The organism is Stenotrophomonas sp. yr243 (assembly GCF_900184195.1).
GTDB classification, from domain to species: Bacteria; Pseudomonadota; Gammaproteobacteria; order Xanthomonadales; family Xanthomonadaceae; genus Stenotrophomonas; species Stenotrophomonas lactitubi.
Map to the genome: position 1 here is coordinate 171,614 of NZ_FXWT01000005.1, position 113,391 is coordinate 285,004.

105 protein-coding genes and 1 riboswitch (2 of these 106 only partly in view) are annotated in these 113,391 nt (G+C 65.6%); of the genes, 66 read left to right on the forward strand and 39 right to left on the reverse strand.

Annotated features, from left to right (window positions below):
• Positions 1 to 392, reverse strand: the start of a protein-coding gene (locus tag QOL57_RS20000; RefSeq protein WP_089241769.1) for a ribonuclease H-like domain-containing protein. Its footprint begins 628 nt before the window's first position; only the first 392 of its 1,020 coding nucleotides appear in the window; its start codon is at positions 390 to 392; its stop codon lies off the left edge, out of view.
• A complete protein-coding gene (locus QOL57_RS20005; RefSeq protein ID WP_089241767.1) occupies positions 389 to 2,878 on the reverse strand; it encodes a DEAD/DEAH box helicase in 2,490 nt (829 codons plus the stop codon). The genes QOL57_RS20000 and QOL57_RS20005 overlap by 4 nt, the downstream gene beginning before the upstream one ends.
• 182 nt (positions 2,879 to 3,060) lie before the next feature.
• Here QOL57_RS20005 and QOL57_RS20010 point away from each other — a divergent pair, with 182 nt between their 5' ends.
• Entirely contained in the window at positions 3,061 to 3,582 is a 522-nt protein-coding gene (locus tag QOL57_RS20010) for a hypothetical protein (protein ID WP_089241765.1), read from the forward strand.
• A 37-nt stretch (positions 3,583 to 3,619) separates the two neighbouring features.
• Positions 3,620 to 4,294: a hypothetical protein gene (locus QOL57_RS20015; RefSeq protein ID WP_089241763.1), complete on the forward strand. Its 675-nt coding sequence runs from the start codon at positions 3,620 to 3,622 to the stop codon at positions 4,292 to 4,294.
• 121 nt (positions 4,295 to 4,415) lie between these two features.
• On the opposite strand, the gene QOL57_RS20020 is transcribed toward QOL57_RS20015, so the two are convergent.
• Genes QOL57_RS20020 through QOL57_RS20060 form a run of 9 tightly spaced genes read right to left on the reverse strand, consistent with a single transcriptional unit; the run spans position 4,416 to position 16,755 of the window.
• A complete protein-coding gene (locus tag QOL57_RS20020) occupies positions 4,416 to 6,221 on the reverse strand; it encodes a hypothetical protein (RefSeq protein ID WP_089241761.1) in 1,806 nt (601 codons plus the stop codon).
• Positions 6,218 to 8,383, reverse strand: coding sequence for a hypothetical protein (locus QOL57_RS20025; protein WP_089241759.1), 2,166 nt, complete (start codon positions 8,381 to 8,383; stop codon positions 6,218 to 6,220). Before QOL57_RS20025 ends, QOL57_RS20020 begins: the two co-directional genes overlap by 4 nt.
• Entirely contained in the window at positions 8,380 to 9,501 is a 1,122-nt protein-coding gene (locus QOL57_RS20030) for a BatA domain-containing protein (RefSeq protein ID WP_089241757.1), read from the reverse strand. The genes QOL57_RS20025 and QOL57_RS20030 overlap by 4 nt, the downstream gene beginning before the upstream one ends.
• Positions 9,498 to 10,394 carry a DUF58 domain-containing protein gene (locus tag QOL57_RS20035; RefSeq protein WP_089241755.1) on the reverse strand — a complete coding sequence of 299 codons (897 nt, stop codon included), beginning with the start codon at positions 10,392 to 10,394 and terminating at the stop codon, positions 9,498 to 9,500. The genes QOL57_RS20030 and QOL57_RS20035 overlap by 4 nt, the downstream gene beginning before the upstream one ends.
• A 7-nt stretch (positions 10,395 to 10,401) precedes the next feature.
• Positions 10,402 to 11,385, reverse strand: a complete 984-nt coding sequence (locus QOL57_RS20040) for a MoxR family ATPase (RefSeq protein ID WP_089241753.1) — start codon at positions 11,383 to 11,385, stop codon at positions 10,402 to 10,404.
• Positions 11,386 to 11,398: 13 nt separating this feature from the next.
• Positions 11,399 to 12,106, reverse strand: coding sequence for a DUF4159 domain-containing protein (locus tag QOL57_RS20045; protein ID WP_089241751.1), 708 nt, complete (start codon positions 12,104 to 12,106; stop codon positions 11,399 to 11,401).
• Positions 12,106 to 13,440, reverse strand: a complete 1,335-nt coding sequence (locus QOL57_RS20050; RefSeq protein WP_089241749.1) for a TldD/PmbA family protein — start codon at positions 13,438 to 13,440, stop codon at positions 12,106 to 12,108. Before QOL57_RS20050 ends, QOL57_RS20045 begins: the two co-directional genes overlap by 1 nt.
• Positions 13,441 to 13,461: 21 nt before the next feature.
• A complete protein-coding gene (locus QOL57_RS20055) occupies positions 13,462 to 15,096 on the reverse strand; it encodes a TldD/PmbA family protein (protein WP_089241747.1) in 1,635 nt (544 codons plus the stop codon).
• 27 nt (positions 15,097 to 15,123) lie between these two features.
• Positions 15,124 to 16,755, reverse strand: coding sequence for a TldD/PmbA family protein (locus tag QOL57_RS20060; RefSeq protein ID WP_176429896.1), 1,632 nt, complete (start codon positions 16,753 to 16,755; stop codon positions 15,124 to 15,126).
• 679 nt (positions 16,756 to 17,434) lie between these two features.
• On the opposite strand from QOL57_RS20060, the gene QOL57_RS20065 reads away from it, so the two are divergent.
• Positions 17,435 to 18,049, forward strand: coding sequence for a DUF938 domain-containing protein (locus QOL57_RS20065; protein ID WP_089241744.1), 615 nt, complete (start codon positions 17,435 to 17,437; stop codon positions 18,047 to 18,049).
• Here the strand turns inward: QOL57_RS20065 and QOL57_RS20070 are convergent, their stop codons facing one another.
• The 3 genes from QOL57_RS20070 to QOL57_RS20080 all read right to left on the reverse strand — a co-directional run bounded on the left by QOL57_RS20070 (position 18,050) and on the right by QOL57_RS20080 (position 23,474).
• The gene (locus tag QOL57_RS20070) at positions 18,050 to 19,372 is read right to left on the reverse strand and encodes a type II toxin-antitoxin system HipA family toxin (RefSeq protein WP_089241742.1); all 1,323 of its coding nucleotides are present in this window, start codon (positions 19,370 to 19,372) and stop codon (positions 18,050 to 18,052) included.
• A gap of 3 nt (positions 19,373 to 19,375) precedes the next feature.
• Positions 19,376 to 19,633, reverse strand: coding sequence for a helix-turn-helix transcriptional regulator (locus QOL57_RS20075; protein WP_089241740.1), 258 nt, complete (start codon positions 19,631 to 19,633; stop codon positions 19,376 to 19,378).
• A 154-nt stretch (positions 19,634 to 19,787) separates the two neighbouring features.
• Positions 19,788 to 23,474, reverse strand: coding sequence for an indolepyruvate ferredoxin oxidoreductase family protein (locus QOL57_RS20080; protein ID WP_089241738.1), 3,687 nt, complete (start codon positions 23,472 to 23,474; stop codon positions 19,788 to 19,790).
• 169 nt (positions 23,475 to 23,643) lie between these two features.
• Between QOL57_RS20080 and QOL57_RS20085 the strand changes: the two genes are divergently transcribed.
• The gene (locus tag QOL57_RS20085; RefSeq protein ID WP_089241736.1) at positions 23,644 to 24,279 is read left to right on the forward strand and encodes a hypothetical protein; all 636 of its coding nucleotides are present in this window, start codon (positions 23,644 to 23,646) and stop codon (positions 24,277 to 24,279) included.
• Between the two features lie 569 nt (positions 24,280 to 24,848).
• On the opposite strand, the gene QOL57_RS20090 is transcribed toward QOL57_RS20085, so the two are convergent.
• A complete protein-coding gene (locus tag QOL57_RS20090; protein ID WP_089241734.1) occupies positions 24,849 to 26,333 on the reverse strand; it encodes an AAA family ATPase in 1,485 nt (494 codons plus the stop codon).
• A gap of 123 nt (positions 26,334 to 26,456) precedes the next feature.
• On the opposite strand from QOL57_RS20090, the gene QOL57_RS20095 reads away from it, so the two are divergent.
• The 9 genes from QOL57_RS20095 (at position 26,457) to QOL57_RS20135 (ending at position 35,428) form a co-directional block, all read left to right on the forward strand.
• Positions 26,457 to 27,086 (forward strand): ParA family protein, encoded by a 630-nt coding sequence (locus QOL57_RS20095; protein WP_089241732.1) that lies wholly within the window; start codon positions 26,457 to 26,459, stop codon positions 27,084 to 27,086.
• A gap of 37 nt (positions 27,087 to 27,123) precedes the next feature.
• Entirely contained in the window at positions 27,124 to 27,600 is a 477-nt protein-coding gene (locus tag QOL57_RS20100; RefSeq protein ID WP_032977995.1) for a histidine phosphatase family protein, read from the forward strand.
• A gap of 4 nt (positions 27,601 to 27,604) precedes the next feature.
• Positions 27,605 to 28,222, forward strand: coding sequence for a YceI family protein (locus QOL57_RS20105; RefSeq protein ID WP_089241730.1), 618 nt, complete (start codon positions 27,605 to 27,607; stop codon positions 28,220 to 28,222).
• A complete protein-coding gene (locus QOL57_RS20110; RefSeq protein ID WP_089241728.1) occupies positions 28,219 to 30,273 on the forward strand; it encodes a phospholipase D family protein in 2,055 nt (684 codons plus the stop codon). Before QOL57_RS20105 ends, QOL57_RS20110 begins: the two co-directional genes overlap by 4 nt.
• Positions 30,274 to 30,283: 10 nt before the next feature.
• Entirely contained in the window at positions 30,284 to 30,718 is a 435-nt protein-coding gene (locus QOL57_RS20115) for a hotdog fold thioesterase (RefSeq protein ID WP_089241726.1), read from the forward strand.
• Between the two features lie 119 nt (positions 30,719 to 30,837).
• Complete coding sequence (locus tag QOL57_RS20120; protein WP_089241724.1) at positions 30,838 to 31,629, forward strand: lysophospholipid acyltransferase family protein; 792 nt, start codon at positions 30,838 to 30,840, stop codon at positions 31,627 to 31,629.
• A 7-nt stretch (positions 31,630 to 31,636) separates the two neighbouring features.
• Positions 31,637 to 32,671 (forward strand): alpha/beta fold hydrolase, encoded by a 1,035-nt coding sequence (locus tag QOL57_RS20125; protein WP_089242028.1) that lies wholly within the window; start codon positions 31,637 to 31,639, stop codon positions 32,669 to 32,671.
• Between the two features lie 56 nt (positions 32,672 to 32,727).
• A complete protein-coding gene (locus QOL57_RS20130; protein WP_089241723.1) occupies positions 32,728 to 34,806 on the forward strand; it encodes a tetratricopeptide repeat protein in 2,079 nt (692 codons plus the stop codon).
• Positions 34,807 to 34,816: 10 nt separating this feature from the next.
• Positions 34,817 to 35,428 carry a YbhB/YbcL family Raf kinase inhibitor-like protein gene (locus QOL57_RS20135; RefSeq protein WP_089241721.1) on the forward strand — a complete coding sequence of 204 codons (612 nt, stop codon included), beginning with the start codon at positions 34,817 to 34,819 and terminating at the stop codon, positions 35,426 to 35,428.
• A gap of 110 nt (positions 35,429 to 35,538) precedes the next feature.
• Here the strand turns inward: QOL57_RS20135 and QOL57_RS20140 are convergent, their stop codons facing one another.
• The 3 genes from QOL57_RS20140 to QOL57_RS20150 form a co-directional block, all read right to left on the reverse strand.
• On the reverse strand, positions 35,539 to 36,000 hold the full coding sequence (locus QOL57_RS20140; RefSeq protein WP_089241719.1) for an META domain-containing protein: 462 nt from the start codon (positions 35,998 to 36,000) through the stop codon (positions 35,539 to 35,541).
• Positions 36,001 to 36,167: 167 nt separating this feature from the next.
• The gene (locus tag QOL57_RS20145; RefSeq protein WP_089241717.1) at positions 36,168 to 36,992 is read right to left on the reverse strand and encodes an META and DUF4377 domain-containing protein; all 825 of its coding nucleotides are present in this window, start codon (positions 36,990 to 36,992) and stop codon (positions 36,168 to 36,170) included.
• A 73-nt stretch (positions 36,993 to 37,065) separates the two neighbouring features.
• Complete coding sequence (locus QOL57_RS20150; protein WP_089241715.1) at positions 37,066 to 37,860, reverse strand: undecaprenyl-diphosphate phosphatase; 795 nt, start codon at positions 37,858 to 37,860, stop codon at positions 37,066 to 37,068.
• Positions 37,861 to 38,079: 219 nt separating this feature from the next.
• Between QOL57_RS20150 and glnA the strand changes: the two genes are divergently transcribed.
• From glnA to QOL57_RS20170, 4 genes are all read left to right on the forward strand, one after another.
• Positions 38,080 to 39,489 carry a type I glutamate--ammonia ligase gene (gene glnA, locus QOL57_RS20155; RefSeq protein WP_089241713.1) on the forward strand — a complete coding sequence of 470 codons (1,410 nt, stop codon included), beginning with the start codon at positions 38,080 to 38,082 and terminating at the stop codon, positions 39,487 to 39,489.
• A gap of 349 nt (positions 39,490 to 39,838) precedes the next feature.
• Positions 39,839 to 40,177, forward strand: coding sequence for a P-II family nitrogen regulator (locus tag QOL57_RS20160; protein WP_004134334.1), 339 nt, complete (start codon positions 39,839 to 39,841; stop codon positions 40,175 to 40,177).
• A 22-nt stretch (positions 40,178 to 40,199) separates the two neighbouring features.
• Positions 40,200 to 41,630: an ammonium transporter gene (amt, locus tag QOL57_RS20165; RefSeq protein ID WP_089241711.1), complete on the forward strand. Its 1,431-nt coding sequence runs from the start codon at positions 40,200 to 40,202 to the stop codon at positions 41,628 to 41,630.
• 172 nt (positions 41,631 to 41,802) lie between these two features.
• Positions 41,803 to 42,549, forward strand: a complete 747-nt coding sequence (locus tag QOL57_RS20170) for an N-acetylmuramoyl-L-alanine amidase (RefSeq protein WP_089241709.1) — start codon at positions 41,803 to 41,805, stop codon at positions 42,547 to 42,549.
• 73 nt (positions 42,550 to 42,622) lie between these two features.
• Here the strand turns inward: QOL57_RS20170 and QOL57_RS20175 are convergent, their stop codons facing one another.
• Positions 42,623 to 43,330: a LytTR family DNA-binding domain-containing protein gene (locus tag QOL57_RS20175; RefSeq protein ID WP_089241707.1), complete on the reverse strand. Its 708-nt coding sequence runs from the start codon at positions 43,328 to 43,330 to the stop codon at positions 42,623 to 42,625.
• The gene (locus QOL57_RS20180; RefSeq protein WP_244900854.1) at positions 43,318 to 44,916 is read right to left on the reverse strand and encodes a sensor histidine kinase; all 1,599 of its coding nucleotides are present in this window, start codon (positions 44,914 to 44,916) and stop codon (positions 43,318 to 43,320) included. Before QOL57_RS20180 ends, QOL57_RS20175 begins: the two co-directional genes overlap by 13 nt.
• Before the next feature lie 238 nt (positions 44,917 to 45,154).
• Here QOL57_RS20180 and QOL57_RS20185 point away from each other — a divergent pair, with 238 nt between their 5' ends.
• The 4 genes from QOL57_RS20185 to QOL57_RS20200 all read left to right on the forward strand — a co-directional run bounded on the left by QOL57_RS20185 (position 45,155) and on the right by QOL57_RS20200 (position 50,428).
• Complete coding sequence (locus QOL57_RS20185) at positions 45,155 to 46,663, forward strand: alpha/beta hydrolase (RefSeq protein WP_089242024.1); 1,509 nt, start codon at positions 45,155 to 45,157, stop codon at positions 46,661 to 46,663.
• A 67-nt stretch (positions 46,664 to 46,730) separates the two neighbouring features.
• Entirely contained in the window at positions 46,731 to 47,888 is a 1,158-nt protein-coding gene (locus QOL57_RS20190) for an MltA domain-containing protein (protein WP_089241705.1), read from the forward strand.
• Between the two features lie 108 nt (positions 47,889 to 47,996).
• On the forward strand, positions 47,997 to 48,299 hold the full coding sequence (locus tag QOL57_RS20195) for a hypothetical protein (protein WP_089241703.1): 303 nt from the start codon (positions 47,997 to 47,999) through the stop codon (positions 48,297 to 48,299).
• Positions 48,300 to 48,382: 83 nt separating this feature from the next.
• Complete coding sequence (locus QOL57_RS20200) at positions 48,383 to 50,428, forward strand: TonB-dependent receptor (RefSeq protein WP_089241701.1); 2,046 nt, start codon at positions 48,383 to 48,385, stop codon at positions 50,426 to 50,428.
• Between the two features lie 67 nt (positions 50,429 to 50,495).
• Here the strand turns inward: QOL57_RS20200 and QOL57_RS20205 are convergent, their stop codons facing one another.
• Complete coding sequence (locus QOL57_RS20205) at positions 50,496 to 50,750, reverse strand: HigA family addiction module antitoxin (protein WP_089241699.1); 255 nt, start codon at positions 50,748 to 50,750, stop codon at positions 50,496 to 50,498.
• A gap of 175 nt (positions 50,751 to 50,925) precedes the next feature.
• Here QOL57_RS20205 and QOL57_RS20210 point away from each other — a divergent pair, with 175 nt between their 5' ends.
• The 4 genes from QOL57_RS20210 (at position 50,926) to QOL57_RS20225 (ending at position 54,745) form a co-directional block, all read left to right on the forward strand.
• Positions 50,926 to 51,987 (forward strand): ATP-binding protein, encoded by a 1,062-nt coding sequence (locus QOL57_RS20210; RefSeq protein ID WP_089241697.1) that lies wholly within the window; start codon positions 50,926 to 50,928, stop codon positions 51,985 to 51,987.
• Entirely contained in the window at positions 51,980 to 53,428 is a 1,449-nt protein-coding gene (ntrC, locus tag QOL57_RS20215) for a nitrogen regulation protein NR(I) (RefSeq protein ID WP_089241695.1), read from the forward strand. Before QOL57_RS20210 ends, ntrC begins: the two co-directional genes overlap by 8 nt.
• A 93-nt stretch (positions 53,429 to 53,521) precedes the next feature.
• A complete protein-coding gene (locus QOL57_RS20220) occupies positions 53,522 to 54,091 on the forward strand; it encodes a superoxide dismutase family protein (RefSeq protein WP_089241693.1) in 570 nt (189 codons plus the stop codon).
• A 33-nt stretch (positions 54,092 to 54,124) separates the two neighbouring features.
• The gene (locus QOL57_RS20225) at positions 54,125 to 54,745 is read left to right on the forward strand and encodes a superoxide dismutase family protein (protein ID WP_089241691.1); all 621 of its coding nucleotides are present in this window, start codon (positions 54,125 to 54,127) and stop codon (positions 54,743 to 54,745) included.
• Between the two features lie 112 nt (positions 54,746 to 54,857).
• Here the strand turns inward: QOL57_RS20225 and QOL57_RS20230 are convergent, their stop codons facing one another.
• Positions 54,858 to 55,745, reverse strand: coding sequence for a hypothetical protein (locus tag QOL57_RS20230; protein WP_089241689.1), 888 nt, complete (start codon positions 55,743 to 55,745; stop codon positions 54,858 to 54,860).
• 93 nt (positions 55,746 to 55,838) lie between these two features.
• Here QOL57_RS20230 and QOL57_RS20235 point away from each other — a divergent pair, with 93 nt between their 5' ends.
• Entirely contained in the window at positions 55,839 to 57,134 is a 1,296-nt protein-coding gene (locus tag QOL57_RS20235) for an acetyl-CoA C-acetyltransferase (protein WP_089241687.1), read from the forward strand.
• 156 nt (positions 57,135 to 57,290) lie between these two features.
• On the opposite strand, the gene QOL57_RS20240 is transcribed toward QOL57_RS20235, so the two are convergent.
• The 3 genes from QOL57_RS20240 to QOL57_RS20250 form a co-directional block, all read right to left on the reverse strand.
• A complete protein-coding gene (locus tag QOL57_RS20240) occupies positions 57,291 to 58,598 on the reverse strand; it encodes a heme biosynthesis HemY N-terminal domain-containing protein (protein ID WP_089241685.1) in 1,308 nt (435 codons plus the stop codon).
• Between the two features lie 6 nt (positions 58,599 to 58,604).
• A complete protein-coding gene (locus tag QOL57_RS20245; RefSeq protein ID WP_089241683.1) occupies positions 58,605 to 59,585 on the reverse strand; it encodes a uroporphyrinogen-III C-methyltransferase in 981 nt (326 codons plus the stop codon).
• Between the two features lie 104 nt (positions 59,586 to 59,689).
• Complete coding sequence (locus QOL57_RS20250; RefSeq protein ID WP_089241681.1) at positions 59,690 to 60,478, reverse strand: uroporphyrinogen-III synthase; 789 nt, start codon at positions 60,476 to 60,478, stop codon at positions 59,690 to 59,692.
• 33 nt (positions 60,479 to 60,511) lie between these two features.
• On the opposite strand from QOL57_RS20250, the gene QOL57_RS20255 reads away from it, so the two are divergent.
• The 5 genes from QOL57_RS20255 to QOL57_RS20275 all read left to right on the forward strand — a co-directional run bounded on the left by QOL57_RS20255 (position 60,512) and on the right by QOL57_RS20275 (position 63,602).
• Positions 60,512 to 60,979: a YiiD C-terminal domain-containing protein gene (locus QOL57_RS20255; RefSeq protein ID WP_089242022.1), complete on the forward strand. Its 468-nt coding sequence runs from the start codon at positions 60,512 to 60,514 to the stop codon at positions 60,977 to 60,979.
• A 32-nt stretch (positions 60,980 to 61,011) separates the two neighbouring features.
• Positions 61,012 to 61,443, forward strand: a complete 432-nt coding sequence (locus QOL57_RS20260; protein ID WP_032978037.1) for a hypothetical protein — start codon at positions 61,012 to 61,014, stop codon at positions 61,441 to 61,443.
• A gap of 57 nt (positions 61,444 to 61,500) precedes the next feature.
• A complete protein-coding gene (locus QOL57_RS20265; RefSeq protein ID WP_025875933.1) occupies positions 61,501 to 61,938 on the forward strand; it encodes a rhodanese-like domain-containing protein in 438 nt (145 codons plus the stop codon).
• 99 nt (positions 61,939 to 62,037) lie between these two features.
• Entirely contained in the window at positions 62,038 to 62,556 is a 519-nt protein-coding gene (gene secB / locus QOL57_RS20270; protein ID WP_079224701.1) for a protein-export chaperone SecB, read from the forward strand.
• 20 nt (positions 62,557 to 62,576) lie between these two features.
• Positions 62,577 to 63,602, forward strand: coding sequence for an NAD(P)H-dependent glycerol-3-phosphate dehydrogenase (locus QOL57_RS20275; protein ID WP_025875929.1), 1,026 nt, complete (start codon positions 62,577 to 62,579; stop codon positions 63,600 to 63,602).
• Between the two features lie 95 nt (positions 63,603 to 63,697).
• Here QOL57_RS20275 and QOL57_RS20280 read toward each other — a convergent pair whose 3' ends face one another.
• Positions 63,698 to 64,174, reverse strand: a complete 477-nt coding sequence (locus tag QOL57_RS20280) for a nuclear transport factor 2 family protein (protein ID WP_176429895.1) — start codon at positions 64,172 to 64,174, stop codon at positions 63,698 to 63,700.
• A gap of 108 nt (positions 64,175 to 64,282) precedes the next feature.
• On the opposite strand from QOL57_RS20280, the gene QOL57_RS20285 reads away from it, so the two are divergent.
• Complete coding sequence (locus tag QOL57_RS20285; RefSeq protein ID WP_089241677.1) at positions 64,283 to 64,969, forward strand: hypothetical protein; 687 nt, start codon at positions 64,283 to 64,285, stop codon at positions 64,967 to 64,969.
• 30 nt (positions 64,970 to 64,999) lie between these two features.
• Here QOL57_RS20285 and QOL57_RS20290 read toward each other — a convergent pair whose 3' ends face one another.
• The gene (locus QOL57_RS20290) at positions 65,000 to 65,368 is read right to left on the reverse strand and encodes a hypothetical protein (RefSeq protein ID WP_089241675.1); all 369 of its coding nucleotides are present in this window, start codon (positions 65,366 to 65,368) and stop codon (positions 65,000 to 65,002) included.
• Positions 65,369 to 65,845: 477 nt separating this feature from the next.
• Between QOL57_RS20290 and QOL57_RS20295 the strand changes: the two genes are divergently transcribed.
• The 3 genes from QOL57_RS20295 to QOL57_RS20305 all read left to right on the forward strand — a co-directional run bounded on the left by QOL57_RS20295 (position 65,846) and on the right by QOL57_RS20305 (position 68,460).
• On the forward strand, positions 65,846 to 66,217 hold the full coding sequence (locus QOL57_RS20295; protein ID WP_089241673.1) for a hypothetical protein: 372 nt from the start codon (positions 65,846 to 65,848) through the stop codon (positions 66,215 to 66,217).
• 102 nt (positions 66,218 to 66,319) lie between these two features.
• Positions 66,320 to 67,069 carry an EAL domain-containing protein gene (locus tag QOL57_RS20300; RefSeq protein ID WP_198512193.1) on the forward strand — a complete coding sequence of 250 codons (750 nt, stop codon included), beginning with the start codon at positions 66,320 to 66,322 and terminating at the stop codon, positions 67,067 to 67,069.
• 194 nt (positions 67,070 to 67,263) lie between these two features.
• Positions 67,264 to 68,460: an ATP-binding protein gene (locus QOL57_RS20305; RefSeq protein ID WP_089241669.1), complete on the forward strand. Its 1,197-nt coding sequence runs from the start codon at positions 67,264 to 67,266 to the stop codon at positions 68,458 to 68,460.
• Between the two features lie 58 nt (positions 68,461 to 68,518).
• Here the strand turns inward: QOL57_RS20305 and QOL57_RS20310 are convergent, their stop codons facing one another.
• The 4 genes from QOL57_RS20310 to QOL57_RS20325 all read right to left on the reverse strand — a co-directional run bounded on the left by QOL57_RS20310 (position 68,519) and on the right by QOL57_RS20325 (position 72,185).
• Complete coding sequence (locus tag QOL57_RS20310) at positions 68,519 to 69,220, reverse strand: hypothetical protein (RefSeq protein ID WP_089242020.1); 702 nt, start codon at positions 69,218 to 69,220, stop codon at positions 68,519 to 68,521.
• 158 nt (positions 69,221 to 69,378) lie between these two features.
• A complete protein-coding gene (locus QOL57_RS20315) occupies positions 69,379 to 69,648 on the reverse strand; it encodes a hypothetical protein (RefSeq protein ID WP_089241667.1) in 270 nt (89 codons plus the stop codon).
• A gap of 707 nt (positions 69,649 to 70,355) precedes the next feature.
• Complete coding sequence (locus QOL57_RS20320) at positions 70,356 to 71,279, reverse strand: LysR family transcriptional regulator (protein WP_089241665.1); 924 nt, start codon at positions 71,277 to 71,279, stop codon at positions 70,356 to 70,358.
• Positions 71,280 to 71,285: 6 nt separating this feature from the next.
• Entirely contained in the window at positions 71,286 to 72,185 is a 900-nt protein-coding gene (locus tag QOL57_RS20325; protein WP_089241663.1) for a LysR substrate-binding domain-containing protein, read from the reverse strand.
• 184 nt (positions 72,186 to 72,369) lie between these two features.
• On the opposite strand from QOL57_RS20325, the gene QOL57_RS20330 reads away from it, so the two are divergent.
• The 13 genes from QOL57_RS20330 to QOL57_RS20390 all read left to right on the forward strand — a co-directional run bounded on the left by QOL57_RS20330 (position 72,370) and on the right by QOL57_RS20390 (position 85,151).
• A complete protein-coding gene (locus QOL57_RS20330) occupies positions 72,370 to 73,236 on the forward strand; it encodes a pirin family protein (RefSeq protein WP_089241661.1) in 867 nt (288 codons plus the stop codon).
• 70 nt (positions 73,237 to 73,306) lie between these two features.
• Positions 73,307 to 73,987, forward strand: coding sequence for a hydrolase (locus QOL57_RS20335; protein ID WP_089241659.1), 681 nt, complete (start codon positions 73,307 to 73,309; stop codon positions 73,985 to 73,987).
• Between the two features lie 57 nt (positions 73,988 to 74,044).
• Complete coding sequence (locus tag QOL57_RS20340; RefSeq protein WP_089242018.1) at positions 74,045 to 74,680, forward strand: isochorismatase family protein; 636 nt, start codon at positions 74,045 to 74,047, stop codon at positions 74,678 to 74,680.
• 258 nt (positions 74,681 to 74,938) lie between these two features.
• The gene (locus tag QOL57_RS20345; RefSeq protein ID WP_089241657.1) at positions 74,939 to 76,351 is read left to right on the forward strand and encodes an alginate export family protein; all 1,413 of its coding nucleotides are present in this window, start codon (positions 74,939 to 74,941) and stop codon (positions 76,349 to 76,351) included.
• Between the two features lie 57 nt (positions 76,352 to 76,408).
• Complete coding sequence (locus QOL57_RS20350) at positions 76,409 to 77,023, forward strand: YceI family protein (RefSeq protein WP_089241655.1); 615 nt, start codon at positions 76,409 to 76,411, stop codon at positions 77,021 to 77,023.
• A 63-nt stretch (positions 77,024 to 77,086) separates the two neighbouring features.
• Entirely contained in the window at positions 77,087 to 78,751 is a 1,665-nt protein-coding gene (locus QOL57_RS20355) for an amidohydrolase (RefSeq protein WP_198512192.1), read from the forward strand.
• A gap of 172 nt (positions 78,752 to 78,923) precedes the next feature.
• Entirely contained in the window at positions 78,924 to 79,220 is a 297-nt protein-coding gene (locus QOL57_RS20360) for a putative quinol monooxygenase (RefSeq protein WP_089241651.1), read from the forward strand.
• Positions 79,221 to 79,283: 63 nt separating this feature from the next.
• On the forward strand, positions 79,284 to 79,925 hold the full coding sequence (locus QOL57_RS20365) for a hydrolase (RefSeq protein ID WP_089241649.1): 642 nt from the start codon (positions 79,284 to 79,286) through the stop codon (positions 79,923 to 79,925).
• 56 nt (positions 79,926 to 79,981) lie between these two features.
• On the forward strand, positions 79,982 to 82,171 hold the full coding sequence (locus tag QOL57_RS20370) for an FUSC family protein (protein WP_089241647.1): 2,190 nt from the start codon (positions 79,982 to 79,984) through the stop codon (positions 82,169 to 82,171).
• Positions 82,161 to 82,361, forward strand: a complete 201-nt coding sequence (locus tag QOL57_RS20375) for a DUF1656 domain-containing protein (protein WP_089241645.1) — start codon at positions 82,161 to 82,163, stop codon at positions 82,359 to 82,361. Before QOL57_RS20370 ends, QOL57_RS20375 begins: the two co-directional genes overlap by 11 nt.
• A complete protein-coding gene (locus tag QOL57_RS20380; RefSeq protein WP_342351576.1) occupies positions 82,351 to 83,373 on the forward strand; it encodes an HlyD family secretion protein in 1,023 nt (340 codons plus the stop codon). Before QOL57_RS20375 ends, QOL57_RS20380 begins: the two co-directional genes overlap by 11 nt.
• Positions 83,370 to 83,768, forward strand: a complete 399-nt coding sequence (locus QOL57_RS20385; RefSeq protein WP_089241643.1) for a DoxX family protein — start codon at positions 83,370 to 83,372, stop codon at positions 83,766 to 83,768. The genes QOL57_RS20380 and QOL57_RS20385 overlap by 4 nt, the downstream gene beginning before the upstream one ends.
• Before the next feature lie 177 nt (positions 83,769 to 83,945).
• On the forward strand, positions 83,946 to 85,151 hold the full coding sequence (locus QOL57_RS20390; RefSeq protein ID WP_089241641.1) for a lactate oxidase: 1,206 nt from the start codon (positions 83,946 to 83,948) through the stop codon (positions 85,149 to 85,151).
• A gap of 539 nt (positions 85,152 to 85,690) precedes the next feature.
• Here QOL57_RS20390 and QOL57_RS21465 read toward each other — a convergent pair.
• On the reverse strand, positions 85,691 to 87,535 hold the full coding sequence (locus QOL57_RS21465) for an alpha/beta hydrolase (protein WP_141134272.1): 1,845 nt from the start codon (positions 87,533 to 87,535) through the stop codon (positions 85,691 to 85,693).
• 297 nt (positions 87,536 to 87,832) lie between these two features.
• Between QOL57_RS21465 and QOL57_RS20400 the strand changes: the two genes are divergently transcribed.
• The 17 genes from QOL57_RS20400 to QOL57_RS20480 all read left to right on the forward strand — a co-directional run bounded on the left by QOL57_RS20400 (position 87,833) and on the right by QOL57_RS20480 (position 102,650).
• Positions 87,833 to 88,108, forward strand: a complete 276-nt coding sequence (locus QOL57_RS20400; protein WP_244900852.1) for an HAD family hydrolase — start codon at positions 87,833 to 87,835, stop codon at positions 88,106 to 88,108.
• A 504-nt stretch (positions 88,109 to 88,612) separates the two neighbouring features.
• On the forward strand, positions 88,613 to 89,779 hold the full coding sequence (locus QOL57_RS20405; RefSeq protein WP_089241635.1) for an efflux RND transporter periplasmic adaptor subunit: 1,167 nt from the start codon (positions 88,613 to 88,615) through the stop codon (positions 89,777 to 89,779).
• Positions 89,776 to 92,952 (forward strand): efflux RND transporter permease subunit, encoded by a 3,177-nt coding sequence (locus QOL57_RS20410; protein WP_089241633.1) that lies wholly within the window; start codon positions 89,776 to 89,778, stop codon positions 92,950 to 92,952. The genes QOL57_RS20405 and QOL57_RS20410 overlap by 4 nt, the downstream gene beginning before the upstream one ends.
• On the forward strand, positions 92,949 to 94,454 hold the full coding sequence (locus tag QOL57_RS20415; RefSeq protein WP_280521853.1) for an efflux transporter outer membrane subunit: 1,506 nt from the start codon (positions 92,949 to 92,951) through the stop codon (positions 94,452 to 94,454). The genes QOL57_RS20410 and QOL57_RS20415 overlap by 4 nt, the downstream gene beginning before the upstream one ends.
• Positions 94,455 to 94,514: 60 nt before the next feature.
• Positions 94,515 to 94,721, forward strand: coding sequence for a hypothetical protein (locus QOL57_RS20420; protein WP_089241629.1), 207 nt, complete (start codon positions 94,515 to 94,517; stop codon positions 94,719 to 94,721).
• A gap of 55 nt (positions 94,722 to 94,776) precedes the next feature.
• Positions 94,777 to 95,043, forward strand: coding sequence for a glutaredoxin family protein (locus tag QOL57_RS20425; protein ID WP_089241627.1), 267 nt, complete (start codon positions 94,777 to 94,779; stop codon positions 95,041 to 95,043).
• Between the two features lie 6 nt (positions 95,044 to 95,049).
• A complete protein-coding gene (locus tag QOL57_RS20430) occupies positions 95,050 to 96,072 on the forward strand; it encodes a 2Fe-2S iron-sulfur cluster-binding protein (protein ID WP_089241625.1) in 1,023 nt (340 codons plus the stop codon).
• Positions 96,073 to 96,222: 150 nt separating this feature from the next.
• On the forward strand, positions 96,223 to 96,474 hold the full coding sequence (locus QOL57_RS20435) for a MerR family DNA-binding protein (protein WP_244900864.1): 252 nt from the start codon (positions 96,223 to 96,225) through the stop codon (positions 96,472 to 96,474).
• A 180-nt stretch (positions 96,475 to 96,654) separates the two neighbouring features.
• The gene (locus QOL57_RS20440; RefSeq protein WP_244900850.1) at positions 96,655 to 96,930 is read left to right on the forward strand and encodes a heavy-metal-associated domain-containing protein; all 276 of its coding nucleotides are present in this window, start codon (positions 96,655 to 96,657) and stop codon (positions 96,928 to 96,930) included.
• Between the two features lie 24 nt (positions 96,931 to 96,954).
• Complete coding sequence (locus QOL57_RS20445; RefSeq protein ID WP_089241621.1) at positions 96,955 to 97,809, forward strand: hypothetical protein; 855 nt, start codon at positions 96,955 to 96,957, stop codon at positions 97,807 to 97,809.
• A gap of 666 nt (positions 97,810 to 98,475) precedes the next feature.
• Positions 98,476 to 99,048 carry an Ax21 family protein gene (locus QOL57_RS20450; protein ID WP_176429900.1) on the forward strand — a complete coding sequence of 191 codons (573 nt, stop codon included), beginning with the start codon at positions 98,476 to 98,478 and terminating at the stop codon, positions 99,046 to 99,048.
• A gap of 115 nt (positions 99,049 to 99,163) precedes the next feature.
• Positions 99,164 to 99,931 carry a helix-turn-helix domain-containing protein gene (locus QOL57_RS20455; RefSeq protein WP_089241617.1) on the forward strand — a complete coding sequence of 256 codons (768 nt, stop codon included), beginning with the start codon at positions 99,164 to 99,166 and terminating at the stop codon, positions 99,929 to 99,931.
• A 69-nt stretch (positions 99,932 to 100,000) separates the two neighbouring features.
• A complete protein-coding gene (locus QOL57_RS20460) occupies positions 100,001 to 100,369 on the forward strand; it encodes a VOC family protein (RefSeq protein WP_089241615.1) in 369 nt (122 codons plus the stop codon).
• Between the two features lie 54 nt (positions 100,370 to 100,423).
• Positions 100,424 to 100,750, forward strand: a complete 327-nt coding sequence (locus tag QOL57_RS20465) for a hypothetical protein (RefSeq protein ID WP_198512191.1) — start codon at positions 100,424 to 100,426, stop codon at positions 100,748 to 100,750.
• 7 nt (positions 100,751 to 100,757) lie between these two features.
• Entirely contained in the window at positions 100,758 to 101,030 is a 273-nt protein-coding gene (locus tag QOL57_RS20470) for a hypothetical protein (RefSeq protein ID WP_089241613.1), read from the forward strand.
• A 91-nt stretch (positions 101,031 to 101,121) separates the two neighbouring features.
• Positions 101,122 to 102,096, forward strand: a complete 975-nt coding sequence (locus QOL57_RS20475) for a Dyp-type peroxidase (RefSeq protein WP_089241611.1) — start codon at positions 101,122 to 101,124, stop codon at positions 102,094 to 102,096.
• 137 nt (positions 102,097 to 102,233) lie between these two features.
• Entirely contained in the window at positions 102,234 to 102,650 is a 417-nt protein-coding gene (locus QOL57_RS20480) for a hypothetical protein (protein ID WP_089241609.1), read from the forward strand.
• Between the two features lie 187 nt (positions 102,651 to 102,837).
• Here QOL57_RS20480 and pnuC read toward each other — a convergent pair whose 3' ends face one another.
• From pnuC to QOL57_RS20515, 7 genes are all read right to left on the reverse strand, one after another.
• The gene (pnuC, locus tag QOL57_RS20485) at positions 102,838 to 103,419 is read right to left on the reverse strand and encodes a nicotinamide riboside transporter PnuC (protein WP_089241607.1); all 582 of its coding nucleotides are present in this window, start codon (positions 103,417 to 103,419) and stop codon (positions 102,838 to 102,840) included.
• Positions 103,416 to 105,596, reverse strand: coding sequence for a TonB-dependent siderophore receptor (locus tag QOL57_RS20490; protein WP_089241606.1), 2,181 nt, complete (start codon positions 105,594 to 105,596; stop codon positions 103,416 to 103,418). The genes pnuC and QOL57_RS20490 overlap by 4 nt, the downstream gene beginning before the upstream one ends.
• Positions 105,597 to 105,666: 70 nt before the next feature.
• Positions 105,667 to 105,762: riboswitch (TPP riboswitch) on the reverse strand.
• Between the two features lie 155 nt (positions 105,763 to 105,917).
• On the reverse strand, positions 105,918 to 107,045 hold the full coding sequence (locus QOL57_RS20495) for a phosphotransferase (RefSeq protein ID WP_089241604.1): 1,128 nt from the start codon (positions 107,043 to 107,045) through the stop codon (positions 105,918 to 105,920).
• A 129-nt stretch (positions 107,046 to 107,174) separates the two neighbouring features.
• Entirely contained in the window at positions 107,175 to 107,585 is a 411-nt protein-coding gene (locus QOL57_RS20500; protein ID WP_059063181.1) for a glycine zipper 2TM domain-containing protein, read from the reverse strand.
• A 244-nt stretch (positions 107,586 to 107,829) separates the two neighbouring features.
• A complete protein-coding gene (locus QOL57_RS20505; RefSeq protein WP_089241602.1) occupies positions 107,830 to 109,851 on the reverse strand; it encodes a peptidoglycan-binding protein in 2,022 nt (673 codons plus the stop codon).
• 107 nt (positions 109,852 to 109,958) lie between these two features.
• Complete coding sequence (locus tag QOL57_RS20510; protein WP_176429894.1) at positions 109,959 to 110,894, reverse strand: hypothetical protein; 936 nt, start codon at positions 110,892 to 110,894, stop codon at positions 109,959 to 109,961.
• Positions 110,895 to 111,097: 203 nt separating this feature from the next.
• The gene (locus tag QOL57_RS20515) at positions 111,098 to 111,736 is read right to left on the reverse strand and encodes a response regulator transcription factor (protein ID WP_089241600.1); all 639 of its coding nucleotides are present in this window, start codon (positions 111,734 to 111,736) and stop codon (positions 111,098 to 111,100) included.
• A gap of 75 nt (positions 111,737 to 111,811) precedes the next feature.
• Here QOL57_RS20515 and QOL57_RS20520 point away from each other — a divergent pair, with 75 nt between their 5' ends.
• Positions 111,812 to 113,391 carry the start of a transporter substrate-binding domain-containing protein gene (locus QOL57_RS20520; RefSeq protein WP_089241598.1) on the forward strand. Its footprint extends 2,029 nt past the window's final position, so only the first 1,580 of its 3,609 coding nucleotides appear in the window; the start codon lies at positions 111,812 to 111,814; the stop codon falls past the right edge of the window.

The following is a 113,391-nucleotide window of genomic DNA, read 5'->3' on the forward strand; positions in this document are numbered from 1 at the left end:
AGCGGCATGGCGGGAATCGGCTGCGGCAGCAGCGACTCGATCAGGAACAGGCCGGGCGCGATCTCTTCGCCGGGCAGCTGCCGGTCCTGCGCGCTGGCGCGTGCCGGCGCAGGTCCGCCACGCGAACGCATGCCGAGCAGGCGATGCAGGCCACCGACCTCGGGCCGTCGCAGTGCTGGCGGCGCAGGCGCGGTGGTGGCCGTGCCGGTTGGCTTGTGGCGGATCTCCTGTTCTACCCAGGCAAACACCGAACGCTCGGCCGGTGGCTGTCGCGCATCGTTGGCGGCAACCAGTGTCGGTGGCGTGTCCTGCGCGGGTGCAGCAGGCGTGGTTGCTTTCGGGTCACCGGCCTGCTTCCGCAGCAGGCGCAGCTTGTCCAGGCTCAGGCTCACGGGGCGATCAGCTCCATCGGGTCGCGCGTGCTCACCACCACGTCGGCGACGTGCTGGCAGGCCTGCGCATCGAACAGGTCGAGCACGCGCAGCGCCAGCGCACGCGGTGAGGTTTCATCCTGTTCCTGCGCGGCCAGCACCGGGCCGACACAGGCAGGGCAACCCGCCTTGCAGTCGCAGCGCTGTACCAGTTCGCGCGCGCGCTGCACCAGCTCGGCCTGACGCTGCCACAGCGGCTCGCTCAGACCGACGCCACCGGGGAAGTTATCGTACAGGTATACGGTCGGCACGAATTCCTGCAGCAGTTCCACCGCGCCCGGCTCGCCATCGCTGCCACGCAGCTGGCCGCGCCCGCTCTGGTCGGCAATCGCGATCCAGGTGCCATCGCCGTTGCCCACCGACTTCTGCAGGTCGCGTGCATCGGCCATCACCGCCACCGTGGCGACAATATGCAGCGCATAGGCGGCGCCAAGGAAACCATCCAGCGCATCCTGCTTGCTGGCGAAGGCGCGCAGCAGCAGCGCCTGTGGCAGCTGCCACCACACCGCGGTGGTGTGCAGTTCCTGGTCGGGCAGGTTGACCGGGCCGTAGCCGATGTTCTCGTGGGTGTAGTAGCGGATCTTCTTGTAGCCGGCCACGCGGCGCACCACATGCACTTCGCCATGGTGCGAATCACCACGGCCGGCCACGCCGCCGTCGAAGCGGTCCAGCACCTTGAGCTTGGTGAAGTCGATGCTGTCGGTGTAGTAGTCCACGTGGGTGCGGGTGACATAGGCCTTGCGGCCTTCCCAGTCCAAGGTTTCCACCTGGTAGGGGGTGGACTGCACCATGTGGATGGCGCCTTCGTACAGGGTGAGCGCGGCAGCCGAATAGTCGACCTCGGCGATGATCTGCTGGCGGCCATCGCTGCGGTCGACCACCACGAAGTTGCCATCGGCCACCGCACGCAGGCTGACCGCGTTGGCCGGATAGCTGTCGGCGATCCATTCCCAGCGCTCGCCTTCGCGGTGGATCACCTCGGTTTCGGCCAGTGCTTCCAGGAACACTTCCGGGTCGATCGGGCCGAAGCCATCGCCCACCCGGAACGGCAGTTCGAATGCCGCGCAGCGGATGTGATCGAACAGGATCAACGGCTGGTCGGGCGCGATGCGCGCGTGTTCGGGTGAGGCCTCGGCGAAGAAGTCCGGATGGCGCACCACGTACTGGTCCAGCGGCTGCGAACTGGCCACCATCACCCCGAGTGCAGGCTGCTGGCGGCGGCCGGCGCGGCCGAAGCGCTGCCAGGTAGCGGCCACGCTGCCCGGATAACCGTTGAGGATCACCACGTCCAGGCTGCCGATGTCCACGCCAAGCTCCAGCGCCGAGGTGCTGACGATGCCATCGATGTTGCCGGCACGCATCGCACGCTCGGTTTCGCGGCGCTCGGTGGGCAGGTAGCCGCCGCGGTACGCGCGGATGCGCGGTGGCTTGCGTGGGTCGTGGTCGAAGATGTCCTTCAGGTACTTGGTCAGCACCTCCACCATCAGCCGGGTCTGCGCGAATACCAGGGTCTTCAGCCCTGACTTGATCGCGATGCGGGCGATGCGGTTGCTCTGCGAACGCGCCGAGGCACGCAGGCCCAGGTCCGGGTTGATCACCGGCGGGTTCCACAGCAGCACCTGCTTCGGCCCACTCGGCGCGCCGGATTCAGTGATGGCGGTGACTGGCGCTTCGATCAGCGCCTCGGCATGCGCCCGCGGGTTGCCGATGGTGGCCGAGCACAGGATGAACTGCGGTTGCACCCCGTAGAACGCGCAGATGCGCTTGAGCCGGCGCAGCACGTTGGTGACATGGCTGCCGAATACACCGCGATAGGTGTGCACTTCGTCGATGACGATGTAGCGCAGGTTCTCGAAGAACTGCGCCCACTTGGTGTGATGCGGCAGGATTGCCTGATGCAGCATGTCCGGGTTGGAGACCACGATGTCGCCATGCAGGCGGATCGCCTGCCGTGCGTCGCCGGGGGTGTCGCCGTCGAAGGTGAAGGCCTTCACCCCGAGGTCGCCGGCGCGGTTGAGCTCCAGCAGTTCGGCCACCTGGTCCTGGGCCAGTGCCTTGGTCGGGAACAGGTAAAGCGCCTTGGCCTTGTCCTGCATGGCGGCGCTGACCACCGGCAGGGTGTAGCACAGCGACTTGCCGCTGGCAGTGGGGGTGACGATGGCCACGTGCTCGCCACGCTGGCTGGCGTCCCATGCCTCGGCCTGGTGGCTGTAGAGCTGCTCGATGCCGCGCGCCTTCAGTGCAGCGGCCAGCGCCGGCGGTACAGAATGCGGAATGGGCGCATAGCGGCCTTCGCGGCCGGGAATGGCGAAACTGCCGGTGATGCGGTCCTGGTAGCGGCGCTGCAGGCGTGCACTGAGCAGGGCGCCATCGCGGGCGGGCAGGCCGTCGCGGGTGGCGAGCTGCTGCTCCGCATCGGCGGTGCGCTTGGCGAGTTCGTAGGCCATGGGAAGAGGATTTTCGGGGGATCACATGGCACCACAGATGGGTCTCAGCATGTGAGACACCGTGACGGGAGGGAGTGAATCATTCAGTGCGGCGCGCTGTGCGCTGAACGCCCGTGCCACCGCCAACGAAATCTGAAGCCCGCATCCGTATCCTTGGTCGCTGGACGCAACCAACAGGGTGGATGGCTGTGGCACGACGTGGAACGCAGGGAGCACTTCTGGCCAGCCTGCTGCTGACCGGCATCGCGCAGGCGCAGCAGGCCGCGCCGGTGACAGTGCCCGACCCTGCGCCTGCTCCCCCTGCGGACGCACCGGCAGCAATCACCGCGCCGGTTTCCAGCACCCTGCCGCAGGACAACGTCACCACCCTCGGTGAAGTGCGTGCGCTCAAGCCCGAAGACGACCAGCCGCTGGACCTGTACCGCTTCAAGAATCCGCTGAAGGCCGAGAACAACCGCTTCAGCCGCAACTGGAGCGAGCCGCCGTCGCCCGAACAGGTCAGCATGGCCGGTGGCTACATCATGATGGGCGTGGTCAAGGGCGTGATGGCGGCCGCGAAAGGAGTGAACAAGCTCACCGGTGGCCCGGACCAGATCCAGTCGGCCATCGCGCGGCCGCCACCGGAACTGAGCGCCGAGCAGCAACGGCGCGCACTGCAGTTCTGCGCGCAGCAGGACGGTTGCGGGGCACCGCCTCAGAAGTAGGCGGTATCCTGCGGACCTTCCCTTCGAGGCTGCCTGGATGCTGCTACGTACCCTGTTCCTGCTTGCGACGCTGAGCCCGCTTGCCGCGTCCGCCAGCGAGCTGACCGATGGTGGCTCCTGCCGCAATGGCGCGTTTCCTTCGGAGCAATCGGGCTTTGCCCTGGCCAAGGTGGTCGGCACGCCGCGCCTGTACCTGCTGGGTGACATGGACGGCTGCCCCGCGAAGGGCGAACCCGCCTGCCGCCAGCGCAGCTACGTGGTGAGCGGCGATACGGTGGTGACCGGACGCGATCTGGGCGGTTACCGCTGCGCATTCTTCCCGAACAAGGTGGGCGGCAGTGCCGGCTGGGTGGACCGCAGCAAGTTGCAGGCGGTGCCGGTTCCCGCCCCTACGCTGCAGGCCTGGTCGGGCGACTGGAAGGACAGCGACAACGGCCTGCGGATCCGCGTGCGCGACGGCCAGCTGCACGTGGAAGGCGATGCTTACTGGCCCTCGGCCAACCCGACGCCGGCCGAACGCCCGGGCGGCCCGAACATCGGCGCGGTGAGTGCACAGGCGGTGCCGCGTGGCGCCCAGGTCGACTTCGTGGAAGACACCTGCACGGTGCACGCGCAGCTGCTGGGGGACGTGCTGATCGTGGCGGACAACAGCGAGTGCGGCGGCATGAACGTGCGCTTCAACGGCGTGTACCGGCGCGCGGGGAAACGTTGAACGGCGCATTCCGTCGATTCACGCATGGAGTCAGTAGATCCACGCCATGCGTGGAGGGTGTTTGCGATCCAATCGGTGGGGTCAGAGCCCTTTCGCACGCGAAAGGGATCCGACCCCGGGATCAGCGCCGTCGCTCAAGCCACCACAGCAGCGATGCGCACAGCACGAACGCCAACCACCACGGCCAGCGCGGCCCCGGTGCGTGCTGGTCCGCCTGCGCGGTAGCCGGTGCGGAAGTAGCCAGCCGCTGCGCGGTGGCATTGATCATCGCTTGCCGGTGCAGCGCTGGGGCCTGCTTCGGATCGAACACGTAGTGCCAGTACGCGCGCTCGCCGTGCTGCAGGTGCTGCCAACCGGCCTGGCGTGGCCACCAGCCTGCGCATCGCGCTGTGCCGGTGCTGCTGTCGACGATCAACTGCACGCCCCTGCCGTGTGCGTCGAAGGCCTGCAGCGGTGCCTGCACGCCACACAGCGACTGGCGTTCGCCGGCCCACGCAAGTGCCTGTGACGACCATGGGCCTTCGGTGCCAGCCTGCGCGCGTGCCAGGGTGGCGAACACTGAGCTCCACAACTCGCCGTGGCGATCCTCGCGGCCGGCCAGCACCCAGCGCCAGCTGTCGGTGATCGGCAGCAGGCCGATGCGACCCTTGCCGACGGCGCGCCAACCGCCGATGGGCTTGCCGTCGCGATCCTGCAGCAGGGCGTGGCTGCCGGCAGCCTGCAGTGCCAGGTACTCCAGCGCCGGCAGCGCTGCTGCGTGGGACGCGCGGTCCGCTGCTTCGCCATCACCGGAGGGCAGGGTGCCGGCGGCAAGGGGCCCGCGACGTGCCTGCAGCATCGTGGCGTCACCCTCGGCGGCCATCGCAGCGATCTGGCTGCCGGCATCGCCCTGCAAGGGCAGGCCAAGATCGCGCAGGCGTTGCCGTGCGCTGGCCGATGGTGCGCCGGTACTGCGTACCAGCAGGCCAAGGCCGTCGCGCACGGCCTGGCGGACGGCCGTCATCTGACCGGCACCGAGTGCGGCCAGGCTGCGTTCGTCGAGCAGCAGCAGGTCGCTGCGTGCCAGCGTGGACGCGTCCAACGCCACGTTGCCGTCGCCCAGGCTGAGGCCTGCGCCGGTCTCGGCCTGCAGCTGTACGCGGATGCCGGCATCGGTGGCCCAGCGACGCAGGTACTTCAGTTCGGCGCCCGGTGCAGCAGAGCGCACCAGCAGGCGCAGCGGAGCGGCGGCCAGCGTCTGCTGCGGTACCGGCACGCTGTCGGCAACATGGCCCTGCGCATCCAGCAGGCGCAGCTGGAACACGCTACGGCCCTCGGCGCGGGCGACGCCGCTGAGCTGCACACGGCCATCGGCGGCCAGTGGTGCACGATCGACCACCGCGCCAGCCGGGTCCAGCAGTTCGGCCTGCGCGCGTTCCACGCCGCGTGCCTGTGCGTGCACATCGAAGCGTGCACCGGGAGCCGCATCCACAGGCGGCTGCAGGGCAATCCATCCGTTGGGTGCAGGCGCTGCTTGCCAGCGCGTATCGGTGGGCAGTGCGGCATCGCGATCACGCGCGGCCAGGCCGGCACCGACCAGGGTCACCGTGGAGGATGGATAACGGCGCAGTGCCGTGGCCAGGTCCGGCACGCGCGCTGCACCGGCCATGGCCGTTGCTTCCGGCAGCAGCACCCGGGTGGCGCCGGCCGGCAGTGCACCCGCCTTGTCGGCCTCGGCGCCGATCACCACCAGGCCGGCCAGGGCAACGCGTTGTGATGGCGGCAGCAGGCAGACGTACAGCAGCGCAGCGGCGGCGGCCTGCAGCGTGAGTACGGCGATCAGATGGCGGCGACCCCGCGTCGGCGAACGCAGCTGGCGCGCACTGGCGACGAGCACGATCAGCCCCAGCGCGAGCGCGATCCACACGTTCACTGCCGATGTGCTCATGGCTGCGCCTCCAGCGCGTCGAGGTAGCGCTGCCCCAGGGCATCGGCGCCGCTGCGCCGCATCACCTGCGGCAGGGGCCGCTGCAGTGCGCGCCACAGCTGCGCACGCAGGCGCTGCCGGCACTCGGTGCAGCCGGGTTCGATGCGCAGTTGCTCGATGGCGGCAGCCAGGTCCAGTGCATCGGGCAGGAAGGCGCTGTTGCGTTGCTGCCAGGCGGCCAGCAAGTCCAGATCGGGCATGCCGCCCTCGTCGCCCAATCGCTGCCAGGCCTCGACCACGGCCGGATCAGGGGGCGTGCGTGCGGTCAGCGGCAGGTCGCGGCTTGCCAGCCCGGCACGGTCGCCGCTCAGGCGTCGGCCCTCGTCGATCGGCGGCAGCTCCGGGCCGACGCGGGCCAGGTAGATGCGCTCGGCCTGCTGCACTTGCTTGATGAACGCCAGCGCTTTGTAGGCAAACGGCAGGGCCTGCTCGGGGCGCCCCTGGCGCAGCTCGCCTTCGGCCGACCACATCTGGTCCAGTGCTGCCTTCAGTGTGGCGCGCGTCTGCGGGTCAAGCAGTGTCGCCGCCTCGGTGTGGTCGTGGGTATGCCCGTACTCGGACAGCACGTCGGTGGCACTGCCGAACACCGGCGGCGTGTCGCTGCCGTTGGCCGCGCCGCCGTGGTCGTGGCCGTGCTCGTCATGTGCGCCTGCCTGCGCCTCGTGATCGTGCTCATGGTCGTCATCGTGCGCGTCGGCCGCGGGTGTATCGCTGGTGGGCAGGTCGCTGGTCGGCGGCGGCTTCGGCGCACCCTCGCTTTCCTCGCCCAGGAACTGGCCGTAGCGCAGGCGCAGGATGCGCTGGTCGACGCCGATGGCATCGCTGCGCTTGATGAAGATATCGGCGGCAACGCCCCGGCGTTCGCGGATCAACGCCTCGGCATCGATGATGATCTGCCGCTGGCTGCGGAAGTACGCAGGCAGGGTCTTCTTGATGCGGCCTTCCAGTTCGGCACCGAGCACGGCTTCGCTGCTGGGCAGGCGCAGGATCACGCTGCTGCTGCGGCCGACCTGTGCTGTCGGCGCGTGATTGTCGCGCACTTCCAGTTGGGCGATCACATCGTTGCCGGGCTGTGCGCCCAGAGCGGCCAGGTCGAGGGTGTGGGCAAAGCGCCGTGCTGTCGCCTCGCCGCTGCCGTTGAGGGTCACGCTGCGCCGGACGAAAGTGATGTTCTCACCGCTGCCTTGGGTGGTGGTGATCGACAGCGTCGCCTGCGGGAGGACGCCATGATCGTCGCTGGCCTCGAAGCGCAGCGTCCACTGCCGCTGCCCGGGGCTGCCCAACACCAGGCTGGCAGCAGGGTCGATCACGCGCACCGTGGGCGCACGGTCGGCGACCACGTCGAGCCGATGCAGGCGGGTGTCGGCCAGCGCCGGTTCGCTGACCACGCGATACAGCACCGGGGTGCGCGCCACGTCCTGAGCGTGCCATTCACCGTCGTACTCGCGCAATGGCAGGCGACGGCCATCGTGAAACTGCAGCCAGGCCTTGCGGGGTGCACGGTCAAAGCGCAGCGACCAGGACAGGCGACTGTCGGCGGCGACCTTCGCGTCGAGTGCGTTCTGCGTACGCGTGGGTTGACCGGTGTAGGCCGGTGCATCGATGCGCAGGCGGGTGGACTGCAGGCGCAGCGGACCGGCCTTGGCGCTGCTTTGCGGCGTCGCAAGGGCGGCGGTGCTTGGTGCGGCGTTGTGCGGCCAGCCCAGCGCCAGCACAGCGACGGCGATGCCACCGATCCAGCACAGCATCACTGCCCTGCGCGGCCAGCGCGGCCGCAGCTCGGGGACGTTGCGTTCAAGCGCCGACAGCACGTGCGTGCGCTGGCGCTGCTGTAGTGGATTGAGCGCGCCAGCGTCGGCGAACAGCAGGTCGGCGCTGTCCTCGCTGGCACCACTGGCATCCAGCCTGCGCTGCAGCCAGCGCCGGTCCAGCTGCCGGGCGCGTGTCGTCGCTGCGGTCGCAATGATGAGCAGGGCCACGGTTGCCACGACGCAGGCGATATCAAAACCCGACAGGCGCAACGCCAGTGCCGCCGCCGCCAACGCCCAGGGCAGACCCAGCAGCACGGTAATCGCCGCGCGGCGCCGGCGTGCGCGTTGCCATGCCTGTTGCAGCGTCTTCATGGTGCAGCCCTGCGTCGCGCGCTGCTCGCCATCCAGCGCTCAAGCGCGAACAGCAGCACGATCATAAGCAGCAGCCAGGAGGTCGGTTCACGCAGGGGCGGCGTTGCCGCTGGCAGCATCGCGCGACGTGGCGCCTGGTCCTGCGCATCACCCAGGTGCGGGGTCGATGGCGGTTGCAGGGCCTGCAGCAGGTCGCGGGGCAGGCGGTCATCGCGGAGTGCACTGTTGCGGGCCACGTTCCATTCGCCGCGCAGATGCAGCAGGCGGCCTTGGCCGATGCGCTGCAGCCATAGCAGCGGCGCATTGTCTGCATCACGCAGCAGGACGGCTGCGCCCGCTGGCGGCTTGGCAGCGGTCAGCACCGTGCCGCCCTGCTGCAGCCAGCTCTGCCAGGTGCCAGGCAGTGTTTCGGTGCCCGTCCATATGCCGATCTCACCGCGGCCCGGCAACGCATCGTCGGCCATGGGAGCTGCAAGCGCTTGCGTGCTCCATGCGCGCTGCAACGCGCCCAGCCATTGCTGCGCTGCCACCGGTGCATCGCTGCGCGTACGCAGGCGTGGCGCTATGGAGGCGTGTGCTGGTGCGGTGGCGGTCAGCGCGTGTGGCTGCCATTGCACCTCGCGCGACAATTGCAGGCGGGCGCCATCAAGGCCGGGCAAGGGATCGGGTACGTGTACGGTCAGCGCGGTGCCGGCCGGCAGCTGCGCATCCAGCTCGCGCAGCAGACTGGGCAGGGAAGCAGCGTCCATCGGCGTGGGCTGGTCGATGGGCGGGAAGCCCGGCGCCAGCCAATGCCAGTTGCGTGCATCGGTGCTGCCGCGCAGTGCGGTCGCGTCGAGGCCCGGCGCCACCACCGTCCACGCCGCTGGCACCGGTGCAGGACCGGTCAGCGCTGGGCGCGCCAGCAGCAGGGCCAATGCGGCCAGCAACAGCAGGCGCACCAGCAACAGTGGCCAATCATCGAAGCGGATGCGCTGGCGCGGTCGCACCTGGGCGCGCAGCCAGCGCAGCGCAGCGAAATCCAGCGGCGTATAGGGATGACGACGGGCGAGGTGGATCAGCAGTGGCAACAGCCATGCAGCCAGCGCCGCCAGCCCCAGCGGGAACAGCAGGCTCATGCGCCGCCCCTGCGGCCGAACAGCGCCTGCAGCGGCTGGTCCAGCGGCTGGTCGAGCCAACCGATGGCGGTGGCGATGCCACTGGACTGCAACCGCGCCCGCAGCGCGGCATGGGCCTCGCCGAAGCGCTGCACGTAGTCGGCGCGGATCGCGGCGCCATCGCCGAGAAGTTCATCGCCCGTTTCCGGGTCGCGGAAGCGGTGACCTGCATCGAAGGGGAAATCGCGTTCGTCGGCGGTCAGCACCTGCAGCAGCATCACCTCGCGGCGTGCGCTGGCCAGCTGCTCCAGCAGCACGATGCCCGCGTCATCGAAGCCATCACCGATGGCCAGCAGCAGATCGCCGGGGCGCACGCGCTCCCACAACGGGCGCAGGCGCTCGGCGGCAGGCCATCCGCCACGCGCCTGCAGGGCATGCAGTTGCAGGTGCACGCGGTCGCGCTGGCGCGCGCCATGTGCGGCCGGCACCAGTTGCAGGCCTTCGCCATCGATGGCCAGCAGGCCGAAGCGATCGCCTTGCTGCAGCGCCAGCTCGACCACGCAGGCTGCCAGTTGCCGCATGTGGTCCAGGCGGCTGCGAGCCGGTGCCGCGCGGTCGGCCTGGCCCGCCGAGGCGGTGGCATCGAGCAGCAACCAGACGGTGATCGGGCTTTCGCGCTCGGATTCGCGCACGAAGAAGCGGTCCGAGCGCGCGTACAACTTCCAGTCGATCTGGCGCAGTTCGTCACCGGGCTCGTAGGCGCGGTACTGGGCGAATTCCAGACCGGCACCGCGGCTGCGGCTGGCATGCTGGCCGATGCCGCTCGCGCCGCTGGCCAGGCGTGGCCACAGCCGCAGCGCACGCAGTCGCGCACGCAGGTCAGGTGGCAGCAGCAGCGGTGTGCCTGCGGTCACCAGTGGATCAACCCGGGAATGGAATGGCCTGCAGCAGTGCGGCGACCACATCGTCCGCCCGCTTCTGCTCGGCCTCGGCGGCGAAGGACAGCAGCAGGCGATGACGCATCACCGGTGCGGCCAGCGCCTGCACATCCTCGCGGGTGGCGGCGAAACGACCCTGCAGCAGTGCGCGCGCCTTGGCGGCCAGCACCAGCGACTGCCCGGCACGCGGGCCCGCACCCCATTTCACCCACTGGTTGATCGCCGCCGGTGCGCCCTCGCCGGGACGGCTGGCGCGCACCAGGCGGGTGATCCAGGCCAGCACGTCGGCGCTGACATGCACCTGGCGCACCGCCGCCTGCAGCGCGATCACCGCTTCGGCATCCATCACCTTCGGCACGCTTCCAGTGGCGTTACCGGTGGTCTGTTCCAGGATCTGCCGCTCTTCTTCTTCGCTGGGGTAATCGACCAGCACGTGCAGCAGGAAGCGGTCCAGCTGTGCTTCGGGTAATGGATAGGTACCGGCCTGTTCGATCGGATTCTGCGTGGCCAGCACGAAGAACGGCGCCGGCAACGTGTAGGTGGTGCCGGCGTAGCTGACCGTGCGTTCCTGCATGGCTTCCAGCAGCGCGGCCTGGGTCTTGGGCGGGGTGCGGTTGAGCTCGTCGGCCAGCAGCAGGTTGGTGAAGATCGGGCCCTGCTGGAAGCGGAAATGGCGATGGCCGGTACCGTGATCCTCTTCCAGCAGTTCGGTGCCGAGGATGTCGCTGGGCATCAGGTCCGGGGTGAACTGCACACGCCGGAACTGCAGTTCCAGTGCCTGCCCCAGCGAGCGCACCAGCAGGGTCTTGCCCAGCCCCGGCGCGCCTTCCAGCAGGCAGTGGCCACCGGCCAGCAGGCCGATCAGCAGCTGCTCGACCACCGTGTGCTGGCCGACCACGGCGTGGGCGAGCGCAGCGCGCAGATCGTGCAGGCGCGGCAGCAGGGAATCGAGGTCGGGGGAGGTCATGGGCGTGGTCCGTTCAATTGTTCAATGCGTACATCACGATGTTGACGCCGAAACGGGTGTTGTCTTCGGCCAGGAAACGCTTGTTGCGCCAGTCGTAGTCCCACTCGCAGCCGTAGTCCTTGTTGCTGTAGAGCAGACCCAGCCGGCCGTCGACCTCGATGCCTTTCAGATAGTCGTGCACCAGGTCATCGCCCCAGCCATTGAGCTCGAAGGTGGTCGCGGGTGGGCCGTCGGGGAAGCGGAAGAAGCTGCGGTACAGCGCGTGGCTGTTGGGCAGCTTCTGCAGCGCCTTCGGCCCGAACAGCCGGCCCATCTGCGCTTCGAACGAGGTGGCGAACAGGCCGTCGATATCGTGGTTGCAGTCGTCGACGAAAACAAAGCCACCATTGCGCACGTAGCGCACGAAGTTCTGCCGTTCGGCGGCGTTGAACTCGACCAGTGTGTGCCCGGCCAGGTAGCAGAACGGCGCCTCCAGCATGCGTGGGTCGGCCAAGGCCACCACGCGTTCCTGCGGGTCCACACGCAAAGAGGTGTAGTCGATCAGCGAGGTGATCAGGTTGGACGGCATGCGCGCGTCCACGTCCCAGTCGCCGGAGTCGTACTGCAGGCGGGTGAACCAGAAGTCGTAGCGCGAACTGCGCGGGCCTGCCTGCGCCCATGCCGGCAGCGCCGCCGCCGAAGCGGCAGCGGCCAACCAGCGCAGGCAGGCCCGGCGATCCATCAGACCGCGTCGGACAACGACGTAAAGGTGAAATCGCGCAGCTTCATCGGCGGAATCATCATCACGAAGCTGGATTCGTCACCGGCCACGCGCACCGGCTTGCCCAGCTCTTCGATGTTGTTGAGCATGATCACCGGCGACTCGTTGAAGCGGAAATTCTTCACCGGGTGCTTGATCTGTCCGTTCTCGATGTAGAAGGTGCCATCGCGGGTCAGGCCGGTCAGCAGCACGGTCTGCGGATCGACCATGCGGATGTACCAGGTGCGGGTGACCAGGATGCCCTTCTGGGTGCCGCGCACCAGCTCGGCGGTGTTCTTCTCGCCACCACTCATCAGCAGGTTGCCGGGCGTGGCCTTGGCGGTCTTGCCCTGCTTCTGTGCCCAGAAGCGCGAATAGTCGAGGTTGGCGATCTTGCCGTTCTCGATGATGGCGATGCGCTCGCGCGGCATGCCTTCGCCATCCCACGGCAGCACCGGTGCGTCGGCATGCCACGGGTCGGCATGCATGTTCACGCGCGGATCGTAGACCTGCTCGCCCAGCTTGTTGCCGCCGCCCTTCTTGGACAGGAAACTGCGGCCTTCATCGGCCGAGCGCGCGCTGAAGAAGTTCATCATGAAGCTGATCAGGCCCGCAGCCGCTGCCGGCTCCAGGATCACCGTGTACTTGCCGGGCTCCAGCGCCTTGGCTTCCTGCGACTCGGTCGCCTTGCGCATCGCGATGCGGATGTCCTGGTCGGCCTTGAAGTCGGCCGCATCCTTCAGGTTGCGACCCACCCAGCCCGAGCCACGGCCGTCTTCGGTGCGTACGGTGCAGGTGTAGTCGAAGTTGGTGCTGCGCTGGTAGCCGAAGTTGCCATTGCTGTTGGCCGTGGCGTAGAAGCCCTGGCCGTCTTCCAGGAAGCCGGCGGCGATCAGCCCGTTGCCACGGCACGGCGCGATCGAATCGGCGGCGACCTTGGCACGGAAGGCCGGATCGATGGCGGCAGTGGATTCGCTGAAGGTCGGGCTGGCGCGGTAGCTCTGCTTGCCGATGGCCGGCATGAACTCCGGGTTCTCCGGGGCCAGGCGGGCCAGGTCTTCGGCGCGGCGGACCACGCGCTGCAGCGCGGCGTCGTCGAACTCGTTGATCGAAGCGGTACCCACGCGCTTGCCGAAGGCCACGGTGACGGCCAGTTCGGTGTTGTCGACGATGCCGCTGGTGGACACGTTGTTCAGGGCGAAACGGATGTTGCCGTTGATCGACCCGGCCAGTACGGCGGTGCACTCATCGGCCTTGGACAGGGCGATGACCTTGTCGAGGATGGCCTTGGCCTGGGCTTCGGTGAAGATACTCATGGTGTAAGGGCTCCTGACCGGTCAGCCGAGGCTGCGTGCGGTGTTGATGACGTTGATGCCGTTGAAGCGCGCGGTCGACGACCCGTGCGAGACCGCCGAGACCTGGCCGGGCTGGCCCTTGCCGTCGAAGAACGAACCGCCCAGGCGGTAATCGCGCTCGTCGGCGACGGCGCTGCAGGCGTTCCAGAACTCCGGCGTGCGGATCTGGTAGGCCACGTCTTCAAGCATGCGGGTGATCTTTCCGTTCTTGATCTCGTAGAACAGCTGGCCGCCGAACTGCGCGTTGTAGCGCTGCTGGTCGATCGAGAACGAACCGTCACCGATGATGTAGATGCCGTTCTCCACGTCCTTGATCATGTCCGACACGCTCAGCGGCGACTTGCCCGGCGCCATCGACACGTTGGCCATGCGCTGGAACTGCACGCTGGACCACGAGTCGGCGTAGCAGCAGCCATCGGATTCGGTCTTGCCGAGAATGTGAGCCTGGTCGCGGATGGTCTGGTAGTCCACCAGCTTGCCGTTGCTGATCAGGTCCCAGCGCTTGCACTTCACGCCTTCATCGTCGTACGCCACCGCGCCGAGGCTGCCCGGTTGGGTCTTGTCGGCGAAGATGTTCACCTGCTCGCTGCCGTACTGGAAATGCTGCTCGCGCTTGTCCAGGGTGGCGAAGCTGGTGCCGGCGTAGTTGGCTTCGTAGCCGAGCACGCGGTCCAGTTCCAGCGGGTGGCCGATCGACTCGTGGATGGTCAGCCAGGTATGCGACGGATCCAGGATCAGGTCGTACTTGCCAGGCTTCACCGACGGCGCCTTCAGCTTCTCCTGCGCCTGCTTGGCCGCCGCGATGGCATCTTCCTTCATGTCGTAGGAGGAGCCGTAGTTGACCACGCCATTGGGCGTCAGCACCTTGCCGGCAGCGGCGCCATCCAGGTACTCGTAGCCCAGGCCCATCGGTGCGGACAGGCCTTCGCGGGTGCGGAACTTGCCGCTGGCCTTGTCGATGGCGGTGATCGTCATCGGCGCCCAGATGCGGTGCACATCCTGATCGATGTAGGAGCCGTCGGTGGAGGCGAAGTACTTCTGCTCGTTCACCAGGAACAGCATCGAATTGACGAAGCTGGCGCCGGCGCCCATCGCCGCGGCGTTGACGTCCAGCAGCAGGTCGACCTTCTCCTTGATCGGCACCTCCATCGCATTCTTGCGGATCGGCGTCTTCCAGCTGACCTCGCCCACGCCCGGCGCCTTGGCCAGCTGCACCGGCGCGGTCTGCACGCCCGCGTTGGCCTTGGCGATCGCCGCCGCCTGCTGCGCGGCACGGGCCACGTCGGCGGTGCTGAGCGCATTGGTGGCGGCAAAGCCCCAGGCGCCGTTGACGATCACGCGGATGCCCACACCGGTGGACTCGGTGTTGACCACGTTCTGCACCTTGTCTTCGCGGGTGATCACGAACTGCCGCAGGTAGCGGCCGATGCGCACGTCGCAGTAGGTGGCGCCGGCGCTGCGTGCGGCCTGCAGGGCGGCATCGGCCAGGCGCTTTTTCAGCGCAGGGTCGAGGCTGGACTGCAGTTGCTCGGCGGCGATCGCCTTGCCGAAGAACGACGGCACGATCAGGCCGCCAGCGGTAAGCCCGGTCAGGGCCAGGAAGTCACGTCTGTGCAAGGCTGCTCTCCATGAAGGACGGGTGGCTCAAGCGCCGAGACTGCGCGCGGTGTTGATGATGTTGATGCCGTTGAAACGGGTGGTGGACGAACCGTGCGAGACCGCCGAGACCTGGCCGGGCTGGCCCTTGCCGTCGAAGAACGAACCGCCGAGGCGGAAGTCGCGTTCATCGCAGATGGCGGTGCAGGCGTTCCAGAACTCCGGCGTGCGGATCTGGTAGGCCGCATCCTCGACCATGCCGGTGATCTTTCCGTTCTTGATCTGGTAGTACAGCTGGCCGCCGAACTGCGCGTTGTAGCGCTGCTGGTCGATGGAATAGGAGCCACGGCCGTGGATGTAGATGCCGTTCTCCACGTCCTTGACCATGTCTTCGACGCTGAGCGGTGCCTTGCCCGGTGCCAGCGAGACATTGGCCATGCGCTGGAACTGCACGCTGGACCACGAGTCGGCATAGCTGCAGCCATGCGATGCGTCGCGGCCGAGGATGTGCGCCTCATCGCGGGTGGCCTGGTAGTCGACCAGGATGCCGTCGCGCACCAGGTCCCAGCGCTGGGTCTTCACCCCTTCGTCGTCGTAGCAGACCGCACCGAGGCTGCCCGGCTGGGTCTTGTCGGCGAAGAAGGTGACGATGTCGCTGCCCCAGCGGAAACCGGCATCGCGCTTGTCCAGGGTGGCGAAGCTGGTGCCGGCGTAGTTGGCTTCGTAGCCGAGCACGCGGTCCAGCTCCAGCGGATGGCCGACGTTCTCGTGGATGGTCAGGAACAGGTTGGACGGGTCCAGCACCAGGTCGTACTTGCCGGGCTTCACCGAGGGTGCCTTCAGTTTCTCGCGCGCCTGGCGGGCGGCGGCGATGGCGTCCTCGACCGGGTCGTAGGAATCGCGGTACGCGGTGATGCCACCGGGCAGCTGCACCTTGCCACGTGCCTCGCCATCGAGGAATTCGTAGCCCATTCCCATCGGCGAGGACAGGCCGGCGCGGGTGCGGAACTTGCCGCTGGCCTTGTCGATGGCGGTGGCGGTGAACGGCAGCCAGATGCGGTGGATGTCCTGGTCGATGAACGAGCCGTCGCTGGAAGCGAAGTACTTCTGCTCGTTGACCAGGAACAGGGTGGAATTGATGTAGTCGGCGCCCGCATTCAGCGCGGCGGCATTGAGCGACAGCAGCAGCTCGACCTTGTCCTGGATCGGCACTTCCATCGCATTGCGGCGGATGGGCGTCTGCCAACGCACCTCGCCTACCGACGGAGTGGGTGCCAGCTGCACCGGCCGGGTCTGGATGCTGGCATTGGCGCGGGCGATGGCCGTGGCCTGCTCGACGGCGGTGCGCACCGCCGCTTCGGTCTGCTGGTGGGTGGCGGCGAACCCCCAGGCGCCGTTGACGATCACCCGCACGCCCACACCGGACGATTCGCGGTTGGTCACGTTGCCGACCTGGTGTTCGCGGGTGATCACCGACTGGTTGAGGTAGCGACCGATGCGCACGTCGCAGTAGCTGGCCTTGGCCGAGCGCGCGGCGGCAAGAGCGACCTCGGCCAGGCGTCGGCGCTTGGCCGGGTCGACCGGGGCCAGCAACTGCTCGGCGGCGATCAGCCGCGAATGCGGCAGGACCAGGCCCGCCAGGCCCAGACCGGAAAATGCCAGGAACTCACGTCGTTGCACTGCGTCTCTCTCTCACTTCCGTGCGGCCGGCAAAGGACCGATCCGATCACGTCAACTCCTCGACTTTCGCCAGCAGCGGGCATTCGGGCAAGTGACTGCAGTCATGGTAGGGGTGGGTTTCGGCAGGGCTGCGCCCTGCACCTGCAGAGGCCAGGGCCAGAGCAACGTCAAAAGCTGGCATTCCGTGGGATGGCAGGGCGGTGTCGGATTGCGGGGACGCCGTAAACCCATCCCTGGGGGCTTGGCCGCGGCATCCATGCCGCGGACACCCCGCAATCCGACACCGCCCCGCCTCTGACAGATTCCTGTGGCTGTTGGTAGGTGTCGACCTTGGTCGACACATCTGTCAGATATCGAAATGAATCCGGGGTCAGATCCCGTTGCGTAGCAACGGGATCTGACCCCGTGCCGTTCCAACAGATCGCGGAAATCTGTCGAAGGCGGGGTGGGTCCGGTTGCGGGGGCGTGAGCCGCATGGATGCGGCGACCGAGCTTACAGGGACGTACTTGCAGCGTCCCCCTCAACCGGACCCACCCCGCCAACCCACAGGAAACCAGCTCTTGCTGTTGACGTTGCCGGCCAGCGGCCGGCACTACCGCTTCGGCGGGTGCAGGGCGCAGCCCTGCTCAGTAACCCCCTCGTGCACAATGAGCCCGAACCCGCCTGGACGCCGTCTCGATGTCGAGCAAGCCGTATTCAGAAGCCTGCGAGCGCAATCGCGAACCCATCGCCGCTGCGCTCGACCCGTGGATGGGCGACCGCCACCGGGTGCTGGAGATCGGCAGCGGCACCGGCCAGCATGCGGCCTTCTTCGCCGAGCGCTGGCCCTGGCTGCGCTGGCAGCCCAGCGACCATCCGGACCATCTGCCTGGCATCGAGGCCTGGCGCGCGGAGGCGGCGCTGTTGAACCTGCTGCCGCCGGTGGCGCTGCAGGTCGAGCTGCCGCCGGCGACCGGCCTGAGACTGCCGGAAGGCAGCACGTTCGATGCTGCATTCACTGCCAACACCCTGCACATCATGAGCTGGGAGCACGTGCAGGCCCTGTTTGCCGCACTTCCACCCCTGCTGCGCCATGGCGCGCTGCTGGCGGTGTATGGCCCCTTCAATTACGGCGGTCGTTACAGCAGCGATAGCAACGCGCAATTCGATGGCTGGCTGAAAGCGCGTGATCCGCGTAGCGGCATCCGCGATGCCGAAGCCGTGCAGGCGCTGGCGGCGGACAACGGATTCACCCGGTTGGGTGATCTGGCCATGCCGGCCAACAACCGAGTGTTGCTGTGGCGCCTGGGGTGATCAGGCGTCGGGGGCCATGCTGGAAAGGCGGGTCGCTGCAGCACGCAGTCCCTTGAAAACAGGTTCGGACACGGTCGAAGGGAAGCCGCTTGGAAGCTGGCGTGTGACGTGTTCGATGGCGGGTTCCACGGAAGCGATCAACGCTTCGATCCATGGCTCTGCGCCATCGGCTACGCCACAGGCGCGTGCGGTTTCGTTCCAGTGCCGGCGTCGCACAAGATGCAGTTTTCGATGGCGGTTCTTGCCCTCTACCGCCATGGCAAGCTGCGCGTTGTGCGGATCGAGTTGATTGGGCCCCCGGCCGAGGATGGGATATACCGACAGCACGTCGTAGACAGGGGTCAGACGGAAGCGCCCGCCCGCGTCGATGTGGACGCTGAAGTTCTTTGCGTGGCCGTCGGTCGCGGCAAGCATCCAGAACAGGATCTGCGTCTTGAAGAAGGTTGCTCGATCCTCAGGCTGCTCGGATTGCCGAAGCAGATCCATGATGGCCACGATGCCGGGGCCGCCATCGGATTCGTACTTCCGGGCAGCGGGGAGGCCAAAGACCTGGCACATATCTTCCTGCGGCAAGCGAAGCCACCACGTGCGATCCGCGGCCAGTCGCCGGTCGAAACGTTCGACGATCAGTGCACCCTGATCTTCAAAACGCCCCATCTGCGTATCCGCGACGGGAATTCCAAAGGCTGCCAGCAGGTGCATGCACAGCCACTCGTTCTCCACGGACTGGTGCATGTCCGCACGCATGTTGCCGACGATACCCAACGGCAGCTTGAAGATGTGCGTGGACGGCGTACTTCCGGTAGGAATGCACCATTGACCATCGTGCAGCAGCAGGCCGGTCTTTTCCTGCGCTCCAGCGATGGAAATGCGGAACGCATCGTCGCTGGGAGAAGTGCCAGGCAATGCACTTGTTGTGACCTGGCGCAGGACTTCAGCGACGCCTGAGTCATTCAATGGTTCGAACGTTATCCGCTGGATGGCATCCGGTGTGCGCGAATGTGGCAACAGCTGCACCGCGCCCACACAATCCCGGCCAATGGCTTCAAGCAGATCGAACGTATTGCTGCTGCGCGTGGCGAACCGGTCGCGGATCCGGTTGCGGATGGTGACGTTATCGGGGAGAAGATTGTCGAAGTAGTCGTTGACGACCTGACCTTGATGGCTTTCACCGTCGGGCAGCAGGGGGAGCGAAAGGGACAGCGGTCGCGACTGCGTCGAACCAATCCATTGGCTGAGGTAGGAAAGGCGGGATGCCCGGTTCCGCGCATCATCCCAGAGCGCTACCTCGACACCATTCATCCAGACCCGCAACGTACCCATGGCTTACCACTCCGAAGTCGACGTGTTTTCCCGGGGACTTCGCTGCTGCAGGCTGATTTCCAGGCCCAACACGGCCCAGACCCGCATCAATCGCTCGAAGCTGGCAGACGCTGGATCGCGTTCCAATGCGCCGACTGCCTGGCGGGAGATGCCCAGTCGCTCGGCAAGCTGTGCTTGACTCAGCCCGGCCTGGCGTCGGAACGCGCGCATCAGCGGCGCAAGTTGCTGCGGTGTTCTCACCGTATGTGGCGGCCTGTCCATACCGGCAGTCCTCGGGAAAGATGACCGTACGCCATCACGTACGCAAAGGATAGGTTGCTTTACGACACGCAACCTATCTCTTTCCTGCGCCACAGGCAACCTATTGATTGCATTCTCAAAAGGCAATCAATAGGTTTCTTTTTGTGGTGTGCTACTACGCCACCTGCACGATATGCAGCGCCTTCGGGTTGCGCCACTGCGCCAGCAGCACCGCTTCGCGGGCCTTGGCCTTCTCGAAGTGGGCTTCCTTGACGTGGCCGAAGCCGCGGATGTGCTCGGGCACGCTGGCAATCTCCACCGCCAGCGCCAGGCGGTCATCGTCCAGGCCATCCAGCAGCACTTGCACGGTCGCTTCGTAATCGGTGATCAGCTGGCGCTCCATGCGACGCTCCTCGCTGCGGCCAAACACATCCAGGCGACCACCGCGCAGGAACTTCAGCTTCGCCAGCAGGCCGAACGCCTTGAACATCCACGGGCCGTATTCCTTCTTCTGCAGCCGGCCCTGTTCGTCCTTCTTCGCGAACAGCGGCGGGGCCAGATGGAAGCGCAGCTGGTAATCGCCCTCGAACTGCTGCTGCAGGCGGCGCTGGAAATCGCCGCTGGTGTACAGGCGCGCCACTTCGTACTCGTCCTTGTACGCCATCAGCTTGAACAGGTAGCGGGCCACGGTTTCGGTCAACGCGGTGGACCCACCGATGCGCTCGCCCTCGGTCGCGCGTACACGCTCGACCAGCGTGCGGTAGCGGTTGGCGTAGGCGGCATCCTGGTAGTCGGTCAGGAATGCCGAGCGGCGCTCGATCATCTCGTCCAGCGAGCGCGACAGGCGCGCGTCGTCCAACGGCAGGAAGGCAACATCGCCACCATGCGTCGGCAACCCACGCAGCTCGCGCTCATCACCGGTGTTGCGCGGTGCTGCGGTGGCGCCCCACTCGTTGCCTTCCCATTCGCCCGGCGGCAGTGCATGCAACGGGCCCGGAGTATTTTCGGTGTCGGTATGGCGGTTGCGCACTACGCCTGCCGCCTGCTGTACGGCCTGCGGGTCGACAACTGCCAGCCGCCCCCAGGCGAAGGCCTGCTGGTTCATCGCCACCGCGGCGCCGTTGAGTTCGATGGCACGCATCAGCGACTCGAACGACAGCGGCACCAGGCCTTGCTGCCAGGCGTAGCCGAGGATGAACAGGTTGGCGGCGATCGCATCGCCGAGCAATGCGGTGGCCAGCTGGGTTGCGTCCAGCAGCAGCGGCTCTTCACCACCCAGCGCCACGCGCACGCCGGCGATGATGTCGGCGGCGGGGAACTGCATGTCCGGGCGTGTGGTGAACGTGCCCGGCATCGCTTCATAGGTGTTGAGCACCACCTGCGAACGGCCGGCGCGCACCTTCGACAGCGCCCAGTAGTCGTTGACCACCACCATGTCGCAGCCCACCACCAGGTCGGCTTCGCCGGCGGCAATGCGCACGGCGTGGATATCCTCGGGGCGACGGGCGATGCGGATGTGCGTGGTCACCGCGCCACCCTTCTGCGCCAGGCCGGTCTGGTCGAGCACCGATGCACCCTTGCCTTCAAGGTGACCGGCCATGCCCAGCAGGGCGCCGATGGTCACCACGCCGGTGCCGCCGACGCCGGTGATCAGGATGTTCCAGGGCTGCTCCAGGGTGCCGCGCACCACCGGTGCCGGCAGGTTGTCCAGCAGTGTGGAGGCATCGCGCTTGCTGCCTTTGCGCGGCTGGCCACCGTGCACGGTGACGAAGCTCGGGCAGAAGCCGTTGACGCAGGAATAGTCCTTGTTGCAGTTGGACTGGTCGATGTCGCGCTTGCGCCCGAACTCGGTTTCCTTCGGCAGCACCGACACGCAGAAGCTCTTCTTGCCGCAGTCGCCGCAGCCTTCGCAGACCAGCGAATTGATCATCACCCGCTTGGCCGGATCTTCCAGCTTGCCGCGCTTGCGCCGACGGCGCTTTTCGGTGGCGCAGGTCTGTTCGTAGATCAGGATCGAAACACCCTTCACTTCGCGCAGGCGCTTCTGCACCGCGTCCAGCTCGCTACGGTCGTGGAACTCCACGTCGCTGGGGAAATGCTCGCGCTGGCGCGTCCACTTGGCGATGTTGTCCGACAGCACCATGATGGTGTGGATGCCCTCTGCACGCATCTGCTTTGCGATGTCCGGCACGCTCAATGGACCGTCTACCGGTTGGCCGCCGGTCATCGCCACCGCGTCGTTGTAGAGGATCTTGTAGGTGATGTTGACGCCGGCCGCGATCGCCTGGCGGATCGCCAGCGAACCGCTGTGGAAATAGGTGCCGTCACCCAGGTTCTGGAACACGTGCTGGGTATCGGTGAACGCGGCCTGCCCGGCCCAGGTCACGCCTTCGCCACCCATGTGGGTGAAGGTGTCGGTGCTGCGGTCCATCCAGGTCACCATGTAATGGCAACCGATGCCGGCCAGCGCACGCGAGCCTTCCGGCACGGTGGTGGAGGTGTTGTGCGGGCAGCCGGAGCAGTAGTGCGGAACGCGCGGGAAGCTGGCGCGTGGCAACGCAAGCTCGGCTTCCTTTTCCTGCATCCACTGCAGGCGCTGCTCGATGGATTCGTTGTTGAAGAACTTCTGGATGCGACGACCGATCACGCCGGCGATGGTGGCCGGGGTAAGTTCGCCGGTGGATGGCAGGATCCACTCGCCGGCCTCGTCGTACTTGCCGACGATGGACGGACGCTGGCCCCAGCTGGCCGGCCAGTTGAAGAACTGCTCCTTCATCTGGCGCTCGATGAAGGCACGCTTCTCCTCCACCACGATGATGTCTTCCAGGCCCTGCGCGAAACGGGCGATGCCTTCCGGCTCCAGCGGCCAGGTCATGCCGACCTTGTACACGCGGATGCCGATGTCGGCGCAGGCCTGCTCGTCCAGGCCCAGGTATTCCAGCGCCTGCAGCACGTCCAGGTAGCTCTTGCCGGTGGTGACGATGCCCAGCCGCGCACGCGGTGCGTCCATCACCACCTTGTCGATGCCGTTGGCACGCGCGAAGGCCTGCGCGGCCTTCACCGCGTAGCGGTGCAGGCGCATCTCCTGGTCCAGCGGCGGATCGGGCCAGCGGATGTTGAGGCCGCCGGCGGGCATGTCGAAGTCTTCCGGCAGCACGATGCGCCGGGCCAGCGGATCGACCTCGACCGAGGCCGACGATTCCACCGTCTCGGCGATCGTCTTGAAACCGACCCAGCGCCCGGTGTACCGGCTCATCGCCCAGCCGAGCAGGCCCATGTCGAGGATGTCCTGCACGCCGGCCGGGTTCAGCACCGGCATCATCGCGCTGACGAATTCGTCCTCGCTGCCATGCGGCAGCGTCGAGCTGCGGCAGGCGTGGTCATCGGCGGCCAGTGCCAGCACACCACCATGGCGCGAAGTGCCGGCGGCGTTGGCGTGCTTGAACACGTCGCCGCAGCGGTCCACGCCCGGGCCCTTGCCGTACCACATGCCGAACACGCCCTGCACGTTGGCACCCGGGAACAGGTTGGTCTGCTGGGTGCCCCACACCATGGTCGCGCCCAGGTCCTCGTTGAGGCCCGGGGTGAACTTCACCTTGGCCGCTTCCAGGTGCTTGCGCGCTCGCCACAGCTCCAGGTCGAAGCCGCCCAGCGGGCTGCCGCGATAGCCACTGATGAAACCGGCGCTGTCGATGCCGGTGGCTTCGTCGCGCAGGCGCTGCATCAACGGCAGCCGCACCAGCGCCTGCACGCCACTCAGGTAGATCCGTCCTTCGTTGCGGGTGTACTTGTGGTCGAGCGTGTAATCACGGTCGAGCAGGTCGGCGGAGGCGGGCGAAGTGAGTTGCGCGGTACTGGTCATGGCTGGCCTAGTCAGGATCGGCTGGCACCGGCCGCGCAGGTACACGCGGCGGGAAAGGCGCGAATTGTAACAGTGGGGGGCAAAGGCCCCGGCACTCGCGCCCAGGCCGTGCTGGGGTTAGGATCGGGGAGAGAGAGGGAGGTTGGTGTTTCAACCTGGGGGAATTTGGATGTCAGTTGCAGGACAGTTCCTGGCCGGCGTATTGCTGGTCTCGGGAGCGGCCACTGCGTGGGCCGCGCCGGCATTGCCGGCACCGCAGGAGTTCTATTTCGACAGCGACGCCGCTGCCGCGCCGATCACCGTAGTGCAGGGTGAAGGCGAAGACCTGGTGGCACAGCTGCTGAAGCACCGCGAGCGTGGCCGCAAGGGGCTGGAAGCTACGGCGCAGCTGGCGTCGGTGGCCATTGCGCAGGGGCGCGCGGAACTGGGCGACAAGCTCTATCGCGAGGCAGTGGCCGAAGCGCCGGTGCAGAGCGCGCTGGGCCGCAGCGTACGCTGGAACTATGGCTGGGACCTGTTGCGGCAGGGCCAGGCGCTGGCTGCGCTGGAGCAGTGGCAGGCCGCTGCCGGCACCCTGCGCAGCAATCCCGGCTGGGTGCCGCCGAGCTATGCGCTGGCGCTGTGGCGGGCCGGCCAGCAGCAGGAAGCAGTGAAGTGGTACGCCGCTGCGGTACGGACCGAGCCGGGGCAATGGCGCGATAGCAGTCGTTACGCGCAGCTGTTGCCGGGCTGGCGCGATGACGAACGCGCGACGTTGGCCGAAGTACAGCAGGCCTGGGCGGCCGCGCCTCCAGCCTGGCCCTGAGGGTGGGGGTTCGGCCGGGTTGCACCCGGCACCCGCAGAGGCAACGGCCAAAGCCAAAGCGGGTTTGCTGGGGGATGGCGGGGCACTGTGGGTTTGCGGGGCCGCCGTAAACCCGTCCATGGGGGCTTGGTCGCGGCATCCATGCCGCTCACACCCCGCAAACCCACAGTGCCCCGCCTTCGACAGGTTCCCGTTGCTGTTGGTAGGTGTCGACCTTGGTCGACACGTAGATCCACGCCATGCGTGGATGAATCTGCATCGGAATCGAATGATCGATATCTGATCGAAATGCAGCCGAGCATGGGCTCGGCGCTACAAAGAGCGGCCAGCCAACCGCTTTTGCTTTTGCTCTTCTCTTTTTTCTTTTCCGTGGCTGATCGCCCCCGGAAACTGTCAGAGGTCGGGCGGGGTGGGTTCGCGGGGGTGTCCGCGGCATGGATGCCGCGGCCAAGCCCCCAGGGACGGGTTCACGGCGTCCCCCGCGAATCCACCCCGCCCGGCCAACCACGGCTTTTGATTCTCGCGGCCAACCATCAGCCACGAGGGGCTGCGCCGTTCGCAGGAAACCCTCAGTCGTCCGCGGACACCGTGCGCCCCGACGCCCACTCCCGCAACGCCGCCACCTGCTCGGACATCAACACCGACAACGGCCGCGTCGCCCGTATCTCGCCCATCAGCAGCTCGGTATCCAGCGGCCGGCCTTCGGCATGCGCCGAATACAGCCCCGCCACGATCGCCTGCTCGATTTCCGCACCGGAAAACCCGTTGGCCGCCGCTGCCAGTGCGGGCAGCGCGAGGTCGTCGGCATTGAGCTGGCGCCGCCCCAGATGCAGCCGCAGCAGTTCCACGCGCACATCGGCCGAGGGCAGGTCGACGAAGAAGATCTCGTCGAAGCGGCCCTTGCGCAGCAGCTCGGCCGGCAGCTCGTGTACCTGGTTGGCGGTGGCCACGATGAACACCGGCGCCTTGCGCTCGGCCATCCAGGTCAACAGGTAGCCGAGCACGCGGCGCGACACGCCGCCATCCTCGCTGCCGGTGGCCAGGCCCTTTTCGATCTCATCCATCCACAGCACGCATGGCGCCAGCTGCTCGGCCGAGGCCAGCGCCTGGCGCAGGTTGGCTTCGGTCTCGCCGTGGTACTTGTTGTACAGCGCGCCCACGTCCAGGCGCAGCAATGGCACGCCAAAGCCGGCGGCGGTGGCCTTGGCCAGCATCGATTTGCCGCAGCCCTGCACGCCCAGCAGCAGCATGCCGCGCGGCGGGTCCAGCCCGGCCGGTGCCGAGCCGGCGATGAAGGCGACGCGACGCTGGTTGATCCAGCGCTTCAGCCGGTTGGCCCCGGCCACGTCGCCGAAGCGCGCGCTGTCATGCTCGAAGAACAGGTGGCCGCTGCGGTTGAGCAGCTCGAACTTCAGCCGCGCCAACTGTGGCAGGTCGTCGTCGCGCAGCGCGCCATCGGCATAGATCAGCTGCCGCGCGATGCGCCGCGCATCGACCAGGCTCAGGCCCTGCAGGTTCTTCAGGATCTTCTTGACCGCCTCGCTGTCCACTTCCACCCGGCGCCCGCCGTGTTCGCGTGCATAGGCATCGGCTTCTTCGCGCAGCATCTTCAGCAGTGCATTGGCGTCGGGCAGGCGCGGGTTGAAGCGCACCGCCAGCGCTTCCAGTTCGGCCGGCAGTTCGACCTTGGCGCCGATCAGCACCAGCACGTGCGGTTCGCTGTGGCGGCGCTGGATCAGGTCACGCAGCGCGCGCTGGTGGCTGGCATAGCCCAGGTAGGGGTGGAAATCGAGCAGCAGGTACACGCCGCGCTGGTCGGCCTGGCGGATCATCTGCAGTGCGGCGCTGGCGTCGGGCGGGCCGACCGGCTCGTCCTCGCGCTCCAGGTCGATGCGGCGCAGGCCCTCGGTGATCGACCAGCGGTGCAGGGCCCGCCATACATGCATCAGCGTCTGCCGGAACAGCTCGACGATGCGACCCTCATCCTGGGTCTCGACCACGATCAACGGCGTGTTGGCGCGGATCAGTGCGCTCAGGTCCTGCAGTTCGCTCATGGCGGTTCGGTCCTTCGGGGGCGCCACGATAGCAAAGGCCGGGGGCGCTGGTTCAGCACGGCTCTACCTTCCGTCACCATCGGCGGTGTACGCTCGGGGCACGTACCCGGAAGCGAGGCTGGCATGAAGACGATCCTGGTGGCCGGTTCCAAAGGCGGGGTGGGCAAGTCCACCATCGCCACCCACCTGGCCGCGTACGCGGCATTGCAAGGCAAGGCCACGGTGATCGCCGATGCCGACCCGCAGGGCTCCAGCACCCGTTGGGCACAGCGCCGGGCCGGGCTGGAAAGCGCGGTGCTGCCGATCGACGTGTACCGCAAGAAGCAATGGGCGCAGAAGCTGCCCGACGGTACCGAGACCGTGGTGATCGATGCACCCGCCGGCGCACTGGCCGACGATATCCCGCATTTCCTCGACGCTGCCGATGCCGTGGTGGTGCCGGTGCTGCCCTCGGCACTGGACATCGAAGCCATCGTCGGCTTCCTCAACAGCCTGGCCCAGGTACCGCGCGTGCACAGCCGCAAGCTGCCGGTCGGGCTGGTGCTGAACCGCACCAAGCCCTGGACCCAGACCTCGCAGCAGGCCCTGCAGATGCTGGGTGACTGGCCCTATCCGGTGGTCGCCCAGCTGCGCGACAGCCAGAGCTATGTGGTCATGACCGGTCTGGGTCGCAGTCTTTTCGATTACCGCTCCGCCCAGGTGCGCGAGCACCAGGCCGACTGGGAACCCCTGTTGTCCTGGCTGAAGCTGTAAGAGCCGTAGGTCTCCATCCCTTTATTGGAATCCCGCAATGCGCGAACTGATCCTGCTCCGCCACGCCCACGCCGAACCGGCCACCACCGGCCAGGCCGACCTTGACCGGCCGTTGTCGCCGGTGGGTCTCGCCGAAGCCGAAGCCGCCGGCAAGTGGCTGAAGGAAAACAACCTGCTGCCGGACTGCGTGCTGTGTTCCCCCTCGCGGCGGACCCGCGAAACCCTGGAAGCGGTGATGGCGGCCATCGGCTATGTCGAAAAGCGCCTGGAAGACCGCATCTACGAGGCCACCCCCGGCACCCTGGCGGCGCTGGTGGACGAACGCCGTGACCTGGACCGGGTGCTGATCGTCGGCCACAACCCCGGGCTGGAGCAGCTGGTGGCGTTGATGACCGATGGCACCAGCAGTGATTACCGCGGCATGCCGCCGGGCGGCGTGGCCGTGCTCGGCTTTGCCCGCGAGGCAACGATCGAGCCGGGCGTGGCCAGCCTGAACGCCTTCTGGTGGCCGTGAGCCGATGAGGTTGGCGTTGCCGGGCCGCTGCCTGCTGCCAGTCGTTCTGGCGATCGGCCCGGCCTGGGCCGCTGCACCGCCACCGACCGCGCTGCCGGCGGTCGTGGCCGAGTCGCCGCGTACGCTGCAGCTGGATGTGGTGCGCTCGCAGATCGGTTTCGAAGTGCGCACCCGGTTCGGCCAGCGCATCGAGGGCGTGTTCCCACGTTTCGAGGGGCGCATCGAGGTGCTGTCCGATGGCCGTCACCAGGTCCACCTGAAGATGTTCACCCGCACCGTGGAGATCCCCGGCAAGGAACGCTATACCGGCTGGATGCGCGGCCCCGAGTTCTTCGACGCCGGCCGTTACCCCTTCGTCGAGTTCGACTCGCTGCCGTACTGGCCGGAGACGGTCGCCGACGGGGGCGGCATCGATGGCCGGTTGACCCTGCGCGGCGTCAGCCATCCGGAGACGCTGAAGGTCGAGAAAGCGGAATGTGCCCGACCCGGCTATGATTGCGACGTCGTCAGCCGCGGTACCGTGCAACGAGGCCGGTACGGCATGGACAGCTGGCAGCTTGCCTTGAGTGACCGAGTGACTTTCGTACTGCGTGCACGTCTCAGCGAGGCGTCGAAACCGTGAATCCATTGCTGCGTGTACTGGTGCTGGCAACCGTGTTGCTGGGCAGCGGCTGCGCGTCGCTGTCGCATGCCCAGCGTGATCGCGCCGAGGCGATCGCCGTACAGGCGCGCTCGACCCAGGTAGATTGCCAGCAGGCCGACCGCTGCGCGCTGGACTCGCCCCTGCGGGCCCTGGCCGGCCGGGCGTTCAGCGAATCAACCCCGGAACAGCCGCGGCACTACGCCACCCTGCTGGACGAGGGCGAAGGCGCGCTGGTCGCGCGCCTGAACCTGCTGCGCAGCGCCACCCGCAGCATCGACCTGCAGACCTACATCTTCGACAAGGACGACAGCGCCCGCCTGGTCATCGACGAGCTGCTGTCGGCGTCGCGGCGCGGGGTGAAGGTGCGGCTGCTGATCGACCAGCTTTCGGCGATCTCCGACCTGCAGATCCTTGGCGCACTGGCCGGCGCCCACGAAAACTTCCAGCTGCGGGTCTACAACCCGACGTTCGGCAAGGCCCGGCTGAACTACTTCGACTATGCCGGCAGCGTGCTGTGCTGCTTCCGCCGCTTCAACCAGCGCATGCACAACAAGCTACTGGTGGTCGATGATGCGATCGGCGTGGTCGGTGGGCGCAACTACCAGGACGACTATTACGACTGGGACCGCGAGTACAACTTCCGCGACCGTGACGTGCTGATCGCCGGCCCCGAAGCACGCGCGATGGCGGCCAACTTCGATGCCTTCTGGCGTGCGCAGCGCAGCGTGCCGGCCGAGCGCCTGAACGATGTCGGCCGTACCCTGCTCAAGCAGGGCGTGCCGGTGTTGCCGCCCGCACAGTTCCGCAGGCCCGAGCGGGTGGAGCGGGTCAGCGAGGAAGCCAACGACGTCGACTTCGTCACCCGCTCGTTCGTGGACACCGCTCTGCCGGTCGCCTCGGTACGCTATGTGGCCGATCTGCCGCGCAAGCATCGCCGCGAACGCGCCGACGCACCATTGGCCGGGCAGCATGTCACCGAGCCGCAGCTGGATGCACTGATCTCCAGTGCGCAGCACGAAGTGATCCTGCAGACGCCCTACCTGGTGTTGTCCAAACCGGCACAGAAGCTGTTCCGCGAGCTGCGCAAGCGCCCGCAGCCGCCCCGCGTGGTGGTGTCCAGCAACAGTCTGGCCGCCACCGACAACCCGATCGTGTATGCGCTGTCGTACAAGTACAAGCGGCGCAACATGCGCGAGCTGGGCTTCAACATTTTTGAATTCAAGCCGTTCCCGCTGGATGCTCCGGTCGATTACCGCAACCTGCTGCCCGACCCGATCGCGGCGCCGGGCAGCGATACCGGCCGCAATCCGCTGATCGGTGGCAGCGCAGCAGGCAGCAATGCCGGTGGTGGTGGTGGTGATGTGGTGGCCACTGCGGAAGCGGGCGACCCGCAGCCGCGGGTGATCCATCCGCGTACCGGCAGTGCGTATGAGAATGCCCGTGCGCGCCGGCGCGCCGCCGGCAGCGAAGTCGAGACCCGCCTGCTGCGTACCGAAACGCGGCCCTCGTTCCTGGGCAGCAAGGCGGTCAACAAGCCGCTGCCGGTCACCCGCAAGGGCGCGCGCATGGGCCTGCATGCCAAGTCGCTGGTGGTCGACCGCCGCATCGGCGTGGTCGGTACCCACAACTTCGATCCGCGCAGCGAGAACTACAACACCGAAGGCGCGGTGATCATCGACGATCCGGCCTTCGCCGAGCAGCTGGCGCAGAGCATCCTGCGCGATACCCATCCGCAGAATTCCTGGACGGTGGCGCCGCGTGCCAAGCCGCCGGTCCTGTCCGGCCTGAACTACAGCGTCGGCAAGGCCTCCGAGGCGCTGCCGATCCTCGACTTCTGGCCGTGGCGCTATGCCACCGACTACGAGTTCAAGCCGGGCCCGGACTGCCCGCAGCCACTGCCGCGGCAGAGCGCTGATTTCCACCGGTGCTATGTCGCGGTGGGTGACTTCCCCGAGGTCAATGTCGGGCCGAAGTGGCTGCTGGTACGCATGCTGACCGCATTCGGCGCCGGCCTCGTTCCCATCCTCTGAAGGTAGCCGCATGACCCAGGTATTCCGCGAAGCCGTTTCCATCGAGCAGCTCAACGCACTCAGCCAGAACACCGCCATCAGCACCCTGGGCATCGTCTTCAGTGCCGCTGGCGAGGACTGGCTGCAGGCAACCATGCCGGTGGACGAGCGCACCCGCCAGCCGTACGGCATCCTGCACGGCGGTGCCTCGGTGGTGCTGGCCGAAACCCTGGGCAGCAGCGCCGGCAACCTCTGCGTGGATACCGCCAAGCAGATCTGCGTGGGCCTGGAGATCAACGCCAACCACGTACGCGCCGTGCGTTCGGGGACGGTCACCGGCACCGCGCGCGCGGTGCACGTGGGTCGCAGCACCCAGCTGTGGGAAATCCGCATCGAGGACGAGCAGGGCCGGCTGGTCTGCATCTCGCGGCTGACCCTGGCCGTGGTGGCGGCCGGGCACGGTTGAGCCCTGGCGACAGCAGTGACGGCGGCGGAACCCAGCGTTCCCCGCCGATGGCCGCCGTCAATGAGACTTATGGCCGAATTCGGCTGGCAGCGATGGCAGCCCTCCGGTATCGTGCGCGGATGACTTCCCCCACTCCGGCCCCCCGCGGCGGCGTGGCGCGTGTGTGCCGTTACCTGTACCGCGTACCGCTGCTGTTGGTCCACATCACCGTGTTCCTGCCGCTGATCCTGATCGGCATGCTTCCGCCATGGGGCGAGCTGCGTGTGGGCGACGATACCTTCGGCGCCAAGGTGGTGAACTGGTGGCAGGGCGGGCTGATGTGGATCTTCGGCTTCCGCCTGTCGCGTGTCGGCCAGCCGCTGCCGGGCGCGGTGCTGTTCGTTGCCAACCATGTCAGCTGGGTCGACATCTCCATCCTGCACAGCCAGCGCATGATGGGCTTTGTCGCCAAGCGCGAGATCGCCAGCTGGCCGGTGGTCGGTTGGCTCGCCGCACGCGGCCAGACCATTTTCCACCAGCGTGGCAACACTGAATCGCTGGGCGGGGTGATGCAGGTGATGGCCGACCGTCTGCGCGCCGGCAAGGCCGTGGGCGTGTTCCCGGAAGGGCGTACCCGCGGTGGCCACGACGTTGGCCCATTCCACGCGCGCATCTTCCAGGCGGCAGTCGAAACCAGCGTACCGGTGCAGCCGGTGGCGCTGGTCTATGGCGTGCGCGGCGATGCACAGACCATCGTGGCCTTCGGCCCGGGCGAGAGTTTCTTCGCCAATTTCCTGCGCCTGCTCGGTGAGCCGGCGCGGCATACCGAAGTGCATTTCCTGGAGCCGATCGGCACCCAGGACCTGGAAGGCCGTCGGCGCATCGCGGAAACCTCGCGCGCGCGCATCGTGGCGGCCATGAGCGGGGATTGAGGCCATGGTGGCCGTGTTTCCGCCACCGACCCTCGACGCTGATGCGCCGATGCTCACCGCGTCCGACTATCAGCCGCCGCGCTGGCTGCGCAATCCGCACCTGCAGTCGATGCTCAGCTCCAGCCGCATGCGCCTGCAGCGCGGGCTGCTGCTGCTGGCCGCCACCGGCGCGGTCAGCGAGGAGCTGATCCTCGATGGTGGCGAAGGTGTGCGGCTGCAGGGCTGGCACAGCCATGTCGAAGGGCGCGAACCGCGCGGCATCGCCCTGCTGCTGCACGGCTGGGAAGGCAGCGCCGAATCCAGCTACATGCGCATGGCCGCTGCCCGTATGCTCGAGCAGGGGTTCGACGTGGTGCGGCTGAACTTCCGCGACCACGGCAACACCCATCACCTCAATCCCGGCATCTTCCACTCCAACCTCATCGACGAAGTGGTGCATGCCGCAGGCGATGTCGCCCAGCGCTGGCCCGATCTGCCGCTGGTTGCGGCTGGTTATTCGCTGGGTGGCAACTTCGTGCTGCGGCTGGCCCTGCGCGCGCCGGCCGCGGGCGTGCCGCTGCAGCACGTGGCCGCCGTCTGCCCGGTGCTGGACCCGGGGCTGACCATGGAGAACATCGAGAACGGCCCGGCGATGTACGACTGGTATTTCCGCCGCAAGTGGGCCGGCTCGCTGCGTCGCAAGCGCGATCTGTTCCCTGAACTGAGCGATTGCGACGACCGCGTGCTGAACCTGGACATCCGTTCGCTGACCGCCTGGCTGGTCGAACGGCACACCTCGTTTGGTTCGTTGCAGGCCTATTTCGATGGCTACTCCATCGCCGGCAACCGCCTGTCCACGCTGCAGGTGCCTGCTGACATCCTGATGGCGCAGGACGATCCGGTGATCCCCTACGCGACCTTCCGCGATTGGCAGCTGCCGCAGCAGGCGCGGCTGGAAACCGCCTGCTGGGGCGGCCACTGCGGGTTCCTGGAAAACTGGCGCGGCGATGGTTTCTCCGAACGCTGGGTCGCACAGCGTCTGCGGCGTGTCCTGCCGGGCTGAACCGGCACCGGCGCGCGGCCCGCTACAATGCGGGTTTGACCTTGAACCGGACGGCCATGCAAGACCAGATCCTCCAAGCGTTGCGCCAGAACGATGCCGGCCAGGCCGTGCAGCTGGCCCAGGCGTGGACCCGTGACGAACCCGGCAAGGCCGAGGCCCACCGCTGGCTGGCGCTTGCGCTGCAGCAGCAGGGCCAGGCCGAGGCCGCAATGGAGGCGCTGCAGCAGGCGCTGCAGCTGGCTCCCGATGATGCGCAACTGCACCTGCAGCATGCCGGCCTGCTGCTGGCACTGCGCCAGTTCGAGGGCGCCGATGAAGCCCTGCTGCGCACCACCGGGCTGGACCCCAACGCCTTCCCCGCCTACTTGATGCAGGCGCACCTGGCGGTGGGCCGCAACGATTTCGACGAAGCCCAGCGCCTGTCGACCCTGGCATCGCGGCTGGAGCCGGACCATCCGGAACTGCTGACCATCGATGGCATGGTCGCGCTGCGTCGTGGCGACGCCGACCGCGCGCTGGCCCTGCTGTCGGCGGCCAGCCAGGCGCTGCCGGACGATACCCGCGTGCTGTACGCACTGGGCTTTGCCTATATGGGCAAGGACATGCTGGCGTTCGCCGAACAGGCGTTCCGTCGCGTACTCGCGTTGAACCCGAAGATGTCTTCGCTGCACGGCATGGTGGTGCAGCTGGCATTGCGCCAGGGCAACGTCGAGGCCGCCGCCGAGGCAATGCAGCACGCGCTGCAGCAGCCGGAGCTGGACGTGCCGCCGATGCGCCGCCTGGCCGGCGAACTGGCACTGCGCAGTGGCCAGCCGCTGCAAGCGCTGGAGCACCTGCTGCCGCTGCTGGGATCGCTGCAGGGTGACCGCCAGGTGCTGCAGCTGCTGCTGATGTCCTGGCAGCGCCTGGGTCGCGAAGATGAAGCCCGCGCACGCCTGGATGACGCACTGGCAAGCAATGACCAGCTGCATGACCTGTGGCTGGCGCGTTTGGCCGTGGAAGACGTCGGCAGTGCCGGCGCCGTGGCCACCGTGGAGCGCTGGATGGCAGCGATGCCCGGCCACCTGCCGGCGCTGGAAGCGCGCATGCGCCTGCATGACATGGCTGGCGAGCACGAGCAGGGCGAAGCCATCGCCGAGCGCATCACCACCCTGGAACCGGGCCGCGTCAGCGGTGAAAGCCGTCGTGTCGAGGGTCTGCTGCAGCGTGACCCGGCCGCCGCCGTGGAGCGCGTGCAGGCCTTGATCGCACAGGCACCGGAGGGCCCCCGCGCCGACCTGCGGACCTGGCTGGGCGAGATCCAGGATCGCGCCGGGCAGCCGGAAGAAGCGCTGCGTACGTGGATGGCGCTGCAGACCGACCAGGCCTCGCAGCGGCTGCCGCTGCCGCCGCAGGCCAAGGCACCGCCGAGCTGGCCGGAGATGGCCAGCATCGACCAGGCGACGCACGACAGCGGCTCAGCGCCGATCTTCCTGTGGGGCGCCCCGGGTTCGGGCGTGGAGCGGGTGGCAACCGGCCTGGCCGCTGCCAGCCCGGTACTGCGCAGCGACCGTTACACCGCCAATCCACCCGACGATGCCTTCCAGAACTACAACACGCTGCAGGACCTGGCGTCGGGCGTGCTGAGTCCGGAACGACTGGTCGAGCGTTGGCGCGAGAACCTGCCGGCCCGCGGCCTGGAAAGCGACACCGTGATCGACTGGCTGCTGTGGTGGGACAACGCGCTGCTGTGGGCATTGCGCCCGCAGCTGCCGCAGGGCCGCCTGCTGCTGGTGCTGCGTGACCCGCGCGACATGCTGCTGGACTGGGTCGCCTATGGCGCCGCCGCACCGCTGGCGATGACCTCGATGGCCGAAGCCAGCCAGTGGCTGGTGCGTTCGCTGACCCAGATCGCCGCACTGCACGAGGAGGACCTGTATCCACACGTGCTGCTGCGCATCGACGACATCGGCAACGATGCACATGCGATGGCCGACCTGCTGGGCCGCGTGTTCGGACGTCCGATGCCGCCGGCTGCACAGCTGGGCGCGCCGCGCCTGCCTGCCGGCCACTGGCGCAGGTATCGCGACGTGATGGGTGCCGCTTTTGCCCAGCTCACCCCGGTCGCGGTGCGATTGGGCTACCCGGAAGAGTGAGGAGCATCAGATGCAACTGAGCAGTCACAGCCTGGTCAACGGTGCACCGATCGACCGTGAGTTCGCCGCCGGCGATGCCGACGGCTTCGCCCCCGACCGCAACCCACACCTGGCCTGGAGCGGCGTGCCCGACGGCACCCGCTCGTTCCTGCTGGTGTGCGTGGACCCGGACGTACCGACAGTGCCGGAGACGGTCGGCCGCGATGACATGAGCGTGCCGCGCGACCAGCCGCGCGGCGATTTCGTGCACTGGGTGATGGCCGACATCCCGGCCTCGGTGCAGGAAATTGCCGCGGGCAGCTGCAGCGATGGCTTCGTGGTGAAGGGCAAGGCCGCGCCGGCCGGCCCGGCCGGCAGCCGTCAGGGCCTGAACGATTTCACCGGCTGGTTCGCCGGCAACCCGGACATGGCCGGTGACTACCTCGGCTACGACGGCCCGTACCCGCCGTTCAACGACGAACGCGTGCATCGCTACTTCTTCCGCGTGTTCGCGCTGGACGTGGCTTCGTTGCCGCTGCCGGAGCGCTTCACCGCCGCCGATGCGTACCGTGCCATGCATGGCCACGTACTGGCCGAAGCGGCGTTGCACGGCACCTACACGTTGAACCCGGCGTTGGCCTGATACCAGGCTGCGGGTAGTGCCGGCCGCTGGCCGGCATCCGCTGTACGTGGCAACCGGCCAGCGGCCGGCTCTACCCGTAAACGACGAAGGGCGGCCAGTGGCCGCCCTTTTCATTTCACCGGCAGTGGCGCGGGGGTGAATATCGCCGTGTCGCCATGCACGTTGCGCAGGACCAGGCTGCCGTTGTCGTCCAGTGCGAGCGTCGGGGCCGGCCGGCCATTGACCAGTGTGCTGGCACGCCGTTGCTGCTCGGCAACCTCGGCGCGTATGCAGCCGGCAGTGGTAACGACCCCGTTCTCCAGAATCAGCCGGTCGCCCTGCAGCTGATACTGGCTGCTTGCGTAGTTGCACAGGTTCAACTCGCTCATGTAGCCGGGTTGGAAACGCAGGGTGTACGGCTCCCGGCCACTGACGAACAACGCGTCGATGCGCTTGCCCTGCGCGTCGGTGGCGCGTGCGAGCTGCCACAGACGGGCTTCAAGCTGGTCGGTGGTGGGTGTGCTGGCGGCGTATGCCCTGCTGCCACAACCGATGACCAGCAAAGCCAGTGCGATCATGTACGTCCGTTTCATGTCGGTCTCCCTGATGCATGTGGGTAGTGCCGGCCGCTGGCCGGCATGTTCCGTATGTCGCCGGAGCTGTGTGCAGCAGCCGGCCAGCGGCCGGCACTACCCACAACGAAGAAGGGAGACCTCGCGGCCGCCCTTCAAGAGCCAGCCGACCAGCGGTCGGCTCTACATCACTTCTCGATGGCCGACTCGACCACCATGTCCAGCACGTACGCCTGCGACGGCGCATCGGCCGGCGGGTTCTTCACTTCGTAGCGCTTCACGCGCACCACGTTGCGCACGCCGTCTTCGTGGGTGTAGCCCTCGATGCTGCCGTAGAAGTTCTCGAACGCGCCCGGCTCACCCTGCTTCAGGCCCTTGTCGTCGAACTTCACTTCGCGCACCTGCAGGCACTGGTAGTCCGGGATCATCGGGTGCGAGCACTTCTGGGTCTTCGCAGCCACTTCCAGGAACACGGTTTCGCCGGCGCCGCCGTAGCGGGTTTCAGCGGTCGGTTCCGGGTTGAACACCAGCACGTCGCCCTTGGCGGTGGTCAGGGTCAGCACGCCGTTGGCGTCCTGTTCGGCCTTCAGTTCGCCCTGCAGACGGCTGGAGACGGCTTCGTCCAGCGCCATCAGCGCCTTGTCGGTGCAGGCCATCATGGTCGAGGCCATCGCGCTGACGCTCAGCTTGCCGTCGGCCAGGGTGTAGCCGCCGCCCATGCGGTTGCAGGTGTTGCTGACCGACAGGCGGCCATCAGCGAAGTCCAGGGTGACCGGCTTGTCTTCGCGGGCGAACAGCGCATCGATGCGCTTGCCATCGGCCGCGGTGGCCTGCTGCAGCAGCCAGTGCTGGCTCTGCAGGCGCTGCGCATCCAGGTGTGCCAAGGCCTTCTGGTCGCCGGCCTTTGCCGCAGCCGGGGCCAGGTCGTCACCGCCGGTACCGGCCGGGGCGGGGGTCTGGCTGCAGGCGGCCAGCAGGGCCAGCGGGAGGAGCAGGGTGAGCTTGCGGTTCATGGTGATTCTCCTTGGGGAACCGAGGGGGAAACGGATCGGGGCCGGCAACGGGGTTACCGTGCCCCGGCGCTGTTCAGCTGCCGGAGGGCAACCACAGCAGCAACGCAGCGCCCAGGGCGATGCGGTAAAGGGCGAAGGCCGTGAAGCGGTGCGACTTGATGTAGCCCATCAGCCACTTCACTACGACGAAGCCGGTGATGGCGGCGGCAACGAAGGCGACGCCGACGTCGGTCCAGTTCTCGCTGGCCAGGTTTCCTTCCTTGGCCAGTTCCAGGAAGGTGTAGGCGCTGGCGGCGAACATGGTGGGAATGCCGACCAGGAACACGAACTCGGCGGCGGCCGCGCGGCGGCTCAGGCCCAGCAGCATGGCCAGGAAGATCGCCGAGGCCGAGCGCGAGGTACCCGGGAACACACCGGCCACCACCTGCGCCAGGCCGACACCGATGGCCACCGTCCAGGTCACCTGGTCGCGATCAGGCAGGCGCGCGGTATAGGCCTCCACCAGCAGCATCCAGATGCCGCCGATGATCAGCGCCCAGGCCACCGGGCTGACGGTTTCCGGCAGCGACCAGCCGGCCTTGCGCACCACCAGGCCGACCACGGCGGTCACCAGGAAGGCCGCGCCGAGCTTGAACACGTACTCGCGGTTCTCGCGCTGGCCGAAGCCGGTGGCCAGCTGCAGCAGGCGCTGGCGGAACACCAGTACCACGGCCAGGATCGCGCCGGCCTGGATGATGATGTTGAAGAAGTCCGATCGCGCGCCCAGCCAGTGCTGGGCGATCAGCAGGTGGCCGGTGCTGGAGATCGGCAGGAATTCGGTCAAGCCTTCGAGAATGCCCAGCAGCAGGGCGGAGAGCAGGTCGGACATGGACGGTGCGGGCGCTGGCGGCGGAAGAAGCTCGAAAGAATAGACGATCCATGCCGCACCAAACGGGTGCGTGCGGACATCCGCGCACTGCTTTGGTGCGCGCTGGTTCGCACTCTGGCGGTGCGGGATCTTTGAAATCAACGACTTGTGAAAGCCGAAAAGTTGGCACGGTCATTGCTGTACCTCAGCAGGCATTCATTCCCATCCGAGGTCGTACCGATGTCCGTGGAAACCGTAGAGAAGCTGATCAAGGACAACCAGATCGAGTTCGTCGATCTGCGCTTCGTCGACATGCGTGGTGTCGAACAGCACGTGACCTTCCCGGTCAGCATCGTCGAGCCGTCGCTGTTCGAAGAAGGCAAGATGTTCGATGGCAGCTCGATCGCCGGCTGGAAGGGCATCGCCGAATCGGACATGGTGCTGCTGCCGGATACCGCCAGCGCCTACGTCGACCCGTTCTACGCCGATCCGACCATCGTGATCAGCTGCGACATCCTCGATCCGGCCACCATGCAGCCGTATGGCCGTTGCCCGCGCGGCATCGCCAAGCGCGCCGAGTCGTACCTGAAGTCCTCGGGTATCGCCGAAACCGCGTTCTTCGGCCCGGAGCCGGAGTTCTTCATCTTCGATTCGGTGCGCTTCGCCAATGAAATGGGCCACACCTTCTTCCAGGTCGATTCGGAAGAAGCGGCATGGAACAGCGGCGCAAAGTACGACGGCGCCAACAGCGGTTACCGTCCGGGCGTGAAGGGCGGTTATTTCCCCGTTCCGCCGACCGACACCCTGCACGACCTGCGTGCCGAGATGTGCAAGACCCTGGAACAGGTCGGCATCGAAGTGGAAGTGCAGCACCACGAAGTGGCCACTGCCGGCCAGTGCGAGATCGGCACCAAGTTCAGCACCCTGGTGCAGAAGGCCGACGAACTGCTGCGGATGAAGTACGTCATCAAGAACGTCGCCCACCGCAATGGCAAGACCGTCACCTTCATGCCCAAGCCGATCGTCGGCGACAACGGCAGCGGCATGCACGTGCACCAGTCGCTGTCCAAGGGCGGCACCAACCTGTTCTCCGGTGACGGCTACGGCGGCCTGAGCCAGATGGCGCTGTGGTACATCGGCGGCATCTTCAAGCACGCCAAGGCGATCAACGCCTTCGCCAACTCGGGCACCAACAGCTACAAGCGCCTGGTGCCGGGTTACGAAGCCCCGGTGATGCTGGCGTACTCGGCGCGGAACCGTTCGGCCTCGTGCCGCATTCCGTGGGTGTCCAACCCGAAGGCGCGCCGCATTGAAATGCGCTTCCCCGATCCGATCCAGTCGGGCTACCTGACCTTCACCGCGCTGATGATGGCCGGCCTGGACGGCATCAAGAACCAGATCGACCCGGGCGCACCGAGCGACAAGGATCTGTACGACCTGCCGCCGGAAGAAGAGAAGCTGATTCCGCAGGTCTGCTCTTCGCTGGACCAGGCCCTGGAAGCGCTGGACAAGGACCGCGAGTTCCTCAAGGCCGGTGGCGTGATGAGCGATGACTTCATCGACGGCTACATCGCGCTGAAGATGCAGGAAGTGACCAAGTTCCGCGCGGCGACCCACCCGCTGGAATACCAGTTGTACTACGCCAGCTGACCGGTTGCGATGGCGGTGGGTACCCCCTCCCACCCGCCGCCATCGCATCCGTCTTCGCGGCTGGGGAGCCGCGGTCAGATCGGGGTCGTTGCACGGGGTCGGATCCCTTTCATGCATGAAAGGGCTCTGACCCCACGCCAAGGACCCCTGATCCAGGGGCAAGAGAGAGACCGGATACGCGACATGGGCCGCCCTCCCTCCCGCGTCGGCCGTGCAAGGAGAGAGGCACGGCTGTCCCGGCCCGGTTCGTGTCCGGTGCAACAGCCACGGCCATCACCACGATGGCCCGTGGTTGCCTGATGCCATCGCGCGTTGGCGCGCTGGCCCCATCCACCATCGGGACATGCGCATGAAACTGATCTCCGCCATCATCCGACCGTTCAAGCTCGACGAGGTCCGCGAGGCCCTGTCCGATGCCGGCGTGTCGGGCATCACCGTGACCGAAGTGAAAGGCTTCGGGCGCCAGAAGGGCCACACCGAGCTGTATCGCGGTGCCGAGTACGTTGTCGACTTCCTGCCCAAGATCAAGATCGAAACCGTCGTCACCGACGAGCGTGCCGACGCTGTGATCGAAGCGATCCAGTCGTCTGCAGGCACCGGCAAGATCGGCGACGGCAAAATCTTCGTGACCGCTGTCGAGCAGGTCATCCGCATCCGCACCGGCGAAATCGGCGCTGACGCGCTGTAACCCCCCTTCCGGAGACTCCCCCATGAAGATGCGCCTTCTCACCGGGTGGCAAGCCCGGTTCCATCTGGTGTGCCTGCTGATGCTGCTCAGCGCGCTGGCCGCCGGTATCTGGCCAGGCAGTGCACATGCCCAGGCCCAGGTCACGCCGTTGCAGAGCGAGGCCGTGGCCGTCGAGCCCTTGCAGGACCCGACTGCCGCTGCGCCGGCTGCTGCCGAAGCGGTGGCTGCGCCCGCCTATGACCATGGCGACGTCGCCTGGATGCTCACCTCCACCCTGCTGGTGCTGCTGATGGTGGTGCCGGGCCTGGCCCTGTTCTACGGCGGCCTGGTGCGCTCGAAGAATGTGCTGTCGGTGCTCAGCCAGATCCTGGTGGTGTTCTCGCTGGTGCTGCTGCTGTGGGTGGCCTATGGCTACAGCGCAGTGTTCAGCGCCGGCAATCCGTTCTTCGGCTCGTTCACCGAATTCGCCTTCCTCAAGGGCTTCACCCCGGAGTCGGTGGGCAACACGCCGATCAAGGGCTTGCCGGATTACCTGTTCGTCGCCTTCCAGTCGACCTTCGCCGGCATCACCACTGCGCTGATCGTCGGTGCTTTCGCCGAGCGCATCAAGTTCCGTGCGGTGCTGCTGTTCTCGGCGCTGTGGTTCACCCTCAGCTACATTCCGATGGCGCATATCGTCTGGGGTGGTGGCTACCTGGGTGAGATGGGCGCGATCGATTTCGCCGGCGGCACCGTGGTGCACATCAACGCCGGTGTGGCCGGTCTGGTGGCCGCATGGTTCGTCGGCAAGCGCCTGGGCTACGGGCAGACCGCGTTGAAGCCGCACAACGTGCCGTTCACCTATATCGGCGCGATGCTGCTGTGGGTCGGCTGGTTCGGCTTCAATGCCGGTTCCGCCGCCGCCGCCGACACCGTCGCCTCGCTGGCCTTCCTCAACACCGTGCTGGCCACGGCCGCAGCGGTGCTGGGCTGGACGCTGGTTGAAGCCATCAGCAAGGGCAAGCCGTCGGCACTGGGCGCGGCCTCGGGTGCGGTGGCAGGCCTGGTCGGCATCACCCCGGCGTGCGGTACCGTCGGCCCGCTCGGCGCGATCGTCATCGGCCTGGTTGCCGGCGTGGTCTGCGTGTGGGGCGTGACCGGCCTCAAGCGTCTGCTGAAGGTGGACGACACCGCCGACGTGTTCGGTGTGCATGGCGTGGGCGGCATCGTCGGCGCGATCCTCACCGGTGTGTTCAGCGCGCAGTCGCTGGGCGGCACCAAGGCCGATCTGGATATCGGCCACCAGGTGTGGGTGCAGGTGGTCAGCGTCGGCCTTACCGTGGTCTGGTCGGCCGTGGTGACCGCTGCGATCCTGCTGCTGGTCAAGGTGGTGGTCGGCCTGCGTGTGACCGAGGAGGCCGAACGCACCGGCCTGGATGTGACCTCGCATGGTGAATCGGCCTACGAGGCCTGATGTAGTGGTGGGCGGCCCTGCGGGGCCGCTCACCCGCTCTGGTAGCTGCCAAGCTTGCTTGGCACTGCTCCTGCTTTGGTGGGTGCCGACCGTTGGTCGGCACGGTCGGTGGCCCAGCCACGCATGGCGTGGCTCTACTGCATCGGCCGGGCTTATCACGCACAATCAGGCCATGCACCCGATCCGCACTTCCCTGATGCTCTCGGCCTGCCTGCTGCTGGCCGCCTGCGCGTCCACACCGCAGGAAATCCGCAACCCGCTTGCCACCTGGGTGCCGTCGCCGAACCAGAACGCGCGCACGCCGGTGATCATCGTCATCCACCACACCGAGCAGAAATCGGTGCAGCAGAGCCTGCATACGCTGCGTACCGCCAACAGCGGCGGGCGGGTCAGTGCGCACTATCTGATCGGCGCCGATGGCCACCGCTACCAGCTGGTGGCCGATGAGCGTCGCGCCTGGCACGCCGGCTCCGGGCGCTGGGGCACCATCACCGACCTCAACTCCGCGTCCATCGGCATCGAGCTGGACAATGACGGCCGTACGCCCTTCAGCCCCGCGCAGATCGAATCGCTGATCGTGCTGCTGCGCGATCTCACTGAACGGCTGAACATCCCACCGCGGCAGGTGATCGGCCACGCCGACCTGGCGCCGACGCGCAAGGAAGATCCCAGCCGCTTCTTCCCGTGGCAGCAGTTGGCCGAAGCCGGCTTCGGCGTGTGGCCGCGCGCTGCCGACGGTGCTGCGCCGGAAGGCTTCGATGCATGGGCCGCGCTGGCGCGCTTCGGTTATCCGCTGGACAACCGCGAAGCAGCGGTACGGGCGTTCCACCGCCGTTTCCGTGGCAGCGACACCCTGCCGACAACACTCGACGCCGAAGACGCGCGCATCCTGCATTCGCTGTTGCTGCAGACGCCATAACCGGTAGCGCCGGGCCACGCCCGGCGAGCGCGAAGCGCGGCCTCGATTGCGAACCGCCGGGCATGGCCCGGCGCTACCCGCCTTCCATGCCCAACGCTTCGCGCAGCGTGGCCACATGCGCGCGGCCAACAGGCAACTCGCTGCCGTCGCTCAACACCAGCCAGTAGCGGCTGCCTGAGGCCGCATGCAGCGTGTGGATCTGGCGCAGGTTGACCAGGTAGGAACGGTGGCAGCGGACGAAATCCGCAGGCAGTACCGTGGCCAGCGCGGCCAGGGATTTGTCATGCAGTTCACTGCGGCCATCGCGCAGGCGCACTTGGCTGTAGTCGCCGTCGGCGCGTATCCAGAGCACGTCCGCCAGTTCGACGGTCGCTGTGCCCTGCGCGCGCCAGATACCCAGATAACGCGCGCGACCGGAGCGGACACCACCGGTGTCGAGCAGCCGTTCCAGCGCCTGGGCGAGGCGCTCGCGTGAGAAGGGCTTGGGCACGAAGTCGAGTACGCCGTGTTCGAACGCCTGCAATGCGCGCTCGCGGTGCGCCGACACCACCACGCACTGGTAGCGCCCGGCCACCGCGCGGCGCAGCAGCTCGAAGCCATCGTCGCCGCCAAGGTTGAGGTCCAGCAGCAGGCCGTCGTAGACGCTGCGTTGCAACCGGTCGCCGGCTGCTTCGAGATCGGCTACCGCATCGAAACGCGCGCGTGCACCGGCCAACTCGCTGCACATGCGCAGCAGGCGCTGTCGCACCAGCGGTTCGTCCTCTACGATCAGGATGCGCATGTCAGCTCGATCCGGCCACACCAATGGTCACCGTCGACGCCCTGCACGAAGCTCCAGCCGGTGGGGCTGGCCGCCGCCAGGCTAGCCTCGATGTAACGCGTACCCGTGCCACGGCCGCGGTGCGGGGCGGAGCCTCGCGCACTGCGCAGTTCCAGTATCCAGCGCGCGTTGTCGCGCTGCACGTGCAGGCGGAAAGGGTGCAGTGCACAGGCAACAGCGCCGGCATGGGTCAGTGCATTTTCCACCTGTGCGTGCAGGATGCCCGGCGGCAGCGAAATCGCCGCATCCCCGCCATCAACCTCCAGCACCATGCGCTGGTCCAGGGCAAGGCCGACGATATCCAGATGGCTGCGGCACAACGCCAGTTCGTCCTGCAAGGGAACGCTCTGGCGGCTGCTGCTGTCGCGCAGGCGATCAAACTGGTCGGCCAGCGACTCCACCAGGCGGCTGGCGCGCATCGGCGACTGCTCGATCAGTTCCTGCAGGCAGGTCAGCGTGTTCATCAGCCAATGTGGCTGGATGCCCCGTTGCAACAACTGCAACGAAAGCCGTGCGCGCTCTTCGCGCAGCCAGGCGTTGTGCCGGTCCAGCGCCTGCGACTGGGCGGCGTGGCGCAGCAGAAGGAACACCATCAGCACCGCCAGCAGCAGGAAGTAAGGGCCATCAAGGAAGGCACCGCGTGCGACCAGCAGCGCCAGCAGGCCCGCAGACAGCAGCGCCAGGATCGGCCATCGGTCTTCCTGGTCGGCAGGCGCGCGCATCAGCACCCACACCGAGGCGAGCAGGCTCAACAGCAGCACCGCCGCTGAGCGGGTGTCGAAGCCGGGCAGCGCGATGGCCGCTGCCATGATCAGCGCCAGATAGATGAAACAACCAGCTCTCGGTAAGGGAACGTCGAAGCGACGCGCAAGATAGACCGGCAGCAGCAGCGCTGCGGCCACATGCAGGGCCAGCAGCGCGACCAGGCGAACACCATGCCAAGGATAGGTGTAGCCCAGCAATGATCGCCACGCCTCGACCGCGGGCAGTGCCAGACCCACCACACCCAGTGCCAGCAGCAGGCGCGCGCCGGGTGTGCGTGTCTGCCCACGCAGCACCGCCAGGAAATACAGGCATGCGGCTGCCAGCGCACCGGTGGCGAAGGCCGCGATCAGCCATGGCAGGATGATCTGGCCGTACAGCACAGGGGCTGGCGCGATCAGCACCATCGCATCTGCGCCATGCAGGGCGAAACGCTGCTGCTGGCTGGATGCAAGCACCAGCAGTTCATCGGTGGCGTTGCCCGACGGCGGCGGTAGCACGCGCACGACGTCTACGCGCCCCGGCCTCTCTTCTTCCGGCGTGCGACCGACAGCGCCATTGCTGATCCATGGCATCCCGTTCCAGTACAGCTGGCTGGCAGCGCGTAACGACAGCCTCACTGTACGTCCATGATCGGCGCCGCTTTCCGGCGCTGGCACCTGCCAGCGCAGCCAGTACGGGCCATGCCACTCCGCCAGCTGCTGCTGGTCCAGCGGCCGCCAAGCCAGGTTCTGCGGTGGGTGCGTTGGCAGTCCGCCGGATGACCCGACATTCGCAGGTGCCATCTGTGCTCCCTGCACAACCCTCATTTCCGGTGGCGGCGTCGACACGATCAGCCAAGCGGCCACGGCCGCAAGCAGTACAGCAAGGACAGCCAGGGTTCGTGGAATCTGCATGGCGGCCATCGTATCGGTTGCGTGGAGACATTGGACCGGCGTCTGGAGACGTTCGGCAGATGGGCGCGTCCGCAGCGCTGCGAGGGAGCAGATGCTGGCGGCGCACATCCTTCCATCGGAGTCCAACATGACCCGCAGCGCCTCTACGTCTTCCGGCAGTTTCCAGGTTCGTCGCCCCGTCGTGGCCGTCGCCCTCGGCGCGCTCTGCCTGGCCCTCGCCGCCGCCATTCCCGCGCAGGCCGGTCCGGCGGCGCTGGCCTTCGAGCCCTACACACTGCAGACCAAGAACCATGGCGATATTGCTGCCGAGATCTCCACGCTGGAGGTGCCGCGACGGCACAGCGAGCCGGACGGTCCGCGGCTGCACCTGAAGGTGGTGCGCCTGCGTGCAACGGCCGGCACTGGCCGCAACGCACCGGTGGTCTACCTGGCCGGTGGTCCGGGTGGTTCTGGTATCGATACCGCACGTGGTCCGCGCTGGCCGGTGTTCGACCAGGTGCGGCGCGAGACGGACGTGCTGCTGCTCGACCAGCGCGGGGCTGGCCTGTCCGAGCCGCCACCGGAATGTCCGCATGAAACACGTTTCGACGACGCCCAACCGCTGCAGCGCGATACGGCCCTGGCCGCAGTGCAGGCCACGGCGGCGAAGTGTGTAGCGTTCTGGCGTCAGGCCGGTGTCGATCTCGGCGCGTACACCACGGCCGAGAGTGCCGGCGACCTCGACGACCTGCGGCGCGCGCTGGACGTACCGAAGATCAGCCTGTGGGGCATGAGCTATGGCACCCATCTGGCCCTGGCCACGGTGCGCCTGCACGGTGCCGGTCTTGAGCGCGTGGTGCTGATGGGGTCCGAAGGTCCCGACGATACGCTGAAGCTGCCGCTGAGCAGCGACGCGCTGCTGCAGGAGCTGGCGGTGCTTGCCCGCAAGGATGGCTTCGATGACCTCGCCGGATCGGTCACCCGCGTGCTGCAGGCGCTGCGGGAACAGCCGCGACAGGGTCGCAGCCACATGCATGAGGGCAAGCAGGTCACCATCGGCCTGTACGACGCGCAGATCGTCATCGCCAACATGCTGGGGCAACGCATCCCCCAGCAATGGCTGCCGTTGGTGCTGCGTGAGGCCGAGACGGGCAACTACGACCCGCTGGCGGACATGGTGCTGATCGGGCGCGCCCAGTTCGCGAAGTTCCCGGCCATGGGTCTGGCGATGGACATCGCCTCCGGGCAGAGCCCGCAGCGCCGGGCGCTGGCCGAAGCACAGGCGCGCCAGAGCCTGTTCGGCGACGGGCTGAACTTCCCGTTCCCGGCCATCGGTGATGGCCTCGGCCTGGCCGATCTGGGTGCGGGCTTCCGCGGCCCGCTGCACAGCGAGGTGCCGGTGCTGTTCATCAGTGGCACGCTGGATGGGCGTACGCCCCCGGCCAATGCCGAGGCGCTGCGGCCGGGCTTCAGCAACGGCCACTCGCTGCTGGTGCGAAATGCAAGCCATCACAACGAGTTGTGGACCGGCAACCCGGCCATCGCCCGCAGTATCGTCGACTTCCTCGCCGGTCGCGTCGTGCGCGATACCGTGCTGGACGTGCCGCCGCCGGTGTTCGCCACCCGCAGCAGCGAGTTGCTGGGCGGCAAGCGATAGGGGCCACCGTGTGGCACAGGATGCGATCCCGGTCCTGCGCCACGCCCGATTGCACTACATTGAGGCAATGACTGACCTCATCGCCCCCTTCAACCGTACGTGCTGGAGCCTTCTTGCGCTTGCCGTGCTTGCTGGCTGTTCCACCACCGGCACCCGTTCCGAAGCGCCTGCCGCAGTGAAGCCTGCCGCTACCTACGCCAAGGTCGACTGGACGACGTTGCCGGCCGTATCCGATGCCGACCTGCAGGCAGGCTTCGTCGCCTGGCGCAGCAGCTGCACCCGGCTGAAGAGCGATGCGACCTGGGCCAAGCCCTGCGCGACCGCCAGCACCGTATCCGACAAGGACGCCAGCGCGATCCGCGCATTCCTGCAGCGCAATCTCGATGTCTATTCCCTTCGCGCCGGCGGCCATCGCGCCGACGGCCTGATCACCGGCTACTACGAACCCATCTATCCGGGCAGCCTCACCCGCACCGACAAGGCCACGGTGCCGGTGTACGGCACACCCGATGATCTGGTGGTGGTGCAGTTGGAGAGTCTCTACCCCGAATTGAAGGGCAAGCGCCTGCGCGGTCGCGTGGAGGGCAAGGTGCTCAAGCCCTACGACGACGCCGGCAGCATCGCCAGCAAGGGGGCCAAGGCGCCGGTGCTGGCCTGGCTGACCGATCCGATGGACCTGCAGCTGCTGCAGATCCAGGGCTCGGGACGGGTGCGCCTGGCCGATGGCAAGCAGGTGCGGCTGGCCTACGCCGAGCAGAACGGCCATCCCTATCGCGCGATCGGCCGCTGGCTGGTGGAGCAGGGCGAGCTGAAGAAGGAAGACGTCACCATGGACGCGATCCGCGCATGGGCGAAGGCACATCCGGCACGCGTACCGGAGCTGCTGCGCAGCAATCCCAGCTACGTGTTCTTCGTGCGCAGCGCGGACAGCCCGGAAGGCCCGCGTGGTTCATTGAACGTGCCGCTGACCGCCGGCTACAGCGTGGCGGTGGATCGCACCGTGGTGCCGCTGGGCAGCCTGCTGTGGCTGTCGACCACGCGTCCGGACGGCACGCCGGTGGTGCGCCCGGTGGCCGCGCAGGATACCGGTGGCGCCATTGCCGGCGAGGTACGTGCCGACCTGTACTGGGGCAGCGGCGATGCCGCCGGCAAGCTGGCCGGCGACATGAAGCAGCAGGGCAACCTGTGGATGCTGTGGCCGAAGGGCGTGGCGTTGCCGCAGTAGGTCAGCAGGGGTCAGATCCCCTTCCGCAGGAAAGGGATCTGACCCCATATGCCTGATAATGGCGCCCTTCCGATCTCTCCGGCCGCACCTGCGGCCAGGACAAATGCAATGAAATACGCAAAGAACAACGCAAAATCCAACACGAAGAAGTACTACAAGCACTGGGCCGAATCGGGCCTGGGCAAGGGCAACGTGCTGATGGAAGCCCGTGGCGAGAAGATCGTGCGCCAGGTGGAGATCTACGGCACCAAGATGGTCTGGGCCGATGAGCATGCCCACAGCGATGATCGTTTCCTGCTGGCTGACCAGCCGGTGTCGTTCATGGATTTCGACGAAGACGACGAGATCAGCGCGCGCGAGTTTGAGATTGCCTGGAAGAAGGCCCGGGAAGCCACCGGCTACCCTGTCTAAGGTCGAGGGGCCTGCAATCATCGGATGGCTGGCGAAATCGAAATGTTATAAAGTTTCATTTCTCGCCTTCCGCCCGCCTCCCAATGAAGACTCCCACGCTGGTGGCCGCGCTCGCGGCCGCCCCGTTCGCTCCTGAAGCATTCGCCCAGTCCGCCGACGCTGCGCTCACCCTGGGCAAGGTCGATGTGCACCAGCACAGCGAGGGACAACTGAGCGCGCACCAGGTGCTGACCTCGGTGGATGTGCTGGGCGCGGACCAGATCGAAAGCCGCAACGTGTCGCACAGCTGGGAACTGCTTGGGCAGATGCCCGGCATCCAGCTGACCGAAACCCGGCAGGGTGCCGAGTCGGGCAAGGTCAGCTTCCGCGCCTTCAACGGCGAGGGCTACCTCAATGCCATCAAGACGTTGATCGACGGCATCCCCAGCAACGTCAACAGCGGCAACCAGCGTTTCATCGACATGCTGTTTCCGCTGGAAATCAGCTACATCGAAGTCGTGCGCGGTACCAACGACCCGCGCTACGGCCTGCACAACATCGGCGGCAACGTGAACTTCGGTACGCGCCAGGGCGGCACCTACACCGACGCGCGCCTGGCCTATGGCAGCTACAACACCCGCGATGCGCAACTGGCAGTGGGCCGCGAAGCCGACGGCTTCGCGCAGAACTACTTCGTCGGTACCCAGGCCAGCGACGGCTACCGCGACCACGACAGCTCGAAGAAATACTCGCTGGGCGGAAAGTGGTTCTTCGGTTCGCTGGAGGACGGGCTGCGCATCGGCCTGACCGCGCGCGCCTACCACCATGAGGCCGACGAACCCGGTTTCATGACGGCGGAAGAGCTGCATGCGGGCCGTCGCCGCAGCGACCTGCGCAATGCCAATGACGGCGATGACCGCGACATGCGCCAGTTCGCTGCGCACCTGGACATGAAGCTGACCGACGCGGTGACCTTCGGCACGCGGCTGTACTACAACCGCTATGAAGACGACCGCCGGGTGACCTTCAGCGATCTGCCCACCGGCAATCTGCCGCGCCAGCGCAGGCTGTGGGACGAGCGCCAGACCGGCCTGCTCGGCACGCTCACCTGGCAGGCCAGTGCCATGCTCACCGTGGAAGGCGGGGTGAACTACGAGCAGCAGGACAACGGCTACGTCCGCGAGCGCTACGCCTACGCCGAGCCCACCGATTTCAGCCGTCCACCGGCACGCGTGCAGAACAACGACCGCCACAGCTTCGACAACTGGGGCGCGTACGTGCAGGCGATCTACCAGCCAGCCGACGCATGGAAGATCGTGCCGGCCTACCGCGTGGACCGTTTCAGCGGACACACCCGGCTGATGAACGGCTCCACCGGCCGCCTGCAGGATTACGGCAGCATCGGCCAGCCCAAGCTGAGCGTCATCCACAGCCTGGGCGAACACACCCACGTCTATGCCAACTGGGGGCGCACGTTCCAGGTGCTGACCGGTTCCACCGCGCCGGCCTACCTCACCCCCGGGCAGGCACCGATGCAGCCCTCCACCAACACTGGCATGGAGCTGGGCCTGAAATTCCAGCCCTTTGCCGGCAGCCAGGCCCGCCTGGCGGTATGGCAGCAGGATGCGGAAAACGAAGTGTCCAACATGCCGGCCACCGGCACCACGGTCACGCTGGGCAAGACCCGCCGCCGCGGTGTGGATGCGCAGATCAGCGCGCAGCTGGGAGACGCGTGGACCCTGTGGGCTTCGCATGCCTACCAGGAGGCCAAGATCACCCGCGACGACCGCGCCCCCGGCGTGTCCCTGCAGGGCCGCGAAGTGGCGGCCACGCCGCGCCACATCAGCAACCTCGGTCTGGACTACCAGGCCAGCGATGCCCTGCAGTTGGGCCTGCAGGCGCGTGCGCAGGGCGATTACTATCTGGAAGAGCGCAACGTCACGGGCAAGTTCGGTGGCTTCGCCGTGCTCGATCTCAGCGCCAAGTACCAGATCACTCCGGCCTGGAGCGTCGACCTGCAGCTGAAGAACGTCACCGGCCGCGAATACGCCTACGCGTGGTACGACAGTTTCTTCTGGGACAGCGCCCGGCCGATGTTCTCGCCTGCCCCGGGGCGCGCGGTCTTCGTCGGCCTCAACATGAAGCTGTAATCCGCAACGCTGGTGCAAGGGGTCGGATCCCTTTCTTCAAAGAAAGGGCTCTGACCCCGGAACAACCTCACGTCGCTGCTTTGCTCGTCACCGCATCGAAATCGGCCTGCAGGCCGTTCCAGAACATGTCGGACACACCGAAGTGGCGGGACAGGCGCAGCCCGGTGTCCGCCGTCACGGCGCGATGGCCAGTGACGATCTCGCCGATCCGGCGCTGCGACACGCCGATCGCCTTGGCCAGGCGGTGCTGGGTGATGCCCAGCGGCTCCAGGAATTCGTGCAGCAGGATCTCGCCGGGAGTGGGGTAGGGAACGGTTCGCATGGGAGGGCTGCTCGAAAACTGATGCAGAGGGCAGTGTGTCGACGGCGTGTTGCTGTGGGAATCGGGTAATCAGACCACGCTCGACGCATTCGGCTTGATGGGGTCAGAGCCCTTTCCTTGTGGAAAGGGATCCGACCCCGGACCCCATGCCCCTGTTTTGCACTACATTGGTGCAATGTCCGACCCTGCACCCCCGCCGTCCCTCGACGCCCTCGGCACACCGCTGGCCTGGTCCGGGCCCGATGGCCGCATCGCCGGCTGCAACCCGGCCTTCGCGCGCTGGCTGGGCGTCAGCGGCCGGCGCCTGCTCGGCCAGCCGTTGGCCGCGCTGGAAGTGCAGGGTGAGGCGCTGGCCCATTTCCTGGCCCGCGACGAGCGCGACAGCCTGCGCCTGAACCGGCTGGCGCTGGCCTTGCCCGGTGAGGCGGCGCGTTTCGCCGAAGGCTGGATGAGCCGCCGCGACGATGGCGGCTGGCTGCTGGAGGCGCATCCGGTCGATGAGTTTCCCGGACTCGACCCGACCCAGGCCCTGCCCAGCGCGCTCAGTGCGGCGCTGAAGGGCCTGGCGCATGAGCTGCGCAATCCGCTGGCCGGTTTGAAGGGCGCCGCGCAGCTGCTGGCACGCCGCGCCGTGCAGCGCGATGCCAGCGAACGCGAGCTGATCGATCTGATCGGCTCGGAGATCGAGCGGCTCAATGGCCTGCTGGAGCAGCTGCTGTCACCGGCGCCGGCCGCGCCGCATGCGCCGCTGAACATCCATGCCGCGTTGGAGCGCGTGCTGCGCCTGGCCGAGAACGAGGCCGGTTGGGCGGTGCGCCTGCAGCGCGATTACGATCCCAGCATTCCCGAATTTGACGGCGACGCCGATCGCCTGACCCAGGCGGTCTGGAACCTGGTGCGCAATGCCATCCAGGCCGGCGCCGGCAACATCACCCTGCGCACCCGCGTTGAACACGGTGTGCGCATCGCCGAACAGCTGCACACCCTGGCGTTGCGGCTGGAAATCGCCGACGACGGCCGTGGCGTGCCTGAAGAGCTGGCCGAACACCTGTTCCTGCCGTTGGTCAGTGGTCGCGCCGAAGGCACTGGCCTGGGCCTGGCGCTTGCCCAGCAGGTCGCGCGCGAACATCGCGGCACGCTGACCTACCGGTCGCGCCCGGGCCATACCGTATTCACCCTGCTGCTGCCGATCGGCAACGGCACTGCCACCGCCGAGGAGGCCCCGCGCGATGTCTGAGTCTTCCTCGTCCGCGCCGTGCATCTGGGTGGTCGACGATGACCGCGCCGTGCGCTTCGTGCTGTGCACCGCGCTGCGCGAGGCCGGCTACCAGGTGCTTGACTTCGACAGCACTGCACCCGCATTGCAGGCGCTGGCCGAAAGCCCGCCGCCGGCGCTGCTGTTCACCGACGTGCGCATGCCCGGCGACGATGGCCTGGTGCTGCTGGACAAGCTGAAGGCCGCGCTGCCGCAGTTGCCGGTGGTGGTGATGTCGGCCTACACCGATGTCGCCAGTACCGCCGGTGCGTTCCGCGGCGGTGCGCACGAGTTCCTGTCCAAACCATTCGACCTGGATGATGCAGTGGCGCTGGCCCAGCGCGTGCTGCCTGCAGTGGCGCCGGCCTTGGCTGCGCCCACTCCCGCCGCAGACGCGCCCAGCGACCAGCCGCCGCAGCTGGTGGGCGACACGCCACCGATGCGCGCGCTGTTCCGCGCCATTGGTCGCCTCGCGCAGGCGCCGCTGGCGGTGTTGATCATCGGCGAGACCGGCACCGGCAAGGAACTGGTGGCCAATGCGCTGCACCGCGAATCACCGCGTGCGCAGCATCCGTTCGTTGCCCTGAACACCGCCGCGATTCCCGCCGAGCTGCTGGAAAGCGAGCTGTTCGGTCATGAGGCGGGTGCGTTCACCGGCGCGCAGCGGCGCCACATCGGCCGCTTCGAGCAGGCCAACGGCGGCACCCTGTTCCTCGATGAAATCGGCGACATGCCGTTGCCGCTGCAGACGCGCCTGCTGCGTGTGCTCGCGCAGGGGGAATTCTTCCGTGTGGGTGGACGCGAACTGATCCGCGTCGATGTACGCGTGGTCGCCGCCACCCATCAGGATCTGGAAGGCCTGGTCGCGCAGGGGAAATTCCGTGCCGACCTGCTGCACCGCCTGGACGTGGTGCGACTGCAGCTGCCGCCGCTGCGCGAGCGCCGCGAGGACATCGCGCAGCTGGCCACCACCTTCCTGGCCGCGGCCGCACGCAAGCTCGATACGCCGCCCAAGCGCTTGACCGCGGCCGCATTGCAGGCGCTGCGCGAGCACGACTGGCCGGGCAACGTCCGCGAACTGGAAAACGTGTGCTGGCGCATGGCTGCACTGGCCGCTGCCGATACCATCGGTGTGGCCGATGTCGATACCGCGCTCAACCGCACCCGCAGCCGGCGCAGCAGCACGGCCGCTGGTGATCCGGGCCATTGGGAAGCGCTGCTGTCAGAATGGGCACGCCGGCAGCTGGCCGAAGGCACCGAGGGCCTGCACGCACAGGTACGCGAACGGGTCGACCACGCCCTGCTGGAGGCCGCGCTGCAGATCACCCATGGCCGGCGCGCCGAAGCCGCTGCGCGGCTGGGCCTCGGCCGCAATACGCTTACCCGCAAGCTGGGCGCCGGTCGCCGCCGCGGCGGCCATTGAACGATGCCTGCACGCGATCCTCGCACCCGCTTGCCGAACTGTTGATCCTCCATGGACGATGCCGTCCGTAGTGTTACCTGCAAGGAGTCCTCGATGCGTTTGTCCTTCGCCCTTCTGCCCTTGTCCGCCGCCGTGCTCCTGTCCGCCTGTGGCAGCGCGCCGAAGAAGCCGCAACCCACACCGCCACCGGCAACGGTGGTCAGCACCGCCAAGCAGGCCGAAGCCAACCTGGCGCCTGCCTCGGCCAGCATCGTCAGTGGCCGCCTGGCGTTGATGGTGGAAGCCGGCGGCGTGCACCTCACCGGTCTGGTGGGAGGCCTGCAGCCGATGCAGCAGGCCGGTTTCCACATCCATGAGCGCGGCGACTGCAGCGCGGTGGACGCCAGCAGCGCCGGCAACCACTTCAATCCCGCCGGTGTCGCGCACGGTCGTGCCGGCAGTGGCAAGCACCACCTGGGCGACATCGACAACCTGCAGGCCGATGCGCAGGGCCGTGCCAACATCGATGTGCATCTGAAGGGCGTTACCCTGGGCGGAGGCGCCGCCACGGATATCGCCGGACGTGCACTGGTGGTGCATGCCAAGGCCGACGACTATCGCAGCCAGCCCGCCGGCAATACCGGCGTCCGCATCGCCTGCGGCGTGATCCGGGTAACCCGCTGATCACGCCACCGGCATTTTCCAAGGAGAGTTTCCATGCGTCTGATCCACACTTCGCTTTTCGCGGCTATCGCTGCATTGGGCCTGGCCGCCTGCAACCAGCAGCCGGCAGCACCGGCCGCCGAAACCCCGGCGGCCACCCCGGCTGAAGGCACTGCGGCCCCGGCTGAGCCGGCCGCAGCCCCGGCAGCAACCACCGAAACCTCGGCCACTGCCGAGCTGGCACCGACCCAGGGCAATGAAACCAAGGGCTCGATCACCTTCAAGCTGGTCGACGGCAAGGTTCACGCGTCCGGCCAGATCACCGGCCTGAAGCCGGGCAGCGAGCACGGCTTCCACATCCACGAGAAGGGTGACTGCAGCGCGCCGGACGGCATGAGCGCCGGCGGCCACTTCAACCCGGGCAAGCAGGACCACGGCAACGTGGCCACCGATCCGCACCACGGCGGCGACATGCCCAACATCAAGGCCGACGACAAGGGCGTAGCCACCATCGACAGCCCGGTGTCGAGCAACGTCAACATCGGCAAGGGTGATGATTTCGACATCATCGGCCGCGGTCTGATCGTCCACGCCGACGCGGACGACTACAAGACCCAGCCGACCGGCAACGCCGGTGCGCGACTGGCGTGCGCGGTGATCAACAAAGCTCCGTAAGGAAACGGAAAACGCCGGCGCAAGCCGGCGTTTTTTCATGGGGTGGTGCCGGCCGCTGGCCGGCAATCGCACATCTGAAGGCTGCCGGCCAGCGGCCGGCACTACCACCAGATCAGCGCGCCAGCAGCTCGCGTGCGTCCTGCCCAGCTTCGCAATGCACGAACAGCACCGGCACACCGTGCGCTTCCAGCACCGCGGCCATCTGCCGCTGGCGCATCAGGAACTGCTCGTAGATGCCCTGCAGGCGTTCGCAGTCACCCTTGCCGTGGTTGTAATGCGCGCACCAGCCGGCCGGGTCGAACAGCGCCATGCGCGCTTCGCCCTGCGTATAGCGCAGCAACGGCTCGGGCGCGTCACTCAGCCACTCGTCCTGGCCCGGAGCCATGATCGCGGTTTCAATCAGCGGCCACAGCGCGGCCAGACCCTGGTTGTCGTACTGCATCGACATCATCGCGGCCAGGTCGTTCACGGTGAAATAGCGCGCATGCTCGACGCGCGCACCGAACGTGTTCTGTGCCATCAGCGCGGTGTCGGCATGGGCCATGCCATTGGCCAGCAGCACCTCTTCCAGTGCATCGGCCACGGCCGCCGTGGTTGCCACCTCGCTGCCGGTCAGCAGGAACGGCACCACCCGCAGGCCACCGCCGACCAGGGTGGCGTCGGCCTGGAATGGCAGCGGTACATCACCGCTGGCATCGGCGCCGAAGGCCAGCACGCGCGGGCCTTGGTTGCGGCCGGGCGCGCGCATCTGCAGTTCTTCCAGGCGGCGATGGATCGGCCAGCCCGGGCGAAGCACTTCGGCCGGATCGAAATGGGCGGCGGCGAACACCAGGTCCAGCTCGGCCACCTGTGGCACCAGCTTGGACAGGTCGCGGCCGACGCGTTCGGCCAGTTCACCGGCCTGTTCAGCGCTGAGCACCGCCTGGCGGGGGATTTCGCCGCCGGCCAGTTCCAGGGCCAGCACGCCAAGGGCATTCATCGCAGGGTCGGGTTTGCTCATGGTTCCACGGTTGGCCCATCACAGGGCGGCAGCTACACTTGGCCCCATTATGCCTGCTCTGTCGTGCAGGCCATGTTGCAGACACCCTCATCCATGCCAGGTATCTCCATGCCCAACGCTCGTCCCGTCGCCATCCTCGGTGGCGTCCGCATTCCGTTCTGCCGCCAGAACACCGCGTATTCGGATGTCGGCAACCTCGGCATGTCGGTGCGCACGCTGGGAGCGCTGGTCGAGCGCTTCGGCCTGCACGGCCAGCAGCTGGGCGAAGTGGCGATGGGTGCGGTCATCAAGCACTCCAGCGACTGGAACCTGGGCCGCGAAGCCACGCTGTCCTCGGGCCTGTCGCCGTTGACCCCCGGCATCACCCTGCAGCGCGCCTGCGGTACCTCGCTGGACAGCATCATCACGGTCGCCAACAAGATTGCGCTGGGCCAGATCGAGTCCGGCATCGGCGGCGGTTCCGATACCACCTCCGACGTGCCGATCGTGTACGGCAAGAAGCTGCGTGCGCGGCTGCTGGCGGCCAACCGTGCCAAGAGCACTGGCGACAAGATCCGCGCGCTGACCTCAGGCTTCAAGTTCGCCGAGCTCAAGCCGGAGTTCCCGGGCGTGGCCGAGCCGCGTACCGGCAAGAGCATGGGCGACCACTGCGAGGACATGGCCAAGGAGTGGAACATCTCGCGCGACTCGCAGGACGAGTGGGCGGTGTCGTCGCACAAGAAACTGGCTGCCGCCTATGAGCGCGGCTTCTTCAACGACCTGATCGCGCCGTTCCGCGGTGTCGAGCGCGACAACATCCTGCGCGCCGACACCTCGCTGGAGAAGCTGGCGACGCTGAAGCCGGCCTTCGACAAGGTGTCCGGCCGCGGCACCCTGACTGCTGCCAACTCCACCCCGTTGACCGATGGCGCCGCTGCCGTGCTGCTGGCCAGCGAAGAGTGGGCGCGCGCACATGGCCACGAGCCGCAGGCCTACCTGCGCGATGCACACGTGTCGGCCGTCGATTTCGTGCACGGCGAAGGCCTGTTGATGGCGCCGACCGTGGCCGTGCCGGAGATGCTCAAGCGCAACGGCCTGACCCTGCAGGACTTCGACATCTACGAGATCCACGAAGCCTTCGCCGCACAGGTGCTGTGCACCCTGCGCGCGTGGGAGAGCGAGGATTACTGCCGCAACCGCTTGGGCCTGGATGCGCCGATGGGGCGTATCGACCCGGACAAGATCAATCTGCTGGGTTCGTCGCTGGCCACCGGCCACCCGTTCGCCGCCACCGGTGCACGCGTGATCGCCACGGCCGCCAAGCAGCTGGCCGAGCGCGGCGGTGGCCGTGCGCTGGTGTCGATCTGCACCGCCGGCGGCATGGGCGTGGTGGCGATCATCGAACGTTGATGCGCTGCTCTGGTAGATGCCAAGCTCGCTTGGCACTGCTCGATGAGCATCCACGCATGGCGTGGATCTACATACAAGAACGCCGCCCGATGGGCGGCGTTCTCGTTATACGGGTGCGGCCGTGCGCCAACCAAGGTTGGCGTCTACCGAAGCCGGTTACGGCATCCGCGGGTTGCCGAATTCGTCGCGTTCCTCGTTGGCGTCATACACCGGCGGCAACGGTGCAATCGACTGTTCTTCAACGGTCGCATGCAGCGGCGTGTCAGTGGCCGCTGCCGATGCCCGCACCAGCGCCAGGCTGTCTTCGCCACGCTGCAGGCGCAGTGCGTTGGTCAGACACTGCGCGGCCAGCACGTGCTCGCCACGCTGTGCGAAGGCTTCGCCCAGCGCCTCCCATGCAGGGGCACCGGCACCCGCGGCGATGGCTTCATGCAGGAACGCGTCGGCGGCGTCCCACTGCTGCTGCGCCAAAGCGATGCGGCCCTGGGCCAGGCGCAGGGCTGCCGAATCGTCGTGCACGTTGCGCCAACGCTGCAGGTTGGCCTGGCGTGTAGCCAGACGCTCGGCCGGCAGACGGCCATACAGCGCCACCAGTTCGTCATCCCAGCGATGATCCAGCGCCTGCTCAAGCGCCAGCAACGCCGGTTCGTCCCAGTCCAGTGCAACCGCACGGGTGGCGTAGGCGGCAACCACGTCCGGGGTCGGTCGCAGCGCCTTCGGCGTTGCTTCCCATTGCGCAGCCAGGGCGTTGACGTCGCCCGCTTCCAGCAGCGCCTGCGCGGCCAGGCGCGCTTCCAGTTCGCTGCTGGCCTCGGCCGGCAGCACCTTGGTCTGGCGCAGTGCGCCCAGCTGGCCATAAGCCTCGTGCGCGCGGCCAGCGCGTGCCAGCGCTTCGGTACGCAGCCACAGACCGCGCGGCGGCAGCGGCTGGATCGCCGCCACGTCCAGTGCGTTGATCGCATCCACCGGCAGATCGTTGGCCAGCAGCTGTTCGGCGCGCAGCAACGCCTGCAACGTCGCATCGCTTTCGCCCAGACGCTGCAGCAGCGCCTCGGCAGCGGGTGCATCGGCGCGCACCTGCGCACTGCGCACGGCATTGGCCAGTGCAACGCCACTCACTTCCGGATCCTTGGCGGCGCCGTCCAGCAGCTTCTCGGCACGCTGCCACTGGCCATGCTCGTACGCCAGCAGGCCATCGATCAGGCGCACCCGGCCCTGCTTGCGGCGGTAGCGGCCCCAGGCACGGAACGGTGCGGCGATCAGGCTCCACAGCAGCCACAGCACCAGCACGCCGATCACCGACAGCAGCGCCACCTTCGGCAGGTTGCTGTGGTAGTCGTAGCCGGCGTAGCGCAGGGTCACTTCGCCGTAGCGGTTCAGGTCATCGGTGCCGAGCCATTGCGCGGCAACTACGCCAATCGCCACTGCCAGCAACAGCACGACCAGTGATTGCAGGGGTTTCATACGGGCTTACCTCCGGTCGGTCTGGGTACGCAGTTGTTGCAGGGTGCTGCCAAGCACGGTGTCATCGGCCTGCAATGGCAGCGTGCGCAGGGCATGGAGTTCAGCACGTTGCGCGCGCAGGTCCGGTGAATCCGGCCAGCGCCGCTGCGCCCAGAGATCGATTCTGTTCAGCGCGGCATCGCGGCCGCTGCCGTCGCCGCGCTCGATCGCGGCGCGGGCCAGGGTCAGTTCCAGCTGCAGCGCCGTGTCAATGGTGGTGCGCTCGGCCGAGGTCAGCGGACCGTTCAGACGGCTCGGGGTGATGTCCACGAAGGGCGCCAGCGCGGCCTGCCACCACGGTTTCGCGGTGTTGTCGGCGGGTGTCTGCGTGATCTGCGAAGGCAGGCCCTGCAGGGCCTTGCCCAGCGCGTCCAGGCGTTGCAGCGACTGCACGCGAGGGCCCACGCCCAACGCATCCAGCGCGTTGCGTTCCTGCACCAGTGCCTGACGCAGGTTCAGGCCGTCGCTGTCGGGAAGATCTGCCAGTGCCGTGGCGGCCAGCGCATACAGCCGGCGCGAACCATCCACGTCATCGGCGAAGGCCAGCCGCTGCGCGGCCTGGGTCAGCAGCAGTTCGGCCTCATCGCGCTGCACCGCCTGGCGGCCCTGGTTGGCGCTGTCGGCCAGCTTGGCCAGGTTTTCTTCCAGCAAGGCACTGCGTTGCGACAGGCCCAGCATTTCGTCGCGCAGCACCCGATTGGTGGTGGCCGCATCCTGCAGGCGCTGGCTGGCAGCGCGCTGGTCGCGGCGCAAGGCCTCGACCGTGGCCTCCAGTCCCTTCAGCTGCACGGCGGTGGTCTGTGCCTGTGCCCGCTGGTCGCTCTGCTGCTTCTGCCAATAGTGGTAACCGGCATAGCCGCCCGCGCCAAGCACCGCCAGCACGGCAAGCGGCAGCAGCCAGCGCACGGGGCGATGGGGCGATGGAGCGGGCGGCAGAGTGTCGTTCATCGGGCTTCCTTGTCGGCGGCAACGCCGGAACAGATCCGGCAGGCAGCGTTGTGCACAGCATCACTGTTGCCAACGACACCGGCAAGCCACTGCCGGGTGCCTGTTCAGGTCGCTGCCGGGCCGGTGAGCGCCGTGTGTGCAGCGGCGATCAACTGAAGATGGGTGGGACCTTCGCTGCGCACTACCCGGGTCAGCCCCAGTGCCTGCGCCTGCGCGCCCAGCCGCTCGCTGGCCACCAGCGCGATCGCGTTCGCCTGCAGCCGCTGCTGCCAGTGCGCAGGCAGCTGCTGCCAAAAACGCTGCAAGGCCTCGCCACTGCTGACTGCCAGCAGCCAGGGCGTCGGAGAACGCGCCAAACGCGCCAGCATGCGCCGCGACAAGCGCAGCGGCAGCCGTCGATAGACATCGGCACGGGTGATCTGTGCGCCTGCGGCCTGCAGTTCGGCGGCAATCAGGCCACGCCCTCCCGGTGCGGTCACCAGCCCGATCCGCATGCCCCGCACATCGCCCAGCACCGGCATCGCCAGCAGGCCTTCGCTGTCCATCCGCTGGGGCGCGTGGACGTCGGCGACGCCATGCGCCAGCAGCGCGCGCGCAGTGCCTTCACCCACCGTCAGCCACGGGCTGCGTTGCGCTGCCGCCAGCGGTAACAGGCTGGCCGCTGCCGCGACGGCGGCCGGGCTGGTGAACACCACCCGATCGCTGGTCAGCGCCCGTTGTAATTGCTGCAATGCGGCAATGTCCTGCAGACGTTGCAGCCGCCAGGGCGAAAGCGCGACGGTACGGCCTCCCAGCCCTGCTGCGGCATGCCGCAGCGCCGCCTGCTGACCCTGCGGGCGCAGTGAGATCAGGGTCCAGCCAGTGGGTATCGTATGGTTGGCCATTCCCGTCATTATGCGGGCCCTTTGTTGTCGTGGTTGCTGCTGATGGCTGTTGATGCCCTGACCTCTTCGCTGGCTGCCCTGCAGGACGTGCTGGACTGCATGCCGGCGGTCCGCGCGATGCAGATCCGCCTGGATGGCTATGCCGACGGCGTGCTGCGCATCACCGCGCCGCTGGTGGCCAACGTCAATGACAAGGGCAACGCGTTCGGCGGCAGCCTGGCCTCGGTGCTGACCCTGTCCGGCTGGGCGCTGGTGAGCCTGCGCCTGCGCCTGGCCGGCCACGACGCCGAGGTCTACGTGGCCGACAGCAACCTGCGCTACCTGGCACCGGTCTATGAGGACCTGCATGCCCACGCCGAAGCCACCGGAAGTGGCGCGTGGGACACCTTCCTGGCTACCTTCCGCCAGCGCGGCAAGGCCCGCATCAGCATTGTCGCGACCCAGCCCGGCGCCGATGGCAAGGCCGCGGCCGAATTCAGCGGTCGTTTCGTTGCCTTCGCCAAAGGGTAGGATGGCAGGCTGACGCCCTGCGGAACCCACCGATGCGCCGCCTCATCCAGATCCTCCTGTGTTCCCTGCTGCTGCTCAGCGCCGCCGCCGGTGCTGCCGCCGACGACCTCAGCCGCAAGCAGCGCAAGCTGCTGGAAGAGACCCAGATCGCCTACGGCGCCACCATCCGCTGGGGCAGCATGGACGATGCCATCGCCTATCTGGACCCGCAGCTGCGCAAGTCCAAGCCGCCGACCGAATTCGAGCTCAACCGCTATGCCCAGCTGCGCGTATCGTCCTACCGCGAGCGCAGCAGCGCATCGCTGGACGGGGGCCAGGTCGAGCGCCGGGTGGAAATCGGGGTGATCAACCAGAACACCCAGGCCGAGCGCACCGTGGTGGTGACCGAGCGCTGGCGCTGGGATCCGGAAGCCAAGCGCTGGTGGCAAAGTGCGGGCCTGCCGGACCTCTGGCAGGGGCAGTGACGGGTCGCGTCCGGCTTGTGCGACAATCGGCGCCCGCTTAATCGACCCGTGACCTGAGTGAATTACGAAGAGTTGCTGGCCTTCGCAGGCCGAAACCCGATGCTGTCCGCGGCCCTGGTCGGCCTGACCGTGGCCCTCATCGTCACCGAAATCCGCCGCCTGTTCCGGGGCTTCAAGGGCATCAAGCCCGCCGAACTGACCCAGCTGATCAACGCGGGCGGCACGGTGGTGGTTGACCTGTCGCCCAGCGCCGATTTCGAAAAGGGCCACATTGCCGGCAGCCGCAGTGCCCAGGCCAGCGCGTTCGGCCCCGAGCACAAGCTGGTGGCCAACGCCAAGCAGGCCCCGGTGGTACTTGTGTGCCGCAGCGGCAATGCGTCCGAGACCGCCGCCAAGGCGTTGAAGAAGGCCGGCTTCGAGAAGGTCTTCGTGCTCGACGGCGGCATCCCCGCGTGGCAGCAGGCAGAACTGCCGCTGGTCAAGGGCCGTAACTGATCGCAGGTGGTGGCGGAAGTGGCCTTGTTTGCGCCCTCCGCCGCCCCCATCGCAGTAATTCGACCATCGTTTTCATTGCATTCACTGGAGTTACTGGAAATGTCCGAAGAGACCACCAACGGCGCTGTCGCGCCGGTCGATGCCGCCACCGGCCCCGCGTTCACCGTCGAGAAGATCTACGTCAAGGACGTCTCCTTCGAGTCGCCGAATGCACCGACCATCTTCAATGACCAGGTGCAGCCGGAACTGCAGCTCAACCTGAACCAGCAGGTCCAGCGTCTGGGCGAGAATGCCTTTGAAGTCGTGCTGGCCGTGACCCTGACCTGCCAGGCCGGCGAGCGCACCGCGTACGTGGCCGAAGTGAAGCAGGCTGGCGTGTTCGGCCTGGTCGGCCTGGACCCGCAGTCGATCGACGTGCTGCTCGGCACCCAGTGCCCGAACATCCTGTTCCCGTACGTGCGCCAGCTGGTCAGCGACCTGATCCAGGCCGGCGGCTTCCCGCCGTTCTTCCTGCAGCCGATCAACTTCGAAGGCCTGTACGCAGAAACCCTGCGCCAGCGCCAGGAGCAGGGCGACGCACCGTCGCTGGCTGACTCCGAGCCGGTCGGCAACGCCTGATCCCGGCCGCGACGTCACGGATGAGCACTACCGCTGACAAGATTGCCGTACTCGGCGCCGGTTCCTGGGGAACCGCGCTGGCTACGCTGCTCGCCCGGCACGGTCGCCAGACCGTGCTGTGGGGGCGCGATGCCGCCGTGGTTGAAGCCATCGACCAGCGCCACGAGAATCCGCGCTACCTGCCGGGCATTCCGTTGCCGGAATCGCTGCGCGCCACCACCGACCTGGCGTCGGCGGTGGAGGGTGCCGCCTGGATCCTGGTGGTAACCCCGTCGCATGCATTCGGTGAAACCGTACGCGCGCTGGCGCCGCTGCGTCCCGCCGGTGCCGGCGTGGCCTGGGCGACCAAGGGCTTCGAGCCCGGCTCTGGCCGCTTCCTGCATGAAGTGGCGCGCGAAGTGCTGGGCGAGGACGTGCCGCTGGCCGTTGTCACCGGGCCGTCGTTCGCCAAGGAAGTAACCCTGGGCCTGCCGACCGCGATCACCGTGCACGGCGACGTGCCCGAGTTCGCGCAGACGGTGGCCGAGGCGATGCACGGCCCGGCGTTCCGCGCCTACACCGGCGACGACATGGTCGGTGCCGAGCTGGGCGGTGCGATGAAGAACGTGCTGGCCGTGGCCACCGGCGTGGCCGATGGCATGCAGCTGGGCCTGAACGCCCGTGCCGGCCTGATCACCCGCGGCCTCAACGAGATGCTTCGCCTGGCCGCAGCAATCGGTGCCAAGCCGGAAACGCTGATGGGCCTCGCTGGCCTGGGCGACCTGGTGCTGACCTGCACCGGCGACCTGTCGCGCAACCGCCGCCTGGGCCTGGCCCTGGGCCGCGGGCAGACGCTGCAGGACGCCATCCGCGAGATCGGCCAGGTGGTCGAGTCGGTGCAGACCGCCGACGAAGTGATGCGACAGGCGCGCCGTCATGGCATCGACTTGCCCATCTCCGACCGCGTGCGCGCCGTGCTGCATGGCGAGCAGACCCCGGAAGAAGGACTGCGTGCGCTGTTGGCACGCGAACAGAAACCGGAGTATCCGGATACGCTGTTCAAGTGAATCGAAAAGCCCCGGCCCAGCGCCGGGGTTTTTTTGTGCGTGCGCGAAACCCATCCACGCATGGCGTGGATCTACTGTGGAACCCGTAACGCCCATCATCGCGGCCGCGGCGGTGCGTTGGTGTTGTCCATGTCCGAAAAGATCATCCACGGCCCACCCGCTACCCGCTTCAACGTCAGCGTGAACTTCCCGGTATCGCCCACGTTGTTGCCGTAGGTATAGGCGCCGATGATGTAACCGGTGGTTTCCTCGGCGGCAAAGGCCAGCGCACGCAGCCGCAACGGGCTGCTTCCCTGACCGGCATACGCTGCCTCGATTGCCGCGCGCCCGCGCACAGGCGGCTGGTTGCTCTGCAGGATGAAACCGTCCTCGGCGAAAAGCCCTGCCAATGCCTTCGCATCACCTGTGCGCCACGCCTGTTCGTAATCGCGCAGCACCCGATCCAGCGCAGCAGGCAGGGTGACATCGGCAAGGCGTGCGACAGGCGAGGGCGCAGCGGCCTGCTGCGCAACGACAGGCGCGGCCAGCAACAGTCCACTGATGAGAATCACGGCAAGTCTTGAACAGCGCATGCGTCTGCATCCTGGCGGCGATGGAAGGCGTGACTGCCAGAGTATCCATCTTGGCCGGCGGGTAGAATCACACGGTCGCCGGCTGGGCGAATGCACACAGGACAGGGAATGAAGTCTCGAATGATGGGAATGGCGGCGATGGTCGCGTTGCTGGCCGCGTGCACGCAGACGCCGGCACCCGCACCGGACGCAGGCACAGCTGCCCCGCCCGCCGCTACCGCCGCACCGGCAACGGAAGCCCCAGCCGCCACCGCCACGGTGGTCGAGAACGAGCCGTCCATCGAAGACGGCGTGGACCCGTCGGTGTGGGACAACGAAGGCGAGCCGGAAGGAGAGACCCCCGGCGCGGAGCTCACCTGCAAGGACAATCCGCTGGCCACCTATTTCTTCACCCTGGTCGGCGGCAACAGCGTGGACGACTGCGGCCGCAAGGACCCGAAGGTGCTGGCCGCGTTCAATACCCTGATGAAGAGCACGATGGCGGCCGAATCGCCCGACAAGAGCATCCCCTCCCTGCGCGAACGCCTGCTGAGCGGTCCCAGCGGGCCTGGCGAACTGATGGTGCTGCAGGGCGAGCCGTGGTGGCTTTACACCGCCTGCCAGGCGCACCAGTGCCCGACCACCGCGTTGGCGATGCTGTACTCCCCGAGCCAATCGAAGATGGTCGGTCGCCTTACCGCCCGCTGCAAAGTGTGGTGGCTGGGCGAGCCGACTGCGGAGCAGCGCGCCCTGATCGAGCGCGAGCGGCCGGTGGACGAGGCGATGCTGAAGGAAGAAGGCGATCCCTGCGAATGATGGGCGGTAACGCCGGAAGCGTTGCCGGCGTTATTCCTCCGGTCGCATCCGCGCGCTGACCTGCGCGGTCAGCGCCAGGCACGCCATCATCAAACCCTCCATCACCCGATCGCCCACGTATTCGTCGTCAGGGCCGTTCTGGCGGACGCGCTCGGCTGCCAGCAGCATTTCCAGTGCGATGCGCAGGCCTGCCAGTGCGCAGTCCGCATCGGCCAGCGCCATGCGACGGCCGGGCATCTGATGGCGCTCCGGCCAGGGTTGGCCATCGGCGGCTGTGCCTTTTCCAATCCGCGTCAGGGTGGCGATGAAGGCTGTGGGGTCGAGCGCGGGTGTTTCTTCCTGTGCCCCATCGTCCGCAGCGCGATAGGGGTGGGGGCGAGGGAATTCCGGTGTAGTCATGGCTGGGGCTCCGTGCAGGACAGACGGTAGCCGCCACACAAAGGTGGCGGGCGGAGACGTGGCTCGAAAACCGGGACAATGAACCGGCAGGCACAGGGCCTCCACGCTCCGCCCGCCGTAGCCGGCAGACGGATTGCCGACCGGCGCCACGCGAGGTGACGCCGGCCGGCAAGCGTAATCACTTCATTGTCGATACGGGTTTTCGAGGCCCGGCCACCCCAGATGAGGTGGCTCGTCATCTGTACCTGTGCCGACGCGTAGCGCCAATCAGAAGAGTTGCATTCAACGCTTGATGCAAGACGCTTTCGGCATTCTTGCATGCTGTTAAGCCGCCCCAGACGCCGATGGCGCAAGGGCCCTGAGCGATGGAGGAATATGCGACATGGGTCGTGGTTGCCACCGCTGTGTGCTGTCACGTCATCGAGGCAATGACGACAGAGCAGCCGAAAAGCGGCGCAACTGGACTAAGCTCCTGCAATGCTGCAGGAGGTCGCTTTGCAGAAACCCTTGATCGTCACCCTGGAGGCTTCCTTCGCAGGACTCACGTTCCTGCCCTGGTTTGCTTGGGCGAGCAACAGCCTCAACCCGAAGCTGATTCTGCATGCAGACCAGGTGGAGTATCGCGTTCTACGGACGCGCACCCGGCCCTATAGCGAGATTGCCAGGGTGGATTATCGGAAGGCCCCCGGAACCGAGAATGTTGTGCTGGAGTTCCACGCAGCGAAGATGACGTTCATCGCCAATACCGGCCTGGTTCGACGGACCAGGGAAGCCATCGCGCTGCTGCACCAGCAGGGCTGCCCGCTTTCAGACCGAGCGCAGGCATTGCTGTTGCCTTCTGGCCCGTAGGTTCGACGCCGACCCCGATGGCCTCCACATGGCGCTGATGGGCGTCGGCTATTCTCGTGGCGTTAGCCCGAACATGGAATCAACCGCATGCCTCCCTCCGATATGCGCGCCGGATGTGCACAGTGCCGCGATGCGGATCCGCTGCAGTTCGAATTCAGTTACGCATTCCAGCCGATCGTCGATGTGAATGCACGCAAGGTGTTCGCGCATGAAGCCCTGGTCCGCGGTCCGGCCGGAGAGCCCGCAGGTTCGGTGCTGTCACGTGTCACCGCGGACAACCGCTATTCGTTCGACCAAGCCTGCCGTGAGAAGGCGATCCGGATCGCGGCGTCGTTGAATCTGCGCTCTCATCTTTCAATCAATTTTCTGCCCAATGCGATCTATCGGCCCGAGGTGTGCATCCGTTCCACGCTGCAAGCTGCGGATCGGAATGGTTTTCCTGTTGAGCGAATCATCTTTGAAACCGTGGAGGGAGAGCAGATCAGCGATGGAAAATGGTTGGCCGAGATCCTGAGCGAGTACAAACGTATCGGCTTCAAGACGGCCATTGATGATTTCGGTGCCGGTTTTGCCGGCCTGAATCTGCTGGTCGACTTCCAGCCGGACATGGTCAAGCTGGACATGGCGTTGATCCGGGGAATCGACCATAGCCCCTCGCGTCGCGCGATCGTGGCCGGCGTGGTGTCCATGTGCGAGCAACTGGCCATCAATGTAATTGCCGAAGGCATAGAGACCCGCGATGAGGCGCACTGCCTGTCGGATCTCGGCATCAGCCTGATGCAAGGCTACTGGTTCGGTCGGCCGCAGTTCGAGTCTGCTGCACGCGAGGCTGACATCACCTGGGCAATGTGATCGGCACATGGCGCGTCCGATCCGGGACAGGTGCAGCCGCCTGAGGCACGCCTGCCTCCGCTATGCCCGTGCGGCAGATCCGGGTACTCGACCCAGGGGCCGCCACCGCTTGGCCTGAAAAGGCGGCAATCACCCTCGCATCAACCTTCAGCCGGGTTCCATGGGATGATGCGCTGCCCACCGGACGACCGACCATGCAGAAGCTGACGGACCCCGATCTGCTGGACGACATCGCCGAGATTGGTCGAATCCAGGCCGTGCCGCGTATCCTGGAGACCGTAGCCCACATCACGGGCTCACGCTTCACCGCCATTGCCCGCGTGACCCAGACCACCTGGACCGCCTGCGCCACGTTCGACACCCTGGGGTTTGGGCTTGTTCCCGGTGGCCAACTGGTGCTCGAGACAACCATCTGCGATGAGATCAGGCAGTCGGCGACGTCGGTGGTATTTGCGCATGCGAGCAAGCACTCGGTTTACTCCAGGCATCACACGCCACGGATCTACGGGCTTGAGAGTTATGCGTCCGTTCCCATCCACCGGCCGGACGGAAGCTTCTTCGGCACGCTCTGCGCGATTGATTCGGCACCGGCCAGCTTCGACGTCGCCCACGTGCAGAGATCCATGGAGTTGCTGGCCGATCTGGTAGGAAGCTACCTCGACAAGGAGGATCGCCTCGAGCGTGCAGAAACTGCGCTCTCCGACGCGCATCGCGTCGCCGACCTGCGCGACCAGTTCATTGCAGTGCTGGGTCATGACCTGCGCAGTCCTCTGCAGGCAATCAGCATCGCCGCAGACTCGCTGGCATGTGAGCCGAGTTCCGAGCGTCAGCAACGGATGCTTGCGCACATCGCCTCAGGCGTTGCCAGAATGGATGGGCTGATCAACGACGTGCTTGATTTCGCCAGGGGGCGTCTGGGCGGCGGTATTCCCATCGCGCTGCAGCTGACCAGCACCCTGGAAGAAGATCTGAAAAGGGTCGCAGAAGAGGTGGCAATCGCCACGGGCCGCCAGGACATCAAGGTCCGCATGCAGATAAACGACGGCGTGGTCTGCGACCCGAGCAGATTGGCGCAGCTACTGGCCAACCTGCTCACCAATGCAGCCGAACACGGAGCGCGCTCGTCTGCAATTACGCTGACCGTCAACGCCACGGCCGAAATGCTTACGCTCGAAGTACACAACGACGGACACATTCCATCAGAGAGAATGGACGCCATATTCAGTCCATTCTCTCGCGAAAAGAGTGAGCAGCCACGGCCTGGCCTCGGCCTTGGCATCTACATTGCTTCGGAGATTGCGCGCTCTCATGGCGGCACGTTGGAGGTGGAGTCCAGTGCGGCCACCGGCACCTTGTTCACGTTCAAGATGCCGCGGTTGCAGCTTCCGTAGAGAAGCATGTCCCGATGCGGTCTGCCGTGACCACTTCCTCAGCCGTCACAACCGCCCTTCACTTGCGAGCGTGTTGCGCGCCTTTTTCATCGTCGCCCTTCGCAGCTGCGCGACTCTGCGCGAATGCCGGGAACGTTGCTTCGATCGAGTCCTTGTCCGGCAGCACGTAGAACACGCCGCCCTTCTCGAACGTGGAATGGACGATCTGCTCATAGAACGCGGGCGAGACGTTGATGCAGCCGTGGGTGACACGGTTATCGTCCGGCGTTGCTGATGCCAGTCGTTCGCTGCGCTTCTCTTTCGGGGTGCCCGGGGGGAGCGGGTGCATCGACACGGCGGAATCGTAGTCTACCCACAGCACGCGTCCGGCGTCCTCGGACGGCCCATAGCCGCCAATGAAACGGCCAGCCGGGGTGGTGCGGTCGTGGCCTGGAATCGCGCTCAGCGCGAGCTTGGCGACGCCGGGCGCCGAGTGATCGCCGATGGCCGAACCAAACAATGCCGGTGCCGCGCCGCGCAGCTTGCCGTCACCGCCGAAGACCAGTACCTGCGCGGCCGCCTTGTCCATGATCGCGAACGGATAGCCCTGGTTGTCCTTGCTGGCGACGACCCAGCCGGCCAGTGCAATCACGGTCTCGGACACTTCTTGGCCCTGCGGAAGTTCATCGGCGGCGTTGGCCGTTTCGGCAGCAGGTGCTTCTTTTGCTTCCTTGCCATTCTTGGCACTGGCCACGCTGGTGCCTGCCAATGCCAGCGCGATGGTCAGCGCGGCCGACACGGCCCGGCGTACAGGGAATGAGTACGTACGAATGGGACGGCTCCTTCGGATGAAGACCGAGAGGCTGAAAGACACCAGTGGCCGGTGAAGGCCACTGGTGTCTGGTTCAAGCGTTCATCAAATGGTGAGTGAGAGAGCGGTTACCCGCGCGGCTTGCGGCCCGGGACCCTTTCGAGCTGCTGTACGCGGCCTTCAATCTGATCCAGACGCTGGTTGGCCTGCTGTGCGGACTGGTTGGCGGATTCGGCGCTCTGCGCCGCGCCCTGCACCTTCACGTCGAGCTGGTCGAGACGTGAATTGATCGAAGCGAATTCGTCTTTGTAGGTGGCGCAAGCACCGAGGCTTACGGTAGCAACGATGGCTACGGTGACGGCACGTGCCGCGTTGATTTGCTGCTTGGTCAGGAACATTCCACTCCCTCCTTCGTCTGGGGAGTCTGGAATATAGCGGCGTTTGTTCCCGGCGCTGCGAAGGGCTTTCAGCTGCAGTTGGAAGACGTGGACGGACTGTGAAGGTGCGGCAATTGACAAACCTTAACAAGCGGGAACAAGCGAGCTGTGCTGCATCGGTCGATGCCCTTGCGCCGCTTCGATACAGCCAATTCATCAGGATGAAGCGGGCTCACGCTGCCCTAATGAATGGGCGCAGATGAGCGTCGCGCAACATCGACGCCCGCACCTCACTGCTACACGTGCAGTTCTCATGGTCGATCAGATGCACGAAGCGGTGATGCACGTCGGTCTGCTCCAGTGGGCTACTACATAGACGGGCAACGATAGGTTGATCCTGCTGGGCAACCATAGGTTTAGCTAAAAGCGCTCTGTACAGATCAACCTATGGTTGCCTCGAAACCATAGGTTGGCAGCGTCCTTCACACAAATTCTTTAACATCAAGACGTTACGGTTCTCGGGGTTGGCGCTCGGGCATAGAGTTCAGACTTTGGTTGCCGCACTCCAGGGATAGCCGTGCTCGCGAGGGACGTACCGTCAGGGACACCCAATAGACGGACCATCTTACTGTCCGCTTTTGGCCGGAAGCGGCCTTCGCAAGTAGATAGAGTTGACTGCAGGCTTTGCCAGCACGCATCAATTCCCTGAAAGCATAAGCATTTGAAAACTAGTCCTCTGTAATTGCCTCAAAGCTCGCGCTCAAGTGGTCGATTAGCGCACGTACCGAGGGCAGAAGGCCACGTCTCGAAGGAAAGACCACGTGAATGATCCCATGCTTTGGGATCCAATTCGGCAGGACAGGAACCAAGTCTCCACGCTTTAAATCGTCAGCGAGCATCATCTTCGGCAGCATGACAATGCCGACCCCCGACAGGGCTGAAGTTCTCAATGTGATCATGTCGTCAGTCACCATTCGCGGAACGTGGTGAACCGAAGCAATAGTGCCGTCAGTCCCGGAAAGCTCCCAAATGTGTGAAGAGTCGCGACTGATTAGGTCAACGGTAGGAATGCGCGCTATGTCGGCTGGAACCTCGGGGATGCCATGCCTCTCGATCAATGACGGACTGGCGGCCAAGCACCAGGTGCGCTTTGATAGGACCCTCACGACAAGATCGCTGTCCTCCAGCGGCGGTGGACGCACACGAATGGCGAGGTCGATCCCTTCGCCGACTACATCGACACGGCGATTGGTTGCGTCGAGGGAAATTTCCACTTTGGGGTTCTTTGCCAGAAAATCAGCGAGCATTGGCCCCACGCTCGAATGCAGCAGCGCGACAGGGCATGCGATCCGCACGATGCCTCTCGGCTCCGATCGTGTCAGTTCAATAGCCTCCTCTGCAGCAGCGGCCTCCACCAGCATGGCCTTGCAATGCCGGAAGTAGTCTTGGCCCGCTTCGGTTGTGGAGAATCGGCGCGTTGAACGTTGGATCAGGCGGACGCCAAGTCGCTCTTCCAGTAGCGCAACTCGGCGACTCAACTTTGACTTGGGAACGTTAAGTGCTCGCCCCGCTTGAGAGAATCCGCCGTGTTCGACTACCCATGCAAAGTACAGCAGGTCATTGAGATCTACCGCTCGCCCTGGCATCTTCATCGCTCTTCACTCCTTCGTCGCGAAATTCTCGACCAGGTGATCGACAAATGCTCTCACCGACGGAAGCATGTGCCTTCTGGATGGCAAGATCGCGTGGACAATATGCTCCGGACACTCCCACTCTTTCAGAACACGACAAAGCGCGCCTGCCTTCAGGTCGGCATCGACCATTGAAATGGGAAGGATTGCCAATCCGGATCCACCGCGTACTGCTGCCAGGATGGTCTCAATGTCATCGCTGCATAGCCTCGGATGGTGGCGAACTCGCGTACTGCTTCCATCGCGCTGGGCAAGCCGCCACTCATGGGGTCCCGGCGTGCTTGTCAACTCGAGCGTTGGGAACAAAGAGATGTCAGCTGGTACGGCCGGACGATCATGCTGGTCTAACAAAAAGGGCGCCGCCACAAGGATCTGTTCACGCTTTGCGAGTACCCGCTGAACAAGCTCCGAGTCGGCTAGTTGGCCGCTACTTTCGCGTATTGCAACGTCAAATCCCTCGCTGATGACATCCACCGGCCGGTTGTAGGCCTTGAGGTACACACTGACCCGAGGGTAGAGGGCCATGTACTCCGCCACGAGCCTGCTAACTCCTCCCGACAGGAGTTCGGTCGTACTGGTGAGACGCAGGCTTCCGCAGGGCTCGGTCTGGTTCACCTCAACCAAAGCTCGCGCCGCGGCGGCCTCTTCCATCATCGCCTTGCAGCGTCCAAAGAATGCCTGACCCAACTCTGTGATGGAGAAGTGCCGTGTCGACCTTTGGATGAGGCGAACCCCCAATTGCTCCTCAAGAAGGGCGACTCGCCGGCTCAGCTTCGATTTTGGCACGCCAATGGCCCGACCCGCCTGAGCAAATCCCCCGTGCTCAACCACCATGGCGAAATAGAAGAGGTCGTTCAAATCTTGCATCGGCCGTTCCTCTTGGCTTGCGCGTGAATGGGGCGAACCTGACCTCCAACAGGGACGGGCCCTGAGCGCAGCGTTCACCATGTAGGACTCTGAGGGTAAAACTTGGCTACTACCGCGTCCATCGTCTCGGGAATACCTTCTTTCCAGCACAAGAGTCGGGCCACAGCCCGGGACGGAGTTCACGATGAAAGCAGTTGTCGGCGTCTACAGCGCCCCGCGCCCTCATTGGGTCGGCGATGGGTTTCCCGCCCGCTCCCTGTTCTCTTACGGCACCCACGGTAAGCACATGAGCCCCTTCCTGCTACTGGACTATGCGGGCCCGTATCGCTTCGATCCCACCGAGCAGCAGCGCGGCGTTGGCCAGCACCCCCACCGGGGATTTGAGACCGTTACCATCGTTTATGAGGGTGAAGTCGCGCATCGGGACTCCACCGGTGCCGGCGGAACTATCGGTCCAGGTGATGTCCAGTGGATGACGGCCGCCTCCGGAATCCTCCATGAGGAGTACCACACCCCTGAATTCGCTCGCCGTGGTGGCACCCTCGATATGGTCCAGTTGTGGGTGAACCTGCCCGCCAAAGACAAGATGAGCCCTCCGGGCTACCAGACGCTTCTGGACAAGAACATCCCGATGGTTGACCTGCCTGAGAAGGCAGGGCGGGTTCGGGTCATCGCAGGCGAGTTCAGTGGGGCCAAGGGTCCTGCCCACACGCATTCCCCGATGAATGTCTGGGACGTGCGGCTGCAGCACGGCCATAGCACGAGGCTGCCGGCACCGGAGGGATGGACGCTCGCGCTTGTAGTCCTCAAGGGCAGCGTTCGTGTGAACGGCGTGCAGAACATTGGCGAAGCCCAGATGGTGATGCTTGATCGCTCTGGCGAGGGGGTGTTCGTGGAGGCTGCCAGCGATGCCACGGTTCTGTTGCTCAGCGGTGAACCTATCGACGAGCCGATCGTCGGTTATGGCCCCTTCGTAATGAACACCCAAGAGGAAATCTCCCAAGCGGTCGATGACTTCAACAGCGGCCGCTTCGGTCAGATCACACACTGACTTTCCAACGTGGCGGGCTCCGGTCCACCACGCCTTTCGGGCCATCGCCCACTTCTCCAGGAGACTGACCATGAGTACCCCCGCCAACTTCAATGGCGCGCGCCCGGTGATTGACCCGGACAACGCTGCGATGCTGCTGATCGACCACCAGAGCGGTCTGTTCCAGACCATTGGTGACATGCCCTTCACCTCCGTACGCGCCCACGCCATCGCGCTGGCGAAGATGGCGACGCTGGCGAAGATGCCGGTGATCACGACCGCCTCGGTGCCGCAGGGCCCGAATGGCCCGCTGATTCCGGAGATCCACGAAGCTGCACCGCACGCAAAGTACGTGGCGCGAAAGGGCGAAATCAACGCCTGGGACAACCCCGACTTCGTCGCCGCGGTCAAGGCGACCGGTCGTAAGCAGCTGATCATCGCCGGCACCATCACCAGCGTGTGCATGGCCTTCCCGTCGATCGCCGCTGCGGCCGATGGCTATCAGGTGTTCGCTGTCGTTGATGCCTCAGGCACTTACTCGAAGATGGCAGAGGAAATCACCCTGGCTCGCGTGACCCAGGCGGGCGTGGTGCCGATGGACACCGCCGCAGTGGCCTCCGAGATCCAGCGCACCTGGCATCGCGATGATGCCCAGCAGTGGGCCGAGATCTACACCAAGATCTTCCCGAACTACCAGTTGCTGATCGAGAGCTACATGAAAGCGCAGGACGTCGAGAAGAACCACGAAAAACTGGATTCGCAGCGCGGCTAATGCTTGCCGCAGGCCCCGTGGCTCGCCATGGGGTCTCCCGCCGACTCGGAGACCACAATGAAAGCGACCAAAGACGACACCCTGCTTACGCCTGAGAATCACGCGCTACTGTTGATCGATCACCAGTACCTTCAGCTACTAGCATTGCGCTCCCATCCCAACGAGGTAGTGGTCAACAACGCAGTATTCCTTGCCAAGGCGGCCAAGGTATTTGAAGTGCCAACACTGTTCACCACCGCTTTTGCCGAACGGCAGGCTCTGTTCAAGGAACTGCAGGCGGTGCATCCGGACCAGGTACCGATTGACCGCACAGGCCTTAATTCCTGGGACGATCCCCGCGTTCTTCAATGGGTTAATAAAACCGGTAAGCAGAAGCTGGTCATGGCGGGCCTCTGGACCGAAGTGTGCCTGAGCATGCCCGTCCTTTCGGCACTGGCAGCGGATTACGAGGTCTATTTCGTCACGGATGCTTCTGGTGGCACTGAAGAAGGCCACGAGCGCGGGGTCCAACGCATGATCCAGGCCGGAGCCCGCCCGCTCACCACGATTGCCTACGTCAGCGAACTGCAGCGGGATTGGAGCCGGCCGAGCGCCGAGCCGATTGCAGAACTCTTCGCTGAGCACGGTGGCGGCTTTGGCCAAGGTTTGCGCTGGGAGTGGCAACTGCTGGGCCTCAAGGAAGGCACACGGTAGTCCTGTCGTTTGCTTACGGCTGTGCCACGTTACATCTGCCGAAGAACTACGAACTCACCACACAGCGAAATTGAGTTTCAGCCAAAGGCGGCCGCCCCGGGCGGCCGCTTCCCTTCCGTCCCCCGTGATAGGTGCCATCATGCGCTGGGCCAATCCATTGCCACATGTGCGAGCACCTCGAGTGCCGGCGCATGCGTTCAAGAGCGCTCTCCCTATCGCCCATCCTGCACTGGCCATCAAGCTGGCGATGGGGGAAGCATGAACGGGTCGCCCCCTCCGATTGCATTGACATGTGCGCTTGTCGCGTTCGCCAGCGCTTCCACGGCCCTTGCACAGGAAACCGGCACCCCGGCTCCACCGTCCATCGATCCTTGGCGCCACTCGGAAGACTATCGCTACCTCGCAGATCCGGCTGATCGCACGGGTGCCTGGTGGGAGGCGGGAAAGTGGATTCCGCTGAGCGATTCCTCAGCGCTGACTGTGGGCGCCGAGCTGCGGGCACGCTACGAGCACTTTAAGAATAATGAGTTCGGCGACGCGGCGATTCCAAACGAAGGCTACGAGCTCTACCGCCTGCTGCCCTACGCCGACCTGCACGTGGGCGAGCATGCGCGCGCGTTCACCCAGCTCAACCTGACCACGGCCAACCGCGATGACCGCATGATTGGCCCGGTCGACGACACCGGCGCCGAGGTCCTCCAGGGCTTCATCGACTTGTCCTACCCCTCTTCTGAGGCTGGTGCCACCGCGCGTCTAGGCCGCCAGATCATGGCGTACGGCAGCGAGCGCCTGATCTCGGTACGTTACGGACCGAATGTGCTTCGCTCGTTCGATGGCGGCACGCTGAGCTGGCGAACATCGGATTCCCGCACCGACGCCTTCTTCGTCAGGCCGGTGCGCAATGCGATGGGCTCATACAACGACCACGCTGATCGCGACCGACGATTCTGGGGCATCTACGCCACGTTCCTGGATCCAAGGGAGAGTACGGGTACCGGTTTGGACGTGTACTACCTAGGTCTCTCTGCTGACAACTCTCGCTACAACCAAGGTTCGGGGCCCGAAACCCGCAATACCGTCGGAGCGCGCCTGTTCGGCAAGCATTCGGGGTGGAGTTGGGACCTGGAGGGCTTCTACCAGTTCGGCAACTTCGCAGGCGCCCCGGTACGGGCCTGGTCGGTGGCCAGCGATGTCCGGTACACCTTCCGCGACGTCAAGTTGCAACCACGCGTAGGCATGAAGGCCAACATCATCAGCGGCGATCGCGATCCGAACAATCCCGAGCTACAGACCTTCAACGTGCTGTTCCCGAAGGGCAAATACTTCGGCGAGATCGGCCTGATTGGCCCGACCAATCTCATCAACCTGCACCCGTCGGTGACGCTGGACCTTGGTAACGGCTGGTCGCTGGGTACGGCGATGGTCTTCTACTGGCGCGAGAGCACCAGGGACGGCGTGTATGGCGTCTCCGGCAACCTGCTGCGCGCCTCCGGCGACAGCCGCGCCGCGTACATCGGCACGCAAGGTGACGTCGTGCTGGGCTGGGAGGTCTCCCGCCAGCTGAGTTTTGAGGCCGCGTACTCCGTCTTCAAGCCCGGCGATTTCATTCGCGAAACCGGCAATGCAGAAACCGTTCACTTCGTCGGCCTGGAAGCGCTCTGGCGCTACTGACGGGAAAACACTGTTTCTCTGGCGAGGCAGCCCCAACCATTTCTTAGGACCTTTCTCATGAACAATCAGGTACTGGCACTCTCCTTCGCCCTTGTCTCGGTACTGGCGGCAGCCACTGCATCGGCCAAGCCGGTCACATACACCATCGATCCGACCCACACCCAGGTGGACTTCCGCTGGAACCATCTTGGGCTGTCCAATCCCGCGGCCAGTGTCGACGCCGTGTCCGGCACTCTGATCTGGGATGGAGAAGACCCTTCCAAGTCGTCGGTCCAGGTATCCATGCCGGTCAACAGCATCCGCACTCGGGTTCCGGTGCTGGACGCCGAATTCCAGAGCGAGAAGTTCTTCAATGCCGCCCAACATCCGGTGATCACGTTTCGCAGCACCCGTGTCGAGCGCGTCGGGATAAGCAGTGCGTTCCGGATTCAGGGCGATCTGACGGCACATGGCGTCACACGTCCAGTCGTCCTCGATGCAACTTTGAACGGCGAAGCTCAGCATCCCATGTTCAAGGCGCCGGCCATTGGCTTTGATGCCACGACAACGATCAAACGCTCTGACTACGGGCTATCCGTGGCACTGCCGATGGTCAGCGATGAGGTTGAGGTTCGTATCACAGTAGAGGCCCTTGAAGCTGATGCAGCTAAAAAGGCGTCGCCTGCACGCTGATTCGACCAAGGCGCACGGCGTGCCGTGCGCCTATCCATGTTTTGCCAAGTCACGGAGACGGCTGTGCGCCCCTTACCCATTCTGCTTTCACTCCTGTTCCTTCTGCCGGGTCCCTCCCTTGCCCAGGATGCGGAGATTGTTCTTCGCAATGGCCTGTTGTTGACGCAGGATCCGAAGTCGCCACGAGCAACCGCCATTGCCATACAGGGCGGGCGGATTCTCGCGGTCGGCAGTGATAGCAACATGAAACGTCACATCGGTCCGAGCACCAAGGTCATCGACCTGCAGCGGTACACGGTCGTGCCTGGGCTGATCGATACTCACGCCCATGCAATCCGAGGTGGCCAAACGTACACGTTTGAGACCTATTGGCATGACGAAGGAAGCTTGGCCGCGGCGTTGGCAAAACTGGGGCGCGACGCGTCGGCCCGCCCTGTTGACCAGTGGGTTGCCGTCGTCGGCTCATGGCATCCCGAGCAGTTCGACGAAGGTCGTGGCCCCACCCGTGCAGACCTGGACCAGGCCGTTCCGGATCACCCTGCATACGTTCAGTACCTGTATGACTATGCGCAGGTAAACAGCGCAGGCGTTGACACGTTGGGCCTGGACTCACCCGACGCGCAGCTGCCGCCGGGCATCACCGTGGAGCGCGATGCCAATGGTCAAGCCACAGGCCGCTTGCTCGGTGGTATCGGCCCCTTCAACGCGCTATTCGCGTGGCTGAGCCAGACGGCCGATCACTATAAGAGCCTCAAGACCTTCTTTGCCGACCTCAATGCGCGCGGCGTGACCGGGTTCATCGATCCGTCCGCTGGCCCGCCCGAGACCTATCAACCACTGTTCCTGTTACGAGATCGAGGGGAGTTGACCCTCAGGGCCGGCTACCGGATTCCCGCTGTCATCAATGGCGGTGAGGCCGAGTGGTTCCGGCACGTCATGGCCTATCGACCGCCCCGTCACGACGATGGCCAGATCGCGTTCCTAGGCTTGGGCGAGAACCTGGTGACCGCTATGAACGACGGCGTGTTGATGGCACCGGGATTCAACCCTTCGGCTGTGGCGCGCGACGAGTTGGCCAAGGTGGCGAGATTCGCTGCGGAGCAACGGATCCCCTTGGAGATCCATGCCTACACCGATGATGCCGCGAGTGCAATCCTCGATGCCTTCGAGGAGGTGGCCCGTGACCACGATCTGCGGCCTCTGCGCTGGTCGATCGCCCACCTCAACACTGGTTCGGATCGCACACTGCAGCGCATGGCGCGCCTAGGCCTGGCCTACAGCGTGCAGATGGGGCCCTACTTTGAGACGACCGCTATTCACGCGGCCAACTCGGCCGACGTCGCAGCGTCTGCGGCACCCGTCAGTGCCGCCTTGGAGCTCGGTATTCCGGTGGCAGGCGGGACCGACTCCACGCGCATCGGCGTGGCCGGTGTGTGGCACGCCATCCAGTACCACGTCGATGGCCAGCCTCTGGCTGGTGTGCGCCGGCAAGACGACAACCTGATCAGCCGCGACGCAGCGTTGCGCATGTACACACGCACTGCCGCCTGGCTGTCCTTCGCCGAAGAAACCCGCGGTTCGCTGGAACCCGGAAAGCTTGCTGATCTTGTCGTCCTGGATCAGCCCTATCTCACGATGCCGGCCAAAAAGATCCACACGCTCAGGTCGCTAATGACCTTTGTAGGTGGACGTGCGGTTCATGACTCTGGCGCCCTGTCTGTCGAATGACGTTCCGGCAAGCTGCGTTTCGTTAACTGAGTGTCAACAGAAGGCAGCATCAAAGGCACAGGCCCCCAACTGTTCACGCCATGAGACGGTCAGGTCATTTTTTGGGGACTACCGCCGGACTTTCCCATGGCTAATGCTGATCTCGAATTGTTCCCAGCCAGACAGGTGTCCCATGAATGAACTCAATGTGCTGATCGTGCTCCGTGCCAAGCCCGGCCGCGAAGAGCATCTGCGCAGCAACTTGGTCGGCCTGGTCGAGCCGTCGCGAGCCGAGGCGGGGAGCCTTCGTTACGACCTCTACCGGGACGCTGACGACAAAGGCCGCTTCGTCTTCATCGAGAGGTGGGCAAGTCCGGAAGACCAGCAGCATCACCACAACCATAGTCCGCACATCCAATCCTTCCATGCCGATGGCGATGCGGACATTGAATCGCGAGAAATCGTCATGGTGCTTGAGCGTTTGGCCTGAGTTTTATCGCCCCACACAGGGCATCCACTGCGGCGCTTTGCCGCCAATCCCCCGGAGAATGACATGTCCAGCGAACCGATCCGTGACCCCAAGAAAGATGATCTTCTGACGCCGCAGAACTCCGCCTTCATCATCATCGACTACCAGCCCGTGCAGGTGAACTCCATCGCCTCGATGGATCGACAGTTGCTGGTCAACAACATTGTCGGCGCATCCAAGGCGGCCGTGGCCTATGGCCTGCCAATCGTGCACTCGACGGTAAATGTGAAGACCGGCCTGAACAAGCCGCCGATTCCGCAGCTGCGCAAGGTGCTGGGCGACTACCCGACCTACGATCGCACCACCATCAACTCGTGGGAAGACATCGAGTTCCGCAAGGCCGTCGAAGAGACCGGCCGCAAGAAGCTGATCATGACCGCGCTTTGGACCGAGGCTTGCCTGACCTTCCCGGCGCTGGACGCCCTGCGCGAAGGCTACGAAGTCTATGTGGTGGTCGATGCGGTTGGTGGCACTTCTGTGGCCGCCCACGAAGCCGCGCTTCGCCGCATCGAGCAGGCCGGTGCCAAGCCGATCAGCGTGGTGCAGCTGTTCTGCGAGCTCCAGCGTGACTGGCAGCGTAAAGAAACCGTTCCGGACTTCATGAAGCTCTTCATCGAGACCGGCGGTACGGCGGGCATCCAGTTCTCCTACGACCAGTCCGAGTAAGTAGCACCCACGGGGGCGGGACACCTATCCCGCCCCCCTCTTCCGAGCTGCGCACTATGTCTGCATCTACTGCGCCACTCACCCCCGCGCCCATTACGACACACCTGGCCACGTGGTGGCAGGAAGACCGGCCACGTCTTCTGCACGCCACGAAGACGTGTCTCGCCTTGGTGCTGGCGCTGTGGGTGTGCATGCGGCTGAATCTGGCCCCTCCGCGCACCGCCACCGTTTCGGTGGTCATCCTGATGATGCATCAGCACGTCGGGATGGTGATCGCACGCGGCATCTATCGCGCGATCGGGATGCTGGTAGGGTGCTTGGCAGGACTGGTTCTCATTGCCGCCTTTGCGCAGCAGCCGCTGGTCTTCTTCATCGCCCTGGCGGCCTGGCTCGCTGTTTGCGTGTATGGGGCTGCCTACTACCGTAACTACCAGTCATACGGCTTTGTGCTGACGGGCTATGCGACCGCGATCGTGGCCATTCCAGCCTGGAATGCTCCGTACGCGGTCTTCGACAACGTAGTACATACGGCGAGCGAAGTCGTTATCGGCGTCGCGGCCGCAGCCTTGGTCAGCGCCCTGTTGTTCCCGTTGCACGTCAAGGAAGCACTGTTCGCCCTGGGGCAACGGCATGCCAGCACGTTCATCGGCTTCATCCGCGATTCCCTGCATTGGCAGGTGAATGATGCCCAGCCACGGGCCAGTCGGCTGCACCTGCAGTTGCTGGGTGAGCGAGCGCAGATCGAGCAGCTGCGCAGTGCGGCGATCTTCGAAGATCCTGCGCTCCGGCTCGGTGCGCCGTTGATGGCCAGCCTCAACCACGATTTTCTGGATACTGCCGCCGGCTTCCACATGATGCGGCAGATCCGCGCCAGGGCCGAGCGCGCAAACGCGGCACACGCCATGGTGGCCATCGACGCGCTATTTGACGAGGTCTACGCGTTGCTCCCGCAGGCTGGTGAGGACGGCCGGATCCCTCTGGATGAGGTACGTGCTCTGGAGCTGCGGCTGGACGCTTTGGTGGCTTCCCTGCCGGCAACCATCGCGCGGCTGCGCGGCACGCATGTCAAAGACACGGACACTGAGGACGCCTTTGCAGCGGCGGCGTCGGCGCTGTACTTCGCCGTGGCTGACCTGCGCGCCTACCTGCGCAGTTTTATCGCCATTCGCGACCGCCCGGCGCAGCTGGATCGGGCCAACCCGCCCCGCCGGACCCGCATCCTCAGCACGGCCAATGGCATGGCTGCGACCGCGGCCGGGTTGCGCGCGGCCATCAGCGTCTTGTTGGTCGCAGGGTTCTGGGTCGCCTCGGGCTGGTCGGGCGGTGGCAGCGCCGTAATCGCAGCGGCCATCACCAGCGCGCTGTTTGCCGTGCTGCCGTTTCCGTCCAAGGCGAGTAGAAACATCTTCTTGGGATGCCTGGCTGGGTGGGTGGCGGCATTCGTCTTCGATGCATTCGCGCTGCCCCGCTTGGATGGTTTTACCCAGCTTGCGATGGCCATCGCGCCGGTGGTCTTCCTTGGCAGCTACCTGGGTACGTTCCCGAAGTTGGCTGTCTTTGGTCTCGGCTTCAACATCTACTTTTGCTTCATCAGCAACATCAACAACCCGCATCAGTACGATCCGATGGACCTGCTCGACACCGGCTTTGCGATGCTGATCGGTATCGGTGTGGCTAGCTTGTCGTTCTCCATACTCGTGCCTTACGCCGGCGCATGGGTTACCGCGCGCTACCTCAGCCAAATCCGTGCACTGGTCGCGCGCACGGCCACCCGAGCGCCGGTCAGGCCAACGCTTTTGTTGCATTTTGAGAGCAGCATGCGTGACTTCATCCTGCAGGCGATGGGCCGGCCGGAGGAGGGGCGGATTGGCAGACGGCAGTTGCTTGGCTGGGCCTTCGCATCGATGGAGGTGGGCCGGGCCATCATCCAGATCAGGGAAGCCAGCCAGCAGCACGCCGCGCAGCTACCTGCTCATTGGGCTGGCGCACGCCGGAATTGGGCCAGTGCCCTGGCCGAGTTGTTTGAGCACCCCAGCCCTGCCACCCATGAAAAGGCGCTCGCTGCGACGCATGTAGCTCTGCAGGCCTTGCCACGGTTGAGTCAGTTCAATGAGGAACCATTGGTGCTGGCCTGGTTCCGCATCCGCGCCCTGCTCCGCTCGGTCGAGCTAACTCTCACCGACGAAGAGTTGCCGATCCATTCCAGCTTCTCGCCACCCACTCAAGGAGGACCTCATGCCCCGTGAAATCGGAATCCTCGGGATGTTGGTCCCCGGCCTGCTGCCGATCCTGCTGGCCTGCGCGGTGCTGTTCGTCGGCCTGGACCTGACGCTGTCTCGCACCGGACTGTACCGCCACGTTTGGCATCCCTCGCTGTTCCGCGCATCACTATTTCTGGCGCTGTTTTCAGCTGCCGGATTGACCCTTGGTCGATAAAACCACTGCCTACGTTGCCGCTATGACTACTCACTCCTGGATCCGCTTTGCCCTGACGGCCCTTTTGCTGGCCATCGCCCTTTTGCTCGCCCATTGGCTCTGGGAGGACTACATGCATGCGCCGTGGACCCGGGACGGGCGCGTACGTGCCGATGTAGTGCAAGTAGCTGCCGACGTGTCCGGCACCGTGGTCGAAGTGCACGTTCAGGACAACCAGGTCGTGAAGAAGGGGCAGCTTCTGTATGTGATCGACCCGGCGCGCTTCGAGGATGCGCTGGCCAAAGCAGAAGCGGACGTTGCGCAGGCTGCGGCTCAGCGGGGCCTGTCACTTGCCCAGTCCGCAGAACGCGCCTCGGAAAGCAGCATGAAGCAAGCTCAAGCCCGCCGCCGCGCCGCGCTGGGTGAGTTGGTCATCTCGCGTGAGGCAATGGCCGATGCCTCGGCCGCCGCGGACCAAGCCCGCAGCAGCCATACCGCTGCCCGTTCCGGAGTACATGCCGCCGAGGCGGCTTATGAAGCCGCGCTGGCGGCCCGCCAGGTCGCCCAACGCGATCTGGAGCGCTCCCGGGTGACCGCCGCAGTCGATGGCGTGGTTACCAACCTGACCCTGCGCACCGGCGACTACGGCCAAGCTGGCCAATCGCGTATGGCTATCATTGCCAGCGGCTCGTACTGGGTATATGGCTATTTTGAGGAAACCCGTTTGCCCGGCATACGAATTGGTGACACGGCGGACATCCGCCTGATGGCGGGTGGCCGGCACTTGACCGGTCGAGTGGAGAGCATCGCCACCGGTATCGAGGACCGCGACAACGCCGGCGGCGATGGCCAACTGCACAACGTCAACCCGGTCTTTACCTGGATTCGCCTCGCCCAACGCATCCCCGTGCGCATCGCGCTGGATCCGGTACCAAGCGATGTGATGCTGGTGTCCGGCATGACCTGCACGGTCACTCTCACCCCCGCGCCCGCTCCGTCTCGGGGTACTGAAACGGCAGGTAGGATGCAATGAACGATTCCGTGAGCGTCAATGACGCCCTCCTGCTGGTTGGCCGGCTGCTGCTGGTCGTGCTGTTTGTGGCCAGCGGCATCGAGAAGCTGTTTCACTTCAAGGCAGGATTGGCTGAGGTGAATGCCAAGCGCCTGCCGCTACCGGCTCTAGCACTCTCGGCAACCATCGCCCTGCAGCTGATAGCCGGGGCCTGTATTGCAGCCGGCTGCTACGTCGAGTGGGCCGCGGTTGCGCTGGCAGGATTCACGCTGGCCACTGCCGTGGTTTTCTACCCGTACTGGTCCGCGCCCCTCGCAGAGAGGGCTGCGCTGAAGAATGGGTTTTTGGAGCACGTCAGCATCATCGGCGGGTGCCTGCTGCTGATCGGAGCCGGGCCTGGGAAGCTGGTGCTGTAGCGAAAGATTCACCTCGTCGCCAATGCAGCCATTGATGCGCAAATCACATTGAAGAGACATCGAATCTCTCTCCGTTGATGCTCGCAGCGAAGTGAAGAGGAGGTGTCAACCCTCTACAGGGCAACACACGGGAAGCACCAATCAGCGGATCCACTCAACTTTATCAGGAGTCCGGAAATGACAACTCGCAGAGAAGTACTTGTTGGCACACTTGCGGCGGCTGCCTCCGCCAGTCTGCTGTCCCACTCACCCAATGCGCTGGCCGCAGGGGCCGGTGCCGCAGCCGCTGCACCAAGCAATGCGGCGCGCTACCAGGCCGGGACTGCGGAGCGGAAGCTCGACATCATCAACCTCTATGACCTTGAGGAGGATGCCCGCAAGCTCATTCCAAAGCCTCAATTCGGCTATATCAGCAGTGGTTCGGGAGACGAGTGGACGCTCCGCGAGAACGTCAGAGCCTTCGATGATGTTCAGATTCTCCCGCACTACCTTGCTGGGGTTGATCAGCCGGACATCTCGACGACGCTGTTGGGCTCCAAAGTGGACACCCCCATCTTCATTCCACCAATGGCGGCTCATGGACTAGCTCATGTCAACGCCGAAAAAGACACTGCCAAGGGTGCCGCAGATGCGGGCGCATTGTTCACTGCGCAGACCTTGGCGAATGTGTCGTTAGCCGACATTGGTAAGGCAAGCAAAGGCCCCAAGTGGTTCCAGCTCTACTACACCAAAGATCAGGGCGTGAATCGCGAATTGATTCGTCAAGCGAAGGCGATGGGCGCAACCGCCATAGTCTTCACTGTTGACCTCGAATGGGCTGGCAATCGTGAGGCTGATCGGCGAAATGGCTTTGTTTTCCCGTCCGATCTTCCATTTCCAAACGTCCCTGGCGCTCCAAAGGGCGCAACCCTGGCTGAGCTTTTTACTGTATTCAAGCGCAATCTGACGTTCGAAGACTTGGAGTTCATTGCGCGTGAATCCGGCCTTCCTGTCGTCGTGAAGGGGATCCAGTCTGCCGACAATGCTCGAGAAGCAATTGCGCGTGGGGCGGCTGCCATTCAAGTATCCAACCATGGCGGGCGTCAGCTCGATACCGTTCCCGCAGCAATTACGTCCCTGCCGATCGTGGTAGAAGCTGTCCAAGGCAAAGTGCCGGTATATCTTGATGGAGGAATCCGTCGTGGCGTGCACGTGTTTAAGGCTTTGGCCATGGGCGCGGACGCCGTGGCCGTTGGCCGCCCGGTTCTCTATGGGCTAGCGCTCGGTGGCGCTGCAGGTGTCACGTCGGTTCTGGAGACACTCAAGACTGAGCTTCGCTTAGCAATGAAACTCGCGGGGACGGCAAAGATCTCAGATATTTCTCGAAAGTACATAGCATCTTGAGCTCGCCGGCGCTCTAGCGCGCGACTACAGCGACTCCGTGAATGGTGTCGCTGCAGTCGTTCAGAATACGGATTCCTTACTTACGCTGACTAACATTCTTGGCGCCGGCATCGTCAACCGCACGTCAGACATTGGAGGTGCGGAGCATCACAGTCGGGGATCCCGCGGGGTTGTTGGCACGGCGCCCGGACGGCTGGGCTGTACCCCCAGACTGAAGTCCAGCGATCTATTTGCGTTTTAGCCGGCAGTCTGGGGCTCACGGGCGGCAGTTCGGCGTTGTCCAGTGTTCTGCCCCACTGTTTCGCTGGTCTTTCCTGGATCCCGGGTCGGGCTACTACGTCGAGTGGGCCGCGATTGCACTGGCAGGATTCACGCTGGCCACCGCCATGGCTTTCTACCCGTATTGGTCCGCGTCCGCTGCGGACAGGGCTGAGCTGAAGAATGGGTTCTTGGAGTACGTCAGCATCATCGGCGGGTGCCTGCTGCTGATCGCAGCCGGGCTTGGGAAGCTGCTGCTTTGAAAGAGCAAGCGGGGAAGATCATGGCCTCGTTGTCGCGGCCTGGCTCAGAATGCGCACCACTTCATCAACCGCCTTGCTGTTCTGATAGACGTAGTGGTCCGAGTCGATGACCAAGGTGGACGCTGCACTTGGCAGCAACGCGCTGTCCAGTGGTACGACGCCATTCCCAGGGGGGTGTTCCCCATGGAGATACCCGGCAATCGTGTGGTAGGAAACGCCGGGATGTGGCATCAGCGACTCGCCCACTCGACGCACAGGCTGTGCCGCCCTCAGCGTCGCTATGCTGTTCAACCGGGACTGCTGGTAGCTCTCGCGGAGCTCTTCGCGTACCGCCATTGGTTGCGCTTTCGCCACCCGGGCGAGCGCCTTCATCTCGGGGACCCGGCGCCCCACCAAGCGATTCATCAATCGACCGAGCCAACCATCAGCTGCAGGGCTTCCATGATGTGGTGCCGCCATGAAAATCACCTGATTGATACCGGGGTAGTGCGAAAACAGGAATGTCTCCCGAATGACGTCAACATCCGCCGAGGCGCCCTGCAGGTGATCTGGCGGGACATTGAATGCGGCTGACCACAGCGCGTTTCCGCTGTCTGCGCTAAGTAGCTTGGCCAGTACTCCGCCCATGCTGTGTCCGATCAGCACGATGCCTTGACGCGCGGCATCGTCCCCCTCTGGATCAAGCGCGTTGAACGCCGTGTCCAGGTACTGCTTCATGCGGCGCCGGGTGACCAGTAGCGGCGCGTTGGTCTGATACACCACATGCCAGACCTGAAAGTGTTGTCGCAATAAGGGGTCGCCCCAAATTGCGTTTGACGTCCTGGCCCAGATCAGTGGGCTGCTTCCAAGACCATGGATCATCACGACGGGGCGCCGATTTGGGTCATATTCCTCAAGCAGATAGACACCTGCACGGCTCCCGACCCTCTTCCCACCGAGCAACCCCCAAACGCCTTGCCGACGCAGGGCCGTCGTACCCGCGCCGCGGGCGTAGGGAGCAGATCGATCCACAGACAGCGCGCCCAAGGCAGGGGGGACGGAGGTACGGTCTGGATTGGCAACGACCAACCTCGGCATCTCACCGTCCACACCCGGCTCAATCCACGCGGTCGCCGAGCGAAAGATACCTTCCGAAGGCAGTAGTGAGCATGCTGGACGGTTATCGCATCGTGGTGAATGTGCCACGAGCGGAACACCGAATCCAGTACTCGAATGGCGCTGGCCACCATAGATTTTCATTGGCACGTCTGCCGCGCGAACTAGCTCCAACTCTGGCTGTAGGTCAGGCGACAGATCACGGAGTTGCACCCACATCGCTACACCGCCGATACGCCGCGGACCTTCTCTCCAACCATGCACACCCTCCCGCAGTGCAGCTTGCAGGAGTTGGTCGGTGCAACGGGTAGCAAGAGACCTGGCGTGCAGCCGATCCTCATCCCCAAGGAGGATCGCCTCGTATGCCATCCCCGCGCAGGTCGCCCAACCGCGATTCGCGTCTGCACCATGTGGCATGCGCTGTGCTTTGATAGCGGCCTTCTGCGCGGTGAGCATTTGGTTGTCGCATGTATCCGCTGCAGGGCAGAGGGGCACTACCTGTAGGTGAACGGCACGCTCGGCTCCGGAGGTGGTCGCGCAGCCAGCAAGTAGACCAGCAAAGACCAACAGCCAGTTGGATCTAGCAGCAAATACAGTCCACCCAAGCGCGTTCATCACTCTCTCCAGCTGAGGAATTTCAGCCCAAAATACAAAAATCAAATTCCCAGTCCTGAAGCGTCGATGTGTACTCCGATCTGCGTACTTTTGAAACAAGGTGAATACGCGGCGTTCTTTGGAAGCTCCAACGCAGCTTTCGATCAGGACCATGAACTTTGCAGTTGGCCAACGAGGGGAAGGCCACCTTCCACTTTCGACCGACTGCGGACACCTGTTGAGAGGGGAATGAGAACTGAATGTAGGGGTCAAAAATAGCCAGGTGACTCAGCTAACGAATGGCTGCATCAGCGGTTGACCAAAGCCCTTACGAGACCCCAGTTTTATTGACGGAAGTTATCACGATGCGAAAGTACCGCCCAAGCCCGTCAGCAAGAGCTCCCTAGCGCCGGGTACCCGCCATTCGGAGTGGCTTCTCTGCCAGTGGAATTACCGCAGCCGCCTTGATCGATGAGCAGCGGGGGCGTGGTGCCGGGTCTGCTGGCGGTGCGCGATGAGCCGCGTGCTGATAGACGTCATGTTGTTGCGGATCTGAAGGCGATGGGCGTGCGTTCGATGATGCTCACCGGCGACGACCGCCGCACCGCGGACGCCATTGCGGCCGGCCTTGGGGTGGGGTTCGAGTCCAAGCTCCTTCCACAGCACAAGCTTCGACTGGTCAACCAGACGAAGCTATCGTCCCGCGTTGCAATGGTGGGAACGGAATCAACGATACGCAGGCGCTAGCGGCGGCTGATGGAGGGATAGCGATGGGTGGCGGCACGGATGTCGCCCTAGAAGCCGCAGATGCCGCTCTGCTCAGAAGCCGGGTGATTGATGTGCCCCACTTGGCCTCGTTGTCGCGGGCGACCATGGCGAACATCCATCAGAACATGACGCTCACACTGGGGCTAAAGGGGCTGGTTCAGGTTCCCAGGGTCATGGGCATCACTGACCAGTGGGGGGCCGTGCTGCTCGACACCGGAGCGACCAGGCTAGTGACATTGAACGCGCTCAGGCAGCTTCGTCTCAAGGGCTCTGGCCCGGCACCGTCGTCCAACAGCGGTAGCGCTTAGCCCCCAAGAAGCTGGCACTAGGCCCCTGCGCCCGGCGTGGCCGGCACGTCCGCGCAGACGGCCCTCCACACAAGAACTGCTTGACCTTCCAAGCGTGACATGCCGGACAACTGTCGCCGGAGCCGCTTCGGTTCAGCACATCAGAAATCCGACCGTAGTCGCGAAAGGCATAACGATGACAATCACGCGCACCACCTTGATGACAGTGGCGATTGGCGCCGCACTCGCTCTTGCTGGATGCAAGGAGGCCGCGCCTGGCGCTGGCTCTTCCCAGCCGCCCGGCGTGCCTGTAGCCGAGGTTATCGTTCGACCCGTTACGCCCTTCGCCGAGTTCACCGGCTCGCTGACTGCAGTCAAGCAGGTCGAGCTGCGGCCGCGGGTTGCTGGCTACATCCAGCAGGTCAGTGTTCCGGAGGGCATCTTCGTGGAGAAGGGAAAGGCGCTCTTCCACATCGATCCGCGCCCCTTCCAGGCGGCACATGACGCCGCCGCCGCGCGGCTGCGCGACGCAGAAGCGGCCTCCGCGTTGGCCCAGGCCGATCATGCACGCGCCGAACAGTTGTTCGCCCAGAAGATCGTGGCACGCAACCGACTAGACTCCGCCACGGCCGCGCTGAATTCAGGCAAAGCCCAGGTTGATGCGGCCAAGGCTGCCCTGGACGCTGCGCAGCTGGACCTCAGCTTTACGCGTGTCACCTCGCCAATCAGCGGCCGGGTGGGGCAGGTCCTGATCACCGAAGGCAACTATGTTGCCAGCGGGGTCACCCCGCTTACCACGATTGTTTCGCTCAACCCCCTTCACGTCTATTTTGACGTGGACGAGCGCACCTATCTGCGCTCATTGGCCGCGGGCCGGACGCAGGACGCCGCTGCAGGCCCCGCAGCCGCCAAGGTCGCGGTGGCGCTGGTCACCGACAAGGACTACAGCCGCGAGGGGCGACTCGATTTCCTCTCCAACGCAGCCGATCGCGGGACGGGGACGGTGCGGGTGCGCGCGGTGATCGACAACCCCGATGGCCAGCTCACACCCGGCCTGTTCGCCAAGGTAAGACTGGACGCGGGCCCGTCGAAAGACCGGGTGCTGGTGTCGGACCAGTCGATCAGCACCGATCAGGGTCACCGCTATGTGCTGGTGGTGGGAAAGGGTGATACGACCGAGTACCGGCCGGTAGAACTGGGACCGGTGGTGGATGGGCTGAGGGTCATCGAGCAGGGACTGCAACGCGGCGAACGCATCGTCGTTAAGGGGCTGGTGCGCCCTGGCATGAAGGTGACGCCGCAGGTCAGTGCCATTGACGGTACACCGCTGAAGGCGCCCGCGAAGAAAGGAGCGGCGCAGTGAATTTCCCGCGCTTCTTCATTGACCGGCCGATCTTCGCCATCGTGCTGTCGGTGCTGATGGTGATCGCCGGCATCGTCGCGTTCTTCCAGTTGCCGCTGAGCGAGTATCCGGCGGTGACGCCGCCTACCGTCCAGGTCACGGCGTCCTATCCGGGCGCCAACCCAAAGGTGATCGCCGAGACGGTGGCAGCACCCTTGGAGCAGGCGATCACCGGCGTGGAAGGCATGATGTACATGTCTTCGCAGTCCGCGACCGATGGCCGGATGATCCTTACCGTCACCTTTGCCGATGGGACAAATCCGGACATGGCACAGGTCCAGGTGCAGAACCGGGTGTCGCGTGCGTTGCCGCGCCTTCCCGCGGAAGTGCAGCGGCAGGGCGTGGTGACCCAGAAGACGTCTCCCGACATTCTGATGGTGGTCCACCTGCTGTCGCCGGACAAGCGGTACGACCCGCTCTACATCTCTAACTATGCCTATCTGCAGGTGCGCGACGAGTTGTCCCGGATTCCCGGCATCAGCGATGTACTGGTCTGGGGAGCGGGCGAGTACAGCATGCGGCTCTGGCTGGATCCCAGCCTCATCGCCGCCCGTGGCTTGACCGCAGGCGATGTCATTGCCGCGGTGCGCGAGCAGAATGTTCAAGTCGCCGCCGGTTCGGTCGGGCAGGCGCCTGATTCCACCGCCGCCTTCCAAGTGACCGTGAACACGCTGGGCCGCCTGACCGACGAAGAACAGTTCGGCGACATCATCATCCGTACCGGCGATGACGGCCAGGTCACCCGCTTGCGCGACGTGGCACGGATCGAGATGGGCGCCGATGCCTATGCACTGCGCAGCCTGCTCGATGGTGAGCCGGCGGTGGCCCTGCAGATCATCCAGAGCCCGGGCGCGAATGCACTCGATGTGTCGGCTGCCGTGCGCGAGACCATGGGCAGGCTCGAGAAGAGCTTCCCGGAAGGCCTGTCGTCGCGCATAGCATATGACCCGACGGTCTTCGTGAGGGCCTCGCTGGAATCGGTCGCGACCACGCTACTGGAAGCGATCATCCTGGTCGTCATCGTGGTGGTGCTGTTCCTGCGCAACTGGCGCGCATCGTTGATCCCGTTGCTGGCCGTCCCGGTGTCCCTGATCGGCACCTTCGCCGTCATGCACCTGATGGGGTTCTCTCTCAATACCTTGTCCCTGTTCGGCCTGGTGCTGTCCATCGGCATCGTCGTCGACGATGCGATCGTGGTGGTGGAGAACGTCGAGCGGCATATCGAGGACGGAGAGGAGCCGCTGGAGGCCGCGCGGCGTGCCATGCGCGAGGTGACCGGACCGATCATCGCGATTACCTCGGTGCTGGCTGCGGTATTCATTCCCACGGCGTTCCTGACCGGCCTGCAGGGCGAGTTCTATCGGCAGTTCGCCCTGACGATCGCGATCTCCACGATTCTGTCTGCGGTCAACTCGCTCACACTCAGCCCGGCGCTGGCCGGGATGCTGCTGCGACCGCGCACGATCGCACCCCCACGCGATCCGCGCAGCCTGCGTGGCCGTGCCGGGCGGGTGTTCGAGCGGCTCAGCCGTCCCTTCGAGCGTGCACCGGATGCCTATGGCAATGGCGTGCGCAAACTCGTGCGGGTCAGTGGGGTAGCGCTGTTTGTTTACGGCGGTTTGCTCGCGCTGACCTTGTTCGGCTTCAAGGTGGTGCCGCCGGGGTTCGTGCCGATGCAGGACAAGTATTACCTGGTGGGCATCGCCCAGTTGCCTAACTCGGCCTCGTTGGACCGCACCGACGACGTCGTCAAGCAGATGTCGAAGCTCGCGCTTGCCGAGCCGGGCGTCGAGAGCGTGGTCGCTTTCCCGGGGCTGTCCATCAATGGTTTCGTCAACGTGCCCAACGCAGCGGTCATGTTCGTCATGCTCGATCCGTTCAAGGACCGTACGTCGCCTGATCTCGCGGCGACGGCGATCGCAGGGCGTCTGCAGGCGAAGTTCGCCGGCATCCAGGATGGCTTCCTTGGTGTGTTCCCGCCGCCGCCCGTCCCCGGGCTGGGTGCCACGGGCGGCTTCAAGATGCAGGTCGAGGATCGCGGCGGGGTGGGGCTGGACGCCCTGGTCCAGCAGACCCAGATCCTGATGATGAAGGCCACCGAATCCGGGCAGGTCGCCGGGCTGATGACGAGCCTGGATGTCAACGCGCCGCAGCTTGACGTGGTGATCGACCGGACCAAGGCCAAGAGCCAGGGCGTGCCCCTGGCGGATGTCTTCGAGTCGCTGCAGGTCTACCTGGGCTCGCTGTACATCAACGACTTCAACCGCTTCGGTCGCACCTACAAGGTCACTGCGCAGGGCGACGCGGAACACCGCATGCAGGCCGAGGCGATTGGTCAGCTGCAGGTCCGCAATGCTGCCGGGCAGATGCTGCCGCTGTCATCATTCGTGACGGTCACCCCGAGCTCCGGTCCGGACCGTGTCATCCACTACAACGGCTATCCCTCCGCCGACATCTCCGGCGGCGCGCCACCCGGGATCAGCTCGGGGCAGGTCGTGGCGGTGATGGAGCGCCTGGCCAAGGAAGTGCTGCCCGAGGGCGTGAGCTTTGAGTGGACCGAGCTGACCTACCAGCAGAAGCTGGCCGGCGACGCGGCGCTGTACATCTTCCCGCTGTGTGTGCTGCTCGCCTACCTTATCCTCGCCGCGCAGTACAACAGCTGGTTGCTGCCGTTGTCGGTGCTGCTGATCGTGCCCATGTGTCTGCTCAGCGCGATCGGCGGGGTCTGGCTGATGGGGGGCGACAACAACGTGTTCGTGCAAATCGGCCTGATCGTCCTGGTGGGGCTGGCGGCCAAGAACGCGATTCTGATCGTCGAGTTCGCCCGGACACTCGAGGCAGAGGGATGGACCACCGTGGATGCGGTGGTGGAAGCGTGTCGACTGCGGCTACGTCCCATTGTGATGACGTCGCTGGCCTTCATCGCCGGTGTCGTGCCGCTGGTACTGGCGACCGGTGCGGGCGCCGAGATGCGCCAGGCGATGGGCGTCGCGGTCTTTGCCGGCATGTTGGGGGTAACCGTGTTCGGCCTGTTCCTGACGCCGGTGTTCTATGTGGTGATCCGCCGCATTTCGTCCCGCTTCGAGAGGCGCAAGCGCGGCGCCATCCATCCTGCACAGGAGAGTGCGTCGTGAACGATCGTCGCCGCAGGATGTTCATGCTTCCTCTTGCCGCAGGCGTGATGCTGTCCGCCTGCGCGTCGGTCGGCCCGGACTTCTCCCCGCCCTCACCGCCGCCGTTGCCATCTGCGGCGTTCCCAGCGGACTTCGGCGCGAGGTCTGTCGGGCTGGTACCTGGCACGGTGGACACTGAGTGGTGGCGGTCCTTCGACGACCCGGCGCTGACCTCGCTGATTCAACGCGCATGGGCCGCAAACCACGACATCGGGCTCGCCGCTGCGCGCCTGGATGAGTCGAGGGCCATGCTGCGTGAGAGCCGCCAGGGTTTCCTGCCGCGGGCCAGCGCGGACGTGGGCCATGAAAATCGCCGACGTAGTGAAGTGGAAACCCCGCTGGGCCAGTCTCGTCGGAGCGAAACCTATCGGGGCGCAATTGATGCGTCATGGGAGATTGACCTGTTTGGCCGTGTCCGTCGCTCGGCTGAAGCGGCCCAGGCCGAAGCCGGTTCCCGCGAAGCACTGCTTAGAGGTGTGCAGGCGAGCGTGGCGGCCGCCGTAGCCGCCACCTGGTTCGAACTGGATGGGTTGGACGCCGAGCTGAGCGTAATGGCCGACATCACGCAGACTCAGCGGGAGAGCCTGCACTTGGTCGAGGACCTAGTGGAAGCCGGCTCCGCCAACGCGTTGGACCGCCTGCGCGCGGAAGCGGCACTGCGCGCCGTTGAAGTGGTGGCGCCCGAGTTGGAGCGCCGCCGCAATGTGGCCTTCAACGCGCTCGCCATCCTGCTGGGTGAGACACCGCAGACATTCGTCACGCCGGCATCGTCAATCGCACGTCAGACATTGGAGGTGCGGAGCATCACAGTAGGGGATCCCGCCGCACTGTTGGCACGGCGCCCGGACATCGAGGCAGCAGAGCTGAGCCTGGCCGCGGCCACTGCTCACATCGGGATCGAGACCGCGGGGCTGTATCCCCAGATTGAAGTTCAGGGATCTATCGGCGTTGTAGCCGGCAGTCTGGGCTCCACGGGCGGAAGCTCGGCGTTGTCCAGCGTTCTGGCCCCACTGTTTCGCTGGTCTTTCCTGGATACCGGGCGGGTTCGCGCCAGAATCGCGGCGAGTGAGGCCCGCGCCCGCGAGGCGTTGATCCGGTACGACCAGACTGTGCTGCGTGCACTGGAAGAGACTGACAACGCGTTCGGTGCTTTCAGCACGGCAGGCGCCGCCCTACAACTTCGCTACCAGGAAGCGTCTACCACCCAGCAGGCCGCAGACCTTGCACGAGCGCAGTTCTTGCATGGGGAAGGCATCTATCTGGATGTTCTCGATGCAGAGCGGGCCGACCTTGCCAGCCGTCGTGCCTTGGTCGTGGCCCGCACCAATCAACGGCTGGCCATCGTCAGCATCTACAAAGCGCTAGGTGGCGGCTGGGTGACCTGTACGCGGGCAGACGTTGACTGCGCTGGCGCCAGCGGTGACTCCGATGGGCGAATCATAGGGTTCGTTCCGGCGCCTTGACCTCCTCAGCGTCGGAACCGCGAAGTTCTTCTCAACTTAAACTCTTCAAGGGGTAGCCCGATGGCTTCCGCCGCTATCCAGAATGGCACCAGACTGACCGAGTCTCTCGGCGGCGCAGGGATCAAGACGCTGGCGCTCTCCAGCATCTTCGTTCTGGGCAGCGCACTGCGACTCAAGCGTGTCCCCGCGCTGATGAGGGTCGAGATCAATGCTGCTGCTACCGAGAATGTTGCCATCAGCGCGCCGAGGCCGGTGAACGGCTGCTGATGCCTTACATACGCCATTCTCGCCCCGACGCCAGACCCGCCTGAAGGAGGCCACCATGGCTATCACATCCCATCCGCCCGTCATTCTCTACACGACGCCCACCTGCCCCGACTGCCATACGCTGAAGGCCTGGCTTGATCGTGAGGGGATCATGTTCGAAGAACGCGATCTGTCCATTCGCGAGGTCATGGAGGAAGCCAAGGCACGCACAGGTGTACGTGTCGCGCCAATCACGCTGGTGGGCAATTCGATCTTCTACGGCACTTTCCTCGCCCAGAAGCCGCTGTTGACCGCGGCGCTCGGCCTGTCCGGCGCTGCGTAAACGACCATGAACAAACACGTCGAGATCCGCCCTGAAGGACGCACTATCGTTGTACCTGAAGGCACGACCATCTTGGAGGCTGCACTGGCGGCAGACGTCGCCTATCCGCATGGCTGCCGCTCCGGCCGCTGCGGCTCCTGCCTGTCGCGTTTGATCAGCGGGAAAGTGCTGCATCTGGAACATAGTCGCTTCGCACTTACCGATGAGCAGAAGACGCAGGGCATGTTCCTGGCTTGTCGCGCCATGCCGGAGACCGATATGGTCGCCGCCTGCGGGGGCGACATCCGTGCCTTCACTTCACCTGCGATACGACGCCTGCAGTACCGAGTGGAGGCCATCGAAACCCTCACCCACGACATAAAACGTATCCAGCTTGCCGCCAGTGGGGCCGAGCTGCTGGCCTTTGACGCGGGCCAGTACGCTCGGCTGACATTTCCCAGCGCCCCGCCCCGGGACTATTCGATGGCAAGTCGTGCAGGCAGCAGAGAGCTCGATTTCCACATCCGTCGCGTGCCGGGCGGGACCGTGACCGAGTGGATCCACACAGCATTGAAGCTGGGGGATCCAGTAGTGGTGGAGGGCCCATTGGGGTCATCCTACCTGCGTACGCGGCACGCCGGCCCCATCCTCTGTATCGCAGGCGGCTCGGGATTGGCCCCGATCCAGGCGATTGTGGAGGCGGCCATCGCCGAGGGCATGCGACAGCCCATCCATGTCTATTTCGGCGCGCGCAGTAATGCGGACCTCTACTTAGTTGCGCATTTCCAGCGGCTGGCGAAAATCCATCCCAACCTGACCTTCACTCCGGTCCTATCAGATGATCCCCCGCAGAGCTTGTGGCGCACCGGCTGGGTAACCGACGCCGTGGCCGCAGATCATCCTGTACTGGAAGGATGGAAGGCCTACGTGGCCGGTCCGCCCTTGATGGTTGAATCAGCCATGCGCGTCTGCCGGGAAGGACGTCTAAGCCCGGAAGACCTCCACGCGGATGTCTTTTTCACCCCCGATATGGCATCGGTTGCTCTTTGACATTGCGCTTCTATATTGATCGAGAAGATCCAAAGGTGAATGTTGTGAATATCGGACAAGCGGCCACATTCTCAGGAGTTTCGGCCAAATGATCCGGCAAGATCGGGCTCGCGCGATCTGGGTTTCACCGTCGAGCAGATCTCCGAGCTACTGCTACTTTGGCGTGATCGGGAGCGGGCCAGCGCTGATGTGAAAAAGGTGGCCCATTCCCATGTCGCCGAACTCGAGGCGAAGATCGCCAAATTGCAGGCGATGGTGCAGACGCTTCGCGAACTCGCAAGTAACTGCCATGGCAACAATCGCCGACTGTCCCATCATCGAGGATCTGGCCGAACCTGCCAGTTCCTTCCAGCGCATCGGTCCGCCCACGGTGGCGCGCGAGACGCCCAGCTTCGGCATTGATACGCCTGCCTCATCGCGTGTGCGAGAAGCCACCGTAAGCAGGAAGTAAAGCGGCACGGGACATCGCTTTGAGGTAATCCATGCCGCTCTTGCGGTCATGGAATCTGCGTGTGCGCGTTGTCCGGCTCCTTTGGCCTCCACAATATGAACGGAAGCCGAGGAACAGAAAGATCTTCAAGATTGCTGATTGACATTGCGACAGTGTCAACGCCCATCGTGGTTGGTGCACCAATCAATCAGGAAATCAACATGCTTCAGTTCCATATTCCAAACATGACGTGCGGTTCTTGTGCCAAGCCGGTGAGAGACGCCCTGCTGAGCGTCGATCCGCTGGCGCAGATCGAAACCGACACGCCTGCGCGCCAAGTGCGCGTAGAAACGGCGCTGGGCGAAGCGGCCTTCCTCGCGGTGCTGGCAGAGGCTGGATATCCACACCAGCTGCAGGCAAGCCAGTAACTTCCTTCCAACGGAGAACGTCCCATGTTCATCAAACACTTTCTTACTTTTGGCGTAGCCGCCATCGGTACCGCAGCTATGCCGTCGTCGGCGTCCAATGCCTCGCTGAAAGGTGCTTTTGCACTTTCGGGAGCGACCGAGAAGGTCACCGCAGAACTTTCCATCGAAAAAACCGGCCCACTTTCCCGCGAGTTGCTGATCACGTTCGCCGACAAGACCACCGGCAAGCGCATCTCTTACTTTGACGAGGAACTTGCCCAGGAGCTGCATGTTCTGGCCACCGACAGCAACTTCTCCAGCTTCCTGCACGAACACCCAGGCAAGGTAGGGTCAGACGGTCGCTTCCGCGTCGCGATGAAGTTCCCCAAGCCTGGCGTATACCATGTCTTCGCGGACGCTGTGCCCACCGGGCTGGGGCAACAAGTAGTCCGGTTTGACGTTTCCGTAGACGCACCAGCCGGTATGGAAGCAGCCCAGCCAGTCCCGGCTCCCAAGGAAGGGACCGATGGGCCGTATACGGTGCAGTTGGACCAGTCGGGTCTGCAGGCCGGTAAAGAGAGCATGTTGAACCTGACTGTTCTGAAGAATGGAAAGCCCGCTCGGGATCTGGGCCTCTACCTTGGCGTGCCGGCGCATGCGGTGTTCGTCGGCACAGATGACCTTGCATATGTCCACGCGCATGCCATGCCGGCGGATGCTGCCAAAGCCGTGCACGGTTCACACGGCTCGGCGCATCACCCGGCTGGCCCGGTCAGCGCACAGATGATGCTCCACGCGAAGCCTCCTAATGCGGGCAGCTATGCGCTCTGGATCCAGTTCATGGCCAATGATGAAATCCGAACGGTGCCTTTCGTCGTCAATGTTGCGCAAGGCTCGTGAGCAACGGCCTTTAGCTTAGCTATGGCCGTGGCCGGGGGAATCCCTAGCCACGGCATGCTTTGGTGGAGACCGGTCAGAAGATTGATCGGGCATACGGCAGTCCAAGCCGACACCGCCCCGAGGGTCTTCTTGGCTCAGGCGCTGGCGAGCGTCCGCTTCTGGCCGAAAGCAGCCATCAGCGGGACGACAGCGTCCGATCCCTAGCGGACGTTACTCTAGAGATGTCGGCTGCTACTGCCCCTTGGGCAACTACCTGAGCCTGATGCTTCGTCCGACTCCATAGCCCCGATATCTCACAGGCGACATGTGGGGGCTCCCATTTGTTAAGAATCTAGAAGTTCGGACCGGCATCAGGAATGGTCCCCCGTCTCGCCACGAGGGCAAATGAGCGGCGGACGCCAGCCCTTCCCCGAGCCATTGCAACCATAGGTTCTCAGCCATCGGGCAACCATAGGTCCAGCAAAAATGCAAACCTATGGTTGCCCGTCTACTACATGACGTATCGAGAGTTCCCTGAACAGGAACCTCATTCATGTACCGGTCAGTTCAATATTCAGGGCTGATTTCATCAACAAACGGATAATTCACACCTGTCGAACGCCCCTTATCCCTCCCCTCCCGAGGGGCGTTCGACGAAACCAAAATAATTAAAGGTGTACCCCGATGATCAAGAATTCGCTGCTTGCCCTGGGTCTGTTGGCCGCGCTGCCGTTCGCCGCATCGGCTGCCGATGGCCTGTCGTACAACTACGTTGAAGGCGGCTATGTGAACACCGATGCCAAGGGCGGCGACGCCGATGGCTGGGGCGTGAAGGGCTCGGTTGCCGTGCACCCGAACTTCCATATCTTCGGTGATTACAGCAAGCAGGAAACCGACACCTTCAAGAACGATGTCGCCCAGTGGCGCATCGGTGCCGGCTACAACTACGGCATCGCACCGAACACCGACCTGGTGGCTCGTGTTGCGTACCAGAAGTTTGATATGAAGCACGGCCTGGACTTCAACGGCTACTCCACTGAAGTGGGCGTGCGCACCGCGTTCAACCCGTACCTGGAAGGCTATGCGCTGGCCGGTTACGAGGATTACAGCAAGAAGCACGGCATCAACCCGGACGGCGAGTTCTACGGCCGCGTCGGCGCCACCGCCAAGTTCAACCAGAACTGGGGCCTGAGTGGCGAAGTGAAGCTGGCCAAGGCCGGCGACCGCGAGTGGTTCGTGGGCCCGCGCTTCAGCTGGTAACAAACGCCTGTCGTTAGTGCGTGTAACTGGCGTGTGACCTCTCTCCCATACGCCAGTGAAGCCCGGCCTCGTGCCGGGCTTCTCTTTTTCCGGCATCGCTTTGCCACAATGGGGCATGGGCGATCCCTCCACTCTCGCTGGCACCGGCACGGCCTACCAGGAACACCTGGCGCCTATGCCGCTGCGTGGCCAGTTCGGTCAGCTCTGGCAGAGCCAGTTGTCGGCCGACGCCAGCAGCAGCATCACCGTGCTGCCGGATGGCTGCGTGGATATCCTCTGGCGTGATGGCGCGTTGTTCGTGGTGGGTCCGGACCGGACCGCCGCGCATCCACAACTGGCGCCCGGTGCGCAGGTGTTGGGCGCGCGTTTCCGGCCCGGGCAGGCATCGGCGGCGCTTGGCATCGACTTGTCCGACATCGTCGGTCAGGCCGCGCCTCTTGTTGAATTCAATGCCCGCTGGGCAACACAGGCGGCGGCATCGGTCGGTCATGCCGCGCCCGAGCAGCGCCTGCAACGCCTGGCCGATTGCCTGCAACAGAACATGACCGCGGCCGTGGTGGACGAACACACGAAACGTGCGCATGCGCTGTTCGCGCACGCAGCCAAGGGCGACGTCAGCATCGATGCACTCGCCGCCCATCTGGCGATGAGCCCGCGCACCCTGCGCCGCTTCAGCCAGGCGCAGTTCGGTTACGGTGCAAAGTCGCTGGAGCGGATCCTGCGCCTGCAGCGGTTCCTGCGCTGCAGCCAGGCACAGCCCGCGCACAGTCTGGCGATGCTGGCTGTCGAGGCGGGCTATGCCGATCAGGCGCATCTCAGCCGCGAGGCCCGCGAGCTGTCCGGCCTGACTGCCAGTGCGCTGCGCCAGGAGTGGGGGCGTTGATGGCCGTTTCGTTCAAGACCGCGGCCCAACGCTGACCGATGCTGGGCGCTCCAACCACGGAGCCGCCCCATGAGTCACGCAGACACCACTGCTGCCGAACGCCGCATCGACAACATCGAATTCAACGTCGCCGACATCGCCCGCAGCAAGCAGTTCTATGGGCAGGTCTTCGGCTGGTCCTTCACCGACTACGGCCCGGCGTATACCGAGTTCGATGATGGTCGTCTCAAAGGTGGATTCGTCGCTGACGAGGCGGTGACAGCCACGGGAGGTGCGCTGGTGATTCTCTACTGTTCGGATCTGGCAGATGCACAGCAGCGTATCCTCGCGGCCGGCGGTGAGGTCGTGCAGGAAGTGTTTGCTTTCCCCGGTGGCCGTCGCTTTCACTTCCGCGATCTGGACGGTTACGTGCTGGCGGTGTGGAGCGATGCCACCTGATGTGCGGTCAGCAGCGCGATGCCTCTGGGCGCGCGCTGCCTCTACAATCCGCCAATGGAAACGCACATCGACGCCTACGTGAGGCAGGCCGACGGCAACTGCATCAAGGTGATGCTGTTGAACGGCCGCCCGCGGACCTCGCTGCAGGCGCTGGGATTCAGCGCTGGCGAGGCAGACACCCTCACCCTGCCGGTCGCCGACGACGCAGCCAAGGCCACCGTCTTCATCCGTCTGCGTGACCTCGGCGTAGCCTTCTCGGCGGGCAGGGAGTGGTGCCCGGCCGACGTGTTCGAACACTTTCGCGATGGCGGCTTGCTGCAGGGCGCCTACCTCCGCGTTGCGTGGCGTACGCCGCAACAGTTCACCGTGATCACGGCGTAGCCACAGCATGGACGTGATCGAGATCGCCGGGGCGCATCTGCTGCGCGATGCCGCGGATCGCTGGCAGCTGCTGGATGCTGTTGTCTCCCAGGACGGCATCCGGCTGGTCTGCATCCATGCTGTCGGGCAGAGCTTCCGCGTCGAGCGTTTCCTGCGCGGACACATGCTGCCGCAGTGGCAGGGAGAGTGGTGGGTGCAGCCGCCGCAGCACTCGATCACCGACAGCGAACAGCGGGCACGCGCGCTCGCCAACGAATGGCTCACGCTCGCCGCGAACTGAGAACCGCTCCGTCGCCGGCAAGGCCGTTCCGCTATGATCGCCCGCACATCGCCCCATGCGATTTGCCCGCCTCAAGTCAGCAGGAACTGCCGTGAACGCCCAGCCCGCCCCCATCACCGCCCTCAACCACACGCTCGACAACGAGCCGCAGCAGATCACCGCGCCGCTGACCCATTCGGCCGCGTTCCTGGTGCTGACGGTGAAGGACGATGACGCGTCGCTGGCGAAAGTACGCGAGGTGCTGGCCAGCACCGATGACCTGATCAAGAACACCGCCATCCGCGAGATCGAGCGCACCTTCACCTGCAACGTGGCCATCGGCCACCGCGTGTGGGCGCCCCTGGTGGGGAGCACGCCGCCGCGCGAGTTGAAGCCGTTCCAGGAAGTGAAGGGTGCCACCCATACGGCTGTGTCCACGCCGGGTGACCTGCTGTACCACATCCGCGCGCGCACGATGGACCTGATCGTGGCGTTCGAGAAGAACCTGCTGCTGGCCTTCGGTGATGCCGTGGAAGCGGTGGATGACGTGGCCGGTTTCCGCTACTTCGATGGCCGCGACCTGCTCGATTTCGTCGACGGTACCGCCAACCCGGAGGGGCTGTCGCTGCCGGAGGCGACCATCGTCGGCGACGAAGATCCCGAGCATGCCGGTGGCAGCTACGTGGTGGTGCAGAAGTACCTGCACAACCTCGATGCCTGGCGCGCGCAGAAGACCGAAGTGCAGGAATCGATCATCGGCCGCACCAAGCACGACAACATCGAGCTGGACGACGCGCCGGCCGACGCGCAGAAGTCGCACAAGACGCTGTGCACCATCGAGGATGCCGACGGCGAGCACGAGATCCTGCGCGACAACATGCCCTTCGCCAACCCCGGGCGCGGCGAGTACGGCACCTACTTCATCGGTTACACGCGTCGGCTGTGGGTGATCGAGAAGATGCTGGAGCGGATGTTCATCGGCAATCCCGCGCCGCTGCACGACCGCATCCTCGATTTCTCCACCGCGACCACCGGCGTCACCTTCTTCGCCCCCTCGCGCAAGGTCCTGGCCGACCTGGGGGAGTAAAGCCACGCCACGCGTGGTTTTCGCGGTGAATGGTCCGGCGCAGCCACGCATGGCGTGGCTCTACTGCGGCCTCCGCCATCTGCCTGTCATCTACAGCGCTGACCATGACGCGTTGGACGGCAGTGGAGACGTGGGTGATGAATTCTGCAGGCAACAGGCGCACCACGCGCCGTGGTTGGCGCCCGTTGGCATGGCTGCTGGGCCTGCTGGCGCTGGGGAACGCCAGCGTGTCCGCACAGGACGCGCCTGCGCATTGGATGGCCTATGCCGCCTCTGTCAGCGGCGAACTGCAGCAGCGCCTGCAGCAGGAACAGGAGCCGCAGGCGCAGCGTGTGCTGGCCTGGCTGCAGGAACATCCCGATACGCCGACACCGCTGGTGGTGAGCGTGTGGATCGCCCGCGATGGCGCGATCTCCAGACTGGAATTCGACAGCCTGGGCGATGCCCAGATTGATGCCGATCTGCGCGCGACGCTGCAGGCCACGGGGTTGCCGGCGGCGCCGCCGAAGGACATGCGCCAACCGCTGCGGTTGGGGCTGCTGCTTACCCAGTAGATCCACGCCATGCGTGGATCGCGTGCCGATTGCCCACAACAGCCACGCATGGCGAGGCTCTACTGTGTGTCTCCGCATGCGTGGCTGCGTTTGGCAGGTGCCAACCAAGGTTGGCGACTACCAGTAGATCCACGCCATGCGTGGATGGCGCGCCGGTCGCCCCACAACAGCCACGCATGGCGTGGCTCTACCGCGTTGCCAGCTGCGGTTCCCGCGCGGCTGCACGCCACGCCCGCAGCCCGAACAATGCCAGGCCCAGGAAGAACACGTACAACGCAGCAGTCACGTGCAGCGACTTGAACAGGTACGCGCCCACGTAGACCACGTCCACCACGATCCACACCCACCAGCAGGCGGCGTGTCGGCGTGCCTGCCACCACTGCCCGACCAGGCTCAACGCGGTCAGCATCGCGTCCAGCCATGGCAGCGCCGCATCGGTGAAGGTATGCATGCCGGCGCCAAGCGCGACGCCGCCACACAGGCCGATGGCAAGGTCGCGCAGCAGCGTGCCACGCGCCAGCGGCACGATGCGGATGCTGCCTTCATCGGCCGCGTGCTGGCGCCAGTTGATCCAGCCGTAGACCAGGAAACCACCGAAGGCGACCTGCAGCAGCGTGTCCGAGTACAGCTTGGCCTCGGCGAACACCGCGCCATACAGTGCGACTGACAGCAGGCCGACCGGCCACGCGGCCAGCCGCCGCTTTGCCATCAGCCACACCCCGAGGATGCTGAAGAGGGCCGCAGTCCACTCGAGCGCGACGCCGCTCACAGTGCGAACGTCACCGACAGGCGAGCCTGTCGCGGCGCACCCGGGAACAGGTAGTAGTCACCGCCGCTGCTGCCGGTGTCGCGCCAGTAGAATCGGTTGAACAGGTTGTCCACCGACAGGTTCCAGGTCACGGCACGCTCGTGCAGGCGGTGCTGGAAGCGCAGGCCAGCGTCGAACACCGAGTAGTCCGGTGCGCGCACACCGCCGTCGGCGCGGGCGACGTTGGCGGCGGCATAGCGCCAGCCACCGGTCACATCCAGGCCTTCAACGAACGGCAGCGCGTAGGCCAGGTGCACGCTGGCGCGCATCTTCGGCACGTTCACCAGCTGATGGCCTTCATAGGCCGGGGTGCCGCTGTCGCGGGCGCGCGCCTGCAGCACGCTGGCGCTGGCGACGATCTGCAGCGCATCGGTCAGCTGGCCGTTGGCGGTCAGTTCCAGCCCGGTATGGGTCTGCTGGCCTTCTTCGACGAAGGTGTAGCCGGCATCACTGCCGTCGGGCTTTGCGTATTGGTAGGGCTGGGTGGTGCGGAACACCGCGGCGCCCAGGGTCAAGGCTTCAACCGGCACGTACTTCACACCCACTTCCAGCTGCCGCGACTGCATCGACGGCAGGAAGGTATCGGCGTTGGACGTCCAGAACGGTGCTTCCTGGCCCAGCGAAATGCCACGCACGTAGCTGGCGTAGGCGTTGAGCTGGTCAGTAGCCTTCCACACCAGCGCGGTCTGCGGCAGGAAGCGCGACAAACGGCTGTGGCGCTGCGGCGTGCCGCGCTTGTCGTAGGCGCGCTCGTCCAGGCGCACGAAGCGGCCACCGGCCAGCCACTGCCAGTTTTCGCCGAAGCTCATCCGGTCCAGCGCGAAGAACGCGGTCTGGCGGCTGTCCAGGCGTCGTGCCGATGCACCCGGCATCTTCGGCGAGGGTTCGAACACCGGCACCTGCGCATCGTGGATGTTGCTGGTGCCGACGTACTCGTTGACGCTCGGGCGCTTGTCGACGGTGCGGCGGAAGTAATCGGCGCCGATGCTCAGCTGGTGGCCGACGCTGCCGGTGTCGAAGCTGCCGCGCAGTTCGGCACGCGCCTGTTGGTTGCGGCGGGTATCGTCCGGGCTGCGGTAGTCGTAGATGTCGTAGTCGCCGTTGGGGGCGAAATAGTTGCCCGGCACGCTGCCGTCCGCGCACCCTGCGGTGTAGTAGCAGCCGTAGGCGAAGGCGACGTTGTCATCGATCACCGAGCGGCTGTGGCCGATCGACAGCCGCGACTGCCAGGCATCGTTGAAGTCGTAGGTGTGCAGGGCGGTGATGTTGGTGCTGGCGATGTCCACCGGCCGCTGCCACGGCTGGTAGCCGAGCAGGCGCTCGCGGTCGACGCCACGCGGCAGGTCGCGCGCGCCCAGCAGCTGGAAGCCGGACACCGAGCGCTGCGAGCTGGTCTGGTAGTTGGCATCCACTTCCAGCTTGCCGTGTTCGCCGATCAGCCAGTCGGTGGCCAGCGAATAGAAGTTGCGGCGGCCGTCGGCATGCTCGACGTAGGAATCACTGGCATCCCAGGCGGCATTGAAGCGGACGCCGAAGCGCGGGGTCAGCCAATGACCGACATCCACGGCGGCATAGCGCGAGCCTTCCGAATCGGTGCCCAGAGTGACCGTGCGCACTTCCGCCGGGCGCTTGCCCACGTAGTTGATGATGCCGCCGGGCGCCATCACGCCCGCCGCCAGGCCGGCTTCGCCCTTCAGGATCTGCACTTCCTGGATGTTCTCCAGCGCCAGGCGCTGTTCGCCGGCGATGGACATGCCGTTGAAGCGGTAGCCGGTGGCCGCATCCAGCGCGAAGCCGCGGATGGCGATGTTCTGGTAGTAGCCCACCGGCGCATAGGCATCGCCCAGCGAGGCGTCATTGCTGGCCAGCTCGGACAGCGAACGCACCTGGCGACGGTCGAGGTAGTCGCGCTCCAGCACGTTGACCGAGGCGGGCGTGTCCTTCCAGGAGCCGCTGCCGAAGGCGTTGACGCGCGAGGTATCGGCTTTCGGTTTGCCGGCCTGCACGCGCACTGCCGCCAGTTCGGTGGGCGAGGACGGCGGAGCATCAACGGCGTCGGCGCCTGCCTCGCTGGCGTACAGCGGCAGGGCAGCGCAGAGGGCAAGGGCGAGCAGGGTGGGGCGCAGGCAGCGGTTCATTCGATTCGTCTTCAGACAACAAGGGAGACGAAGCGACGGCGCGCAGGTGCACCGGCCCATGACGGGGGTGTGGCTGCGGCTCAAAGCTCCCTACGCCGGTGCAAACCGGATCAGGTTCCAAGGGACTCTCTCAGCCTGGCAGATCCAGGCACCCCCGCTTCAGGTGACCATTTCACTACAAATGGTACGGATTTGCGAGCCACCGCCCTTCAGCCGGGGTCAGATCCCTTTCCAGCGGAAACGGATCTGACCCCGGCCGAGCGCATCATCGACGCATGGCGTCGATCTACCGGGTACCCGGCGTGTTGGGTGGCTCGCGGCTTACGCGGCGGCGTGCAGGGCCGCCAGCAGGGCCTGGCCGGGGGCCGTGGCGAACCACGCCGGATGCCCGAGCATGAACGGCTGCCAGGCGACGTCGGCATTCGCGGTGGAGCCGGTAACGCCCTCGAAGTACTCCACTTCGGACAGAGCGAAGTCGAAATGCACCATCGGCAGCAGGTCGGCCAGCAGGTGCACGCGCGTGGGCGACAGCGGCAGTTCCTGCCGGTAGCCGTCCAGCAGGGCCAGGGCGATATCGATGCGTACCGCGTCGGTGCCGCGCTCCAGTTGCAGCCAGGCCACCGCGTTGCGTTCGATCGCGGTGGCCAGGTCGAACAGCGCGCTGGTCGGCGAGGCCAGGCCGAAATCGAGCACCGTGGCAATCGTGCCGTCGTCGTTCCACAGCAGGTTGGAGACGTGCCAGTCGTTGTGCGCCCACAGCCGTGGTTCGTCCTGCAGGCGCGCGGCCAGGCCGTGGTGCCACGGCAGCACATCGCGGCGCAGCTGTTCCTCCCAGGGAATGCGCGCCAGGTAGCGGGCCAACCCGGGGCGGTTGCCGAGGTCGGCCTTCAGCGCGGCGATCGGGTCATCGGCGCGGATCAGGTCGTCGCGTGCCACCAGCAGATGGGTACTGCGTTGCGGGGCGTGGTAGCCGGCTGCCGCGCGGTGCAGTGTGGCCAGCATGCGCCCTGCCTCGCGGGCCTGGGCGACGTCGGTCAGCGGCGACCATGACGGCAGCTCGCGATACAGGTCCTTGCCGGCGCCCACCGCATGCAGTTCGTAGGTCCATTGGCCGTGTTCGAGTGCGGTGCGGCCGTGGCTGCTGGCCAGCACCTGCACCACCGGCATGCCGGCAGTCGCCAGATGTGCGATGAAACGGTGTTCTTCTTCCAGGCTTCCCGCGCTGCGCACACTGTGGTGGTGGCGCTTGATGAAGACCGGACCGCGCGTGCCGTCGACGATGGCCGCGGCCGACAACGGACGCGGGCTGTGCCAGCGCAGCGTGCTGTCCGCGCCCAACTGCGGAAAGTGGCCATGCAGCCAGGTGATCTCCTGCGCGTCGATCGCCGGCCAGTCGGCGGCGACCTCGTCGTTGTTGAGGCCCTGCACGCGATGGGGGGAAGAGGTCATGCCACGGCCGCTGCTGAGTAGAGGAACATCCAAGGCTGCGCATTCAACGCCATGGGCGCCGCAGACGCAAACGGGCGGGTCATCGACCCGCCCGTCAGGGACATCATGCGCGGCCTGTGGCCGGCGCGCTTACCAGCCGCGATGGCGGCCGCGGTCGTGGTAGTAACGGTTGTCATGGCGCTCGCGCTGCCAGCGACGGTCATCGCGGCGGTCGTAGCCATAACCGCGGTTGTAGCCCCGGTCATAACGGCGGTCGTAGCCACGGTCGTAACGGCGGTCATAGCGCCCGTCGTAGCGGCGATCATGGCGGTCGGAGGTGGTCAGGTTGCCGATGGCGCCGCCGGCAACCGCACCGCCGACGGTGGCGGCCGGGTCGCCGTTGGAGATCAGGTGACCCGCCACGCCGCCGACCACGGCACCAACTACGGTGCGCTTGTCCTTCCTCGACATCGCGCTGGCATCACTGACCACGGCCACGCCGGCAAGCAGTGCCAGGGCCATCGCCAGACCACGGAAGCTGAGTGCGGAAGTGCTGAGCATGTTGGGTTCTCCTGTGAGGTGCATGCCACGGTGGGCAGGGAGGGCGCTGGGCGCCCCGGCTGCCGTAGGGACCACGCTGGTGCCCGGACATTGCCGGAACATTGCGCGCGATCCCCGTGCGGCTTGCGCATTCATCTAGCGTCAGGCGGCATGAAGCGAGGCTGAAAGCGCTGCGGCCGCTCAGCTGCCAGAAAGGAAAAGGGCCGCAGTACGCGGCCCTTTCCCTGGTCTCCCCCTGCCTGGCTCAGTGGCCCATGGCGCGCTGGGCCTGCTTCACCTGCTCCTGCTGGGCGTCCTGCTGCTGCAGGACATTGGGTGCACCGTGCACCGCACCACTGCTGAGTGCCATGCTCTGCTCGCTGGCAGCGCGGGTGTCCACCGCCGCACGGCAGGCGGCCGGGTCGCCGGCGGTGCCCTGTACGGCAAACATGCGCTCACCATTGGTGCTGGGCACCACCGAGTCGATGCGCTGCATGCCGCTGGCCTGCGCTTCCTTGGTCAGTGCGGCGGCAGCGGCCTCCAGTGCATGGCGATCCTTGAAGGTGCCTGCCGGCAGGCCTTCCATGCCCTTTACGGCCTGGTTGTACATCGGGTTCTGCGGATGGCGCTCGTCATTGAGCAGCGGGCGCTCGCGCGCGTCCTTGATCGCATCCAGCGTCTTCGGGCCGATGATGCCGTCCACTGCCAGACCGTTGTCCTTCTGCAGCTGGCGCACGGCAGCCTCGGTGTTGCGACCGAACTTTCCATCTTCGACCAGCGGTTTGCCGTCGGCGCCCACATATCCCAGGTGGCCCAGCTGTTCCTGCGCCCTGCGTACACCTTCGCCGTGCGCACCCTGCTTATGCACTTCGTTGCTGGTCTGCGGCTTTTCCTGCGCTGCCGGCTTCGGCTCGGCCGCACCCTTGGCCTGCGCCTGCGCCTGGCTGCGGTTTTCCAGCAGGTCGCGTGCCTGGTGCAGGGGATCGGAGGCGAACAGTTTCCAGTTCGGGTGGTCCTTCACCTGCTTGAGGTAATCCTCCACTGGCATGGTGTGCACACCCAGCTTGCCGGTGGACTGGCTGATCAGCAGCTTGTCGGTGTTCGGGTCACGCACCACCATCACGATGTGGTCGATGCCATTCCAGTGCTCATGCTTGGTCTTGGCCGTATCCAGGCCGATCACCATGCCTTCCTTCAGCGCACCCGGCTTGAGGATGTCGTCGCGCTTGAGCAGCACGCCCGAGTCCTTGTAGGCCTCGTGCACGATCCCGCCGGAGCCGGCGAAGCCCAGCTTGATCTTGTCGGCGTCGGCGAACACCGCGTGGCCGGCCTTCTGGTTGATCTCGTCCTGGGTCTTGTTGAGCATCGTGCCGACCCAGCCGGAGCAGTCGATGTAGCCCTGCTCGACGTTCTTGCCGGTGACACCCTTGCCACGGTAGTACTGGCTGGACTCGATGTTGATCGCGTACTTGACGTTGTCGTACTTCACGCCGGCGTTGTAGGCCGCATCCAGCGAAATGCCGGGTGCATCCGGCTTGGCTGCGGCAGCCGTGGCGGTGGCGGCGATGGTCGCGGCACCGGCGGCAACAGCGGCCTGCGCGGCCGGGGTCACGGTCTGCGTCGGTGCGGCCTGCACCGGTGCCGGACGTGCCTGGCCCTCGGTGATCGGTGCGATGTTCTTTTCCGGGATGCTGATCGCGTCGTACTTGCGGTCGTAGTACTGGGCGAAGGTGCTGGCCAGGTCACGATCATTCATCGTGCGCATCTCGGTGCGCGTGTGCCCGGTCAGCGCTTCCACGTCGCCACCGATCTGGCCCATGATGCGCGGGCGCATGTTGATCGGATCGCCGTGGCCATCACGCACCAGGCCGAACGTGCCGGTGGCGATCGCGGTCTGGATCGAACCGTAGCCGGCCGCACCCTGCTGGTGTGCCAGATACAGGTCCAGGCCGCTCGGCTTGTCATCACCGGACAGGTATGGGTGGCCGGTGCGGTCATGGCGCTTTTCCATGTCCACCAGGTTGCGCTTGAACATCTCCGCTGCCGCTTCGGTGTTGCGGGTCGGGTCGTACTCGTGGCCGGTCAGGCCGTACTGCTTGGCCGACGACGGCAGGAACTGGAACAGGCCCTTGGCATCGGTCTTGTCGTTGTGCGCGCGTTCGTTGAAGCGGCCACCGGTCTCGATGTGGGCAAAGCGCAGGAAGTCCTCGCTGGCGATGCCCTTGCGCTGTGCAACCTGCTCGATGATGTCGAGAACTTCCTTTCTGCTGTAGTCACGTTGTGCCATGACACTTCCTCTGGGGTTGATGGTGCGGCCTTTGCCGCGATACGCCAACCGGACTCATCCGTGAGTCTTCAACATGTCGGTCAACAGGTGCTGCGGGGTGTTGCGTCTTACTTTTCGACGTAGGCCTTGCGGGCGGCGTCGTAGTGGTACTGGCGTGCATCGGCCGCACCCAGCGCACGGGTCTGGCCCGGGCCGGAAATGGTGGTGCCGGTGGCGGTGACACTGATGGTGGGCAGGTCGCTGCCGGCGACGGCGTTGAAGGCCAGAACGCCCTGGTTGCTGACGCACGGCATCACCTGGCCGTCGTCGCAGGCGGCCGAATTGTCTTCGCCGGTGATCACCGTGCCCAAGCTGGCCCAGACCTGGCCGTCTTCGGATTTCTCGTAGTCCGGGTTGAACACCAGCACGGCGTAGCTTTCGATGCTGGTACCGGTGGCGAAGGTGCTGGTCGGCACCGCCAGTACCAGCTTGCCGGCCGGGGTGCGGTACTCCAGCGGCTTGCGCTTGCTGTCGATATCCGGCGCGGTGCCATAGGCGCCGACGGTGCCGATCCACGGTTCGGCGCCCTTGAACACCCACGGCCGATCCGGCTTGTCGCCGGTCAGGGTGAAGGTGGCCTCGGTCAGCGTGACCTGGCTGTCCGGACCGACATCGTCTTCGCCGGGCTTGCCGTACTTCTGCGGTGTGTTCCAGGCAAAGCCGGTGTAATAGCGGGTGCCGGCTACTTCGAAGGCATGGCCGAACCAGAAGGTGGCGACACTGCCATTGGCTACTTCATACGAAACGGCGCCATCGCCGTCGACGTCGTAGATGAAATACAGCACGCTGCCGGCATCGGGGGGCGTGGCGGTGGCCGTGGTGGCGGGTGTGGCGGAGCTCTGCATCGGGGCAACATCCTGTCGTGGCGCGGTGGCGCCCTGTGGTGACGCGGTCGAAGTCGAGGGGGTGCAGGCGCTGGCAAGCAACGCAACGAGCAGGCCGGCGAACGTCGCACACAGACGTGGGCGGACACGGGCCAGGCGGGATTCCGGAAGGATCTTCATGCACCTCTCCATGGTTTGCGGGCGTCGGGCAGGAAGGCCAACGCAGAACACGCCCCGCCCTCGATGAGGGGGAACGTCGTGATGAGCCGGTCGATTCCTTCGACCTCGCATAGGAGAACCCATCAGGGTGGATGATGGCACAGATGCGACGGTGATCACAGGGGGCAGGGGGAGCCTCCCCCCAGCGAGCTGTGACCGGTTTCTCAGATCCTGCCGTCGCGCAGGTAGTCGAACAACTCCGCGTCGCCCTTCAGCCCCAGCTTGAGCATGGCATCGCCCTTCTGACGGCTGATGGTGCTGACGCTCTTGTGCAGCTGCAGCGAGATTTCCTTCACCGTCATGCCGGTGCCGAGCAGGCGCAGCACCTCCACTTCGCGCGGTGACAACGGCTTGCCGTCGCCCTCGCGCATGCGCCAGCTGCCGGCTTCCTCCACCCGTTCGCGCAGGCTGCGGCTGATGTAGGACTGGCCGCGGTAGACCGCCTGGATCGCCTGCGGCAGTTCATCCATCGACGAACTCTTGTCGACCAGGCCGAGCACGCCGCTGTCGAGCACCATGCGCAGGATCGCCAGGTTGTTGGAGACACTGAGCATGAGCACCGGCAGGTCGGGATGGCGGCGGCGGATCATGCCGATCATGGCGAAGCCATCGGCCTGGGGGCTGCCGGGCATCGAGTAGTCGGTGACCAGCAGGTCGCAGGGCTGGGTCGTCAGCAGGGTCATCAACGCCTGGGCGTTGTCGGCCTCGCCAACGATTCTGCCAACGCCGCTGGATTCGATGACGGCGCGGGTACCGATACGGACCACGGGGTGATCGTCTGCGATGATGATGCGCAAGGTCATGCTCTAGTATGGCCACCGGCACGCCGGACCGCGACCGTCGCGGTCCCTGGCAGGACTTCCAGGAGATCGTTGCAGATGCGCAGCTGGGCGGCTCGTGGACTTGTCCTGTTGACGACCCTGCTGGCTCTGCCGGCGCTGGCCCAGCCCGCGTCCGTGCCGGGACCATTGCCGCTCAGCCCCCTGCAGCGCGAATACCTGGCCGCGCATCCTGTTGTCGTTGTTGGACAGTATGACAGTGGCTGGCCTCCTTTTGAGTCGATCCAGGACGGGAAGCAGGTGGGCCTCGGCCCGGACTACCTGACGCTTTCGGCCCGGCAGCTTGGTCTGAAGGTGGAGACGCGCCGCTTTGCGGACTGGCCCTCGGTGCTGGATGCGGCATGCCGCGGCGAGATCGACGTGATAATGAACATCGCGCTCAGCGCCGAGCGTACCCGTTGCGTGGTCTACACCGCCGCCTATGCCGAAGCACCGCTGGCCATGGTCGGACGTCCCCAGGACCTGCGTGCCTCGGAGGCACCCGATCTGGATGGGCTGCGCGTTGTGGTCGAGCAGGACTTCCTGACCGGACCGCAGGTGCGTGCGCGGTTCCCCAGGGCACGACAACTTGTCGCAGACAACACGCTGACCGCCCTGCATATGGTCAGAGACGACAAAGCCGACATTTTCATCGGCAATGCCTACGTGGCAACGGAACTGATTGCCGCCACTGGACTGAAGGGTGTGGCGTTGCTGCGGCCCAGCGATCTGCCCCCGGAGCAGTTGCATTTCGGTGTTCCCAACAGCAAGCAGCCGTTGTCCGAAGCACTGGATCTGGCGCTTGCCGCCGTCAGCGAAGCACAGCGCGACGCCCTCGCGCAGCGCTGGCTGCCACCGCCGCAGTGGTCGGCGTCGGCGCAGCTGGCGTTGAGCCAAGCCGAGAAACGCGTGCTGCAGCAGCCGTTGAAGATCGGCTTTGCGCCCAACGCCGCGCCGCTGTCGTTCGCCGACAGGAATGGCAAGCCCAGTGGCCTGACCAATGAATACCTGCAGCGCCTGCTGCAGGCCGGCGCCAACCTGCAGGTTGAGAACAGCCATGACTGGTACGAGGTGCGCGAGAAGGCGCGTCGCGGGGAACTGCAGGCGGTGATCGGCATTCCTTCCGATTCGAGCTATCTGGGGCCGGAATGGGTGTTCAGCCAGCCCTTCATCACCGTGCCCAACGTGATCGTCACCCGCACGGACAGTCCGTCGATGCTGGGCTTGTCGGACCTGGACGGCAAACGCGTGCTGCTGTCCGATCCGGAGCGTATCCGCGGCTACGTGCAGCAGCAGGCGCCGTCGGTGAAGATCGTCGCCGCGCGCAGTGCCGAGCAGGCCCTGCAACGTCTTGCTGATGGCGAGGCCGATGCCTACGTGGGCAACCTGGCGCTGGTCGACCAGCTGCTGCGCAATCGCTTTCCGGGGCGCCTGCAACTGGCCGCGCCAGCCGGGTTCAACGACCAGCTGGCGCTGGCGGTGGAGCGCCGCCATGCGGCATTGGCCACCACCTTCGACCGCCTGCTGCTGCAGATGGGGCCACGTCGGCGCGAGGCCCTGCGCGGCGATTGGCTGTCGGTGGAATATCGCGATGGGGTGGACTGGCGCACCCTCCTGCGCTGGGGCCTTCCCCTGCTGCT

What these genes read in the sequence shown, in the direction of transcription:
- QOL57_RS20115 (WP_089241726.1), top strand. Translation starts at nt 30,284, where the DNA reads ATGACCCAGGTATTCCGCGAAGCCGTTTCCATCGAGCAGCTCAACGCA.
- QOL57_RS20350 (WP_089241655.1), top strand. Translation starts at nt 76,409, where the DNA reads ATGAACAATCAGGTACTGGCACTCTCCTTCGCCCTTGTCTCGGTACTG.
- QOL57_RS20145 (WP_089241717.1), bottom strand. Translation starts at nt 36,992, where the DNA reads ATGAACCGCAAGCTCACCCTGCTCCTCCCGCTGGCCCTGCTGGCCGCC.
- QOL57_RS20230 (WP_089241689.1), bottom strand. Translation starts at nt 55,745, where the DNA reads ATGAGCAAACCCGACCCTGCGATGAATGCCCTTGGCGTGCTGGCCCTG.
- QOL57_RS20190 (WP_089241705.1), top strand. Translation starts at nt 46,731, where the DNA reads ATGACTGACCTCATCGCCCCCTTCAACCGTACGTGCTGGAGCCTTCTT.
- QOL57_RS20425 (WP_089241627.1), top strand. Translation starts at nt 94,777, where the DNA reads ATGGCTATCACATCCCATCCGCCCGTCATTCTCTACACGACGCCCACC.
- ntrC (WP_089241695.1), top strand. Translation starts at nt 51,980, where the DNA reads ATGTCTGAGTCTTCCTCGTCCGCGCCGTGCATCTGGGTGGTCGACGAT.
- QOL57_RS20070 (WP_089241742.1), bottom strand. Translation starts at nt 19,372, where the DNA reads ATGGGTACGTTGCGGGTCTGGATGAATGGTGTCGAGGTAGCGCTCTGG.
- QOL57_RS20360 (WP_089241651.1), top strand. Translation starts at nt 78,924, where the DNA reads ATGAATGAACTCAATGTGCTGATCGTGCTCCGTGCCAAGCCCGGCCGC.
- QOL57_RS20090 (WP_089241734.1), bottom strand. Translation starts at nt 26,333, where the DNA reads ATGAGCGAACTGCAGGACCTGAGCGCACTGATCCGCGCCAACACGCCG.
- QOL57_RS20135 (WP_089241721.1), top strand. Translation starts at nt 34,817, where the DNA reads ATGCAACTGAGCAGTCACAGCCTGGTCAACGGTGCACCGATCGACCGT.
- QOL57_RS20235 (WP_089241687.1), top strand. Translation starts at nt 55,839, where the DNA reads ATGCCAGGTATCTCCATGCCCAACGCTCGTCCCGTCGCCATCCTCGGT.
- QOL57_RS20255 (WP_089242022.1), top strand. Translation starts at nt 60,512, where the DNA reads ATGGCTGTTGATGCCCTGACCTCTTCGCTGGCTGCCCTGCAGGACGTG.
- QOL57_RS20490 (WP_089241606.1), bottom strand. Translation starts at nt 105,596, where the DNA reads ATGAACCGCTGCCTGCGCCCCACCCTGCTCGCCCTTGCCCTCTGCGCT.
- QOL57_RS20040 (WP_089241753.1), bottom strand. Translation starts at nt 11,385, where the DNA reads ATGACCTCCCCCGACCTCGATTCCCTGCTGCCGCGCCTGCACGATCTG.
- QOL57_RS20445 (WP_089241621.1), top strand. Translation starts at nt 96,955, where the DNA reads ATGTTCATCAAACACTTTCTTACTTTTGGCGTAGCCGCCATCGGTACC.
- secB (WP_079224701.1), top strand. Translation starts at nt 62,038, where the DNA reads ATGTCCGAAGAGACCACCAACGGCGCTGTCGCGCCGGTCGATGCCGCC.
- QOL57_RS20315 (WP_089241667.1), bottom strand. Translation starts at nt 69,648, where the DNA reads ATGTTCCTGACCAAGCAGCAAATCAACGCGGCACGTGCCGTCACCGTA.
- QOL57_RS20480 (WP_089241609.1), top strand. Translation starts at nt 102,234, where the DNA reads ATGAATTCTGCAGGCAACAGGCGCACCACGCGCCGTGGTTGGCGCCCG.
- QOL57_RS20005 (WP_089241767.1), bottom strand. Translation starts at nt 2,878, where the DNA reads ATGGCCTACGAACTCGCCAAGCGCACCGCCGATGCGGAGCAGCAGCTC.
- QOL57_RS20205 (WP_089241699.1), bottom strand. Translation starts at nt 50,750, where the DNA reads ATGCGAACCGTTCCCTACCCCACTCCCGGCGAGATCCTGCTGCACGAA.
- QOL57_RS20305 (WP_089241669.1), top strand. Translation starts at nt 67,264, where the DNA reads ATGCAGAAGCTGACGGACCCCGATCTGCTGGACGACATCGCCGAGATT.
- QOL57_RS20465 (WP_198512191.1), top strand. Translation starts at nt 100,424, where the DNA reads ATGGAAACGCACATCGACGCCTACGTGAGGCAGGCCGACGGCAACTGC.
- QOL57_RS20175 (WP_089241707.1), bottom strand. Translation starts at nt 43,330, where the DNA reads ATGCGCATCCTGATCGTAGAGGACGAACCGCTGGTGCGACAGCGCCTG.
- QOL57_RS20170 (WP_089241709.1), top strand. Translation starts at nt 41,803, where the DNA reads ATGCACCCGATCCGCACTTCCCTGATGCTCTCGGCCTGCCTGCTGCTG.
- QOL57_RS20080 (WP_089241738.1), bottom strand. Translation starts at nt 23,474, where the DNA reads ATGACCAGTACCGCGCAACTCACTTCGCCCGCCTCCGCCGACCTGCTC.
- QOL57_RS20330 (WP_089241661.1), top strand. Translation starts at nt 72,370, where the DNA reads ATGAAAGCAGTTGTCGGCGTCTACAGCGCCCCGCGCCCTCATTGGGTC.
- QOL57_RS20185 (WP_089242024.1), top strand. Translation starts at nt 45,155, where the DNA reads ATGACCCGCAGCGCCTCTACGTCTTCCGGCAGTTTCCAGGTTCGTCGC.
- QOL57_RS20100 (WP_032977995.1), top strand. Translation starts at nt 27,124, where the DNA reads ATGCGCGAACTGATCCTGCTCCGCCACGCCCACGCCGAACCGGCCACC.
- QOL57_RS20150 (WP_089241715.1), bottom strand. Translation starts at nt 37,860, where the DNA reads ATGTCCGACCTGCTCTCCGCCCTGCTGCTGGGCATTCTCGAAGGCTTG.
- QOL57_RS20510 (WP_176429894.1), bottom strand. Translation starts at nt 110,894, where the DNA reads ATGAAGATCCTTCCGGAATCCCGCCTGGCCCGTGTCCGCCCACGTCTG.
- QOL57_RS20015 (WP_089241763.1), top strand. Translation starts at nt 3,620, where the DNA reads ATGCTGCTACGTACCCTGTTCCTGCTTGCGACGCTGAGCCCGCTTGCC.
- QOL57_RS20430 (WP_089241625.1), top strand. Translation starts at nt 95,050, where the DNA reads ATGAACAAACACGTCGAGATCCGCCCTGAAGGACGCACTATCGTTGTA.
- QOL57_RS20345 (WP_089241657.1), top strand. Translation starts at nt 74,939, where the DNA reads ATGAACGGGTCGCCCCCTCCGATTGCATTGACATGTGCGCTTGTCGCG.
- QOL57_RS20460 (WP_089241615.1), top strand. Translation starts at nt 100,001, where the DNA reads ATGAGTCACGCAGACACCACTGCTGCCGAACGCCGCATCGACAACATC.
- QOL57_RS20120 (WP_089241724.1), top strand. Translation starts at nt 30,838, where the DNA reads ATGACTTCCCCCACTCCGGCCCCCCGCGGCGGCGTGGCGCGTGTGTGC.
- QOL57_RS20325 (WP_089241663.1), bottom strand. Translation starts at nt 72,185, where the DNA reads ATGCAAGATTTGAACGACCTCTTCTATTTCGCCATGGTGGTTGAGCAC.
- QOL57_RS20130 (WP_089241723.1), top strand. Translation starts at nt 32,728, where the DNA reads ATGCAAGACCAGATCCTCCAAGCGTTGCGCCAGAACGATGCCGGCCAG.
- QOL57_RS20240 (WP_089241685.1), bottom strand. Translation starts at nt 58,598, where the DNA reads ATGAAACCCCTGCAATCACTGGTCGTGCTGTTGCTGGCAGTGGCGATT.
- QOL57_RS20030 (WP_089241757.1), bottom strand. Translation starts at nt 9,501, where the DNA reads ATGAGCCTGCTGTTCCCGCTGGGGCTGGCGGCGCTGGCTGCATGGCTG.
- QOL57_RS20495 (WP_089241604.1), bottom strand. Translation starts at nt 107,045, where the DNA reads ATGACCTCTTCCCCCCATCGCGTGCAGGGCCTCAACAACGACGAGGTC.
- QOL57_RS20515 (WP_089241600.1), bottom strand. Translation starts at nt 111,736, where the DNA reads ATGACCTTGCGCATCATCATCGCAGACGATCACCCCGTGGTCCGTATC.
- QOL57_RS20290 (WP_089241675.1), bottom strand. Translation starts at nt 65,368, where the DNA reads ATGACTACACCGGAATTCCCTCGCCCCCACCCCTATCGCGCTGCGGAC.
- QOL57_RS20420 (WP_089241629.1), top strand. Translation starts at nt 94,515, where the DNA reads ATGGCTTCCGCCGCTATCCAGAATGGCACCAGACTGACCGAGTCTCTC.
- QOL57_RS20010 (WP_089241765.1), top strand. Translation starts at nt 3,061, where the DNA reads ATGGCTGTGGCACGACGTGGAACGCAGGGAGCACTTCTGGCCAGCCTG.
- glnA (WP_089241713.1), top strand. Translation starts at nt 38,080, where the DNA reads ATGTCCGTGGAAACCGTAGAGAAGCTGATCAAGGACAACCAGATCGAG.
- QOL57_RS20075 (WP_089241740.1), bottom strand. Translation starts at nt 19,633, where the DNA reads ATGGACAGGCCGCCACATACGGTGAGAACACCGCAGCAACTTGCGCCG.
- QOL57_RS20220 (WP_089241693.1), top strand. Translation starts at nt 53,522, where the DNA reads ATGCGTTTGTCCTTCGCCCTTCTGCCCTTGTCCGCCGCCGTGCTCCTG.
- QOL57_RS20405 (WP_089241635.1), top strand. Translation starts at nt 88,613, where the DNA reads ATGACAATCACGCGCACCACCTTGATGACAGTGGCGATTGGCGCCGCA.
- QOL57_RS20105 (WP_089241730.1), top strand. Translation starts at nt 27,605, where the DNA reads ATGAGGTTGGCGTTGCCGGGCCGCTGCCTGCTGCCAGTCGTTCTGGCG.
- QOL57_RS20065 (WP_089241744.1), top strand. Translation starts at nt 17,435, where the DNA reads ATGTCGAGCAAGCCGTATTCAGAAGCCTGCGAGCGCAATCGCGAACCC.
- QOL57_RS20180 (WP_244900854.1), bottom strand. Translation starts at nt 44,916, where the DNA reads ATGGCACCTGCGAATGTCGGGTCATCCGGCGGACTGCCAACGCACCCA.
- QOL57_RS20280 (WP_176429895.1), bottom strand. Translation starts at nt 64,174, where the DNA reads ATGCGCTGTTCAAGACTTGCCGTGATTCTCATCAGTGGACTGTTGCTG.
- QOL57_RS20095 (WP_089241732.1), top strand. Translation starts at nt 26,457, where the DNA reads ATGAAGACGATCCTGGTGGCCGGTTCCAAAGGCGGGGTGGGCAAGTCC.
- QOL57_RS20045 (WP_089241751.1), bottom strand. Translation starts at nt 12,106, where the DNA reads ATGGATCGCCGGGCCTGCCTGCGCTGGTTGGCCGCTGCCGCTTCGGCG.
- QOL57_RS20455 (WP_089241617.1), top strand. Translation starts at nt 99,164, where the DNA reads ATGGGCGATCCCTCCACTCTCGCTGGCACCGGCACGGCCTACCAGGAA.
- QOL57_RS21465 (WP_141134272.1), bottom strand. Translation starts at nt 87,535, where the DNA reads ATGGTCCTGATCGAAAGCTGCGTTGGAGCTTCCAAAGAACGCCGCGTA.
- QOL57_RS20140 (WP_089241719.1), bottom strand. Translation starts at nt 36,000, where the DNA reads ATGAAACGGACGTACATGATCGCACTGGCTTTGCTGGTCATCGGTTGT.
- QOL57_RS20335 (WP_089241659.1), top strand. Translation starts at nt 73,307, where the DNA reads ATGAGTACCCCCGCCAACTTCAATGGCGCGCGCCCGGTGATTGACCCG.
- QOL57_RS20285 (WP_089241677.1), top strand. Translation starts at nt 64,283, where the DNA reads ATGAAGTCTCGAATGATGGGAATGGCGGCGATGGTCGCGTTGCTGGCC.
- QOL57_RS20340 (WP_089242018.1), top strand. Translation starts at nt 74,045, where the DNA reads ATGAAAGCGACCAAAGACGACACCCTGCTTACGCCTGAGAATCACGCG.
- QOL57_RS20320 (WP_089241665.1), bottom strand. Translation starts at nt 71,279, where the DNA reads ATGAAGATGCCAGGGCGAGCGGTAGATCTCAATGACCTGCTGTACTTT.
- QOL57_RS20275 (WP_025875929.1), top strand. Translation starts at nt 62,577, where the DNA reads ATGAGCACTACCGCTGACAAGATTGCCGTACTCGGCGCCGGTTCCTGG.
- QOL57_RS20250 (WP_089241681.1), bottom strand. Translation starts at nt 60,478, where the DNA reads ATGACGGGAATGGCCAACCATACGATACCCACTGGCTGGACCCTGATC.
- amt (WP_089241711.1), top strand. Translation starts at nt 40,200, where the DNA reads ATGAAGATGCGCCTTCTCACCGGGTGGCAAGCCCGGTTCCATCTGGTG.
- QOL57_RS20085 (WP_089241736.1), top strand. Translation starts at nt 23,644, where the DNA reads ATGTCAGTTGCAGGACAGTTCCTGGCCGGCGTATTGCTGGTCTCGGGA.
- QOL57_RS20505 (WP_089241602.1), bottom strand. Translation starts at nt 109,851, where the DNA reads ATGGCACAACGTGACTACAGCAGAAAGGAAGTTCTCGACATCATCGAG.
- QOL57_RS20295 (WP_089241673.1), top strand. Translation starts at nt 65,846, where the DNA reads ATGCTGCAGGAGGTCGCTTTGCAGAAACCCTTGATCGTCACCCTGGAG.
- QOL57_RS20200 (WP_089241701.1), top strand. Translation starts at nt 48,383, where the DNA reads ATGAAGACTCCCACGCTGGTGGCCGCGCTCGCGGCCGCCCCGTTCGCT.
- QOL57_RS20160 (WP_004134334.1), top strand. Translation starts at nt 39,839, where the DNA reads ATGAAACTGATCTCCGCCATCATCCGACCGTTCAAGCTCGACGAGGTC.
- QOL57_RS20470 (WP_089241613.1), top strand. Translation starts at nt 100,758, where the DNA reads ATGGACGTGATCGAGATCGCCGGGGCGCATCTGCTGCGCGATGCCGCG.
- QOL57_RS20020 (WP_089241761.1), bottom strand. Translation starts at nt 6,221, where the DNA reads ATGAGCACATCGGCAGTGAACGTGTGGATCGCGCTCGCGCTGGGGCTG.
- QOL57_RS20365 (WP_089241649.1), top strand. Translation starts at nt 79,284, where the DNA reads ATGTCCAGCGAACCGATCCGTGACCCCAAGAAAGATGATCTTCTGACG.
- QOL57_RS20375 (WP_089241645.1), top strand. Translation starts at nt 82,161, where the DNA reads ATGCCCCGTGAAATCGGAATCCTCGGGATGTTGGTCCCCGGCCTGCTG.
- QOL57_RS20300 (WP_198512193.1), top strand. Translation starts at nt 66,320, where the DNA reads ATGCGCGCCGGATGTGCACAGTGCCGCGATGCGGATCCGCTGCAGTTC.
- QOL57_RS20025 (WP_089241759.1), bottom strand. Translation starts at nt 8,383, where the DNA reads ATGAAGACGCTGCAACAGGCATGGCAACGCGCACGCCGGCGCCGCGCG.
- QOL57_RS20500 (WP_059063181.1), bottom strand. Translation starts at nt 107,585, where the DNA reads ATGCTCAGCACTTCCGCACTCAGCTTCCGTGGTCTGGCGATGGCCCTG.
- QOL57_RS20390 (WP_089241641.1), top strand. Translation starts at nt 83,946, where the DNA reads ATGACAACTCGCAGAGAAGTACTTGTTGGCACACTTGCGGCGGCTGCC.
- QOL57_RS20195 (WP_089241703.1), top strand. Translation starts at nt 47,997, where the DNA reads ATGAAATACGCAAAGAACAACGCAAAATCCAACACGAAGAAGTACTAC.
- QOL57_RS20245 (WP_089241683.1), bottom strand. Translation starts at nt 59,585, where the DNA reads ATGAACGACACTCTGCCGCCCGCTCCATCGCCCCATCGCCCCGTGCGC.
- QOL57_RS20225 (WP_089241691.1), top strand. Translation starts at nt 54,125, where the DNA reads ATGCGTCTGATCCACACTTCGCTTTTCGCGGCTATCGCTGCATTGGGC.
- QOL57_RS20385 (WP_089241643.1), top strand. Translation starts at nt 83,370, where the DNA reads ATGAACGATTCCGTGAGCGTCAATGACGCCCTCCTGCTGGTTGGCCGG.
- QOL57_RS20370 (WP_089241647.1), top strand. Translation starts at nt 79,982, where the DNA reads ATGTCTGCATCTACTGCGCCACTCACCCCCGCGCCCATTACGACACAC.
- QOL57_RS20210 (WP_089241697.1), top strand. Translation starts at nt 50,926, where the DNA reads ATGTCCGACCCTGCACCCCCGCCGTCCCTCGACGCCCTCGGCACACCG.
- QOL57_RS20400 (WP_244900852.1), top strand. Translation starts at nt 87,833, where the DNA reads ATGAGCAGCGGGGGCGTGGTGCCGGGTCTGCTGGCGGTGCGCGATGAG.
- QOL57_RS20260 (WP_032978037.1), top strand. Translation starts at nt 61,012, where the DNA reads ATGCGCCGCCTCATCCAGATCCTCCTGTGTTCCCTGCTGCTGCTCAGC.
- QOL57_RS20050 (WP_089241749.1), bottom strand. Translation starts at nt 13,440, where the DNA reads ATGAGTATCTTCACCGAAGCCCAGGCCAAGGCCATCCTCGACAAGGTC.